This is a genomic window from Acinetobacter entericus, assembly GCF_026168575.1.
Taxonomy (GTDB): Bacteria; Pseudomonadota; Gammaproteobacteria; order Pseudomonadales; family Moraxellaceae; genus Acinetobacter; species Acinetobacter bouvetii.
The window spans coordinates 1-115,343 of sequence record NZ_JAPEQW010000012.1 but is presented as its reverse complement, the minus strand read 5'-3'; the positions used below and the strand labels follow the sequence as shown (position 1 = coordinate 115,343).

Here is a 115,343-nt window from a genome sequence, read left to right as displayed (position 1 = left end):
CCAGGCCAGCATCTAAGAAGATAAAGAACGTTGAAGTAGCAAACCCCATGCGCTCAATACTAGTGCTTTTAACAGCAATGGTTTGGCAAACCGATTGAATATTGCCATAGCCAAAGCCCAGTAACGCTGCGCACAGTAAAAGCCCCCAAGTGCTGTTCGCTGTGCTGAGTAAAATCAGAGCGATGCCCATGAGTATAAATGCGGGGTACATAATGACATTTGCACCTTTGCGGTCCATGAGCGGGCCAGTAATTGGGCGGGAAATCAAGATTGCAATTGCATAGGTCAGAAAGAAAAAAGAGGCCGCTTCAACCAAGTCAATTTCTTTGGCATAAAAGTTAATGAACGACAATACACCTGAATAACAGATGGAAGCCAGTAGCATAATAATTGAAATAGGTAATGCTTTGGGTTCTATAAAGCGAGACATTAAGCTGGTTTTTGCCAGTTGAACAGCATTTTCTTTTATTGGCGCTGCTGCAGTTTGCGGCAAATTCGGTATTCGAATCAAAAAGGCAACAATCAGGCAGCTGACAGCAATAATACTGGACACAATGAAGATTGCATTATAGCCAATGTGCAGCATCATCCAGATCGCAAGAAATGGACCAATAGCTGTTCCCAGCGTACTGCTCATGCTGTAATAGCCAATGCCTTCACCGCGCCGCGCCGCAGGTAAAATTTGTGCAATGATCGTGCCTAAAACAGAAGAAGCGATACCCATCATAAAGCCATGTATAAAACGTACAAGCAGAAGCATGCCTACGTCAAAAGGAATGAAATACATGAAAGAAAAAATTAAGAAGCCGATTAGGCCTGCAACTAAGGTTGTTTTTCGGCCAAAGTGCTCGAGAACTTGGCCAACCAGCAGACGGCCGACCAATGTGCCTACAATAAATAAGCCGGAAACAAGGCCTGCCTGAGCAGTTGTTGCGCCTAATTCAGCAACGGCATAACCTACAATGACCACAACCAAAAGATAAAATATTAATACCAATTGGAAGTTAATCGAACTGACCAGAACAAAATTTCTTGTCCACAGCGGGGCTGGATCATTCATGGTTTGTACCCGCTTTTAGAGGCTTCAAGCGCATTGGTGATTTGGTGAAGAACCTGCACGCTGCGTAAAATTTCCTGCTGATCTAAATGCTGAATCAGCTGCTGTTCAAATTGATCTATTTCTGCTGCGCATTGCAAATACATTTTTTGTCCCGAAGGGCTGAGAACCAGCTTTTTCTGGCGTCTATCTTCAGTTTGCACCTGAGATACAATATTCAGTTGAGCCAATATCTGTGTGCGTTTTGCAATAGAAGGCTTAGAGACATTCAAGTATTCAGCGATTTCTATGGATGTGCAGCCTTGCTTTTCCTGAATAACAAACATGACTTGCCACAGGGAATAGTTGAGCTGGTAAGGGAGCAATATGGTATTCACTTCATCGCTGAACATGCGCGCGCAGCGCATGAGGGAAGCGCGGAAGCCTAATCTTGAATTCATTGTAGTTAACTAGGGTAACTAATTTATTGAAACTGTACGCCGATTAAAAATAATATTCAAGAGAAAAATGGGGGATTGCAGTACTGAAAATGCATTTAAGATTAAGTAAATCGATTCAGCTGTTTCAGCAGAACGACAATGCAAGCGTACAGAAGCTGATGCAGCCGAAATGATAAAAATGCTGCAAACGTGACGGGCTAAATTAATCAGGCTGGGTGAAAGCGTCCTGATAAAATAGCCCGAAATGCATGGCAGGCGGGCTGTAAGGCTTTGCAACTTTTACTTATTCAATTTCCGATATTCTTTAGGGCGCATTGGCCGGCTATCTTTCCACAGGCCTTTCTTTTGCTTTTTGGCTGTATCCTGCAGGGACTTCATGTGCTGCAGCTGTTTCTTATCACGAATATATTCTTCGTAGACCCATGCTGCGCCGCGTTTGACCATTTCTTCATTCACATTGCGCCGATAGCGGTAAATCACGCCGACACATCGTCCATAACGGTCAATATCAGTAATTTTCACCCTAACCAGCTTTTTATACACCATAGTTTTAACGACACGCTGTGATTCTTTGCCATAACTTTGTGTTGATTCAGGTGCATCCACATAGGCAAAACGCAGTTTTGTTTGCGATCTGCGGACATTCAGCCTTGTACAGGTGAGGGTATCGCCATCACTGACTGCGATGACGCGGCACCAGTAAGACTTCCCTTTTTTGAATGGACGAAAAAGCTCAGTCAGGAAAACGTAAAGTTTATGAAATAGAAATAGAGCGATAAGGCACAGTGCGATGCCTAGACCAATAAGCCAGCCGGGTGATAAATTTTCGAGCATAAAAAAAGCTGCCGAATTTATTGATTCGTATCAAATAAATTCAGCAAAAGTTGGAGCTGTTAAGAAACATTATTGTAAAGGAAACTTGATGTATTGATGGGCTAAATAAACAGCTAACGATTTAAAATTGAATATTAATCAATATTTTGATTGAATTTTATTCGGGAAGCCGATTTTAAAACTGACAGGAATTAAATAGCCTAAGCAATCCTTAATCATGCAATTAAAATAGCCTAAGCAAAAATTTTTATAATTTCGCTTCGCAAAAAATAATGGCGTTTATTTTTCTCAATATCATTATGCCAATAAATACCTATTGTTATTTTCGGAAGTTCAACGGGAACTTCAAAAATATTTAAGCAATCGGCAACTTGTAAATTCGCTAAAAGATTTTTGGGGATGGTCAAAACAGCGCTGGGCTGCTGAACTAAAATTTGCAAAGCTGTTGAATAATGCTGGCAGCGCAAAATAACTTGCCGCGACAGCTGTTTGCGGTGAAGGAAAATATCTTCGACCAATACACCTGTACGCCGTGATGAAACGCCAATATGCTTGGAAGAAAGGTAGAGGGCTTCATTCATTTCTGACTGCTGAGAACAAACAACAAAATAATCCTGCTGCAATTTTTGAAATTGAATTTTTTCACCAAAGTTTTGTTCTAAATCAATGACAAAATCAATTTGCTGGGAGGCCAGATCGGCTGCAATATTTTTACGGTCTAATTTGATGCTGGACAGCTGAATATTGAATTGGCTTTGCTGAAAATGTTCAACAAGTTTGGGAAAAATCAGCGGTTCAATTTCATCATGCAGGGCAATTTTTAGGCTTTGCACCATGCTGGGGTTAAAGCTCTGATTTTGCATCGAGACGTTTTGAATAGCGTACAAGGCGTTTTTAATTGACAAGTAAATCTGTTCAGAGAAAGGCGTTGGGAGCATTTTGCTACCTGCACGGACAAACAGATCATCCTGTAAATGCTGCCGCAGGCGCTGTAACGCATGACTGGCTGCAGATTGCGTAATGCAGAGGATCTGAGCTGCTTTAGAAATGCTTTTTTGTTCATAAACAGCAATGAACAGCGGGTATAAATTGATGTCGATACGGTGAAAAACACCCAGATCCATTTGGTTCTTGCTATGAATTGTATTCATATTGAATTATAAAATTAAATCATTTTATTCATAATAGTTTTCAGGTTATGGTGTTGTAAAGAGCGAATTACACAATACTTAAAAGGATCATGCCATGTTTGAGTTATCAGCACGCGCACAGGATTATATTGAAAGAACTAAAGCGTTCATTAGAAATGAAATTGAACCTGTTGAAACAGATTTCTGGCATAAAGTCCATGAACTGAATCAAGGCGGCGACTGGACCAGGTGGCAATGGCCCGCAGAGCTTGAAGTATTAAAAGCCAAAGCCAAAGCCGAAGGCCTTTGGAATATGTTTTTGCCATGCCCTGAACTGGGTCAAGGCTTATCTGTTCAAGAATATGCGCATATTGCTGAACTTTCTGGACGCAGCTTGATTGCGCCTACAGTGTTTAACTGCAATGCGCCGGACAGCGGCAATATGGAAGTGATTTGGCGCTACGGCACAGAAGCTCAAAAAGAGCAGTGGCTAAAACCGCTTTTGGACGGAAAAATCCGTTCCGTGTTCTGCATGACAGAACCTGCTGTGGCTTCTTCAGATGCAACCAATATGGAAGCAACAGCGGTTATCGTCGGTGATGAAATTGTTTTGAATGGCCGTAAATGGTGGTCTTCAGGTTTAGGCGATCCTAACGCCAAAATCATCATCTTTATGGCGCATACGCCGGATGAAACCAAAGACCGTCATCATCAGCATTCTATGGTGCTGGTTCCTGTAGACACTGCAGGTGTGAAAATTGAACGCATGCTGCCGGTATTTGGCGATTACGATGCGCCGCATGGTCATGGCGAAATCAGTTTTAACAATGTCCGTGTGCCAGTGGCTAACTTTATTGGCGGTGCAGGCCAAGGTTTTGAAATTGCGCAAGGCCGCTTGGGCCCAGGCCGTATTCATCATTGCATGCGCTGTATTGGCGCAGCGGAAAAGTCACTAGAATTGATGATTGACCGGGGCATGAGCCGCACTGCATTTGGTAAAGAAATTTTGAAATTAGGCGGTAATTTGGAACGGGTTGCCGAAGCGCGTGTCGCCATTGACCAAGCGCGCCTTTTAACGCTGTACGCTGCCTATAAAATGGATACTTTGGGAAATATGGCAGCGTTGACAGAAATCTCTGCCATTAAAGTGGTTGCGCCAAGCGTGTTGGAAAAAGTTGTGGATATGGCGATTCAAATTCACGGCGGTGCAGGCGTTTCCCGTGATACGCCATTAACCGGTTTCTTTGCGCAGGCGCGTTCACTGCGTTTGGCTGATGGTCCAGATGAAGTGCATAAAGGCATGATTGCTAAACTTGAACTTGCCAAACGCGGCTACAGTTCACACCGCAAGAAATAGCGATTGCGTATTTAAGGAATAGCATGGCTCATCATGCACAGTCATGCTATAACAAGCTGTATGCTTTTTTAACACTATATTTTTTACAATGAACAAATGAATTACGCATAGATCAACAGTACACAGTTGAAGTCCGCAATTCAAATCATAGAAATTCAGGTTTTAGGGAAATAAAAGAATGTCAGTCATTGATGTAGGCGGATCAGTTCGAGAGGGTGAAGAATTAGATGTCCGCGCAGTGAGCAACTGGCTCATTGAAAATGGTTCTGAGATTGCTGGGCCAGTTGAAGTGACACAATATTCTGGAGGCGCATCAAATTGGACATACCGGCTCAAGTATGAAAACGCAGACCTGATTTTACGCCGGCCGCCTAAAGGCACAAAAGCAAAGTCTGCACATGATATGGCGCGTGAGTACAATGTTCAGAAAAACTTGAAACCGTTTTACCCCGTTTTGCCTGAAATGGTGGCATTGTGTCAGGACGAATCAGTTATTGGCTGTGATTTCTATGTAATGGAGCGTGTGGAAGGCATTATCCCGCGTGCAAACTTACCTAAAGAACTGAACTTTAATGAAGCGCAAGTTCGTGAATTGTGCATCAATGTCATTGATAAATTAATTGAATTGCATCAGGTGCCCTATCAGGGGACAGCGCTTGAGAAATTAGGCAAAGGTAAAGGCTACTGCCGCCGTCAGGTTGAGGGATGGGATGCCCGCTATGAAAAAGCCAAGACGTTAAATGTGCCGTCATTCAAATATGTGCGCAATTGGTTAAAAGAAAATATTCCTGAAGATACCAATACCTGCATAATTCATAACGATTGGCGCTTTGATAATGTCATTTTAGACCCGGAAAACCCGACACAGGTGATCGGTGTGCTGGATTGGGAAATGGCGACATTGGGTGACCCGCTGATGGATTTAGGCTCTGCTTTAGCCTATTGGGTTGAAGATAAAGATAATGCCATTTTTAAGGCCACCCGCCGCCAGCCAACCAACTTAAAAGGCATGTTCACCCGCAAAGAAGTTGTAGATTACTATTTGGAAAAAACCGGTTTGCACACAGACAATTGGACTTTTTATGAAGTGTTCGGCATTTTCCGCTTAGCTGTCATTGCGCAGCAGATTTACTACCGGTTTTACCATAAGCAAACCAACAATCCAGCCTTTAAGGATTTCTGGATTATCATTCATGCCTTGCACATCCGTGCGTTAAAATTGATTGGCCTGCAAAAAATTGAAGCCAATGAAATTGCGCATAAATACATTGAAAAGATGAAGGATATTTTAGGGAAATGACCACGATTTATTTAGTTCGTCACGGTCAGGCTTCATTTGGCGCCGAAAGCTATGACAAGCTTTCGCCGAATGGCGAGCTTCAGGCCAAAGTGCTGGGCCAGTATTTTGATCAGATTTTGAAAGAAGCGCCTTATGCTGTTGCGGGATCTATGCAGCGCCATCAGCAAACCGCCAGCCTCGCGCTGGAAAAATGCTTTCCAGAAAGTGAAATTGTAACGGACAGCGCTTGGAATGAATTCAATCATCAGCAAGTTTTTGCGCAGTATGAACCGCGCTTTAATGAACCGCATTTGCTGAAAGAAGATGTTTCTAAGGAAGCCAATCCGCGTGCGTATTTAGCCAAAATTTTTGAAGGCGCTATTGAACGCTGGACCGGCGGCGAGTACCACCATGAATATGATGAATCTTGGCCGCATTTTAAAAGCCGTGTAGAAACCGCTTTGCAAAATCTGTGCGATGAATTGGCGCAGACCAAGCCGCGCTATGCTGTGGTGTTTACTTCCGGCGGTGTCATTTCGGTAGCTGTTGGCAAAATTTTAGGCTTAAGCCCTGAAAAAACTTTCGCGCTGAATTGGGCAATTGCGAATACCAGCATCACCACATTGCGCTTAGTGGGCAACGAGCCGCAATTGTTAAGTTTGAATGAGCATCATTTTATTAAAGCTGCCAATCCAAATTTATTGACATGGATTTGATTAAAAAAATTAAGGAAAAAATCATGGCGAAAACAATTTTAATTACAGGCGCAAGCTCAGGTATTGGCGCTGGTATGGCACGTGAATTTGCGCAAAAAGGCTATAACCTTGCAATTTGCGCCCGCCGTTTGGAACGGTTGGAAATCTTAAAGCAGGAACTGGAAAGTCAATACGGCGTAAAAGTAATCGCTAAAACTTTAGACGTGACCCATTATGATCAGGTCTTTGAAGTTTTTCGCGCTTTTAAAGCAGAGTTCGGCACGATTGACCGTGTGATTGTAAATGCCGGTGTTGGTGAAGGCCGCCGCATTGGTAAAGGCAATTTTGATATTAACCGCGCCACAGTAGAAACCAACTTTATTTCTGCTTTGGCACAGTGTGAAGCTGCGGTTGAAATTTTCCGTGAGCAAAATGCAGGGCATTTGGTGGTGATTTCATCTATGAGCGCAGTGCGCGGCATGCCAAAACACTTGACTGCTTATGGCGCAAGCAAAGCCGGTGTTGCGCACTTGGCGGAAGGCATTCGTGCAGAATTAATCAATACGCCAATTAAGGTCTCGACAATTTTTCCAGGGTATATCCGCACAGAAATTAATGAAGGTGCAAAAAAACTGCCTTTTGAGGTGGATGAAAAAACGGGTTCACGCCTGTTGGCCGCTGAAATTGAAAAGGAGCCTGTTAAAGCGTATGTGCCCAAATGGCCTTGGCTGCCGCTAGGAACAGTAATGAAAGTATTGCCCTTAAAGTTAATAATGAAACTTGGCTAGTGTCATCTTCAAAAAAAAGCTCCATAAGGAGCTTTTTTTCACATGACAGACATAAAACACAAGTTTCGGATTTTTTATGCGGATGCATGTTTTTATACTGTGAAGAACAGTGGAGGCCGCAACAATGAAAAATGCTGAAATGTGCAAACAAAATCAATATGACCGAATTGCAGATGCAATTGCATACATTCATCAGAACTTTAAACAGCAGCCAAATTTAGAAGAAATCGCTGCGTCTGTTCACCTCAGCCCAGTACATTTTCAAAAACAGTTTAAAGACTGGGTGGGCGTTAGCCCCAAAAAGTTTCTGCAATATATCAGTGCGGAATATGCTAAAAAGATTTTGGCGAATAACACTGACTTTTCAATGTCGGATGCCGTCTATGAAACTGGATTTTCCAGTCCAAGCCGCTTGCACGATCTTTTTATTCAGATTGAAGGTATGACGCCTGCTGAATTTAAGAATCAGGGCAAAAACTTGGCAATTTCATACAGTTTTGCAGATACACCTTTTGGTGAGGTGATTATAGCGTCCACACAAAAAGGGATTTGCCATATGGCTTTTGAAGGTGACCGAGCGCTGGCATGCCGGCAACTGCTTGATGCTTTTCCGCAGGCACAATTCACAGCGCAAACAGACGCTTTTCAACAAAGCGCTTTGCGCATATTTGCTGATGCAGAATCACTACCAAGTATTAAACTGCATTTAAAAGGCACGCCATTTCAGCTGAAAATTTGGCAAAGCCTGCTGAAAATACCGATGGGCCAGCTCAAGACCTATGGCGATATTGCGCAGGATATTGAAAACCCGCAAGCGAACAGGGCGGTAGGCACGGCTATAGGCCGCAACCCTGTTGCGTTTTTAATTCCATGCCATCGCGTTATCCGTTCAACAGGCATTATTGGCGGTTACAAATGGGGAGCTCCGCGTAAAACGGCCATGATTGGCTGGGAAGGCGTGAAGGCGCATGAACCTGTCTGATTTTAAATGCGCAGATATTGAAACAGTCCGTATTTAAAAATATTCTGTTTCGTTATTATTCAAGTATCCTGTGGTTCAATGGCTTTAATTCATGAGCTTTCCAGTCTGATTCAGAATGATTTTATTCCGCTGTTTTACCCGCAATATCACTTCAGGTACTGTGTTTTCACCCATCACAATCCGTTCAATCGTATAGATATTTGAACCGCTTTTAAAGGTGTAATAATGGTTGCCGCCGCTGCCGTCAAATGTTACTGAACCTTGATTTAAAATTAAGGAAGGCTTTGCCGCTTGCTTTTGATTGGCCTTCCAAGAAGCGTAGCGGTATTGGCCACTGCTCAGCTCATCAATGCGCACCATAAAGCTTTGGGTGTTAAAACTGAAAACGGGCGCTCTGAACTTCTGTAATGATGGATGCAGCTGCTGTTTCTGCTGTGCAATTAAATCTTGTTTATATTGCTGTTCAGCCTTGCTGCTGTAATTGACCGCTGTAATTTTTCCGCCGTCCAGCCAAACTTTACCATTATCCAGCATCAGGCCGCGCCAGCCCATAGAACTCCACTGACTGAGCTGAGAGTTGGCAATGTCCTGTTTCAGCTGAGCATCAAAGACTTGATTAAAACGTTTTTCCATCTCTGCGGTATTTTGAATAGCAGGAATTGGAGCTTCCCGCTGCAATGGATATTGAATGCTGAGCGCAATCTTTTGAGGATGGTTCTGTTTAAACAGCATAACCAGATGATCCACCTGTTTTTGTTCTGAGTCCGTCAGGGCAAATGCTGATTCGCTGCTTATGATAGCCATCACGAAAGTGAGGGTGATTTTATTGATCATGCAATCTAGCCTGCTTGATTTGATATTCAATACACTCTGTTTATCAGATAAGTATGAATAATGCATGCAGTATTTACTTCAAAATGCATGATCCGCCTCTGCAATAATATTGCGTACTTATCTGCCTTTCGATCACAGTGCTTTGATCAAATCAATAATTCGTCCAAGTAAAGATGTAATTTCTCTTAGATATTTTGCTTGCAGTTAATGCAGATAGATATTGAATCCTTTAAACTTTCCGCATCCACCTTTTGTGTAATCCCTTCATGTTTTTAAAAGCAGCAACGATTGCCTTAATTCCAGCTTTGGTCATTCAAGGAAGCCTCGTTAAAAAAAATACGCCACGTTTGCCCGAACCTGAAGGTGCGCGTATTGGCCAAACTGGCTCAGGAAAACCGCTGTCTATTTTAATTGTTGGTGATTCTGCCGCGGCGGGTGTTGGCGTAGCGTCTCAGGAAGATGCTTTACTTGGCGCCGTGATTAATGAATTAAAAATGGATTATGCACTGGATTGGAAACTGCATGCCAAGTCTGGAGATAATAGCCATCAAATCATTAAAAATGTGAATACCTTAGAAAGCCGTCATTATGACGCAGTGCTGACCTCTGTCGGTGTCAATGATGTCACAAAACTCATGTCGGCTCGGCAATGGATCAAAAAACAGCATGAGCTGTACAATTTAATTCAGCAGAAGTTCGCCCCTAAGCTTATTATTGCCGCAGGCGTCCCTCCAATGCATATGTTTCCTGCGCTGCCAAATCCTTTAGGCTGGCTGTTTGGACAGTATGCCAAGCAAATGAATGCTGAATTAGAAAAATTTATACAAGCGCATGAGTATATGCAATGGATTGAATATGATTTGCAAAAGTATCAGGCGCTGAACTTGGAAATGGCTGAAGATGGCTTTCATCCAAGTAAAGAGATTTACCAAATTTGGGCAAAAGAGGTTGCGGATAAAATTCGTCAGGTTTTATAAGTTTAGAACTCATCCAGGTTTTAACTAAGATTTTAGCTATTTTTTGATAAGTTGAGTTTCTTTAATAATAGTGAATACTCCCGTTATTTTCTTCCAAAATGGCTTCAAAAAACCGCCATTTTTACCTATTTCTATTAGTTAGGATAGGAGGCCGCAGATAAGGCAGCGCCACGTGATCAATATTTCAGCAGTTAGAACAGGCTAAAGTCCAGACTTCTTAAATGTATTATTTAGTCAATGAACTGGTGCAGAACGTGAATAATCACAAAAAAGCCGTTCCAGTGCGCTGAAGGCTGGAGCGATTAAAAGTAAAAGAATGATTTGAAAAGAATAAATTAAAGTGTTTGATATAATGTGTATTATCTTAACTTTAATAAGGAATCATAGGAAATTTATGCAAAATAATAGTGATATTAATTTACCAATTCTTATTATTGGCGCGGGGATAGCTGGAATAGCATGTGCTAAGAAACTGCAAGAAAATGGTAAAAAAGTTATCGTATTAGAAGCTAAATCCAGTATTGGCGGGCGCATAAACACTAAAAAAATTGATTCGGATATCTTTGATTTGGGTGCATCATGGATTCACGGAATTGATGATAATCCTATATGGGCTATTACCCAAGAAAATGATATAGGAACGGCTATTTTTAATTATGATAATTCACATTATTTTCATAAAAATGGAAAATTGTTTTCAGAAAAAGAAGCGCAAGAGTTTGAGTTTTTTATAGATAAAATAGAAAAATCACTTTCTCAAACACAAAAAAAATCTGCTCTTGAAGCCATTAAAGACATAATATTTTCTTTAAATTATTCAGGTAATACATTTTCAGAAAACGATCTTAAAAAATTATTATTAAGCTTCTTTGAACGAATAGCAAATGACCCATTTGCTGCAAATCTAGATCTGCTTTCTTCAAATTATCAAAATTATGAGGGATACTTTCAAGGTAATGAGGTTGTATTTCCCAAGGGCTACTGTCAGGTTATTGAAAATATTTCAAAAAATATAGAAATTAAATTAAATATAGATGTTAAAACAATTCATTACGAGAATGAGTGTGTCAAACTTATCGATTCCAATGATAATGTTTACACAGGTTCGCGTGTAGTGGTTACCGTGCCACTTGGTATTCTGAAAAAAAATCACATAGCGTTTCACCCGCCATTATCTCGTGATTATATTCACTCTATTCAAGAAATCGGGTTTGGATCTTTCAATAAAGTATTTTTTGAATTAGAGCAACCGCTTCCTTTTCGGTTGAAAAGTTCAGTAGAGAATATTAGTGATTTTTATTGGAATGACACCGATTGCTTTAACATTTTAGATTTATCTAAAATTTATCAAAAACCAACTTATTTAATGCTATTTGGAGGAGATAAATCAAACTTTATAGACAATTCAACAGATAGAGAAGTATCTGATTTTGTCTTTAGCAGCTTACAAAAACAATTTCATGGAATTCCCAATAAACCCAAAAAAATAATAGTTACACGTTGGGGAGCAGACCCTTATAGCTGCGGTTCTTTTAGTTTTCCGTCACTAAATCACACTGATGATCTTATTAAGATATTACATCAGCCAATTAGAAAACTTATTTTCTTTGCAGGTGAACATTGCAGCTTGAAATATGCGGGTACAGTGCATGGTGCATACCTCAGTGGCTGTGAAGCAGCTGAAAAAATCTTAAAGTAAATCAACATTTTACCACTGTAAAGAGAACTTACAGCATAGTTTATGACAAAGCAAAAAATCGCATTAAAGCCTAAAAAAGCTTTGAATGTTGAATGGGATGATCGCTCAATGGGTGTGGGGTATGAGGTGATTAATTTCAGCGATCAAAATTGAAAGCTGCAAATTTTGGAGAATATAAAAAGGCGGGAAAACCCGCCTTTTTATATGTTATTACCAAGGATTCGTTGGTAAATCTCTAAAGGCTAAATGTAGCCCGTAAGCAGCTTTTTGATCGAAAGCTGAACATAAGCCGGATTTAAGTGAAGGATCAATATATTTGCTTAAATCTACTTTTTCGTCAGAGGTGTAGTCGCCAAAGTATAGTTTTCCATTTAATTCCGCTACGACCATTTGGTAGTCATCTGAAACCTCACCATCATCTTTTTTTACATATGCAACATTCTTATTTGCCCACTGTTCTGTAATAACATTTAATCCTTGAGTTTTTTTCTCTTTTACCCAAGCTGAATATGTTTTATTGACTAAGTTGGTTTTATCAAATTCAATAGTAGAGTGCGAAAGTTGGGTGCTTAAAAACTGGTAACATTCAGCTCCCTCAGGAAAAGTTTGAGTAGATTTGAAAAAGGCAAGTCTAAGCTTTAAAAATTCAGTTGGTTCTGAATTGAGATTTTTAGAAGCAAAAATAGAGTTTATGACTTCCGATGAGTTCATTTTCTTTTTAGACAGACTCAGCGTCTTAAATGTAATGGTTTTCGTTAGGCCACCTTTGTGCTGGTCATGCGAAATTACTACAGAACCTTGCCCATTTTTTTCTAAATATAGAGGCAGGCTATAACCATTAGATTCGTATAATTTATCTTTAGTAAGAGTGAAATCATATTCTGTAAAAGGATTTTCTGCCGTAGCGTAGTTTTGAGCAAAATCAATTTCAGTTCTAGTAGTTATTGAAACATCATTATCGTGTAATATGAGCGATTCACTAAATATTTTATATAATTCCATTCCTATGGAATCATTTCTTTCACCTATTAATTCGTAAGTATGCATTGGAAATTTAATTGACGTTTTAGCGGTACTATTATTGTAGCTGTCACCTGTGCCATCTCCCCCACATGCAGAGATAGTTAAGCCTATGAGAGAAATAAAACTTAGTTTTGAAAATTTTGAAGTTAATAATTGCATTATTGGACTACTCGAATTTTAAATTAGTTTAAAGTATGTATTTAAAAATAATAAAAATTTAGCAAATGTTGTGCTAAAAATTAAAGGAATTCTATATCAATTCAGAAGTCTTTTCTTTATTTATTTTTAACAAAAATTAAAAAGCAGTTACACTTTCTTGATTGGAACACTCCAAAAACTGCACTGCGCTTGATTGCCAAAATAACCCTAATAATCTTCTGATAGGGGATACTTTCATGGCTGATACAGCTCGAAAAACCATGGCTAAATGAAATTATCCACAATGGGATTACAGTACTTACAGTCCGCCAGCTGATCCGTAGAGCAAAGGATTACATGGAAGCTCATTGCGCAAATTTAGAATGCTCATAATTCTATAGATATTGAGAAAATAGCATCATATTTTCATGATTCTCTTTCGTCATAATGGTCAGTACTTTCTATATTTTCGACCATGGTTTTGCAGAAATTTTGCAGGTGTTAATCAAGAACACACTTAGCAGAGTAGGTGATATCGCTGTAAAATCAGATATTATGCTAAGATCTAGGAAGATAACTCTATGGCGCACAATCAAAACCACCCTTGCAAATTCAACCTAACCTATTGATTATAAATAATGTCTGAAATAGAAACCCACCCCCTAAAGCCATTTTTGCCTGAAAATGGCAAGCTTTTGATGCTCGGCAGTTTCCCGCCGCCAAAGGCACGCTGGAAAATGGATTTTTATTATCCAAATTACCAAAACGATATGTGGAAAATCTTTGGCTTATGCTTTTTTCAAGACAAAAATTATTTCTTAAATATCGATGCGAAAACATTCAAAGAACAGTACATCCGGGATTTTCTCAATGAAAAGGGCATTGGCATTTTTGATACGGCGTATCAGGTCATTCGCCTCAAAGGCAATGCATCAGACAAATTTTTGCAGATTTACCAGCCCACAGATATTGCCATGCTGCTGAAACAGATGCCTGCCTGCCGCAGCATAATGACCACAGGAGATAAAGCAACCGATACGCTGATGCTGTCGATGCCAGCAGCGGCAGAAAAACCGCAAATCGGCCATTCAGTCAAAAACACTTTTGCAGGCCGAGAATTGACACTGTATCGAATGCCGTCTTCCTCGCGTGCTTATCCGCTGGCGTTAGAAAAAAAAGCAGAAGCCTATTATTCTTTATTTTCAGAAATAGGCTTACTTTAAGTTATTTTAGTGGTGCCATTCAATGATCAGGCATCATATGGGGATATTTGACCCATTTATAATCATGCACATTAAAATCACGAACCAGCTTAAAGTCGTTCCAAATCAGCTGACTGCCTTTGGTCCAGCTTAATGCTTTAATTCTCTGATTGACCAGAGCCATTTCAGCAGCAGTTGCGGGCCTCAAATCTCCAATCTCAGCATAAAGCCGGACACCGGGAAAATCCTGAAATTGGCCTTGTACTAATGTCCAAAGCCAAAACAGCTTGTTGCTGTTAATAAATTGTATGCAGCCCTTAGGATTCTGAGGCAAATTTTCTTGCAGCGCTTCAGAATAGGTATCAAAAAAGAAGCCTGAAAAAGTAGCTTCATGCAGAAATAGGGTGCCGATGGGTGTAATGGTTGGCTGTAAATTTTGATCGACCGTTGCAATAGAGCAGTGCATAGAGGACTGCTGTGCGGCTTCCGCAATTTTTTGGATGTGCTTCCAGTCCTGCAAATTCATAATGGGGCCTTTTTTATTCTAGTTTTGAGCTGTTAATATAGCAGTTCTCTGCTGTTATCAGTTGCAAACAGGCCTAAATGAACTGGTCATTCAGGCCATTGGTTATTTGCCCGCTGTTTGATTGATGTTAGATGAGGCTTTGATAAAGTCCCTTAGGCTTAAGCATATTTCCTGGCCATTACAACGCAGGCAGCAACTGCCAAAGAAACAGCAATCATCAGCAGTGTGACATGTTCATTGAGTATTAGGGCGCAAAGAATCAGGCCAATAAATGGCTGTATCAGCTGTATTTGTCCGACCTTTGCAATACCGCCAAGCGCTAAGCCTTTGTACCAAAAAAAGAATCCAATCAGCATGCTGAACAGTGATACATAAGCCAATCCTAAGTAGGCTGATGGCGGTACTGCAGAAAAATTTTGCGGAAAATAAATCCAGCTGATCAGCAGCATGGCCGGCAATGCAATCACTAAAGCCCAGCAGATCACTTGCCAGCCGCCCAATTCACGCGACAGTACACCGCCTTCTGCATAGCCTAATCCGCACAGCAAAACTGCAGCAGCCATATAGCTATCGCCAGCAGCACTGTAATGCAATCCAGATTGATTCAGCATGAAAAAGATCACTAAACTGCTGCCGATGCAGGTGTAAATCCAAAACGCACGTTTAGGTGCCTCCTTTGCGCGAAGCACCGCAAAAAAAGCGGTGGCTAGTGGCAGCAAGGCAATGAAAATCAATGAATGTGCAGCTGTAGCTGTTTGCAAAGCCAGTGCTGTAAATAGCGGAAAGCCGATAACAACACCTGCAGATGTAATGCATAAAGATTTGATTTGTGACTTAGATGGCCTTGGCTGCTGTAAGGCAATCAGCAGGATTAAAGCCAAAACAGCAGCGATGCAGGCACGTGCGCCAGTCAGAAATTCCGGGCTGAAACCTTGCACCGCGATCCGTGTAGCGGGCATAGAACCTGCAAAAATCATGACACCGATTAATCCGTACAGCCAGCCTTGGTGAAACGCTTTCATTTTTAGTATTCCTGCTCATGTATTGCCGCAAATGATGTTCAGAAATTTAAGCCAAGGCTGGCGAGTTAAACAGATACAGTGCAATACAATTTAAAAGAACTGTTATGGCAGAAATACCCATACAATTTGCTTTTTAAAGACGGTTTTTATAAGCTGAATCATAGTTCATGCAGTGATATGAAATCTTCTGCCTCACCGCAAACGGCCCATTGAGCTGTGCGGCTTTTTTCCTTCTAAAATCGAAAAGGTCAGCTAAACAGGAAAATAAGAAATGACAAAAATTGAAGGGGTGATGCAGCAAATCAAAGCGCAAATTTTACAGCGTCAACTCACTGCAGGGGCGCGCATACCCTCTGTGCGCCAATATGCACAGCAGCATGGCTGTTCAGTCTCGACTGTCGTAGAAGCTTATGCGCGCTTGGTCAGTGCTGGGGTTTTAGAATCCAGAATTGGCGCCGGCTATTTTATTTGCCCGCCGTCAACTGCATCGGCCTTATTGTCAGAGCATGCAATTGAATATCGCCGTGAAGTCGATCCGCTGTGGATTTCCCGCCAGTCTTTAGATGCTCCAGCGCATATGTTAAAGCCGGGCTGCGGCTGGCTGCCGAAAGAGTGGATGCCGGAACAGGCATTGCGAAAAGCATTGAAGATGGCCGCAAAAGCAGACAGCAGTTTGCTGCTGGATTATTCTATTCCGCATGGGCATGTTGAGTTAAGGCGCTATATTGCGCGAAAGCGGGAAGCCTGCGATATTATGCTGACTTTGAAGCAAATTTTAGTCAGTGATTCTGCTACGCAATCCATTGACTTGATTTTCCGGCATTTATTAAAAGCAGGTGATACCGTCATTATTGATGACCCGTGCTATTTTAATTTTAGGGCATTAATTCAGGCGCACGGGCTAAATTGCATTGCGGTCCCATTTGGTAAAAATGGCCCAGAGATCGAGGCATTTAAGCAAGCAATGCAATATCAGCCTAAACTGTATCTGACGAATTCAGGTATTCATAATCCGACAGGCGCCGTACTTTCGATGCAAACCGCCTTTGAAATTGCCAAAATTGCGGAAAAAAATGGGCTATATATTATTGAAGATGAGATCTTTAGCGACTTTGAATATGTTCCTGCACCGCGCTATCTAACATTGCTGGGATTGAAACAGGTGATTCAAATCGGCAGCTTTACAAAAACGTTATCGGCGGCTATCCGATGCGGTTATATTATTGCTGAAGAAGAGATGATTGATCAATTAATCGATCTGAATATTGCGACACACTTTAATACCAGCCACTTAAATGCAGAAATTATTTACCAGGCGCTGATTGACAGCAGTTATTTGCGCCATATTGAGTGGCTGAAAAAACAGCTGCAAAAAACCATGTCTGAGACAGTAAAAAAACTGGCCGTATTGGGTATCTACCCCGTCATTTTGCCTAAAGCAGGAATTTTTTTATGGTGTCAATTGCCTGTGCATATTGATGCGGCCAAGCTGTCGCAGCTGTGTTTGGATAAAGGAATTATTCTGGCGCCGGGAAATTCTTTCAGCCAATCAAAAAATGCTGCGCAGTTTATCCGTTTTAATGCTGCACAGTGCATAGACAAAAAAGTTTTTGATGTTTTAGCCGCTGCTTTAAATGAGCTGAATATGCGCGCAGCCATTTAAACGCCGCCATTGATGTAAGCATTAACCATCATATTCCACATAATCCCATAAATTTAAACGCGCTTTAATTTCCTTGCGGATATTTGGCATGAGAGGCAGCAATGTTCCATCAATCCAAAGGCCCAGCGCTTGCGATGACAGCGTTTGATTTTCGGCATCGACCAATTGGGCGCCTTTCACCAAAACCAAAGTTTCTGCAGCGGTATCAGTTTCTACACCTTTGAATAAAACCTGCAGTTCATGCCCCGTATCTCTAATCAGCCATTCCAGTTCAATCTGAATATTATGATTGGACTTTAACACCGCTTGACCTTCTAGAAATTCATTGTCCGTTAAGCAATCATGTTCTACACGGACTTTGGCCAAGATCCATTCTTGCTGGCCTAAGTCTTCTAAAGTCTTATAAGGGATTAAAATATCATTGATATTAAAATGACGGCTTAAATCAAAAAATTGCATTGAGAGACCACAAAACAGGAGAGAAAGGGAGAAACTGCAAAGATGCAATTTTAAAGCAATGAAAAACAGCTGTAAAACTTTTGCATAGATTGATCTTTTTTAAGTATAAATAGCCATGAATCATTGATAAGAAGATAAAGATATGCAACCGGAAGATGTGCAAAGTCCAATTGATCTAAAAAACGCGGCGGATGCACTGCAATGGGCCAATGGAGTCAATGTGAAACGGCCATGGCGCTATAAAATTTTTGATTACTATGTGGAAGAAATTCTAAAGCATGCACCCGAAGGTCATATTCTGGAGCTCGGTGCTGGGCCGGGTTATCTGGCAGAACACTTGATTCGGCACTGTCCTGATATTCAATACACTGCTTTTGATTTTTCGGATGCAATGCACGCGCTTGCAAAGCGCAAGTTAATGCCTTCTGAGCTGGAGCGATGCCGGTTTATTACAGGAGATTTTAAACAGCCGCAATGGGAGGAGGCCCTGCAAAGTCAGAGTTCATATAAACCTTTTGATGTGATTATTATTCATCAGGCGCTTCATGAATTAAGGCATAAGCGCCATGCGCCGTTATTTCATCAAGCAGTTAAAAAAATGATGAATCCAGATGGCCGCTATTTGGTCTGTGATCATTTATATGCACCAGACGCAATGCAAAACAATGAACTGTATATGTCTGTCGCTGAGCATGTGAAAGCCTTTCAAGATGCAAAATTTAAGAATTGTACAATCGCATTACAAATAAAAGGCTTATGTGTATTTAAATGTAATGACTAAATCATTACATCATCCATTCAATAGGCAAATATGAAACTGCTTTCATGCTGAACCGCTGAAAGCGTGTGGTTCCGGGGTCAATTTTAAATTCATGGATAGAACCATCAGGGCGCTGATCTGTCCAGATGATTTCATTGTTTGCATTTAGCTTAAGTTGATAGGCAATTTGAGGTAAGTATTGATTCAGTATTTTTGAAATATCATTTTGCAATGCATCCGACTCTACCACTAAGCCAACTTCAGTGTTTAGGTTCACTGAACGGGGATCAAAATTAAAAGAGCCAATGAAGACAATACCATCAATATCAAAAAATTTTGCATGTAAGCTAGAAGCGCTTTTTCCTTTTGCGGGAATCACATTTCCCGTCATCACCTCATACCATGTTCTTTTTTTACGTTCTAAATAGGGCTTAAACTCATACAGTTTCACACCATTTTTCAGTAATTCATGGCGATATTTGTTATAAAAAGCATGTACAACGGCCACATCATTGGCAGCAAAAGAGTTGGTTAAAACCCGGACCTGAATATTGTTTTTCGACAATTTTGAAAGATAGTCTGCTCCGCGCTGGGTTGGGACAAAATAAGCCGAAACCAACTCCATGTGCTTTTTAGGCTCACCCATCAGATGATGCATTTGATTGTAAATGAGCTGATTTCCGCTGGCTTTCCCGCGAATTTTATCTGGACTATCTGCAACAAAATGTGCTGGCGCCCAGTTGAAAGAACGCTGTTTTAGGTCTTTATCTAATTGTTTTTGTGCAAATTCAATTTTGTTTTCAACTTGGTTTTTTTGCGTCGCATCGAGTTCATATTGATGACGCAATTTTTTTAGCTCGGCTTCTGAGCTAGTTCCTAATAATTGTGATGCGCTATAACTTAAATCATCATTCCAAAAATCTGAAAAGACTTCGTTCGCATGTTTGACAGCAGTGCCATAAAATAAAATATCTAAGTCGGTAAATTGAAAGTTATCACTGGCATCAAAATATTCACGGCTAATATTGCGGCCGCCTGTGACTGCAATAGCGCCGTCTGCAATAATGAGCTTATTATGCATGCGGTGATTAATATATTTGAAGCGAAAAGCGTAATCGACAATGCGCAGTTTTCTAAATTTATACGGGTTGAATATTTTAATTTCAAAGTTAGGATGCAAGGCCAATGGCTTCAAGACTTTGTCCAGCTGTGTGCCATTCTGATCATCAATCAGCAATCGGACTTTCACGCCGCGATCTGCAGCTTTTAAAAGTTCCTGCAGCATCATGTGGCCAATATAGTCGTCTTTCCAAATATAATATTGCAAATCAATTGTATGCTGCGCTTTTCGAATTAAATGCACGCGTGAGGCAATGCTCATAAATGCTTCATCCAGTGCTAAATATGCAGTTAAACCTTGTGACAAATGCTGTTCTACACCGGGTTCATTCAGCCAATGCTGCGTATGCATATAAATAGGCGCATCAGGTTTAGATTCATTCATTGGCAAACTGCACCCTGTAAGTGAAAAAATGATTAAAGAAAAGAAACCAGCCTGAAAAGCTAAACAAATCTGCATATTTATTTTTAGGGCACCTTAATGTTATACGTTCATATTATCATCATGTTAAAGGTTGAATCATTGAATAAAAAGAGGTTACTGTAGATCATCTGTTAATCTAGCCATTATAAAAGGATATCCATTCGATGAAATCTCGTGCAGCTGTTGCGTTTGGGCCAGGTCAACCTTTAGAAATTGTTGAAATTGATGTTGCGCCGCCAAAAGCAGGCGAAGTGCTGGTTAAAATCAGCCACACAGGCGTTTGCCATACAGACGCTTTTACATTATCAGGTGATGATCCTGAAGGTGTATTTCCTGCGGTATTGGGCCATGAAGGCGCAGGTGTCGTCATAGAAGTTGGTGAAGGCGTCACCAGTGTTAAACCTGGCGATCATGTGATTCCATTGTATACGGCGGAATGCGGTGAGTGCTTATTCTGTAAGTCGGGTAAAACCAATCTTTGCGTAGCTGTGCGCGCAACGCAAGGTAAAGGCGTGATGCCGGACGGCACAACACGGTTCTCCTATAATGGCCAGCCAATTTATCATTATATGGGCTGCTCGACGTTCTCTGAATATACTGTTGTAGCAGAAGTTTCACTGGCAAAAATTAATCCTGAAGCGAACCATGAGCACGTTTGCCTGCTGGGCTGCGGCGTGACGACTGGTTTGGGCGCAGTCAAGAATACAGCCAAAGTGCAGGAAGGCGATACTGTTGCTGTATTTGGTCTGGGCGGAATTGGTTTGGCGGTCGTGCAAGGCGCTCAAAAAGCCAAAGCCAGCCGCATTATTGCGGTCGATACCAATCCTGAAAAATATACATTAGCCAAAGAATTTGGCGCAACCGATTTTGTGAATCCTAAAGATCATGACCGCCCTGTACAGGAAGTGATTGTCGAGATGACAGGCTGGGGCGTTGACCATTCTTTTGAATGTATCGGCAATACCAATGTCATGCGTTCTGCACTGGAATGCGCGCACCGCGGCTGGGGGCAATCTGTCATTATTGGTGTGGCAGGAGCAGGCCAGGAAATTTCAACACGCCCGTTCCAGCTGGTCACTGGCCGCACATGGAAAGGCACCGCTTTTGGCGGTGTGAAGGGCCGTTCACAGCTGCCGGGCATGGTGGAAGAAGCCATGAAAGGTGACATCCGGCTTGAGCCATTTGTCACGCATACCATGGGCTTGGACAAAATCAACGAGGCTTTTGATCTTATGCATGAAGGAAAATCCATCCGTTCTGTCGTGCATTTTGAAAATTAAGCATAAATTAGCCGCCATGCAAAAAAACCAAGCTTCGGCTTGGTTTTTTTATGATTCCTATAATGCTTATTTGGCGCTTTCTGCAGAATCAGCTTTCGGATGCCAGCATTTCTTATCTCTTAAATTGGCAAAATGTGACACATTGTCTGACAGAAAATGCAAATAAACTGTAAATGGCCGATTATGTCCTGAATTGATATAGCACAAATAATAGGCGCGTAATATTGTGGCATCACAATAATGAACACTTGTATATTATTAATCTATTATTCAACTAGACGAGGGGCATATGCATACACGCGCAGAATATAAGCCGGAATGGATCCGCGAAGATTTTGTTGATTTCATAGCAGAAAAAATCGACTCAATTTGGGCATGGAAGAAAATTAAAGCTGAAATCATCAGTGTTAAACCATTAAGCACCGACTTTATTCAACTGCAATTGCGCCCGAACAAAAACTTTAATTTCCAAGCCTATCAGGCAGGGCAAAGTGTGCTCGTTACTGCAATTATTGGCGGTGTGCGCCAGCAGCGAAGCTATTCAGTCGTGCAAGTTTCACCGCAAGGCCTGCTGAGTATTGCCGTTAAAAAACAAGGTGCTGTTTCAAATGCGCTGACATCATTGGCTTTGGGCGGAATTGTAGAAATTTCTCAGCCGCAGGGTGATTTTGTACTTAAGCCGACTGAACGCGCCAATTTGATGATTGCATCAGGAAGCGGCATTACCGCCATTTATGCCTTGCTAAACAGTCATCTGCTGAGCAGTTCAAAACCAGTCGATCTGCTATATTTTAGCCGGGACAATGCTTATGCAGCTGAACTGCTAGCTTTAGCGGAGCATTATCCGCAATTTAAATTGCATTTAATTAATACCGCGCAGCAAAAACAGCATTTAGACCAAGCGCTTTTGGAACTGTTAGTTGATGGTTTTATGCAGCGTGAATGCTATGCGTGCGGCGCATCATCCATGATGCAAAGTGTGCAGCAAATTTATCTGCATGCAGGTTTAACCGCTCAATTGCACACAGAATATTTTCAGATCCCTGCCGATGAGACATTGGCAGAACAGCCTGTAAAATTTTTGCGTTCTCAGCAAGCGTTTCAGGCCAAAAGCAATCTTTTGGAAAGCGCAGAACAGGCGGGATTAAGGCCCGCGCATGGCTGCCGCATGGGAATTTGCAATACCTGTTCATGCACCAAGGTGCAGGGTACCGTCAAGAATATTTTGACGGGTGAAATTGACAGCCAAAACAATTCACAAATTAAATTATGCATTTCACAAGCCATCAGCCCAGTCACAATTAATCTATAAGCATGAAAAGGGGGAGACAAAAATGAATAAGCCCATTAATTTTAGTGAAAAAAGTAAATCACAGTATTTGAGTACCGCTCAGGTTGAAGCGTTTGGCGCCAAAGTAGAAGCGATCCGCCGTGAAATTATGGATAGTTTAGGAGAGCATGACGCTAAATATATCTACAAAATCCGCAATTTTGTCCGCTACAGTGAAATTGCATCGCGCGGCATGCTGATGTTTGCTGGCTGGCTGCCGCCTGTATGGCTTCTGGGTACTGGCTTGCTGGGCATGTCTAAAATTGTGGAAAATATGGAATTGGGCCACAACGTCATGCATGGCCAGTTTGACTGGCTGAATGACCCGAGCTTAAACGGCGCAAATTATGACTGGGACACCATGGCGACAGGCCCTGATTGGAAATATACGCATAATTATATCCACCACACGTATACCAATATTGTTGGCATGGATCATGATGTCGGTTATGGCTTGATCCGGGTCAGCGAGTCGCAAAAATGGGAACCGCGCTTTTTGCTGAATATTCCATTGGCTGCTCAATTGATGCTGTTTTTTGAATGGTATGTGGGTGTGCAGAATCTGCATATTGAAGATGTGATTGCCTATAAAACCAAAACTTGGGCGCAGGTCTGGGAAGAAGCGGCTCCTGTGCGCAAAAAAATGAAGCGCCAGATTATGAAGGATTATGTCTTTTTTCCACTCATTGCAGGCCCGAACGCTATTCCTGTTTTTTCCGGAAATGCAGTGGCCAATGTCATCCGCAGCCTATGGGCGTCAGCCGTTATTTTTAATGGCCATTTTACGGAAGATGCTGAAAATTTTGAAATGGACAATACAGACAATGAAACCCGTGCAGAATGGTATTTGCGTCAAATCCGCGGTTCGAGCAACTTTTCAGGCACGGTTTGGCTGCATATTTTAAGCGGCAATTTAAGCCATCAAATTGAGCACCACCTGTTTCCAGATATGCCAGCGAACCGCTATGCTGAAGCTGCGCCTAAGATCAAAGCGCTGTGTGCTGAATATGGCATTCATTATAATGAAGCGAGCTTTATGAAGCAGTTTGCCAGTGTCTGGGTGCGTATTGCCAAGAGCTCATTGCCAAACGATTGGAAAAGTGAAGCAAAACATTATGCGGAACACGCAAAGCAGCGTGCATTCGGCTTGCTGTCCAGCAAACTGAAATTCTAAGCCTGAAGATTAACAGCAGTTCAACTTCATTGCTCATGCACCAATACTCAGCTGCATACTTGGTGCATGAGGGGCTTAAATTTGAATCAGCGCATTAATTTGATTCTATGTCCCAATGCATATCAATACCGCATTGCACTACAAAATCAGCATCGTGCGACACCAAAATGACTGCACCAGTATATTGCGCAATGGCCTGTGCCAGCAGTTCCCGAGATTCAATATCCAAATGATTTTCAGGTTCATCCAACAGCAGCAGTTCAATATTTTCAGGCCAGCAATTCAAGCCAAGCAGTGCAGTTTTCAGCTTCTCGCCGCCGCTCAAGCGTGATAGCGGCTGCTCAGGCCGATCGCCTCGGATTCTCAGCTGCCCCAATTGATTGCGCCATTCTGACGCCGTTAGTTTAGGGTTAAATAGCGATAGGTTGTCTAGAACACTATGCTCAGGCTGTAAGTTACTGAAATTTTGATCTAAATACACAGACTTTACCGCCAAATAAACATGCGTATTGGCTGCCTGCGCCTGCTGTTTCAATAATTTAAGAAGCGTCGATTTACCAGATCCATTGCGTCCTTGCAGATGAATCTTATCACCCGCTTTTAAGGAAAAACACAGCGGGATTTCCGTTCCAAATGGCAGCGGCAAATGATCAATCCTCAAGATTTCGCCGGCTTTAACCGCATGATGCTGAAATTTAAACTGCTGCTGTTTAAAGTGCTCTAACTGGTTTTGAGCGGCATTTAATAGCGCTTGTTTTTCCTCCATCTGTTTTTGCTGCTGTTTCTGCACACCTGATAGGCTTTGGCCCGCTTGTTCTTTCTTAAAGTCCAGTAAAATAGGCGCTTGCGAGCTGGAAGACCGCAGCTGCTTGCCGCTGCTTTGACGTTTCTGCGCTTTCATTAATGTTTCATGCTGTTTGGCTTTCAGCTGCTTAAGTTCGCGCTTTTGCTGGACGGTTTGGCGTTCCAGCGCCCCATATTGCAGCTCATGCTGCTGAACATAATCATCATAATTGCCTGAGACATGCAGCAACCCATATTCATTCAGCGCATAGATATGCTGAGCCTGATTCAGTAATGCCCGGTCATGGCTGATGATGAACGCGCCAGCAGGATGTGCTTTTAAACTGTTTATTAGCCATGTTCTAGATTCAGCATCTAAATGGTTGCTGGGTTCATCCAAAAGCAAATAATGATCAGGCTTTAAAAATAAAGCGCATAGCGCAAGCTTGGTTTTTTGCCCTTCACTTAGCAGTTCAACGGGAAAATTTAAATTATCCGGCAATTTCGCCTGTGTTAATTGCGCGCTCCACTGCGCCGGCAAATGCCATTGATTTTCTGTTAAATCAAAGTCCTTAAGACTGGCGGTTCCAGCCTCAATACGCATGAACGCCTGGTGCATCTCGGTTATGCCTAAAGCTCCGGCGATGGTGTTTTCATCTACACGCTTCAATTGGGCTAAATATGCATGCGGCAATTGCCATAGAATTTCACCGCTGTAAGGCAGCATTGAAGTACGCTGAAAATGCAAAACTTGCATCAGCAGTGATTTCCCTAAGCCATTTCTGCCTGTGCATGCTGAAATTTGCTGTTGCGTTAAATTGAACTGCAGCTTTTGGAATGTTGATTGATTGGGTGTTTTATTCAGGAAGTCTAAGTTGAGCTGAGAAACAGCACATGCTAGTGGGGTCATTAATGCGCCTCGCAGTGGCAAAAATGCGCAAAATAGTTCAATATTTTTAATGATTTATATTTCTTCAGTTCGTATTGTAAGCTGAATGAAAGGCACTATTTTGCACATCAAAAAAGAAGAAGATTCGGTTTTTGATAATGAAACAGCGCTTACTTCATTGGCAGATACTCAAATAGTGGAAAATTGAAAAGTGCATGGGGATAGATTGCAAAAGCATTTTAAGCAAAGGTGAATATTTAATCAATATATAAATAAATAGTGCGTAGGGATGATCTTTATATTTATTGGAAAATTCTGATGGAAATTATAAAAAACTATTGTCAAAGCAGACAATACAGCGTATTTTAAGTTTCAGACAAGCACCTTTTTTTGATGAATTCAAAATGTTAAAGCAGCCAGTTCTTTCAAACGCATCGTATTATTTTTGGCAATTTAGATAATTGCCTGAATGTATTCGGGCAAAGAAAATGGTTGCCCACCAAGTTTATACCTGATCGGCAACCCTGATCAGGTTTTTTTATGTCTTGATTTTTATAAATATTTTGGAGATTTCCTCATGATGACTTTTAACTATTCATATTTTAGCAGTTCATATTGGTTTTATTTTAGTCAGTTTATGACGCATTGTCAGAAATCCATTCGCCCCATAACGCTCAAATAAAAGATCGGACTGTAAAAAGGCAGTCCCAAGGAAAAAATCAATGAACGCTTTAAACACTGCATTACAAGAAACAGCCGCTCAAGAAACAGTTTTAAGCCTGCCCAAGCAATTGAAGGCGCAATTGCCTTTATCTTATGCGCATGCTCAGCAAATTGCTGAACAGCGTAAAATTATACAAAATATCTTAGAAGGCAAAGATAAACGCTTAATGGTGATTACCGGCCCGTGTTCCATTCATGACACGGCATCAGCCTTAGACTATGCAGAAAAATTAAAACAGATTCAAACACAAGTTTCAGACCAAATTTTCCTTGTGATGCGCGCATACATTGAAAAGCCGCGCACGACAGTCGGCTGGAAAGGCTTTCTTTATGATCCAAATTTAGACGGATCAGCAGATATGCAATTGGGATTGGAAAAATCCCGTGAACTTTATCTGCAAATTATAGAAATGGGCTTGCCAATTGCATCAGAAATTTTGAGCCCGATGGCAACCGCGTATTTTGACGATTTATTGTCTTGGGGCGCAATTGGCGCACGCACCAGCGAATCTCAGATTCACCGTGAAATTTCGAGTTTGATGCCTTACAGCATTGGTTTCAAGAACGGAACGGACGGCTCAATTCAAATTGCTTTAGATGCCATTCAATCTGCTGTAAATCCGCATCAATTCATGGGCATGAGCCAATCAGGCCTGCCAGGTATGCTGTCATCTAAGGGCAACCCTAAAGCGCATTTAATTTTGCGCGGTTCAAATACCGGCCCTAACTACCAGCTGGCAGAAATTGAAAAAATTAAAGCCAAGGTAAAAGGCGAATTTCCTGCTTTGGTGATTGACTGCAGCCACGGCAACAGCAGTAAGAACCCGCTGATGCAGCCCGAAGTGCTGCATACAATTGTGCAAGAACGCCAGTTCAGCAACGTACGCGGCGTCATGCTTGAAAGTCATCTAGTGGATGGCGCGCAGAAAGTCAGCTGCAATATGACTTATGGCCAGTCGGTCACGGATGGCTGCTTAGGATGGGATAAAACCCAACAGCTGTTGTTGGAAACTGCAGAACTTTTACAAGCAGCACAGTTGCAGCGCAGCGCATAAGCGTTGTTCGCTTAAATCATCGTTTCAGCCCATGCAGCAGAATGCTCTTCACTTTGAAGGGCATTTTTATTGAAAACACAATCCATCAAGCTTTAAGCTTTTTCTTTGAAATACTGCACATTATTTTTTAAAAATATTATTTAAATGAATGATTTATATTTGTGACTCTGCCTGATTTTATGCACAATAAATGAATACAAAAACAAAAACTGTGATGAAACAGTAATTTTGTATTGCTGAATTGAATTTTTGGGAAAATTTTTTATGTACACTGCCGAATTGCTGGAAGAAGCGCGCCGTTTAATGTTCCATATGCTCAGTAAAGTGGTTGAATATGGCGGTTCAGATTTGTTTATTACGGCAGATTTTCCACCAAGCATTAAGCATCAGGGTTTAATGAAGCCTTTTGGACAGCAGGAACTGACAGCTGATAAAACCAAACTCTTTGCCTATAGCTTAATGAATGAAAAACAGCGTAAAGAATTTGAAACTGAACTGGAATGCAACTTTGCCATTAGTGTGCCTAATGTATCCAGATTCCGTGTCAATGTATTCCAGCAGCAACTGAATGTCGGCATGGTCATTCGAACCATTACCAATGAAATTCCAAATTTTGAAAAACTTCAGCTGCCCGAATCACTGAAAAGCGTGATTATGGAAAAACGCGGTCTGGTGCTTGTCGTGGGAGGTACAGGTTCTGGCAAATCCACGTCTTTGGCCGCTCTGATCGACTATAGAAATGAACACAGTGCAGGGCATATTATTACGGTTGAAGATCCTGTGGAATATGTGCATAAGCATAAAAAATCTATGATTACCCACCGTGAAGTCGGCGTAGATTGCCATTCTTGGCATAATGCTCTAAAAAATACGCTGCGTCAGGCGCCAGATGTCATTTTGATTGGTGAGATTCGGGATACAGAAACCATGGAACATGCGATTGCCTTTGCTGAAACAGGCCATTTGTGTTTAGGGACTCTGCATTCAAATAATGCCAATCAAACTTTAGACCGGATCATTAACTTCTTCCCGGAAGAGCGCCGGAATCAATTGCTTATGGATTTATCTTCAAATATGAAAGCGATTATTTCACAGCGCTTAATTCGAACTGAAGATGGGAAAGGGCGGCGCGCCGCAGTGGAAATTATGCTGAATACACCGTTAATTTCAGACTTAATTTTAAAAGGCGAATTTCACGAGCTGAAAGCGATTATGGGCAAGTCGCGTGAATTGGGCATGCAGACATTTGATCAAGCCTTATTTGATTTGTATAACGATGGCGCAATTTCATATGAAGAGGCGCTGCGAAATGCAGATTCAATGAATGAGCTGCGTTTGCAGATTAAGTTGAAAAGCCCGCGGGCAAACCCAGCGATGCAAAATACGGCGGCTGAATTCAGTATGCAGGCTGAAGGAAAAGCTGAAAGTGACGACGCGCAGCAGGCTTCTTAACCCAGTTTTGCATATGCAATAGTCAATGAAATGATTATGCAAGTCGCTTGCCGCGCTATGCATAATCATTTCACTTAAAGATACGCTGTGTCTGATGATGCTGTCATTGGTTAAGATACAGGTTTGCTGGCAACCATAAATTTATAATATATTAGGCTGATTAAGACCAAAACGGCGCATATGCTGTAGGCAACTGCATAGCTGGTATCTGCAATGATTATGCCCAGTACAATTGAGCCAATGGCAATGCCAAGATCATAAAATGTAAAATAAGTTGAAGTGGCATGGCCAATGCGGTTTTTAGGTGAACGCTGAATCGAAATAGTCTGCAGGCAAGGCTGCGCCGAACCAAAGCCCATGCCAATCAAGACAGCTGAAAATAAGAGGCCAGCCACACTGTCGATAAATGCTAAAACTGCCAAGCCAATTGAAAATAAAATTAATGCCGGATAAATCACAGCATTCGGGCCTTTGCGGTCATATATTTTTCCTGTAATCGGACGCAGGCTCATCATTGAAATAGCGAATACGGCAAAGAACAAGCTGGCATAAGCGAGCATGTGTTTTGATTCGGCAAAAGTCGCGATAAACGACATAATGCTGGCATAGCAAAACGAAATCATCATGGCCATTAAAGCCACTGGCAAGGCTTTAAATTCAATAAAGTCATGAATGCTGAGCCGTTTTTTGGGAGTCTCCATAGCTGTTTTCTGATGACTTGGCAGCGGGATCAAAAAGCAAAAGATAAAACCCAGTACGACAAAGGAGGCCAAAATGCCTGCAACCGCAGTATATGACATGCTCTGTATAAAGGTCAGCCCAATCAGCGGGCCCAGTACAATACCTAAATTGATGGACATCAGGAAATACCCCATGCCTTCGCCTTTGCGCTTTGCCGGAATGAAATCGTTGACGATGGGCACAGTCACAGTTGTCAAAATGCTGAACCAAATGCCATGCAGAAAACGGATGATCATTAGAATTGTGAGGTTGTCTGCGAAGACATAGGTAAGGCTGAATAAACAGAATAAGGTTTCAGAAATATACAGCGCTTTTTTAGTGCCGAGTTTTTCTATAATTAAGCCGCTGAAGGGACGCACGGCAATTGCAGACACCATGAATAAAGTCATGGCTAAGCCTGCCTGAGACAAGCTGCCGCCTAGTTCATTCAGGATATAAATGGGCAGGATAGTGGTTTGTGCGAAATAAAAGATGAATAAAAACAGATTATTAAACAAACATAGAATAAACGGCTTATTCCATAAATGTTGTGCATTTACAGCGTTCATAAGTGACCTGAATGTATGAAATTGAACAGGCGGCTTGGCTCTTTATATATTTTTTATACGAGCGCAGATGAGACAAACCGTCAGAAATTAAGGTTTATTATAAAAGCATATAGATGAAAAGTATAGTTATTGTAATATTTCATTAAAAAATATTCGTATAAAGTCAAAAATATTTCATTAAATTATCTCAATATGATTATTTGTTTGATTATTTAAAGTTTACAATTTAAATCGCATTCCGTTGCAGATTCAGATTAATCTAAAGACATCATTGGTTTTGAGGGCAATCATGATGAACTCAGATGATCAATTGCTTTCCGCTGCACGGCCCAATACTGAATTGCCTGTGACTGCACCGATGCCTGTGCTGTTTCTGGGGCATGGCTCGCCAATGAATGCAATTAGCGACACTGTTTTTTCGAAAACTTGGCATAAAATAGGGGAAAATCTTCAGCCAAGGCCCGTTGCAATTCTGTGCATTTCTGCACATTGGCTTACACAGGGCTTCAGTGCGGTCACTGCCGCGGCGCATCCTGCGACTATTCATGATTTTGGCGGTTTTCCGCAAGCGCTGTTTGATGTGCAGTATCCTGCGCAAGGCTCTCAAGCCTTGGTCAATGCCGTGAAGCATTGCGTCAGTATGGTGTCCATTGCTGAAGATGCAGAACGCGGCATTGATCACGGCGCTTGGAGTGTGCTTGTGCATCTCTATCCGCAGGCCGATATTCCTGTTGTGCAGTTGAGTATTGACTACAGCCAGCCAGCCGCATTTCATTATCAGTTTGGCCATCAGCTGCGGGCGCTAAGGCGTTTAGGGGTATTGATCATTGCCAGCGGAAATTTGGTGCATAACTTAATGAAAGTTGCTTGGGATAAGCTGAATGAGCCGGTATTTGGCTATGAATGGGCGCTGGAAGCAGATGCTAAAATGAAAAATTGGCTTTTGGAAAAACGCCATCAGCAACTGATTGAATGGGACAGGCAAGGAGAAGCCTTCAAACTGTCTATACCGACGCCGGATCATTATTACCCAATGCTGTATGCGCTGGGACTGCAAGAAGATCCAGATGAATTATCGCTTTTTAATGAGGCTGCAGTTGGCGGCTCGCTGAGCATGACATCATTCCGTCTGGACTATCGAATTTGAGCGCTGTTTTATTTTTCAGACATAAAAAATCAGCCTTTTCGGCCGATTTTTTATGCTGAATAAACACGCTGCGGATCACAGGCCTGCTTCGTAATCGCTGCTGGAAAGCAGTTTTTCAACATCCGCCATATTGTCTGGCTTAATTTTATAAATCCAGCCTTTGCCATAAGGCTCATCATTCACAAAATCAGGATCATCTTCTAATGCGGCATTCACTTCTATGACTGTGCCTGAGACAGGCGCATGAATATCTGATGCTGTTTTTACAGATTCGACGACACCAGCTTGCATGCCAGCAGTAACATGTGTGCCTGCTTCCGGCGCTTCAACGTAAACCAAGTCGCCCAATGCATCTTGTGCATGGTCAGAAATGCCAGTTACGACAAGATCACCTTCAATGCGCACCCATTCATGCGTGCTTGCATATTTCAAATCTGAAGGATGATTCATGGCTAACTCCTTAAAACTATTAAAATCATTTTTGGCATGATTTATACATGCTTTTAGCGAAAAACAAAAGAATTATCAGAATGAATTAAAGATAAGGGTCTTTACGCCAGTTGCTTGGGCTGCGCCCGCTCCAGCGTTTAAATGCGCGGCTGAAATTGGCTACATCACTGTAGCCTAACTCATCAGCAATTTGTTCAAGTGTAAAGTCTGTCCGCGACAGCAGGGAAGTGGCGTGGCGGTAACGGACTTCATCCACCATTGTCGAAAAGGATGTTCCTTCAGCGGCCAGCTGGCGTTTTAAAGTACGGTCAGACATATGCAGGCGTTCAGCTACCGCCTCAATACTTAAATAATGCTGCTCAGAGTTTGTTAACAGGTCACGTACCCGCATTGCCAAACGGTGACGCTCGCCTAAAGCTGACAGCTCAGCCTCGCACTGGTTAATGGCGATTTGGCTGGCTATCGGGTCTGCATGCACAAGCTTATTGCCTAAATAATGCTTATCAAAACTTAGAATTAAATGCGGCTGTTCAAAGCGGAAATTATGGCGTGGAAATTTTGCCATAAAGCGCTCAAATCCTTCGGGTTTGGGAAAATCAAAGTCAATGTCGCCAGATCCGTAATCTGTGCCTGTAATGGCTTTGCCCATGCTGATAATGCCGAAAATTAAAGCAATGGAAATTTCAGTGCGTAACGGTTCTAAAGTGATGTCTGTTTGCAGCTGTACAGTGGCTTTGCTGTCAAAAGTTGAAAAAAACAGCTGCAGAAAAGGCATGCGCAGTTGAATAAAGCGGTTGGCTAGAATCAGCGCATCCGTAATGTCATGCGCTGTCATAATGGCATAGCCAATAAAGCCATGAATGGAAATACGCATCTGCGTACCCAAATGAAAGCCTAAAGTCGGTTCGCCGGTTAAACGCAGGGCATGCTGCATTAATTCATTTGCAACAGCAGTCGGTATGCGGTAATTAGGATCTGCCAGTTGCTCACTGTTTAAACCGAAAGGTTCAAATAATGTATGGTCATTGTAGCCCCAGCGGGATACAACATCTAAAAGCAATAATCCATAAACACCAGGAATACCTTGGTCTTGACGTAAAGAAGGTGTTTTCATTTGCTATCCGTTGCAGTTTTTATCTTTTTCTATTTTTCCAAAGCTATATTGGCATGAAAAAATGCGAAGGACTATTAAAATTGTTGGACAATTTAACTGTCCAGCCCGCAGTGAATCTGCGGGGCTGGCTGTGCTATAAAATTGTTTGCAGGACATGAAGCCAATACTGTTGTTCTATCCCGCAAGCGGTTCTTTTTTAAAGACAATAATCTTTGTGGTTGAAATAAAAAGAACATCGCCATGCTGATTGAGCGCCTGCGTCACATAAGTGACAATGGCACGGTCTGTTTTGCTTTTCGATGGCGCAATCGCTGTAATTTCAACTTCTACATGGAGCAAATCGCCAGGCCGCGTAGGGCGCGGCCACCTTAAGCTGGACTCTGAACCCACTAAGCCATTGGCAACGGGAAAACATTCTGTCCATAACCGCATAGTCACTGCGGCGGTATGCCATCCGCTGGCTGCTAGGCCTTGGAAAATCGGGTGATCTTTTGCCTGATCTTCATCTAAGTGAAAGACTTGCGGATCATAAGCTTGGGCAAATTGCTTGATTTCCTCCAGCGTCATTTCATATTCACGGCTAATAAAGAGGTCGCCCACTTTTATATCTTCCAAATACAGCATGCTATTCCGTTCCTTTCTGTTCTTTGTTGCTTTCTTGCTCTATTAAAAAACCGCCTGTCTGCCGCTGCCATAAGTGCGCATAAATACCATTCATGGCCACCAGCTCTTCATGTGTGCCTTGCTCTGCAATTTTCCCTTGATCCAGAACAATTAAGCGGTCCATTTGCGCAATCGTCGACAGGCGGTGCGCAATGGCGATGACCGTTTTGCCATGCATCAAGTCATTTAAACTGGATTGAATGGCTGCTTCTACTTCAGAATCCAAAGCGCTGGTTGCTTCATCTAAGATGAGGATTGGTGCATCTTTTAAGAACACGCGGGCAATGGCAATACGCTGCCGCTGTCCTCCGGACAGTTTTACGCCTCGCTCACCGACATAGGCGTCATAACCGGTTTTGCCTCGCAAATCGACCAGCTGAGGAATGAACTCATCAGCTTTGGCTTTTTGCACTGCTTGATACATCTCTTGATCGGTCGCATCTGGACGGCCATATTTAATGTTTTCTTCTACAGTGCGGTGCAATAAGGACGTATCTTGTGTCACCAGAGCAATATTGCGCCTTAAGCTGTCTTGGGTAACATCTTCTATATTTTGACCGTCTATTAAAATACGGCCTTGGTCGATGGTGTAAAAACGCAATAAGAGCTGAATGAGGGTTGATTTTCCTGCGCCTGAACGGCCTACAATACCAATTTTCTCCCCAGGCTTGATAGTGATATTCAGCTGATCAAATACATTTTTAGTGCTGTAGGCAAAACTGACATTTTCAAATTTAATTTCACCTTTGCTGACCTGAAGCTCTTTGGCATCAGGCTTGTCCTGAATGCTGATTGGGCGGCCAAGGGTTTTCATGCCATCCTGAATCGTACCGATATTTTCAAAGAGTGCGGAAGTCTGCCACATAATGAATTCAGCAATACTGCTCAATTTTAAAATCATGGCCGTAGCTGCCGCGATCACGCCTAATTCAACTTGGCCCTGCATCCACAAATATACGGCCATGCCGATCACGCCGCCATATAGAACTATATTCAGAACGCTGATGCTGATGGAGTAGCGTGCGCCAAAGCGCATTTGTTTAAACACCGTGGCCATAAACTGCTGCATTGAACTTTTTGCATACTGGCTTTCACGTCCTGCATGCGCAAATAGCTTTACGGTTTGAATATTGGTGTAGGCATCGGTGACGCGGCCAGTCATGACCGCCCGGGCATCTGCCTGTTCATTGGAAATGCTGCTGAGCTTTGGAATAAAGTAGGAGGCGGAACAAATGAAAAGCGCCAGCCAGAGCATCAGCGGAATAATCAGCATTGGAGAAATAGAGGCTAGAACAAAACTGACCGTAATAAAATAAATGAAGACGTAAGCCAGCATGTCTCCTAAAATAATCCAGAATTCACGCACGGCTAAGGCTGTCTGCATGACTTTGGCGGAAAGGCGGCCAGCAAAATCGTTATGGAAAAAGTCTAAGCTTTGCTGCAGCAGCAAATTATGAAAGCGCCAGCGCAGCCGCATTGGAAAACTGCTGTACAGCATTTGATGCTTTACAATAGTTTGCAAACTGGAAAAAAATACATTGGCCAACAAAATACAGGTTAGAACAGTCAGGTTTTGGCTATGATTTTGTAAAAAATTCTCTGGCTGGCTTTGGCTTAACCAATTTACAAGATCGCCAATTTTTGCATAAAGGAATGCTTCGAAACTTGCAGCCCCAGCTGTACAAAGCACCAGCAGCAATAAATAGCGTTTTACGCCGTTGGCCGCTTGCCAGACAAAGGGGAAGAATGTTTTCGGAAGCGGTTCATTCAAGCCTTTTTCGGGGTAAGGATCTACAAGCTTTTCAAACCATTTTAGCATCAGACTTCTCTTTAATTCCTAAAAAATTCACTTCAGATCATTTGGACAGCATCCGGTATACGTTTTAACATTTAAAATAGTTCAATGCTGTACTTTTATCGCAATACGCATAACACTTTTTTGATTAGAGTACTGAAATGCTTAAATTTATGGCCTAAGTCTTCTTGCTTCTGAATCAGACTGTATTCGCGGCATCGTAAAATTGTCTTTGCCAAAGCGCAAGCCTGAATGCGAAATGAAAATACTGCTAGCCAGCAATAAATCAAAAACTGCTGAAACGTCTAGCCTCAAGTATGAATATCAGTATAACCGCATTTGCGGAACATGAAATATGGATTACGGCGCTATTGTGCAGAGTTAATGCTGCGCGATTGGCATTAAGCACACTGCCTTAGTAAATTTTATTTTCTTAAATATTGTTTTAATTCAGAGTATCATTTATTTTAATTCATAATTGAATTGCGGTTATGTGGTGATTAAGGATAAGTTATAAATAAAAAAATATAATCATATATATTATTTATAGTTTATTTTAATATTATAAGCACTGATTTAATCTATAAAATATTAATTTTTTGGCAAGTTAGGCTATTAACATAACTTAATAAGTAAAAGTTTGGTTTCTATTAAGGATTTGTTTTGTATAGCTTAATTTTGGAAAGAGTGAGTGGGGTATCATACCTAAAGCGATAAAAAACCAATGATATTTATAATACATATAAATATCTTATTCATAAAATACTTAATTTTCATGTATATTAGAGATCCATTCTTATTAAAGAATTCGGAGGGTAAAATGAAAACATTAAATTCACTATTAATTATTGAACAAATATATAATTTTGTACTTGAAAAGCCATATTTTCAATCCAAAAGCCAGTATATGCAATTACATATTTTATTTAAGGAATTACATGAGGGAGATAATATTAATTTTGAGTCAATTAAACCTCATACATTTAAAGGGGTATTTAATGGCATTGATAAAGTGATTTCTACACATACAGCACCTGCAATCGTAGAAAAGCATGCATTTATAGGGTGGCTGGCTAAGCAGCTGGAGTAAGGCAGCTAGATATTCTAGCATGCATAAAAAGCCGCAATTGATTGCGGCTTTTTATTTTATTTAAACCTTGGGCTCAGGGCTGTAATTCATAACCCGCAATGCCATGCTTAGATGCATTAGCCTTTTACCACATAAGATCATCAGGGATCACATAGGCTGCGTATGGATCTTCTTCATCTGTCGTTTGTTCATTCTGTTCTGAATTGTTGACAATAATAAAGCCTTCCAGTTTTGCATTAATACGTTCAGCCAGCGCCTTAGGTAAAAAAGCATAGCTGTCGTTTTCTTTGGCGATAACTAAGCTTCCTGCAACAAGCGCATTATAAATTTGCTGATTGATGTAAACCTTTTTGATTTTAGAATCATCAATAAACTGATAGCTGGCGTCGCCGTCGGTATTGCGGATTTTATGCTGATTGATCATTTGAACAATGGAAGCCTTCAGCTCTTTTTCATGCCGTACCGCTTTTTTCTCTTGTTCTATCGCTTGATCACGTGCTTGCTTCTGCTGCTGATCCTGAGCAATTTTCGCTTTAATTTCAGCCTCATTGCTGAGGCCAGCGCGCTGTTCATGCACAGCCTGTTTAGACAATTTTTTGGCCTTTTTGTTATCGACTAAACCCGCTTTCAGCAGTTGAGCCTGTAATGCATTTTTAACCATAAGATGTTCCAAACTAATTTTGATGATGTCGATAACGTAAATAAATACCCCAGTATAAGATGCTGAGCGTCAGGCTCAGCACGGCTGGGACAAGAAATGAGTTTAATTTTAATAAAGGATAAATCAAGCTGGCAAGAAGCCCGCCAATAAAAAATCCAATTAAAATTAAAAGATGCAAAATAATTCTTTTCGGTTCCGCTTCTAAGCCCCGCACTCGGTAGCCTAAAGCCAGCCCTAAATCCGTCAGCACACCTGATAGATGTGTAGTACGGATAATGGTTCCTTTATAGTGGCTGACCATGGCATTTTGCACACCCATGGCAACGCAGGCCCAAAGCAAGGCATAACGCGGGAAATAGGGCAGCAGCAGCCAGCATAAAAAAATAAGCAAAGCGACTAGGCTGAGGGGAATGCCATAGAGGCGGCTAAAACTGAATTGGCTATTGCCTAAAATCAGCCCACTATAAAATGAACCAATCACATAAGACAGCGTTACAAGAAAAAGATAGAGAATTGCGGCAGGCTGCCACTGAATGACAGCCATTGCCAGCATGCTGACATTGCCTGTCATATGGGAAACGGACTGGTGCAAAACGGTCACCAGTCCAAGAACGTTGATCATGCCCGCATTAATTGCGAGAAAGAAAGCACCCAGTTGAACCCAAAGGGGCAATGTATAAAAAGGCATAGCGCATTGAGTGATTAATATACGTTTATCAGTATATTATCTTAAACCACGGTCTACTGCAGCTGTAAATAATACATCAGTCGAAGAGTTCAGAGCGGTTTCTGTAGAGTCCTGCAACACGCTGATGACCATGCCGATAGCCACGACCTGCATTGCAATATCGGATGAAATGCCAAACAAACCGCAGGCTACAGGAATCAGCAATAATGAACCGCCAGCAACACCAGATGCGCCGCAAGCAGAAATCGTCGCAACAACAGATAAAATCAGCATTGTGGTGAAATCAACAGAAATGCCTAGAGTATGTACCGTCGCCAAAGTCAGTACGGTAATAGTGACTGAAGCGCCTGCCATGTTGATAGTGGCGCCCAATGGAATGGCAACGCTGGCGGTAGACTCTGGAACACCAAGGCGCTTGGCTAAGTCTAAGTTGACAGGAATGTTGGCTGCTGAACTGCGGGTAAAGAATGCTGTGATACCGCTTTCACGCAAGCATTGAAATACCAGCGGATAGGGGTTTTGACGGGTCATGAAAGCAACCATGATTGGGTTGATGACAAGCGCTACAAACAGCATGGTCCCCAGCAGTACAGCCAATAGGTGTGCATAGCTGGCTAAAGTGCTTAAGCCGGCTTCCGCAAAGGTGACAGCAACCAAGCCAAAAATACCAAATGGCGCAAAACTAATGACTAAGCGGATTACTTTATTGACAGCATCTGCCGCATCAGACAAAAAGGTTTTGGTTTGGTCTGATGCATGGCGGAATGAGATGCCCAAAGCAACAGCCCAAGCGAGGATGCCGATAAAATTAGCTTCGCTAATGGCCGTTACTGGATTAGCGACAAAACTGAGCAGCAAATTCTTTAAGATTTCTGCCAAACTGCCAGGAGGAGTCAGCTCGCCTTGTGCAGGCACATCCAAAAATAACGTACTTGGAAAAATCACACTGGTAATTACAGCGCTAAAAGCAGCCAATAACATGCCTAGCGCATACATCAGCATAATTGGCTTGATATAAGCATTGCTGCTGCCGACTTTAAAATTCGCAATTGATGACAAAACTAGAACAAATACGAGAATAGGCGCAACAGACTTAAGTGCTTTAATGAACAGATCACCAAGCAGGCTTAAATACGGCGCAGCATTTGGAAAAAGTAAAGCAGCCAATATGCCTAAAATGATGGCAATAATAATTCGGGTTACTAAACTCAAACGCGTAAAAGCAGAGAACATAGGAGAGCCTTGTCAGAATTACGGTGACAAAATATTGAAAATAAGGCGAACATTTTATACTGAAATTCTTTCAGGCTTGGGAAAAAATTGAATATAAAAAATAAGTGCTTATTTTTACGGTTGATATTTTATAAATTTGCAGCCTATTTTTTTAAATAAGACTTCACCTGTTTATATCTGATATTCAAATACTTTCGGCGACAAACTTTGAATGGCTTTGTAGTGAGTTAAATAAATCTCTCCGCTTAAATGCTTCAGCAGCTTGGATTGCTGCAGCTTATCCATGACAGGGCCTTTGACTTCTGAAAAGTGCAGCCGGATGTGCAGCTTGTTTAACTCATTATTGATATCTTCCAGCATTTCCAGCGCGCTATAGTCAATGCTGCTGACACTGGAACAGTTGAGGATGACATGCTGCAGCTGAGGGTGCTGGCTGATTTCATTAATTAAAAAGCCTTTTAATGCATTGGTATTTAAGAAGGTCAAGTTTTCATCAATACGGATGGACAAGATTTCCGGTGCTGTCACCACATGATGGCGCTGAATATTGCGGAAATGCTGTGTGCCTTCGACTAGGCCAATGACTGCCATATGCGGACGGCTGATGCGCCAAAGCATTAAAATAAAGGTGGAAATGATGCCAATAATTAAGCCAGTTGAAATATCGATAAAAAGCACACCGAGGAATGTGACCCACATGGCAATGCCATCGGCTTTAGAATAGCGCCAGGTATCTATAAACGGCTTGAAATCGACCAGTTTCCATATGGATACAATGATGGTGGCTGCCAAAATAACCAATGGCAAATCTTTAAAGAAACCTGTGAAAAATAGGGTCACAACAATAATCAGTATGGATGAGAAGACGCCGGCCATTGGCGTTTTTGCCCCTGCATCTGCATTGACCACCGTGCGGGATAGGCTGCCGGTTACAGGGAAAGCAGACGTTAAGCCGGCGCTGATATTGGCAATGCCTAAAGCGACCAGTTCCTGATTGCTATTTAAATTGCTTCTTTGCTGCAGAGCAGTTGCCTGCGCAATAGATAATGACTCGACAAAGCTGATCATGGCAATCATTGCCGCGCCCGGCATCAGCTGCAGGACTAAGTCCCAATTCCAGTGCGGAATCTGAATAGGCGGAAAACCGGAAGGAATCTCACCGACCGTCTTGATACCAATCTCTTTCAGGTCAAGTCCAGCAGTCAGTGCAATGGAAATGATGACTAAAATTAAGGGTACAGCTTTAATAATAAAGTTTGTCGAACCTATTTTGCTTCTTACCGATTGGCTATTCAGCAGTTTTGGAAAATAAATCAGAAATAAAATTGATGCAATGCCAAAAACAAGGGACGCGGCATGAGTTAAAGATAAATATTGCCAAACACTGAGCGCAAACTCTGGAATGCTGTTGCCGTTGAGCGGAACATCAACCAGAAATTTCAACTGGCCTAAAGCAATTAATAAGGCTGAGGCAATAATAAAGCTTTTAATGACGGGATGGCTAATCAGCTGTATTAAAAAACCAAAGCGAAGCATGCCTAACAGCACTGAAATAATGCCGACCATTAAGGCCAAAAGCATGGCGGCTTCAATATAAACTGGGGAACCCGCTTCAAAAAGCGGATTCAAAGTGGCAAAAGTCATCATGGATATGATGGCTACAGGGCCAATAGACAGCGTCGTGCTTCCGCCCAGTATGGCATACATGATCATTGGAATCATGCTGGCATATAATCCCATGATGGGCGGTAAGCCTGCCAGCATGGCATAAGCCATTCCTTGCGGCACAAGCATTGCGATGACAATAAGCGAAGCCAGCAAATCGGATTTAAATTTACCAGAGCTGTAGTCCTTGAGCCATTGCCATGCAGGAATAAGCTGAACAATACGCGGTTTAAAATCTGGCATAAAAAGTCTAAATCACAATTTAATATATATTATGCATAAAAAATGCTAAGAAGTCTCGATTGATGGAAATTTGATTGATGCGCCGCTGAAAATACAAGAGTATCAGGGAGAGCAGAAGGCAAGTAAAATAAGAAATAATGCTAAAATTTTTAGATGATTAAGATAAACAAAGACGTGTAATGGATAAGAAAAAAGAACAGCTGTCAGCGTTTAATTATAAGTTTCTGCTGTCAGCATATCGCCCGTAAATGGTTAAACGGTATCGAATGCTTTACCGCAATACAGGTTATACAAGGTTTGCAAAACCGTAATTAAATTCGGGTCTTTAATCGAATAATAAATCTGCTTGCCATCACGCCGAGTGGTCACTACATTGCTTTTACGCAGCATCATAAGCTGCTGAGACAGTGTAGGCTGATTAATTTGCGTAATTTGCTCAATTTGAGAGACATTTAATTCCTTTTGCGCCAAATGACATAAAATCATTAACCGGTCGGTGTTGGCCAGTGATTTTAAAACGCCGACGACTAAATCTGCGGAATCACGCATGCTGGTGATTTCTATATCACTATTCATCAAAGAGCTCCATTCTGCGGGTATAAGGCGTTTAGTATACGGTTATCGCACTTGAATACATGGAATAAATGTAAGAATTTCTATGGTTTTTAGTGAACATAATTATTATTTTTATTGATATATGTCGTAATCATGCATCAAATATTCTTATTGCGCAGTGTTGATGCGAAAAAAGTTAAAAATTGAGCAGCGCTGAAATTTCAAATACTAAATTTTACAACCGAATAATGAAATAAATGTATGATGTTCAATGTACTTTTTGATGTAAAAATATCAAGGAAAGACTCATGACAACAGATTCAGCATTTCCAGCGCCTGCAAATTTAGGCATTGCCGTATATAGCAACAATGCAGAGGCGATTGGCAACACGCCTTTAGTGCGTATTAACCGTTCAATTACCGGCGGTGCAGCTGTTTTGGCGAAAATAGAAAGCCGCAATCCAGCTTTTTCTGTGAAATGCCGTGTCGGCGCTGCTTTGATTGCAGATGCAGAAGAAAAAGGTTTGCTCAAGCCTGGAATGCATATTGTTGAACCAACCAGCGGCAATACAGGCATTGCTTTAGCATTTGTAGCGGCCGCTAAAGGTTATGATATTACATTGACCATGCCAGCGAGCATGAGTATCGAACGCCGGAAAGTTTTAAAATCCTTTGGCGCCAATTTAGTATTGACTGAGCCGGCAAAAGGCATGAAAGGCGCTGTTGATGAAGCAGTTCGTCTAGTGCAGGAGCACCCTGAGACCTATTATCTGCCGCAGCAGTTTGAAAACCCGGCAAATCCTAAAATTCATGAGCTGACCACAGGCCCTGAAATCTGGGAAGCAACCGGCGGTAAAGTGGATATATTGGTTTCCGGGGTTGGCACCGGCGGCACAATTTCCGGCATTTCTAGTTATTTTAAAAAAGTAAAAAAACAGCCGATTTATTCAGTCGCTGTAGAGCCTGCAGAATCTCCAATTATCGGACAGGCAAAACGCGGTGAAACTTTGACACCGGGACCGCATAAAATTCAAGGCATTGGCGCTAATTTTATTCCTAAAAACTTAGATTTAGAGTTAGTCGATGAAGTGGTTGCGGTTGAAAGCGCAGAAGCAATTGAATGGGCGCGTAAGACTGCGACTCATGAAGGCATTTTGGTTGGCATTTCCAGCGGTGCAGCGATGGCGGCCGCGGCAAAATTAGCCGCCCGTCCAGAAAATGCGGGCAAAACCATTGTGGTGATTTTACCGGACAGCGGTGAACGCTATTTATCTTCAGTCTTATTTGAAGATATTTCTGCGGATTAAGCGTGATTGCGCAATTGCAAGCTTGCTGTGTACAAAGATAAAAAACAGGCTATTAAAATAGCCTGTTTTTTATTGGAAAATGACTTGACCTTACCAAGGTGGGAATGTTTAAGCTGTAAGCTAAACATAAGACGAAGCACGGGGAGCAAATAATGATGTCAGTCTTATCAGAAGATAAATCGACAGTAAAAAATCAGCTCAGTTTTGATGTAGAAGGCATGACCTGCGCTTCGTGCGTAGCCCGTGTCGAAAAAGCGCTGCTGAAAGTAGACGGTATTCAGTCTGCAGCGGTAAATTTAGCCACTGAAAAGGTAACTGTCAGCAGCATGCTGCCGATTGATGCGCAAGCAGTGATTCAAGCGGTAGAAAAAACGGGTTATAAGGTGCCGGTAAAAACCTTGGAATGGCAGATAGAAGGCATGACCTGTGCATCTTGTGTTGCACGGGTAGAAAAAGCATTAAAGAAAACAACTGGTGTAGTCGATGCTTCAGTTAATTTGGCCACAGAAAAAGCCACGGTAAAAGTTTTAGATTCAACTGATATTGCGGCAGTAAAAAAAGAAGTAGAAAAAGCGGGATTTTCGATAGCCGCGCAAAATATAGAATTGGATATTGACGGCATGACCTGCGCATCTTGCGTAGCCCGGGTAGAAAAAGCACTGAAGCAAGTGAATGGCGTGCAATCTGCATCTGTAAATTTGGCTGCAGAAAAAGCATACGTGCAAGGCGGTCAATTAACCGACCTGATTGCCGCAGTCAAAAAAGCAGGCTATGACGCACGGCTGGCTCAATCATCCAATCAGACGCATGCTGAAAAAAAACAGCTGGAACAGGCCGTCTTAAAGCGGGATTTAATCATTGCTTTAGTCCTTGCGATACCAGTCTTTGTGCTGGAAATGGGGGGACACATGGTTCCTGCGTTCCATCATTTTATTCACAGCAGTATTGGTATGCAGAACAGCTGGTATATTCAGTTTGCACTGACAACACTGATTTTACTGCTGCCGGGCCGCCGTTTCTATGTGCATGGTGTGCCAGCTTTGCTGCGCGCCGCGCCAGATATGAATTCATTGGTCGCTGTGGGTACTTTCTCGGCTTATGCATTTTCCTGTGTGGCGACGTTTATGCCGCAACTGCTGCCTGCCGGTACAATACATGTTTATTATGAAGCCGCTGCCGTTATTATTGCCTTAATTTTATTGGGGCGCTATTTAGAGGCCAAAGCGAAAGGCCGCACCTCGCAAGCCATTCAGTATTTAGTTGGCATGCAGCCGAAAACGGCGCGTGTAGAACAAAACGGGCAGTATATAGAGCTGGACATCGATCAGGTTCAGGCCGGCATGCTGCTGGAAATACGCCCTGGTGAACGTGTTCCTGTAGATGGCGAAGTTATTTCTGGCTCAAGCTATATTGATGAGTCGATGATCAGCGGTGAGCCAATTCCTGTTGAAAAAACAGCAGGGCAGCCGGTGGTTGGCGGAACCGTCAATCAAAATGGCAGCCTGACTGTACGCGCAACTGCAGTCGGTCAAGATTCTGTACTGTCACAGATTATTCAGCTGGTTGAACAGGCGCAGGGCGCTAAACTGCCAATCCAAACCTTGGTTGATAAAGTGACCTTATGGTTTGTGCCTATTGTGATGCTGCTGGCGGCATTGACTTTTATTGTCTGGTATTTCATTGGGCCGGAGCCAAGTCTCACATACGCCTTAGTGAATGCAGTGGCTGTGCTGATTATTGCCTGTCCTTGCGCGATGGGTTTAGCGACGCCGACATCGATTATGGTGGGTACAGGGCGCGGTGCTGAGCTGGGCGTGCTGTTTCGAAAAGGTGAAGCTTTGCAGCTGCTGAAAGAAACTAAAGTAGTTGCCGTAGATAAAACGGGCACCTTGACTGAAGGCAAACCCAAACTGACTGATTTTCAGGTTACAGAGCGGTTTAATGAACATGAAGTTTTAAGCCTTGCCGCATCTGTGGAAGCGAAATCTGAACATCCCATAGCGCATGCCATTGTGCAGGCGGCTCAGGAATTGGGTTTGGATTTCTTAGACGTTTCAGAATTTGACTCTATTACGGGCGCGGGAATTAAAGCGCGGGTAAACGGCCAGCTAGTGCATATTGGCGCTGCGCGTTTAATGCAGGAGCTGGGGCTGAATACCGATGCATTTGCCGCAGCAGCCTCTGCTTTAGGCGAGCAAGGCAAAACGCCGCTGTATGTATCCATAGATCAGCAATTGGCCGCCATCATTGCCGTTGCCGACCCGATTAAAGAAACCACATTCAGCGCCATTCAAGCTTTGCATGATCAGGGGCTGAAAGTTGCGATGATTACGGGTGATAATCTGCATACGGCGCAGGCGATTGCAAAGCAGCTGCATATTGATGAAGTGATTGCCGAAGTCCTGCCTGACGAAAAAGTAACAGCGGTGAAAAAACTGCAGCAGGAATTTGGCTGCATCGCTTTTGTCGGCGATGGCATTAATGATGCGCCTGCTTTGGCGCAGGCGGATGTCGGGCTTGCCATTGGCACAGGAACAGATGTGGCGATTGAAGCGGCAGATGTGGTGCTGATGTCTGGAAATCTGCAGGCTGTGCCAACCGCTATTGGGCTCAGCACTGCGACCATTAACAATATCCGTCAAAACCTGTTTTGGGCTTTTGTATATAACGCCGCGTTAATTCCTGTGGCGGCTGGCGCACTGTATCCGATGTTTGGCATATTGCTGTCACCTGTTTTTGCCGCGGCTGCCATGGCGCTGTCATCAGTCTTTGTCATCAGCAATGCACTGCGCTTAAAGCGTTATCAGCCGACGTGGATGACGCAGGAGGGTTAAGATGAATATCGGGCAAGCGGCAAAGCAATCCGGCATCTCTGCTAAAATGATCCGCTATTATGAGGATATTGGCTTGCTGCCTGCATCCAAGCGGACGGATGCGGGATACCGCATGTACAGTGAAGAGGATATTAAAACGCTGAAATTTATTCAGCATTCGCGCGAATTGGGCTTTTCGACTGAACAGATGAAAGAGTTGATGGGCTTATGGAAAAACGAAGGCCGTCAAAGCGCTGAAGTCAAACAGCTGACACAAAAGCATATTGATGCGCTGAATAAGAAGATTGCCGATTTGCAGGCCATGGTCAGCGCACTGCAGCAGTCTGTAGATTGCTGTGCCGGCAATCAGCAGGCGGAATGTGAAATTTTAAATCAAATTGAACAGGGCGCTGTTCATGAAACTCTGAAGTGAACGGTGCGCAATTAAATGATGATGAACCCAGTATGCATAGGCTTGACCTTAACATCATGGGAAGCTTTATAGTCTATTCATAGTGCAATAAAAGGAAAACACCGTATGAAATTACGTATTGATGCGATGACTTGCGGCGGCTGCGCGCGCAGTGTGACAGCAACGATTAAAGACGTAGATCCGAATGCAAAAGTTGATATTGATGTTGCTGCTAAATTGGTTGAAGTCGAATCTTCTGAAGAGCAGCAAAAGATTTTAGATGCTTTAGCGGAAGACGGCTTTCCTGCGGTTCAATTGTAAGCTTCAGTTTGGCAATGAAGAAAAAGCCTAGATGATCCTAGGCTTTTTTGTGAATTCAGCAGAATCATCATTTTTATTGAGCTTACAGATGAAGATTGGTGGCTGAGTGAATCACTAAAAAACTAATTGTGCGTCGAAATTTTATCCGGTGTCATCAGCGCCTGATTCACATAAAGCTTAATCAAGCGTTCGCGTGAACCAATCGACTTCTGATAATGCGTCGAGTTGAGCAGTAGGGATGCGCCATAAGTCACTGTCCAAATATACGACAGATAATCGCGGATGGACATGATGCTGTTTGACGCTTTTAAATAACCTGCAAATAAATCTTTAATTTCTAAAATCCGCTGTTCACGGATAGCATAAAGCTCCTCAAACAATTCTTTCAATTTGCGCTCATTATTGGTTAAGCGTTCTTCAATGACATGCAGCAGAATCGTCCGGTTCGAATTGAGCATGTTGTACAGCATGTATTGCGAGACATAGGTTTTAATATCGTGATTGTACTGTTTAGAAATTTCCAATAAGCGTTGTTCATTCAAAATAATCAATTCTAAATACAGCTGGTTTTTACTTTTAAAATGCTTGTAAATTGTGCCTTTAGCAATATCCAATTCACTGGCCAATTCACTTAATGTAATATCCTGATGGTTATCAAGCAACAATGTTTCTGCCATCGCTAAAATTTTCTCTTTGCGGATTAGAAAATTTTGTTGGCGTACTGTAGTCATCTTTATAGTTCCAAATACATCAATGGAGAACGTAATTTTAGATTACGGCTTTTCTATCCCATCTAAAATAACACTAAGGTCGAGCAATATGCTCCAATTTGATTTAAAAATAAACACTCGAAAGTTATTGGAATTTTACTGTTTTTCATAAGTGATGCCGCAAAGTCAAGAAAAGTGAACCCTAGAGGTCATTTCCAGCAAATAAAATTCCATTTTTAAATTTTTTATTCTATTGTCAATGCGCACAAAAACAGCGGTTATGTCCAAGGATTCATCATTTTGAATTCGGCAGACAGGTCTTTTGATCAAGGTTTCAGGTTTTATATGTACGGTTCTATGCAAAATCAATTTGTAAGCTTAATCCGCTTTATCCAATTTTTATCTGCCCGATCGCAGTTCTAAAAAGTCAGGGACTGGATACCGAATTTCGGTCTTTTTCAGTGTTTTTTGGGTCATTCATGACGGACATTGAACACAAAATCTCACTTATTTTATTCAGTTGAAATCACCTAGCAGGTTTCACTTGGGATACTTTTATCTTTTAAAAATGCTGGCTTCATTTACCAGTCAGCATTCAATGTATAAGGGAAGCAACTATGCCAATTTATAACGCGCCGCTCAAAGACATGGACTTTATTTTAAATGATGTGTTTAAGGCAGATGAATTCTGGCAAGCCAATGAAAATCTGTCACACGTTGATATGGCGACGGCCAATGCAATTTTAGAAGAAATGGCGAAGTTTTCTAAAAATGTCATTTTGGATTTGAACCGCAGCGCAGATGAAGCGGGCGGTGCAGAATTCAATCAGGGTGAGGTTAAAACGCCAGCAGGCTTTAAAGAAGCTTTCAAACAATTTGCTGAAGGCGGCTGGGTGGGGTTAGGCGCTTCTGAAGAGTTCGGCGGCCAAGGCATGCCAAAAATGCTGACCGTTTTGGCAGATGAAATGATTTGGAGTACCAATCCGTCGTTTATGCTGTACCCGCTGTTGACCGTTGGCGCAGGCATGGCCATTAATGACCGCGCATCGCAAGAGCAAAAAGAAACGTACTTGCCAAAATTTTATACAGGGGAATGGTCTGGCACTATGTGCCTGACAGAACCGCACTCCGGCACAGATTTGGGCCTTATTAAAACCAAGGCTGAACCAAATGCAGAAGGCTCATTCAATATTAGCGGCACGAAGATTTTCATCACCAGCGGTGAACATGACTTAAGTGAAAATATTATTCATTTAGTGCTGGCAAAAACGCCAAACGCGCCTGCGGGTTCACGCGGCATTTCACTGTTTATTGTGCCGAAATTTAATGTCAATGCAGATGGTTCAATCGGCGAACGCAATGCTGTAGCAGCCGGTTCAATTGAACATAAGATGGGCATTAAAGGTTCTGCAACCTGCGTGATGAACTTTGATGGCGCAAAAGGCTTTATCGTAGGCAAAGAAAATGAAGGCCTCGCCGCCATGTTCGTGATGATGAACTATGAACGCCTGTCTATGGGCATTCAGGGCATTGGCGCTGCAGAATTTGCCTATCAGAATGCCGCGCAATATGCCACAGACCGCTTGCAGGGCCGTTCAGCCACAGGCGTTCAATCACCTGAAAAGCCGGCTGATTCTATTTTAGTGCATGGTGATGTACGCCGCATGCTGCTGAATATCCGCGCCAATAATGAAGCCTCACGCGCATTTGCTGTGTATGTGGGCCAGCAGCTGGACATTACAAAATTCTCTACAGATGAAGAGGCTGTACGTAAAGCCAATGACCGTGTTGCTTTGCTGACGCCTATTGCTAAAGCTTATTTAACGGATAAAGCGTTGGATTCTGCTTTGGAAGCGCAAATGTGCTTTGGCGGCCATGGCTATATCCGTGAATGGGGCATGGAGCAATGCATCCGTGACTTGCGTATTTCTCAGATTTACGAAGGCACCAACGGCGTTCAGGCGATTGATTTGATCGGCCGCAAAACCACGAAATGCAGCGGCGCATTTATTGCTGAATATATTGCTGACATCCGTGAATTTGCAGCTTCAATGGCAGATTCTAAAGTGAAAGCCGCTGCGGTTCAGGTGTGCAGTGACGTTGAAGACTTAACTCAATTTATTGTTGAACAGTCTAAAACAGCGCCTGATTTCAGCAATGCCGTCGCCGTAGATTACCTGCATGCAGTGGGCCTGCTCAGCTTTGTGTATATGTTTGCACGCATCAGCCAAGCGGCAGCTGCTAAACCGGAAGCGTTCTACCAAAACAAACTGGTGCTGGCAGATTATTATGTGGCCAAAGTGCTGCCGGATTTAGCCGCGCGCGCGCAGCGCATTAAAGCAGGCTCTGAATTGATTATGCAGCTGCCGGAAGAATATTTTACCGCTCAATCTTAATGTTTGAGCACATGCTTTAAAACTTGATGGAAAAGCCCGAAAAAGTGCTTACGCTTCTTGGGGCATACAAAATGTATAAAGAGGATGACATAAGAAATGATCGTAATTTTAGATGGTGTTCGCACAGCGATGGGCGGTTTTCAGGGTTCACTTTCATCATGTACAGCGCCTGATTTAGGTGCAACTGCAATTAAGGCAGCTGTAGAGCGCGCTGGCTTGCAGCCTGCAGATATTGATGAAGTGATTTTTGGCTGTGTGCTGCCTGCTGGCCTAAAGCAAGGCCCAGCGCGTCAGGCCATGCGTCAGGCTGGTTTGCCGGATTCAACTGGTGCAACAACGATTAATAAAATTTGCGGCTCTGGCATGAAAGCCGTGATGCAGGCAGCCGATGCCATTAAAGCGGGTTCTGCAGAATTTGTGGTGGCTGGCGGCATGGAATCAATGTCCAATGCGCCGTATTTGCTGGAAAAAGCCCGTGCAGGTTACCGCATGGGACATGGAAAAACTACGGATCATATGTTTCAGGAAGGCTTGGAAGATGCCGAAACGGGCCTTTCTATGGGTATTCTTGCGCAGGAAATGGCAGATCAAAAAGGCTATACCCGCGAACAGCAGGACGCATTTGCCATCAATTCATTAAATAAAGCGGTTGCTGCTATTCAAGGCGGTTTCTTTAAAGAAGAAATCACGCCTGTAACCGTAAAAACCCGTAAAGGTGAAGCAGTTGTTGATACCGATGAACAGCCTTTGAGCGCGAAACCGGAGAAAATTCCAACACTGCGCCCTGCATTCAAAAAAGACGGCACCATTACCGCAGCCAATGCCAGCTCAATTTCTGACGGCGCTTCTGCTTTGGTGATTACATCCGAAGAAATTGCAAATCAACGCGGCCTGAAACCGCTGGCAAAAGTAGCAGCTTATGCGACAAATTCACAGCATCCTTCAGAATTTACCATTGCACCGGTAGGCGCAATTGAAAAAGTGCTGCAAAAAACCGGCTGGGATGCGCAGGATGTCGATCTTTGGGAAGTGAATGAAGCCTTTGCTATGGTGACGATGCTGGCCATAGATGGCTTTAACTTAGATGAAGCTAAAGTCAATGTAAACGGCGGCGCATGTTCATTGGGTCATCCATTGGGCTCATCTGGTTCACGCATTATTGTGACGCTGATTCATGCACTAAAGCGCACAGGCGGTAAAAAAGGCATTGCGGCGCTGTGCATTGGCGGCGGTGAGGCAACAGCAATTGCGGTTGAGCTAATCTAATACAGGTTCAGGTTTATTGGCCTGAGCAATTTTTTCGTTAAGCAATAATAAAACTGTGATTTCAGCCCGCTGGGATCACTACGATAAATATTTGATTTTGAGATTTTTTATGAACGGTTTAGATCGCATTCGCTTGGTCTCTCTGCGTGACAAAGTTATGTCTGCGCAGCAGGCGATTAAATTAATTAAAGATGGTTCGGTTGTTGGCTTAAGCGGTTTTGGCGGCGCAGGCGAAGCAAAAATAGTGCCGCTGGCCTTGGCGGATTATGCAAAAGAACATCCGCTGAAAATTACCTTGGCTACGGGCGCTAGTTTGGGCAACCGTATTGATGGGCGCTTGAATGAGGCGCATGCCATTGAGCGCCGTTATCCTTATCAGGCCGATCCAGATTTGCGGAAGTCCATCAACGCGGGTGAAGTCATGTACATCGACCAGCACTTGTCTGAAATGGCAGACAACATCCGTCATCATAATTTGCCGCGTATTCATGTTGCGGTGGTTGCTGCCACAGCAATTACTGAAGATGGACAAATCATTCCAACAGGCTCATGCGGCAACTCAGCTAATTTTATTGAAATGGCTGATCATGTGATTGTGGAAATTGACAATACCATTAACCCAGTGCTGGAAGGCGTACATGATATTTATGTGCCAAAGGCGCGTCCGAACCGTGATCCTATTCCGCTGACTCAGGCCGGTGACCGCATTGGCACCATTGGCATTAACGTCAGCCCTGAAAAAATTTCTGCCATTGTTTTGAATGATGTGCCGGATACATCTTTTAAAATGGATGAGCCGGATGCAGAAACTTTAGCAATTGCGCAGCATTTGATTAGCTTTTTTGAAGGTGAAGTGGCAGCAGGGCGCTTGCCTGAAAACTTAGGCCCGCTGCAGTCGGGTGTTGGTTCTATAGCGAATGCCGTATTTTCAGGCTTTGAACATTCCAATTTCCATGATCTGGAAATGTACTCAGAAGTGCTGCAGGATTGCACTTTTCAGCTGATTGACTCAGGCAAAATGACATTTGCTTCCGGCTGTTCCATGACTTTGTCTGAACCTTGCGCTGCGCAGGTTATGGAGAATTTTGATCAATACAAAGATAAAATCATACTGCGTCCGCAGGAGCTGTCCAATAATCCTGAAATCATCCGCCGTTTGGGAATTATAGCCATCAATACAGCGCTGGAATTTGATATTTACGGAAATGTGAATTCAACCCATGTCACAGGCACTAAAATGATGAACGGCATTGGCGGTTCAGGTGACTTTACCCGGCATGCGCATATCGCTATTTTTGTCACCAAGTCGGTGGCTAAAGGCGGCGCAATTTCGTCTGTCGTGCCTATGGTCAGCCATACCGATCATACTGATCATGATGTGGATATTGTGGTGACCGAGCAGGGCTTGGCTGATTTACGCGGACTTGCACCGCGCGAACGCGCCCGTAAAGTGATTGAAGTCTGCGCGCATCCAGATTATCGTGCAGAACTGCTCAGCTATTTCGAACGCGCATGTGAAAAAGGCGGCCAGACGCCGCATATTCTTGCAGAAGCCTTGTCTTGGCATGCAAAATTTGAAGAAACAGGAACGATGAGCAGAACGGCATAAGTACGAAACTGCTCTTCATCTCTTTAGCCAGTCAGTATGGAAACTGACTGGCATTCGATTCAGCATTTCGTATTGTCAGAATCACCCCGTTTGCTGATTTAAAAAGTCACAAAAGAAAAAGAGAAGCTGCGAAAGTAAAACCAAACGTCATGCTGCTGAAACGCGGGAACAACAAGAAGCTGCTTAAGCGAAAGCGATTCATTCCTATAATGCCTGCATCGCAATATTTATAATTTAAGGCCAGCGTTTTGAAATTGATTCAATATTTTTCAGGTATTACACACTTCTGCTGCTGTTAACTGCGTGTACGAAAGCGCCAGCGCCCGATTATCAAGGCACGTGGAAAAATACCTTAGAAGACCCTAAACTTGAAAACGCATTGGTTATTGCCAAAAATGGCGAAAATTATTTAATTACCAATACATTAAAAGATAAGCAAACAGGCAAGACTGAAAAGAAAAATCCTGTGCCTGCATCAGTGGGGCAAACCGGTTTGCTTCAAGTCCATGCTGGCCCAGCTTCCGTTGATTTTGCCATTGATGGAAAAAATGGAAACTTGATCGGTTCAGGCTCAATCTATACCAAAGCAAAATAACGTTATTTATACGGGCATGAATACATCAAAAGATGCCGCGCATTGTCGTGGCGTTTTTTCCTCATCGCAATTTAATTTTTAGAATCATTTTGCGCCTCAAGATTCTAATTTTGCATCAGCTGCATTGAAAAGATTTATCTCAAAAAAACTGAGCAGAGCAGCATAATCCTGCACAAAATAATCTGCCTTGGCTTTAATTTCAGGCATTTCATGCGCTGAATATTGGTCATAAATGGCAGCAACTTCGATGCCTGCCTGACGAGCAGCCTCTATGCCAATCAGTGAATCCTCAATAATTAAGCACTCTTCCGGCTGTACATTAAAATGCTGAATGGCTTTTAAATATACTTCAGGGTGCGGTTTGATATTCTGCACATGTTCACGGGTCAAAATTAAGTTAAAGTCTTTTTCAAAATTCAGCCTGCTGTTAATGCGGGTGTTGTTCCGCTGATAGCGCTGAATATTGCTCAAGCTGGTTGTGGTTGTAATTGCAGTGTGTATACCTTGCTGAAGCAGAAGCTGCACGAAAATTTCAGCTTGCGGTTTGAGCTGAATTTCATGATCTAGAAAATAATGAGAAATGCTGTAGCGTATTGTTTTGACTTCGTCTTTGCTTAAGTGCGCAACGCCGTATCTTTCTTTTAGATAGCCACAATATTCTAGATAGGGATCTGCGCAATGTTTAATTTTTTTCAACTGTGCATCACGCTGCTGCTGGATAATATTGAAATCTTCCAGTTGACCCGATAAATCTTTAATCAGTCTGGCATCGACCTGATTCCAAACACCAACTGAATCAATCAGCGTGCCGTCTAAATCGAAACAAACTAATTTTTTATTGTGCAGCATATATAATGTCCAGCCAGAATTCAGGTCAATTATGCGTTGCTGCGCCATTTAAATAAAGCTGGCTTGCTCATAGCTGTTGCCTAAGGCTATAAGGCAATTTTCAAGCCGCACAGCAAGCGCATAAAAAATGGCTGAATAGGCGAAACTAGAATAACCGCTCTAGAAAATTTAGACCTTTCGCAGTACTATTTAAGCCTAGGACGTGTTTATCTATTGCCATTTAATGGATTAATTGCCTTAATATTTGAAAAATAGGAAATTATCTTTCGTGTTTGAACTGGACTGTAAATTACTCAGTATCTTTTTTTACGTATATAAATTTAAAAGCGTGTCTGCAGCGGCAGATCACTTAAAAATGAGCCAGCCGACGGTCAGCAATATCCTGAATAAAATTCGTCAGCATTATAACGACCCGCTTTTTTTACGCATCGGCAATGAAATGGTGCCGACAGAATTGTCCAAGCAATTATTTCCGCTGGTCAGTGAAGCGCTGAGCAAAGTCGAAATTATCAATAATTTCACGATTGATTTTGATCAAGCTATTTCCCATCAGCAGTTCACTTTGGCCATGACCGATGTTTCTCATTTGGTGCTGCTGCCAAAAATTACTCAATATTTGAAAGCCAATGCGCCGCATGTCCGCTTGAATGTCCGCCCAATCACGACAGAAACCAGTTATCAAATGGCGAATGGTGAAATTGATTTGGCGCTGGGTTTCTTGCCACATTTAGAAAATGGCTTTTACCAGCAGAAGCTGTTTGAGCAGTATTATGTGGTGATCGCGGCGAAGGATCATCCGCGGTTAACTGGCGATACCATTAGCAAAGAGCAGTATCTGAGTGAGCTGCATATTGATATTGATGCTGGAATGGGGCATTACCATATAGAAAATGAGCTGCTTAATCTTGAGTTAAAACGCGATATTTTAATGCGTTTGCCGAGCTATTTAGGCGTTGGGCTGGTTGTGCAGGATACCGATGCCATTGCCACGGTTCCTTATTATCTCAGTGAAGTTTTACTTTCACGCGGCAATTTAAAAATTTTTGAAGCGCCCATTGCATTTCCAACTTATGGTGTAAAACAGTATTGGCACATGTCTTGCCATCATAAAACCAGTCATCAATGGCTGCGCCATATGTTCCATGAAATTTTAGTGAAATAGTTGTTTTACAAGATTCAGCGTACACTTTCTGTATGAAAATGGAATTCATCATTCTGCTTGATTCAGTCCCAGCATTTGCTGGGATTTTTTAATTTTGGTGCAGTTTTATTTGGGCTGTTTTCATTTGCACTGAATTTGCGCAATAAAAATAAATTTTTAGTATTACAAATGTATAAAATCGTAATACCTATCTGGCACGCCATTTGCATTTACCTATTTAGATATAAAGTGATCTAGGGTTCCGGCAGTATTTTTATTTTAAACATACTGCGGCTGTGACCGAGAGTTCACGGCTCAATTGAGCTACACGGAGGGATAAAAGCCCGGGAGGTTGAAAACTTAACCTTAGAGAGGTCATACAACATGGGCGGCTTTCATAATAATCAAATACTTTGGACTGAGCTTTTGCCGGGCGGGCATCATTGGTCTGGACGGATTCACAAAGGCGCTGTTTTACAGTTTAAAGCGCTAAGTGAGAATGCCAATGTTTCACTGTTCTGTGTCAATGCGGAAGATAAATTAGAACGCTACAACATGCCTGACAGTTTAAAAGGTCAGCATACTGCCTATCTCACGGCAGGCAATGTGCTGTATTCAGACTTGGGCCGGGCAATGGCATCGATTGTTCAAGATGATCACGCTTGGAGCGATACGTTCTGCGGTGCCAGCCGGCCTGAGCAAATTGCAAAACAATTTGGCATATGCGCTTTTCAGGATGCGCGCAATGAGATGTATCAAAGCGGCCTGGATGGCCTGTTAGTCGAAATGGCTAAATTTGCACTCAGCCAAACCGATTTAAGCGCTACCGTAAATTTATTTTCCAAAGTGACGCCGAATGATGCAGGCGAACTCTCTTATGTCCTATCAGACAATACAGATCAAGTGATTGAACTGCGCTTTGAGATGGATTGCTTAGTATTTTTGTCTGCAGCGCCGCATGGCCTAGATTGCAGTGATGCTTATACGCCATCGGGTATTCAATTGGCTTTATTCAAAGCCAATGCTTTAGGGGAGAGTGACATCTGCCGTGATTCTTGTCCGCAAAATCAGCGCGCATTTCAAAACAATGCCCGTTACTACGCACTTTCAAATATCTAAAGCAGGAACAAGATCATGACAGTTTTAACCCATTTTGTAAAAAATCAGTTTGAAACAGCCGTATTGAACGAAGTATGTCCTGCTGGCGAGTCTTGGATGTGTGAAGTAAAAAAAGGCCAGTATTTCCGCATTATTGACCTTGAAGGCAATCAGGCCGTCGATACCTTATTTATCTCTGCAGAAAACCCAGAAGAGCGTTACAGTGCAACTGATACATTGGCCATCAATCAGCAAATTTACCTTGAAAAAGGCACGATGCTGTACAGCAACTTTGGTCGGCCGATTGCCGTGATTAATGATGACAACTGCGGCCGTCATGACACTTTAGGCGGCGCGTGCTCATGTGAAAGCAACACGGTCCGCTATGTGCATGACAAGTATCCGATGCACAGCTGCCGCAACAATTTTATGTATGCTTTGGCCAAAAATCCTGTCGCGCAAAAACATGGCTTAAATGTGCGCCACATTGGCCCGAATATTAATTTTTTTATGAATGTGCCTGTGACAGCAGAAGGCGCTTTGAAATTTGATGACGGCATTTCTGCGCCGGGTAAATTTGTGGAAATCCAAGCCGAAATGGATCTGATTGTGCTGATTTCCAACTGCCCGCAACTGAACAATCCATGCAGCGGCTATAACCCGACACCGATTCAATTGGTGGTGCATGAAGGCATGGAGGCATAAGCAATGACAATGTTAACCAAAGTTTTAATCGCCAACCGCGGCGCCATTGCCTGCCGCGTCATCCGAAGCCTAAAAAAACTAGGTATTCAATCTGTCGCTATGTATTCAGAAGCGGACCGTGATTCGCTGCATGTCACTTTGGCCGATGAAGCGGTTTATATTGGCGAAGCGCCTGCCAGCCAAAGCTATTTAAATGTAGAGAAAATCTTAGCTGTTGCCAAGCAAACTGGCGCGCAAGCGATTCATCCGGGCTATGGCTTCTTATCTGAAAATGCAGAATTCTGTGATCTGTGCGAAGCGCAAGGCATTGCTTTTATTGGCCCAAACTCGAAACAAATGCGTGAATTTGGCTTAAAACATACGGCGCGCGAGCTGGCTATTCAAGCTGATGTACCATTGCTTCCGGGCAGCGGTTTATTGGCGGATGAAGCTGAAGCGTTAACTGAAGCTGCACGGATTGGCTATCCAGTCATGCTGAAAAGTACCGCAGGGGGCGGCGGCATTGGCATGCGATTGGTGTGGAATGAAATGGAGCTGAAAGATGCCTATGCCACGGTGTCTTATTTGGCGCAAGCCAACTTTAAAGATGCAGGTCTGTACTTAGAGAAATTTGTGCAAAATGCGCGCCATATTGAAGTACAGATTTTTGGTGATGGCCACGGTTTAGTTTTGGCACTTGGCGAGCGGGATTGTTCTGTACAGCGCCGCAACCAAAAAGTCATTGAGGAAACACCTGCACCGCATTTAAACGCTGCACAGCGTGAATACATTCAAAGCATTGCCATTCAGCTGATGCAATCGGTGAATTACCGTTCGGCAGGGACTGTTGAATTTGTCATGGATACCGACACGCAAGACTTTTATTTCCTGGAAGTGAACACCCGTCTGCAAGTCGAGCATGGTGTAACTGAACAAGTTTACGGTGTAGATTTGGTGGAATGGATGGTGACATTGGCTGCAGGTACATGGACTGCGCCGACTACAGAGTTAATCTCTCAAGGTCATTCCATTCAAGTGCGTTTATATGCAGAAGACCCGATTAAAAACTTTCAGCCAAGTGCAGGTTTGCTGACTTTTGTTGGGTTTGATGACAATGCGCGGAATGAAACATGGGTAGAAACAGGCTCAAATGTATCGTCATTCTATGACCCGATGATTGCCAAAATCATTGTCACAGCGGATGATCGTCAATCAGCGATTCAAGCCATGACAAATACTTTGGCAAAAACGCAAGTGGCAGGCATTGAAACCAATCTGGAATATCTGCAAAACATTATTGACTGTGATGTTTTTAAAGCGGGTATGCAAACCACACGTTTTTTAAATACCTTTGAATGGAAAGCCCAAAAGATTGAAGTCTTGCAAGCAGGCATTCAAACAGCCGTGCAAGATGTCACAGGCCGTTTGGGCTACTGGGATGTCGGCGTACCGCCATCCGGCGCAATTGATCCATTGTCACTCAATACGGCGAATCAGCTTTTAGGCAATGCTCCAAATACCGCAGGCCTCGAATGTACGCTGCAAGGGCCTAGTTTAAAATTCCATTGCGACAGTCAAATTGTACTGGCTGGCGGTGATATGCCTTCGACCTTGGATGGTGTGGCTGTACCGATGTGGCAAACACTGAATGTACGCAAAGGTCAAATCTTAAAATGCGGCAAAATCACCACAGGCTGCCGTACCTATATTGCGATTAAAGGCGGCTTAAATGTGCCGGAATATTTAGGTTCACAAGCGACATTTACCTTAGGGCAATTTGGCGGTCATGCAGGGCGTAATTTATTGATTGGCGATATGCTGCCAATCACGGCATTTACATCTGATGAAGCCAAAGCGCTTGTACCTGAGCAAATTCCGATATTCAGTCATGAATGGGAAATGGCAGTGATGTATGGCCCGCACGGCGCGCCTGATTTTTTCACTAAGCAAGATATTGATACTTTCTTTGCGAATGAGTTTGAAATTCACTTTAACTCAAGCCGCACAGGCATTCGCCTGATTGGCCCTAAACCTGAGTGGGCGCGCATTGACGGCGGTGAAGCCGGGCTGCATCCATCCAATATTCATGACAATGCCTATGCCATTGGTGCAATTGATTTCACGGGCGATATGCCCATTATTCTCGGGCCAGATGGCCCAAGCTTAGGCGGTTTTGTCTGTCCTGCGGTGGTGATTCATTCTGAACTTTGGAAACTTGGCCAGCTAAAAGCAGGCGATAAAGTTAAATTTATTCCAGTGAGTTATAGCCAAGCGAAAACATTGAATGAAAAATATCATGCCATGTTGGATGCGGCTGATTGTTCAAGTGTGAAATTTGATGAAGCATTTTCGGCTGAAACGTCAACACTTGAAAATGCAGTGCTAGATACCTTGAAAGGTTTAAATGGCGCGCCGGATGTGTTGTACCGTCCTGCGGGCAATAACTACATGCTGGTGGAATATGGCGAGCTGGTGCTTGACTTAAACCTGCGTTTCCGTATTCATGCCTTAATGCAGTGGATGAAAGAACAGAATATTCAAGGCATCATTGACCTGACGCCGGGCATTCGCTCATTACAGATTCATTTTGATTCGACCCAGCTTGATCAATTGGATTTATTGCGTCTGCTGCAAGTGGCGGAAGAACGTTTGCCAGATGTGACGGAAATGCAAGTGCCTTCACGTACCGTATATTTACCGCTGGCATGGGAAGATTCTCAAACACAGCTTGCGACCGACCGCTATATGCAAACGGTGCGCCCTGATGCGCCGTGGTGTCCGGACAATATCGAGTTTATCCGCCGTATCAATGGCTTAAAAGACAAACAAGCCGTGAAAAATGTGGTTTATGACGCAAGTTATTTGGTCATGGGCTTGGGCGATGTGTATTTGGGTGCACCTGTAGCGACACCGCTGGATCCGCGTCAGCGTTTAGTGACCACAAAATATAACCCTGCACGGACATGGACACCTGAAAATGCGGTCGGCATTGGCGGCGCCTATATGTGCGTGTATGGCATGGAAGGTCCAGGCGGTTATCAGTTTGTGGGCCGTACTACACAAATGTGGAGCCGCTACCGCAAAAACCCTGATTTTGAACAAGGCATGCCGTGGTTGCTGCGTTTCTTTGATCAAATTAAGTTTTATGAAGTGACTGAAACTGAACTGATGCAAATGCGTGAGGACTTTAAAGCAGGCCGCTTAAAACTGCGCATTGAAGAAGGTGTATTGAATCTTAAAGAATACAATGATTTCCTCACTGAAAATGCAGAATCTATTTCGGCATTCAAGGTGGTTCAACAAGCGAATTTTGATGCAGAACGCCACCGTTGGCATGAGGCTGGTTTGGCTGAATATGTGTCTGAAAGCCTAGATGCAGTGGATGATGGTGAAGGCGTAGAGATTCCGGATGGCGGTTGTGCGGTTGAATCTCACATGCCGGGTTCAATTTGGAAAATTGAATGTGCATCAGGTGATATTGTGGAAGAAGGCGCAACGCTGGCGGTGATTGAAGCGATGAAAATTGAAATCCCGATTATTGCGCCTGAGCGTATGCGTGTAGATGCGATTACGATTGAAAAAGGGCAAACGGTGAAAACGGGGCAGGTATTGTTTACGTTGGCGCCAGTGGCTTGATGAGATAGAAATAAAAAGATCGCTTAGGCGGTCTTTTTATTTGGTAGTGGGTTTTCAGAAATAATGTGTTTAAATATTTTTTCACATAATTCCTTGGCAGAATCCGTTAATTCCCATTCAATATGATCCATGACCGTTAAAACTAGACGGCAAAATTTGAGTTTTTCTTTAATTGTGCCTGATTGGTCAGAAAAACATTTTTTAGGCTTGTCATCAGGGGTTCTAGGATTACCAACTCTGATTTGATCGTCAATAATTTTACCGATACCATTTTTTTTCATGAAAATAATCTTGATCCTCTATTAGAGAGATTATATTAAATCCTTCTTTTGTATCTGCTTGCATACCATCTTTGGATAGATGATTCGAAAGAGCAATTCTTTTTGCGTCATCATTTTCAAGAGCATCATTCAAACCTAAATATTTGATACGACAAGTATGATAAATAATGTTTGATGGCAGGGTGTTTTCAGTTTCTTTACATTCTAAAAGGAAAAATTTTTCTCCAAGTTTTTCTTCTAAATTTGTAGCTCTCATTCCTTTATTTTTAGTTTTAATATCACCATCAGCTATAAGAAACACACTACTAGACGTCAAGAGAGCATTCATACCGCAATCATGTAAATGATCAGTAAATTCGTCACTAAAATCCCAATGCGTTAGGTTGCTACCAGCATATTCCACAAATGTATAATGATAATTCGGCATTAACCTTTGAATATCTGAAGATCGATATTTATATGATTGTAAATTGTTAGCTTTTCTTTCAAATTCCAAAGCTTCTTCTTGTTTTAGTACCTCTAAATATTTTTTCATATATTTGGTAATGTATAAACGATCTGTAATACCTTCCACCCAAATTGTACAGTTTGCCAAATAGACAGAAGAAGGACGTACACCTAATGAGGCAAGTAAGTCACGATCTCGATCACAGCGATAAATTTTAAAATCAAAATTGTTAGATGAACCAGCTTTGGGTTGCTTAACAAATTTTTGAATCATCACTTGATCTGATTCATCCGCCATATCAAGTAAGTGATTTGAATGTGTAGTAAAGAAATAATAATGGGGTGTTTCGTTTAAATAGAAATTCATCAATTGACGAACCATACCTGCATGCATGTGCAATTCAGGTTCTTCTATAAAAAATGCATGTGTTTCTGTATTTCCTTCTTTGTTTTTACTTTTTATATAAGCTTCATAAGTTAAGATAATCGCTTGTTGCAAGCCATCACCTAATTGAGAAATTGGGAATTGTTTATCTTTACCAATTTTAATATTTACAACATCTTGATCATGTTTAGGTATAAGTGAAACAGTCTCATTGTCAAAAAAATACTGACTTAATTTTTCTTCATAATCTTTAATTAGTTCACGTTGCTCAGGTTCACCTAAAAGATGAATTTTAAGTTCATGGTATAAGCACTCACCAGTAATAATATTATTAGAGTTGAATTTGTCTGTATCTGAAAAATAATCTTTTTGAGCACGCTCGATGTATGGCTGTCTATTTTGTTGTTCTGTGACAGGACGCATGCCACGTAGAATTGGTATATAGAATTTATGCTTGAAATTATTGTTTTTATAAAATGATTCTAAATCTAAACGATATTTTTCGGTTATTTCATTAAATTTTAGCTTATTATTTTGATCATAGTATTGAAAAATCATGTTGATTTTTTCTGTAAGTATTTTGACAAATTCAAGCCGTGTCCTTTGAGGTTCAGGTGTTATGACATCCCTAATTAATTTATGTAGTTGATTATAGTTGTCTCCTCCGTATGAATTACTAAAACCAATATAACCAGAATGGCAAGACATGAGTGTTGTTTGTAACTCACTTAAAGAATGATTGGGGGATATATAGTTATAAGTCTTAAGGTCATGTTGAGAGATAAAAGCTTCCCGAAGAAATCTACTTTTTCCTGCATTATTTTTACCTATAAAGAAATTCAGTCTTTTTATTTCAATAAGTTCATTATATTCAACATCATTGTCAGAACTATAATTTTCTAAATTTTCAGCCCAATAATATAGTTTTTCTGTCATAAAGCCCCCAAAAATATGGAGCTAATTTAGCAGTAAAACACTGCTTTTAAAAGATAATTTATAAATTCATAGATTGAAATAACTATTTGAGCTTTATAAATGCAACGCTTAATTATCCAAATGTTCTCTCAGAATCCGTCTCAACTCCAAAATAGCATCTGGAGACTCATGGATTGAATGTCCACCATGGAAAACCTTTTCAGACACCGCACCCTCTAAATGAGAACTTGTATAGGGAACAATACCATCTGACATTTGGCTTAGATCTGTACTTTTAGTTTGATTTCCCATAATTGAATGATAAGGAATGACTTTACTTGGCATGATATTCGACGTCAGCAGCATAAACCGGGATTTTTGACTTAAATCCGCTGGGCCAGATTTAACCAAACCTGCTGTAGAATTTTTAGCATTCGGGATATGGACATTGACATCATTTAAAAAGCTTAAAGGCAGGACCACAATTTTTTTTGCCAAATTGGTAAACCAGCGGTCGGCATAGTCCGTGCCGTGATGTGGCGCTGCAATAAAAATCACACGGCTTATCGGCTGCAAAGGCTTAAAAATAAAGCGTTCACGAATAATAGGATTTCGCTGCAGCTGCGTATTTTGCTCATAGTTCATCAATGGAATCGCCTGTGCAGAGATATCAGCATCGCTCACCAGCAGGCGGCTGATAATACCGCCCATACTGTGGCCAATTAAAACAGCATCCCGTGCAGAGGGTGTATTGGGCTGTACTTGCTCAAATGCTTGTTTTAATAGCGCATTGATTTGAAAACGGCTTTCTGCAATAGGCATATTCGTGGAATAGAATACCTGCCAGACTTGATAGTGCTCACGCAGTTTTGCATCGCCCATAATATTATTGGTTAATGAAATCCATGTTTCTGGGCTGCTTGCCAAACCGTGAATCATCACAATAACTTTTTTATTCGGCTGATAAGGTTCAAGCATAAACACATGCGGCATGCGCAGATTTTCATCTTTATTCAATAAGGTCCAGTAACCGGACTGACCTAATTTATTTTCGGACAGCCACAGCCCATATGGTGCAGAATAATTAGCAGTCAAGGTATAAAAACGGGATTCAATTTCAGCAGTTTTGTACTGATTTGGGTTGTATAGCTGAATTTGAATAGGCGCTTGCGCAGATAAAATGTCAGCGATGCCGCTTTGCGTGCTAGGCACCGCAATAGCGCTCACTGAAAGGTATCGTGCTGGATGAATATTGGGATTGGGCTTATGCTTAAAATATTGTTCAGGGTCTAAAATAAAGGATTGCGAACTTAAAGTATCGCTTCGTTTCTTAACGACAGCAAATTCTGAACCAATGCCTTCCTGACGGTTAATCACAGTTAAGCCAGAGAAATGATCATTATAGCTGGAACGCAGTTTTTCAATTTCAGCATGTTCGAGCGCTGGATAGTGCTGAAAGTTGATGCTGTACATGGATGAGCCTAGCAAAAGCTGCTCAGGAAACTCATTAAAATTGAAACGCCTATGCGCAGCCGTAATTAAGCGCGAAAGCGCTACATTATAAAAAGTTCGGACTTGCCCCTGACGCAAGTCAAATAAGCGTGATTCCGGCGCTTGCGGCATTTTAAATAAATAAACATAACTGTAGCGCAGGCTTAAATCAAAATCAGACAGCTGCTGGTCTAAACAGGCTTTAATCTTGATGGCATCTCTTTTGCTTCTGTTCAGTATTAAATCTTGCGCGCAGGGCTTATTTTTATCTGCGTTTAAAGCCCGCGCCATATACAGCTCACTGGCAGCCGCATAAACTTGGTCTTCATCTAAAGTTTCATTGCTGCGCAGTTTTAAAATGCAGCTGTCTAACTGTTGAAAGCAGCTTTGGCTGTTTTCGTTCACGAGCTGCAGTAACTGCAAGCTGGATGAACTGAGCCGCTGATCAGTTAAAATATTGTCCGTTTTATTATGCAAAGAAGAGCTGAGTTTATTTTCTTTCAATTTGACCAGCTGGCAGCCAGAAAGCACACTGAGGCTAAAAAATGCAATCAGGCTCAGGCGGGTTTGTACAGAAGTCAGCATAAAACAGGCTCATCAATCTTTGGGCTATTTTAATCAATTTGAAAATAAAAGCTTCAGCTGAGTTGAATCAAAGATGAAGTTGTATGCATGAATGGCTGTGAGTTTAAATGTCATCAAGCTTGGCTTTTGTTTATACGCTAAACAGTGTGGATGCGCTGCTGATTATTAAAGGCAATATGCAGCAATTTACGATGAATAAATCTAAGTTTCTCTAATACAGGAGCAGATAAGGTAAAAGGATAGGCGTCTTCTAAGCCCATACTGCGGTTTAATGCATTTAAGTTAAATGTCAGTGTTAACCAATGCTGCAGCAGCAAATCAAAATCCTGAGCGCCAATTGGATTTTCATGCAGTTCTAAATTATTTAAACCCATTTTATCGGTTTTAATCATCAAGCCTGCATGGTACGCCGTTTCTAGGGTATCCATCATGTGCAGATAGTGCGCCCATGTTTCCGCCCAGTCTTCCCAAGGATGCGTGCTGGCATAAGAGCTGACAAAGGATTCATCCCAATTGCGCGGCGCGCCGTCTTCATAATGGCGTTTCAGCGCTTCGTTGTAGTCTTGGCGTTCATCCCCAAAGAGTGTGCGGAATTCATCAATCAATTCAGGATGTGCATCTTTCATCAGGTCAAAATAATAATGACCGCTTTCATGGCGGAAATGACCGAGCAGCGTGCGGTAGTTTTCACCCATCTTAATGCGGGTCGTTTCACGGTAGATGACATCAGCTTCACTGGCATTCAGTGTAATCACACCGTTGGCATGGCCTGTCATCACCGGAGTGTTTTCTGTGGGCATGAGAAAATTAAAACGCAGCCCCAAACGGTCATCATCGCTGTGTTTAGGGCGAGGCATAATATTCAGCCGCTGCATTAAATAGAGAAACCGCCGCTTTGCGTGCTCTAAGCGTGCCCAGTACACCACATGATCTGGATTGTCTAAGTTGGGAATGGTGTGGGTCAGCAAGCACGATTCACAGTATATTTCGTGACTGTTTGCAGGCACCATCCAGTTGCACACTTGATGATGCTGATAGTTGTAGCAGGGCTTATAGCGCTTGTCCTGCAGTTCATGATTTAAAGCGAGCCACAAGGTGTCGCTGTGCTTTGTAAAGCAGCCCATGTCTTTTTCAGAGGCAATGTAGCCCAGTGCTGTTTGGCATTTCACGCAGTGTGAATTGGCAAAAAACACTTGATTCGAGCATACGGCGCATCTGAAATATTTCATAAGCGGCAAAATGGCAGGGAAACTTTTCATCAGTATAAATGATGTTTTCGTTATGCTGTATGCGCAAAGCGTTTCACTTGGTTATCCGGCGCAGTTTATTTTTCATCGTAATAGTTTTTAGCGCTATTTTATAAAAATTCCTCCTTGGTGCAGCATGCCCGTTCATGGGCAGCAGCATGCACATATTTTGCTCAAATTTATTTCAAATAAGCATGAACTCAGCTGAAAGATCAGTTTTCAGATTGGCACAGATTCTGCATTTCTATTGATATTACTAAATCAACATTCTGTATTACTCAATCAGGAGATGCATATGAACCATGCTAATTCAGCAAAAATCCTGCAATTGTTTAAGGCTTTTTTTATTGAACTGCTGAGCGCCCGCGCTGGCTTATATATCAAACAAGAGAGCAAAAAAGGATAAGCGCCATGCCTAAACAAAAATTGGCGCGGATCAGCATTACCGTGCCAGAAGCAACAGTCGATGCGCTGGACCAGAAGATTGTCGATCAGCACTACGAAAGCCGTTCGCAGGCGATTGTTGACATGATCAATAAACATTTGATTGCCGATCAGGAACAGCGCAACGCAGTGATGGTGGGCACATTTACTTTGCTGTATGACGCAAGCGTTACAGCGCTGCGTATCCAGCTTTTAGATTTGCAGCAGCAATTTTTAGAACAAGTGGTGAGTTCACTGCACATTCAGCTGGATGATCAAAAAATTTTAGAGGTCATGATCTTGCAAGGGCTCAGTTCAGAGCTGAAAGCCATCAGCCAGCACTTTATAGCCCTAAAAGGTGTGACCAAAGGGCATTTGGAATTGATGAATGCCGTCATGCCGCCAATTCCGCAAAACGAAGCATTGAAGGAGCAGAAGCTGTGAAAAACCTATGGACGATACAAGACTGGAAACAGGCCTATGCTTCAGGCAGCATTCAGCTGCAAGACTTAAAAGCCTATGCTGCATCCATTCAAAACGATAACCATGCTTGGATTGAAATTGCGGATGAAGCGCAGCTGCAGGCGCAGTTTGAGGCTTTATCAGAAAAGCCTTCTGCAGATTTGCCTTTATACGGCGTACCTTTTGCAGTCAAAGACAATATTGATGTCGCTGGTTTTCACACCACCGCTGCCTGTAAAGAAGCCGCGTATTTAGCGGAAACAGATGCAGCTGTTGTAGTCAAACTTAAAGCGGCTGGGGCAATTGTATTAGGCAAAACCAATTTAGACCAGTTTGCAACAGGGCTTGTTGGTGTGCGTTCGCCATTTGGCGCAGTGAAAAACAGTTTTAATCCTGAATATATCAGCGGTGGTTCAAGCTCAGGTTCTTCAGTGGCTGTTGCAAACGGTGTGGTGCCGTTTAGTTTGGGAACGGATACTGCAGGCTCAGGCCGAGTGCCGGCAGGACACAACAATATTGTGGGTTTAAAGCCAACCAAAGGCTGGTTTTCGACCAAAGGATTAATTCCAGCTTGCCGGACGATTGATGTGATTTCGATTTTTGCTTTAAGTGCAGATGATGCATGGCAAACTGCACAGGTGATGCAAGGTTATGATGCAGCGGATGAATACTCTCGGCAGCATCCAGCCAATGTTCCGACACATTTTTCTAAAGGCAAAATTGCCATACCTGCGCAGCTGGAACTTTATGGCGATGCTGAAACTGAAAAGGCATTTGCAGCTGCGGTAGAACGTGTAAAAGCATTAGGTTACAGTGTAGAAGCCATTGATTTTACGGTATTCAATCAATTGGCTTCAGCCTTGTACAGCAAATCCTGGGTAGCCGAGCGCACCGCTGCCGTTGAAAGCCTAGTGACGCGTGAACACTGCCATCCCGTGATTGCAAAAATCATTGCACAGGCGGATCAGTTTAGTGCTGTCGATGCCATGCAGGCCGAATATGAGCGTGCAGATTTGGCCCGAAAAATTAACCTTGCGCTGGAGCCTTTTGATGCCTTAATGGTGCCGACGGCGCCGACGATTTATACCATCGCGGAGGTTGAAGCTGACCCGATAGCGAAAAACAGCCACATGGGTGCTTATACCAATTTTGTGAATTTTGCTGATTTATCTGCTATTGCGCTGCCAAATGCCATTCGGGCGGATGGCTTGCCGACAGGGGTAACATTTATAGCGCCTGCGTGGATGGATCAGGCTTTAGCAAGTTTTGCGCAAACTTGGCAGAAAACGGTGAATTTGCCATTAGGCAGGTCTAGCCAAGGTTATGAAAAATCAATAGGCATAAGCTCACAGCACTCGGTTAAATTAGCCGTTGTCGGCGCGCATTTGTCAGGCATGCCATTAAATTTTCAATTAAGCGCACGCTGCGGCACCTTGCTCAAAGCCACTAAAACAGCACCAAATTACAAATTATATGCCTTGAAAAACACTGCACCGCCCAAACCGGGCCTGCAGTGCGCCAGCAAAGGCGGTCAAGCTATAGATGTGGAAGTTTGGGAGATTCCTTTCGCCAATTTCGGTCATATTGTGGCGGAAGTTCCAGCACCTTTAGGGATCGGCAATGTGCAGCTGGCGGACGGCAGCTGGGTCAAAGGCTTTATTTGCGAAGGCTATGCCTTGGAAAATGCCTTGGAGATCAGCCATTTTGGCGGCTGGCGCGCGTATATCCAATCTATTCAATCGACCAATACCAAATTCAAATGCTCTGGCATAGGGGAAATAGCGTCATGATTAAAAAAGCAATTTTATCTTCATCAGTCGTTACGGCTATATTTCTAAGTGGCTGTGACAACACAGCCAAAATACCTGAGCCAAATATTAACACTGAAAACACAGCAGCCTCAAAGCCAATTACGATTGGCTATAGTGATTGGCCTGGATGGGTGGCATGGCAAGTAGCTATTGAAAAAGGCTGGTTAAAGGAAGCTGGCTTAAATGTCGATTTTAAATGGTTTGACTACTCAGCATCGCTGTCTGCATTTGCTGCGAATCAGTTAGATGCAGTTCTTGTGAGTAATGGTGATAACCTCGTTACTGCTTCTGGCGGTACAAAAGGTGTCATGATTATGGCAACTGACTATTCTGCGGGTAATGATGTCATTATTGCTAAACAAGGCATTAACAGTGTTGGTGATCTCAAAGGAAAAAGCATAGCCGTTGAAAAAGGATTGGTTGATCATTTGCTGCTGTCTGCAGCGCTTGCAGATGCGAAGATTGCTGCAAAGGATGTGAAAATTGTAAATACAATGACTAACGAGCTGCCGCAAGTATTTGCAAGCCCTGATGTTGCTGCTATTGCGGTTTGGCAGCCTGTGGCAAATCAGGCACTGAAAGCTGTAGCAGGTTCAAAAATTATCTATAGCTCAAAAGATAAACCTGGATTGATTTACGATACGCTTACAGTAAATATGACGCATTTAGCCGCCAATAAAGAAGAATGGAAAAAGGTCATTCAAGTTTGGGATAAAACCGTTAAATACATTAATGATCCAGCAACACATGCAGATGCAGTAAAAATTATGTCCGCACGTGTTGGGGTCGATCCAGCACAATATGAGCAGTTTATAGGCGGTACATATTTGCTGGATTTAGCAGCCAATAAACAGGTCTTTAAAAAAGGGACTGGTTTGGACTCTATCTATGGTTCAAGTTATCGCGTCAATAAATTTAATGTTGAAAATGGCATTTATAAAACAGAAATGGATGTAGATGGCGCCATATATCCAGTCTTAGTTGAAGATGTGAAATAAATTTTATGAAGCTCGAAAATAGAAAAGTTATATCACTATGCATATCGGGCTTTTCTATTTTTGAGCGGGTGAACTTCAGTTATATTTAAAATTGATGCTGTAAATAGTGTAATTGGGCACTGTAGTTTTATGATCTTGCTCAGCAGAATTTGTTAACGCAAATAAAAATGATCAGTGCAGTATTAAAATATAAAAAAGCAATATGAATGTATGCGGGGCTGGTTCTATAATACATGGCCTCTAGATGCTTATATTTGATTTTTACCGCTTTATGTCTTTGCTATCTTCCTATTTTCAGCAAAACCAATTCTGTATTTTGGTTGAATATCTCACTTCATTGAACGAGATTTTTCCAGCAAAAACGCAATTTGCAGGTTATCCAGCAGTGATGACTTTAGCTGACCGTGTGCATTCAGACCATGATATGGCGCCACTTGAAGCCAGTAAGCGATATCCTTTAGACGTAGAAAAAGTTCTGCATTTTGCCGGTAAAGGCAGAGATATTCAGGATTTTGAATTTTTTTTAAAGCAAACACGTGCTGCCAATATTAGAAATCTGCTATTGCTGACAGGTGATAAGCTCAAAGAGCATCAGAATGGGGAAAATACAGCAGAACGCAGCCGCTATTTAGAGTCTGTGAATGCCGTCATGGCCGCGAAAAAAGCAGGCGGTTTCTGTATTGGTGTAGCATTTAATCCATTTAAATATACTGAAGCTGAACGTGATGCACAGTATTTAAAACTGCATAAAAAAATTAAAGCTGGCGCAGATTTTATCATTACCCAATTGGGCTATGACATTGAGGCGTTCAAGCAGGCTCAGGCATTTTTAACACAGCATCACTATGCTCAGAAAATCCTCGCATGCGTGATGCCGCTTAGTTTGGCTCGCGCTAAATTTATGTTGAAACATAAAGTGGCGGGTATCGTCATTACGCCGCATATGCTGAATGTCTTAGAAGAAGAGCAGCAGGCAGGGCTTTCTGAGCGTGTGTATCTACGCTGTGCTTTGCAGATATTAATCTGCAAACAGCTGGGGTTTGCTGGAATTGATTTATCTGCCTGTCATAAGCCAAAAGAGCAGGCATTGCTGGAAAGTTATGTAGAGCAATATCGCAATTTGGATTTGAATGCGCTCGAAAAACTGTGGAAGGCGTTATGGCAGGCAGAAAGCGGCAAGGAGTTCCAGCCTGAATTGAGTTGTTTTTCACGCCCGCCATCGTCCAGTCAACTCATTAAATATCATCAATTGCATTTCATGCATGATGCATTGTTTGATTCAAATTTTGCTAAAGGCATCGGACGATTTATTTTCAACTCACCATTTTGGGAGCGCAGGCCGGCAGCCAAAACTTTGCTGAAAACCGAATATATCAGTAAGCATGGAATTGTAGGCTGTGAAAGCTGCGGACAGTGCCGTTTGGGCGATACCTTATATATTTGTCCAGAAACATGCCCCAAAGGTTTAGCCAATGGACCATGCGGCGGTACAAGCCTGGACCGCTGTGAATTTGGTGACCGTGAATGCATTCATTCCGTGAAAGCGCGGATTGCCAAAGCGGTAGAGCAAACACAGGTATTAAAAGAAAAGCTGATTCCAGCTGTACCTATTGAGGTGCGCGGTACCAGCTCTTGGAAAAATTGGTATTTGGCGACAGAAACTTAAGTGAACGGGATTAATCTTCCTCATCCATCGCATTGGAATAAAACTTTACGCCAAGTTTGATACGGTCACGGCCTTGGCTCATGCGCCAGCGGTTAGTATCACGCAGTGAATACACACAGCCGCAGTATTCCTGCTGATAAAATTCTTCTTTTTTACTGATCTCCAGCATGCGCACCGCACCGCCATTTTTACGCCAGTTATAGTCCCAATAGGTAATTCCCTCATAATGTGAAGCTGAACGATGACCGCAGTCATTAATCTGCTGCATATTTTTCCAGCGTGAAATACCCAATGAACTGCTAATTAGGCTAAAACCATGTTCTGCCGCATACAGTGCCGTACGCTCAAAGCGCATATCAAAACACATGGTGCATCGGATGCCTTTCTCAGGTTCATTTTCCATGCCTTTAGCACGTTCAAACCAGTTGTCTGTGTCGTAGTCACAGTCTATAAACGGAATGTTGTGCTTTTCTGCAAAGCGGATATTTTCCTCTTTGCGGATTTCATATTCTTTAACAGGATGGATATTGGGATTATAAAAAAAGATTGAAAAATCAATACCAGATTCAATTAAAGTTTCCATCACTTCGCCAGAACAGGGCGCACAGCAAGAATGCAGTAAAAGCTTGTCATGGCCTGTTGGGAGCGTCAGGTTCTGGCGTTTAAGTTTGTTAGACATAATAATCGTAAGGTTTAAATCTAAACCTTACATTTTAGCGATTCATGGACATTTCAAATCTCGAATATGCTGATTTTTTCTAAGTTTGAGCTGAGTCAGATTCAGTACAGCGGCTTAAAGTTGAAACAAATTTTAAGATATATTTATTTTATTTCACATTCATCTGCTGATTCCATTCAATTTGAAAATCATGTGCCAATTGATTTAATTGTGTGGCTTTGAGGTTCTTAATAAGTACCTTTTGTGCCTCAAAAAAGGCTTGATCAAGCGCTCGATTGACCACCAGTTCTACCAGACAGTCTGGCTGCATATTTTCATTGCCAATGGCGAAAATAGAAGGTTCACCGACAGCAAGGTAAATATCATACAGTGAAATATCATGCAGGGGTTTAATCAAACTCCAGCCGCCACCTGGGCCTTTTTCAGAATCAACAAATCCATGTTTTTTTAAGCCAGACATGGTTCTACGCACCACAACAGGATTTGTTTCCAGCATTTCGGCAATCTGATCTGAAGTGAAAGGCTTATTTTCACGTGCCATATGCAGCAGGACATGCAGCATCCGTGAAAGTTTACTGTCTTTACGCATGAGAAAATGGATTATTGGGGGCAATTGATATATTGTAACATTAAAAGTTTCTTATACGCATATTAAATGATATAGTAACTTTAAAAGTTACGTATTTGATGTTATGAACATGAACTATGAAGTTGTGATTATTGGCGGCAGTTATGCAGGGCTTTCTGCTGCTTTACCTTTAGCACGTGCACGCCGCCGTGTTTTAATTATTGATGCAGGGCAACGCCGTAATCGTTTTGCCGAACATTCACATAATTTTTTGACACAAGATGGCCGATCACCCAGCGCAATTGCTGAAGATGCTAGGGCACAGTTAGAAAAGTATTCAACGATTTCATGGCTTGCTGAAACTGTTACTGATGTAAAGGCAGTTGATGGCAAATATTCAGTTATCGCAGGTGATCAGCAAATTCGAGCAGAAAAAATGATTATTGCAACTGGCGTACGTGACGAATTGCCTCAAGTTGAGGGTTTGGCCGAACGTTGGGGGCAATCTGTTTATCATTGCCCATATTGTGATGGTTATGAACTGGATTTAGGTGAAATCGGCATGTTGGTGTCAGGTATGCATTCGTTGCATATGGCATTGATGCTGCCGGATTGGGGCAATACAACGCTGTTTTTAAATGATGCAATCAGTGCAGATCAATTGGATGATGAGTTATTAGCGAAGCTTTCAAAACGTCAAATTCAGATTGAAACGCGTAAAATAGACCATATTGATGGTCATTGTGATGTTGTACTTACAGATGGTGAACGAATTCAATTAGATGGCTTATTTGTTTCTACCGTTACTCGTTTGCAATCGAACTGGATTCAGCATTTAGGTTTAGAGATAGACTGCAATGAATATGGCGAGGCCATTAAAACTTCGTCAGCCAAGGAAACAAATATTAAAGGGATCTATGCTTGCGGTGATGTGACCCGTTCAGGCGGTTCAGTTGCATTATCTGTAGGTGATGGCGCGATGACAGGGATTGTGGCGCATAAATCTTTTATTTTTTAAATTTCAGTTTAAATTTGCTGCCATTAAGCGCGCACATAATATTTTAAAACGATAGCTTTGTGAGCAAAGCTATCGTTTGATTACGTGTCAAGGCGAATAGCTGATGACTGGATTTAAAGCTCTGTGCTTTCAGAAAAAATATTAATAATTACAATACCCAATACAATAAATACTAAACCGATTAGGGCCGGTATATCTAAGTTTTGTTTAAACACAATCCAGCCCACACATGAAATTAAAACAATGCCGGCAGCTGACCACATAGCATAGGCCAATCCCATAGGAATTGATTTAAAAGTTAAACCTAAAAAGAATAGCGCAATGGCATAGCCTAATACGGTAAAAATAATCGGCACAAGTTCAGTAAAGCCGTTGCTGGCTTTTAAAGCGGCAGTCGCTAAAACTTCTGCAATAACCGCAACCGTCAGATATAAAAAAGCCATGTTGCCTCTATTCAGTAAAGATTTTGTCGCGCTTTACATTCCAAAAGAAATGAACCAATTTATTTATGCGTACTGACTTGGGTCATGCGCGGAATTTTCGGTAAATTCTCAAGTGCTGGATCTAGCTCGTCTTCCTGTGCATGCACCAAGAAATCCACCCGTTCACGCAGGCGTTTGAATTCAGGCGTCAGTATGAATTCAGCATGTCGAGGGCGCGGCAAATCGACCTCTATAATTTCTTTAATTTCACCGGGATTGGCTTTGAGCGCCACAATACGGTCTGCTAAAAGGATGGCTTCATCCATATCATGTGTGACAAAAATAATGGTGATATCAATGTTTTGCCAAAGATCCATTAAATGTTTCTGCATCTTTTGACGGGTATGCGGATCAAGCGCGCCAAATGGCTCATCCATCAGCAGAATTTTTGGCTCATTCACAAGCGCGCGGGCAATTGCAACGCGCTGTTTCATCCCGCCAGAAAGCTGATGCGGGTATTGATCTTGGTATTTTTCTAGACCAATAATATCAATCCATTCACGGGCGCCAGATTCAGCTGAAGCATTGCTGGCGCCTTTCATTAACGGGCCGAACATCACATTTTCTTTAACCGTTTTCCATGGAAAAAGCGTGTAGCCCTGAAAGACCATGCCACGCTCAGGGCTTGGGCCTTCAATGGCTTGGCCATCGACCAGTAATTCACCGCTGCTGTATGGGTCAAGCCCAGCTACAATTCGGCTAAATGTCGATTTACCGCAGCCTGAGGGGCCAATCACACAGATAAATTCACGTTTATGAATTTTTAAATCCAGCTGATTTAGAATGGTGCGTTCAGTTTTGCCATGCTTAAAACTTTGTGTAAGTTTTTTAGCTTCTAAAATGACAGGGCGCGCATAAATTGCATCGAAATAGGTTGTGGTATTAAATTCTGTGCTGTTCATTATTTTGCTCCTGCTTTCCATTTAAATAAACCTTGGCCGAGTTTCATCAGCACCACATCGCACACTAAACCAATCACCCCAATGATTAGGATCGCGGCATAGACATTGTCAAAATTTTGATAGCGCGCTTGTTGGGTGATAAACCAGGTAATCCCAGAGGTTGTGCCGATCAGTTCAGACACGATCAAATAAGTCCAAGCCCAGCCCAGCAAGACACGCAGGTCGCGGTAGATGTCGGGCAGCGCCGCTGGAATCACCACATGAAACAGGCTTTTCAGTTTATTGGTGCCCAGCGTAAAACCTGCTTCAATCAAGCTGCGGTCAACCATACGCGTGGTATTGGCAATAATCAGAATTTGTTGAAATAGCGTACCGATCACGATAATAGCGATTTTAGGTGCATCATTAATGCCTAAAATTGCCACAGCCAATGCGCCAAAAGCAGGTGCAGGCAAGTAGCGGAAAAACTCCACAAAAGGTTCAGTCAGCTGAGATATTTTTTGAGAAAAACCGCAAAGAATACCGAGTGGAATACCAATGAGTGACGCAATAAAAAAAGCGCTGAACACAATTTTAATACTGTGCCATAAGCTTTGATGAAACCATGGAGCATCAGGCTGAGCAGGCGGAGTAATAAAAGCCGTAACCAGCGCTTTTGCGACTTCATGCGGTGCGGGTAGATAGATCGGATTGACCAGTTTGCCTTGCGGCGGTTCTGTGCCTGCATTGACCGCAGATTGCGCTTCGGCATAAAACACGGCTTTGTCTACACGGCTATCGACCTGAAAATACGGTACACTGCCAGACTGAGTAATTTGCACCTGCGGATGCCATAAAAATGGCAAATAACTCACTGCACACCAAATGAGCACAGGAATTAAAAATGATCCTAAGCCAAGCAATAGCTTGCTTTTTGGACTGAGCTCTCTTGCGACATAACCCATACTGACCAAGCCCCAATATTACTTTTTTAATAAAACGTAATACTGTTAAGCAATTAGGATGCCAAACCTCCTTATGCCGTGATTTGACTGAATCTGGCTAAGCCGAATCGATTGCAGACATAAAAAAGCCTGCAAATTAAGCAGGCTGCATGTTTTTTTTGATCAATACTGATGCTGAAATGTACTTTTATGGCGCAATCAATTGCTGAAAAAGCATTTTCATGCCTTCACTGGCGCCTGCTTTAATCAGCTGATACTGTTCAGGTACTCGCTGATAATCTGCTTTCGGATCGATATAAAATGCACGGCAGTTGGCAGGGATTTCGTGAATCAATCCAGCCACAGGATAGACAGCTAGACTCGTGCCAATCACAATAAAAATATCTGCCGTCTGGACACTGGTACTGGCGTCTTCATAAGCAGGAACAGCTTCGCCAAACCATACTACATGCGGCCGTAAAGGATAACCCTTAGGGCATATGTCAGTGTCTAAGTTTAAATCAGCACCTTCAATGGGAAACAATTCCTGCGTGTATTGCGCCTGAGGGCCAGAGCTTTTCGCATAACGAATATTGCCATGCAGATGCAGTACATTTTGACTGCCTGCACGTTCATGCAGGTCATCAATATTTTGGGTAATGACTTGAACATCAAAAAAATCATCGAGTTCGGCTATCAGCTTATGCGCCTCATTGGGTTCTGCGGCTAAAATATGTTTACGGCGCTCATTATAAAAACGCTGCACCAGTTCAGGGTCGCGCGTCCAAGCTTCAGGTGTGGCCACATCTTCAATACGATGCTGTTCCCACAAGCCATCACTGTCCCGAAAGGTATTGATTCCGCTTTCTGCGCTCATGCCAGCGCCTGAAAACACCACAATTTTTTGCATAGTCATTTAAGCCTTATATTTTAATTTATGAGTCCATTGCGTACGGTTGCATGTATTGAATGGATAATTCAGCGACTTCACTGTACTGAATATGAATTGTCATCTTCAAGCGGACTAATGCAGTTCCTGCAGTACCCAATCGACAAATTTTTGAATTTGCGGAGAAATGTCCTGACTGGAGTGGACCAAGTAGTATTTGCGGCTGCCTTGCAATTTCTTGCAGGAAGCAATCACCAGTTCCTTTTTGTTCAGCTCCGATTCAATCAGCATTTGCGGAATCAGCGCCATGCCCATGCCATGACTGGCCGCTACAGAAAGCATGGAAAATAATTCATGGCGCTGCCCATCAAATGGTTTGGGATGCTGAATTTGATGGGCTTGAAACCACTCTTGCCAAATACTGGGGCGGGTGGTTTGCTGCAGCAGCGGCATTAAAAGCAGTTCTTCATCACTTAGGTCATAGCTGTATTCATTTTGCATGACTGCTTCTGGCAAACGGTTTTGAATGAGTGCAGGCGAACAGACGGGAACCACTTCTTCATCCATGAGGTAATGTGCCTGAATGCCGGGCCAATGCTCTATTTGCTGTTGGGTTCCTGCAAAAATAGCGGCATCAAATACATTTTCATTGAATAAAAAAGGCTTGGTGCTGGTTTCTAAATGTACGGTAATTTCTGGGTGCTGCGCATTCAGTTTATGCAGTTTCGGCAGCAGCCAGCGTGTTGCGAAAGTCGGGACTACACCAAGTTTTAAAGTCCCGCCTAGGCCTTTATGCGTCATGATGTCTGCCGTGCTTTTTTCGATTCCCTGCAAATAAGGTTTAATGCCTTTTGCATATTGCTTGCCAGCTTCGGTCAATTCTACGCCGTGGCGTGTCCTACTGAACAGATTGACGCCCAAGTATTCTTCCAGCTGCTGGATTTGCCTTGAAACAGCGCTTTGCGTAATAAACAGTTCCTGCGAGGCATGGGTATAACTGGAATGCTTGGCAGCGGATTCAAAGCAAATCAGGCTTTGCAAAGATGGAATATTACGCCGCATAGATAAAGTCCTTTTTATCGATAGGTATCACAAAATGTCATATACACATAAATTAAATATCACACCATCGTCTAAACATAGTGCATTGTGAGGCGTAACGGAGTGGCTGAAATGCTTAACTTAGGGCTTAGCAGTTTAAGTTATGCGGTAACCGCATAGCTGCATGCAAATTAATCGTTTGAAAGGAGCGCTTTTCACACATAGCATCAATGAAAACAAACAAAGCCTGATTAAGCAGAGGAAGCGATGAATCAAATGGTTAATGTAAAAAAAGCAAAAGTTCAATTCAACTGGCAAGATCCGTTTTTATTAGAGCAGCAATTGACAGAAGAAGAACGCATGATCCGTGATACAGCGCATGCATATTGTCAAGAGCGCTTGCAGCCGCGTGTGCTGGAGCAATTCCGTCATGAACAGACCGATCCAGCCATTTTCCGTGAAATGGGTGAGCTCGGCTTACTTGGGCCAACCATTCCAGAACAGTACGGCGGCGCTGGCTTAAATTATGTCAGCTATGGCCTAGTGGCGCGTGAAATTGAATATGTCGACTCTGGCTACCGATCTATGGCCAGTGTGCAAAGTTCCTTGGTAATGGTGCCAATTAACGAATTTGGCTCTGAAGAGCAAAAGCAGAAATACCTGCCAAAATTGGCAACGGGTGAATACATTGGCTGTTTCGGCCTGACTGAGCCTGACCACGGTTCTGACCCTGGCAGCATGATCACCCGCGCGAAAAAAGTCGATGGCGGTTACCGCCTAACTGGTGCAAAAATGTGGATTACCAACAGTCCAATCGCAGACGTATTTGTGGTGTGGGCGAAAGAAGTCTCAAAAGAAGGCCATGTGGGTGATATCCGCGGCTTTATCTTGGAAAAAGGCTGGGAAGGGCTTTCAGCACCGGCAATTCACGGCAAGGTTGGTCTACGCGCTTCAATCACTGGTGAAATCGTGATGGATAACGTATTCGTGCCGGAAGAAAACGCTTTCCCTGAAGTGCGCGGCTTAAAAGGTCCATTTACCTGCTTGAACAGTGCACGTTACGGTATTGCCTGGGGTGCAATGGGCGCAGCGGAATTCTGCTGGCATACAGCGTATCAATACACCATGGACCGTAAACAGTTTGGCCGTCCTTTGGCTGCTAATCAGTTGATTCAAAAGAAACTGGCTGATATGCAAACTGAAATTGCCTTGGGTTTACAAGCAGCTTTACGTTTTGGCCGCATGAAGGATGAAGGCATTGCTGCAGTAGAAGGCACATCACTGATTAAGCGCAACAACTGCGGCAAGGCTTTAGATATTGCCCGCGTAGCGCGTGACATGCTGGGCGGCAATGGCATTTCAGATGAATTCGGCGTGGCGCGCCATCTGGTTAACCTTGAAGTGGTAAATACCTACGAAGGTACACATGATGTGCATGCACTGATTTTAGGCCGTGCGCAAACGGGCATTGCGGCATTCGGCAACTAATTTAAATTAAATCACTCGGATGCTCTTTCGTGAGCATCCTTAGAGTCTTTGTGCAAAAAATTAACCGTGAATAACAGTCAATATATAAAGGATTCATCGTGAAATACTCTTGTAAATCTGCATTTTGGCTGAATTGAGTTTAAGTGTGAAACCATAAAAAGAAGAAAAATATCAGGCAGAAGCAGAGACATAGGAATGTCGATGACTCATTTGGGAAAATGAGGTAAATGGATAATGAACAATGAAATGCAAAACAGCGCAGGAGCGCTGAAACTGCCAAACAATGTCGGGACAATGCACCGCATTAACAGCAATACATGGAAAATGGCGTTTATTTTCGCTTTTGTGTCGCTGGTGATTGATGGCGTAGATATTATGCTGCTGTCATTCAGCTTAACCAGTTTAAAAGCAGAATTTGGCCTATCGTCATTTCAGGCCGGCATGCTCGGCAGTGCCTCTTTAGCGGGCATGGCGCTAGGCGGCATATCCGGCGGATGGGCCTGCGACAAGTTTGGCCGTGTTAAAACCATTGCATGGTCAGTGGTATTTTTTTCCGTTATGACCTGCATTTTAGGCATGACCCAAAGCTATGAACAATTTTTGATTTTGCGCTTTGTCGGCGCGTTTGGCCTGGGTTCGCTTTATATGGCGTGCAACACCTTAATGGCAGAATATGTGCCGACTAAATACCGTACAACGGTGTTGGGCACCCTGCAAACGGGACAAACCGTAGGCTACATTGTTGCAACCTTATTGGCCGGCTCAATTATTCCGGATCACGGCTGGCGCATGCTGTTCTATGTAACTATTGTTCCTGCTGCTTTTGCATTGATATTCATGCGTTTTGTTCCAGAACCGGCTTCTTGGCAGGAAGCTAAAATTGAACAGATCAAACGCCGTGAATTGAATCTAGAACCAGTTCCGCAAATGGCTGCTGCTCAAAAAGCGCCATCGGAAAGTATTTATAAACGTATTTTTGGGCACGGCAATCACCGCAAAATGTTCCTGCTTTGGATGAGCACAGCCGCTTTTCTGCAGTTCGGCTATTACGGCGTCAATAACTGGATGCCGACTTATCTGGAAACAGAACTGGGCATGAACTTTAAAGCCATGACTGGCTATATGGTTGGCGCTTATACCGCAATGATTCTAGGTAAAATTTTATCAGGCTATGCGGCTGACAAGCTGGGACGCCGTGTCACTTTTGTCTTTGGAACGGTCGCTACAGCTGCATTTTTGCCAGTGATTATTTTCTATAATACGCCAGCCAATATTGCTTATTTACTTGTAACTTTTGGCTTTTTATATGGTATTCCGTATGGCGTGAATGCAACGTATATGGCAGAAAGCTTTTCTACTGATGTACGCGGTACAGCGATTGGCGGAGCCTACAACATGGGCCGTTTAGGCGCAGCCATTGCTCCAGCAACCATTGGCATGATTGCCGCAGGAGGATCATTCACTATGGCCTTTATTGTGATGGGCGCTGCGTACTTTATTGCGGGTGTTATCCCAGGCCTGTTTATTCGAGAGCGTCAGTATGACCCTCAGCAAGCCGCCGTTTCAGTAGAGCAGCAAAAACTTGCGACATTGGATACACATACATCTGATGAAAGCAAAGCGATTTCCAAACCAGCCACAGCAAAATAAAAAAATCGGCCATGGGCACAATTCAAACGTGTTCATGGTCAAAGGAGTAAATAGATGGGCGCATTGCAAGGCATTCGAGTTTTAGATTTAAGCCGTGTATTGGCTGGACCATGGTGCGGTCAAATTTTGGCGGACTTAGGCGCAGAAGTGATCAAAATTGAACGGCCGCAGGCGGGTGATGACACGCGCATGTGGGGGCCGCCTTGGATGCCGGATCAGCACGGCAAGCTAACCCGTGAATCTGGGTATTTTCAATGCGCCAACCGCAATAAATATTCAGTCGCGATTGATATTGCCAGTGCAGAAGGACAATCCCTAATTTATGAGATTGTTAAAACAACCGATGTCGTCATTGAAAATTATAAAGCCGGTTCATTGGCTAGGTATGGACTAGATTATGCAGCGCTGAGCGCTATCAATCCAAACTTAGTCTATTGTTCTATTACAGGTTTTGGCCAAGATGGCCCGCGCGCGGAAGAGCCGGGCTATGACTTTATTATTCAAGGCATGTCTGGCCTGATGAGCATTACCGGTGAAGCAGATGATTTGGCTGGCGGCGGGGCGCAGAAAGTCGGTGTGGCCGTGGTGGATATTCAAACTGGACTGTATTCAACCATTGCCATTCAGGCGGCCTTATTGGCGCGCCAGCATACAGGACGCGGTCAATATATAGATATGTCTTTACTGGATGTACAGGTGGCAGCTTTGGCAAATCAAGGCATGAACTATCTGACATCGGGCAAAGCGCCGCAGCGTATGGGCAATAACCACCCAAATATTGTGCCTTATCAAACTTTTAAGGCAAAAGATAAGGAATTTATTATTGCTTGCGGCAATGACAAGCAATTTAAAGACTTGTGTTTAGCTATTGGCTATACAGAATTATTGGATGATGCACGATTTATACGTAACCAAGACCGCGTAAAAAATCGTGATGTGCTCATTCCTTTATTGTCAGCTTATTTCTTGGAAAAAACAGCTGGGGAATGGGTCAATGCGATTCATGCGGTTAAAGTGCCTGTCGGTGTGATTAATTCAATTGAAGATGCTCTGAATGAACCGCAAATTAAGCACCGCAACATGGTAGTGAATATTCCACATGCGCTGAACAATGATTTTAAAGTGATTGGGTCGCCAATGAAATTTTCTGATACGCCTGTGGAATACCGGCACGCGCCGCCGCAATTGGGTGAGCACACGATGCAGATTTTATCGCGTTTTAAGACGGCAGATGAACTGAAGGCCTTAAAAGCGCAGGGCATTATTGATGGTGAAGTCGCCTAGTAAAAACATAATGATTGATTAAGTTTTGACATTCCTGTTTTGGCCGAAGGACTCCAATACTTCGGCCTTTTTTATTCAATTGAATATTCATTTAGCGAATACTTTCAATTTTAATTTTCTTTATAAAGAATAATTCTTCATTAGCGCTTGGACCTGCAATACGGTCACGATTTTGTTCGTATGAAAGAGAAGCCCATACTTTTACGCCTTGGTATTTTTTCTTTAAGCTATAACCATCAGATTCTGGATTATACACAAACCAGTTTCCGCAATGCTGCACGCAATAAGCATTTATATCCCGGTTTTTAACGTCTTTCAATTGCACAGAAAGATCATCGATACCGCCTCCACTGACTAGAGTATAGGCCTTTATATCGGCAGTACGTAGAGTTGTGACATCTGTACTAGAAACAGCAGGACTAAAGCCGATTGCTAAACTAAAAAGCAGGATTGATCCGTTTTTTGGATATTGATGAATCATTCTTTTAATTGTCCATTTATTTTTAGAGCGGCTATTAAATCAAAGCCTTCAAACGAAATAAGGCCCTACACAATGGTAAGGCTTTATTTTAAAAGATCATATTACATTGAATTTGTTCAGTTGCTTATTGCTGTAAAAAACTCTGCACAGCCTGATTAAAGGCTTTCGGCTGTTCAATGTTTGAAATATGCGATGCATTGATCTCAAACAATGAGCTGCTGCGGACATTATTGATAATGTATTGTGCATCCGCCACAGTAGTGACAGGGTCTTTTTGACCGGCAACGACCAGAGTTGGTACCGTAATATTTTTAAGCTGTTCTCGCACATCCGCTTTAGCCAAAGCTTCACAGCAGCTTGCATAACCTTCTGGGCTGCCAGCACCAAGATCGTTACTCAAAGATTCTACAATTGCTGTGTTGCTTCGGATAAAGGGTTCGGTAAACCAACGCGATGCTGCAGTCTCTGCAATTGGCTTGAGGCCTTGCTCACGAACAAGCTGTGCACGGTCGTTCCATGCCTGCTCTTGACCAATTTTTGCTGCAGTGTTACAGACAATCACATGGTTAAAACGTTCAGGGTGATGAATGGCCAGCCATTGACCTGTAAGTCCACCCATAGAAATGCCGCAGAAGCTAGCTTTTTGAATATTCAGATGATCGAATAGATTGACGACATCTGTTCCCAGCTGTTCTATGCTGTATGGCCCTTGCGGTGCGGTGGATGCACCGTGACCGCGGGTGTCATAGCAGACAATAAAATACTCTTTTTTAAAGAAATTTATCTGCGGCTGCCACATTTGATAATTTGTTCCCAAAGAATTGGAAAATATAATCGCAGGTTTGCTGGCATCACCAAAAGTTGCGTAATTGATCGCTGCATCATTGGATATAAATGTAGGCATGTTTTGAATCCTTAATTTTATAAATCCCCCTAAATCCCCCTTTGATAAGGGGGACTTTTATTGAGGATTAAACTCGTTCAATAATCAAAGCGATGCCTTGACCGACTCCAATGCACATTGAACATAGGCCGTATTTACCGCCTGTTTGTTCAAGTTGATTCAGTGCAGTAATGACTAATCGTGCGCCTGAAGCACCCAGTGGATGACCCAAGGCAATCGCGCCGCCGTTCGGATTAACTTTTTCTGAGCCATCTTCAAGGCCTAGATCACGTGTCACTGCTAAAGCTTGCGCTGCAAAGGCTTCATTCAGCTCAATTACATCCATTTGCTCTAAAGTCAAACCGGTTTGAGCCAGTAACTTTTTAATTGCAGGTGAAGGGCCAAATCCCATGATGCGTGGTTCTACACCAACGGCGGTTGCGCCAATAATTTTGGCACGGGCTTTTAGACCATACTTTTTAACTGCATCATCTGATGCAATCAATAAGGCAGCTGCACCATCGTTAATGCCTGAGGCATTGCCATCAGCTTTAACAACTGGTTTGAGTTTGGTTAAGGCTTCCAGTGTGGTTGAGGCACGCGGGTGCTCATCGGTATCAATAACGATCGGTTCGCCTTTACGCTGCGGAATGACGACAGGAATAATTTGATTGGCAAAGAAACCGCGTGCTTGCGCAGCTGCGGTACGCTGTTGGCTCGTTAAAGCGAATTGGTCTTGATCTGCACGGTTAATGTTGAATTGTTCCGCGACATTTTCTGCGGTTTGCGGCATGGTTTCCACACCATACAGCTCTTTCAGTTTAGGGTTGATAAAACGCCAACCCATGGTGGTGTCTTCAATTTTTTGGCTGCGACCATAAGCACTGTCTGATTTGCCCATCACAAAAGGTGCACGTGACATACTTTCTACACCACCTGCGATAATTAAGTCCGCTTCACCGGATTTAATTGCGCGTGCAGCCATAGCGACCGCATCCAGCGACGAACCACAGAGACGGTTTACCGTGGTTGCAGGCACTTGGTAGGGAACACCAGCGAGTAGGGCAGACATACGTCCGACGTTACGGTTGTCTTCACCGGCCTGGTTGGCGCAGCCATAGATCACGTCATCGACTTGTTCCCAGTTCACGGAAGGATTACGTTCCATCAAGGCTTTAATAGGCAGGGCACCCAGATCATCAGCGCGCACTGGCGCGAGTCCTCCGGCATAACGGCCAAAGGGTGTGCGGATTGCGTCAACAATGTATGCGTTTTTCATATCTTTTCCTTCAACCTCCCTTAATCCCTCCTAAAAGGAGGGAGACTTTTCAATCCTAAATTTATTTAGGTGAAGTCCCCCCCCTTTGAAAAAGGAGAATTTAGGGGGGATTATTTATTATTGATTAAGCCCGAGTCCCATCAACCAATTTTGCACCCGTCATCGACTGCAATTCCTCAAAAGAAAGGCCGTCCACTTTTTCAATCACGGTCATGCCTGCAGCTGTGACATCAATCACGCATAGGTCGGTATAAATACGGTCTACACATTTCAGACCTGTAGCTGGATAAGCCAGTTCAGCCACGATCTTCGGTTCGCCTTTTTTGGTGACATGATCTGTAGTAATAAAGACTTTTTTAGCGCCTACGGCTAAGTCCATGGCACCGCCTACCGCCGGAATGGCATCCGGCGCGCCGGTATGCCAGTTGGCCAAGTCGCCATTTTCAGCCACCTGAAAAGCGCCCAGTACCGCAATGTCCAAATGTCCACCGCGCATCATGGCGAATGAATCCCCATGATGAAAATAAGCGCCGCCTTCAAGTAAAGTCACAAACTCTTTACCGGCATTGATCAGTTCAGGATCTTCTTCACCCTTGGCAGGCGGTGGGCCAAAGGCCAACAGACCATTTTCAGAATGCAAGAAGACATCTTTGTCAGCAGGTAAATAATTTGAAATTTTGGTCGGCAAGCCAATGCCTAAATTGACATAGGCACCGTCAGGAATATCTTGTGCAACACGTGCAGCAATTTGATCACGTGTTAATTTGGCATGGCTCATTGTTTTGTCCTCACGTGATTAAGCAGACTGCTCAAGTTGTTTTGTACCGACAGCCACCACGTGCTGTACAAAAATCCCCGGGGTAATAATATGCTCTGGATCGAGTGCGCCAAGTTCCACTACTTCTGCAACTTGGGCAATAGTGACATCCGCTGCCATCGCCATAATTGGACCAAAGTTACGTGCTGATTTGTTGTAAACCAAGTTGCCCCAACGGTCGCCTTGATGTGCCTTAATTAAGGCAAAATCGGCTTTAATCGGGTTTTCAAGCACGTAGTCTTTGCCATCATGGTTCAGGGTAGGCTTACCTTCCGCAAGCAAGGTACCAAAGCCTGTAGGTGTATAGATTGGACCCAAGCCCATACCCGCAGCTTGAATACGGCATGCCAGGTTGCCTTGCGGCACGAGTTCCAGTTCGATCTTGCCTGCGCGATAAAGTTCATCAAATACCCAAGAGTCAGACTGGCGCGGGAAAGAGCAGATGATTTTACGGACAGCGCCGGTCTTTAACAGCTTCGCCAAGCCATAGTCACCGTTGCCGGCATTGTTATTCACAATGACCAGATCCTTGATGCCAAGCTCAATCAGGCCATCGATCAGTTCAGCAGGCTGACCCGCCGTACCAAAACCGCCAATCATGATGGTCGAACCATCTTTAATCTGTGAGAGCGCTTCTTTAAGGGAAGCTGAGCTTTTATCAATCATAGTCGTTCCTATGGCAAAATTATTTTGATTCGGTCTGAGAAAGAGAAATGGCGTTCGTTACAGCAGGTTCAGGTTTAGGCTTGCTCAATAACAAGTGCGCAATAATCCCGATACAAATGCCCCAAAACACCGAGCTCAAACCTAAAAAGTGCATGCCGGATGCGGTTGCCAAAAAGGTGATCAGCGCAGCATCACGTTCAGATTCATCTTTCATCGCGACAGATACATTGGTGCCAATGGCGCCAAGCAGCGCAAGGCCTGCAAGGGCAGCAACCAGTTCTTTGGGCAACAGGCTAAACAGCATGACGATACTGCCTGCAAATAAACCGCCAAGGATGTAAAACAGTCCGTTGGCAATACCTGCGATATAGCGTTTATCTTTCAGTTCATGCGCATCTTTACCCATGCATAACGCAGCAGTAATCGAAGCCAAAACAATGGTGATTCCACCCACACAAGCAACAGCAAGGGAGGCGATGCTAGTGGCGGTGATAATCGGTTTGGCCGGAGTGTCATAACCGCTGAGTTTCATGATGGCCATACCCGGTAAAAACTGTCCGGTTAAGCTGACTAAAATCAGCGGAATCGCTAAGTTCAGCATGCCATTGATGGACCACTCAGGACTGATCCACTGCGGGATTGCCAGACTAAAATCAACCGTGACAGGGTTCATTTTGCCGAGCAATACACTGAGCAGAACCCCGCTCAGCAATACCCAAACCATGCTATAGCGAGGGCTAACACGTTTTGAGATCAGGAATACCAGCACCATGCCAAATACAATCAGCGGCATACTGTCGGTTGCAGTAAAAAGCCCCAATCCAAATTGAAATAAAATCCCTGCCATCATGGCTGCCGCAATCGACTGAGGAATCCACTTCAACAGTTTGTCGAAATAACCGCTGAGTCCAATCAACAGAATGACCAAAGCGGCGGTGATGTAAGCCGCGACAGCTTCATTCAGGGAAATATTGGGAAATAAAGTCACCAATAATGCAGTACCCGGCGCAGACCAGGCGGTGATGACTGGGGTCTTGTATTTAATCGAGAGAAAAATACCGGCAACAGCAGCACCAATAGAAATGCCCCAAATCCATGAAATCATCATATTGGGTGCAACATTGGCCTTTTGTGCCGCTTGGAAAAAGATAATCAGCGGGCCAGAGTAGGAAATCAGCACTGCTAAAAATCCTGCAACAGTGGCTGATAAAGACCAATCATCTTTTAGGGTTTTTAACAGGGTCGTCATTGCTCTTGCCTCCATGCTGATACATCAATGATCCTGTGCCGCTTTCAATCAGGTTTAACCCTGATCGCCGCCGCCAACGGGTACAACTGTGCCCGTCATGTATGAAGATTCATCAGAAGCAAGGAATAAAATCGCATTCACTTGTTCCTGAATTGTGCCGTATCGACCGAGGAAGGTACGGTCGATGGTCTGATCTACCACTTCCTGCATCCACTGTTTTTCAGATTCAGTCAGTGGATTGGCATTACGTGGAACTTTGCGAGGCGGCGCTTCTGTACCGCCAGTCGCGATTGCATTGACACGGATACCGTCTTTGGCATGTTCAAAGGCAAGCGAAGCCGTTAAGCCGTTGACGCCACCTTTAGATGCTGAATAAGGCACGCGGTTAATGCCACGCGTTGCAATAGATGAAACGTTTACGATGGTGCCTTTTTGATTTTTAATCATTTCTGGCAGCACTGCGCGGCAGCACCACAGCGTTGGAAACAATGAACGGTTCACTTCTTTGATGATCTCTTCTTCAGCAAACTCCTGAAAAGGTTTCATCCAGATGGCACCGCCGACGTTGTTGATCAGTGCATCGACTCGGCCATAAGTCTCTATGGCTTTATCGACTACAGATTGAGCGCCTGCAAAAGTTTCCAGATTGGCTTTAATGATAATCGCATCACCATCTTTGGCTTCAATTTCAGCAAGCGTTTCTTCGACATAGTCAGAGAGATCTGCTAAAACCACTTGCGCGCCTTCAGCTGCAACTTGCAGAGCAACACCGCGGCCAATGCCTTGCGCGGCACCCGTCACAATCACCACTTTATTTACAAATCTTTGACGATTAGACATTAAAAAATCCTTAAATTAATTTGCAGAGAATTTTTCAAACAGGAAGCTTGCAGGCTTAACGCCTTCGCTGTCTAACCAGCCACGAACCGCTTCGACCATAGGCACGGGGCCGCATAGGTAAACATCGACATCACCGCCATTCAGCCATTCGCTTTCAATATGGCCAGTGACATAACCTTTACGAGCATGTGCAGATTCTGGGTTTGCAATTACCGTGCGGTATTCGAACCAAGGAAATTTGTCTTGCAGTTCATTCAGTTTCTCTATCGCCACCAAGTCAAAGTCATTGGTTACACCAAATACAAGGCGAACTGGCTGTTCGGAGCCTTTTTCTTCCAGCACTTGCAGCATCGACATAAAAGGGGCAATCCCTGTACCGCCAGCCAGCATTACCACCGGGCGCACCACATTACGCAGATAAAAACTGCCGAATGGGCCTTTGAATGTCATCACATCGCCAGCTTTGGCATTGACGCTCAGGAATGAGCTCATTTTGCCTTCAGGCACATTGCGCACCACAAAGCCTGTCAAGCGGTTGCCCGGTTTTGAGCTGAATGAGTAAGAACGGGTTTCATCCGTGCCAGGAATGCCCACATTCACATATTGACCGGCAAGGAAGTTAATCTCTGGCTGGCCTTCATCCAGCTGAATATCAAAGGTGATCGTCGAATCAGATAAATTTTCTACGCGGGCTAGTGTGCCTTTAAATTCATGAATTTCTGTTTTGCAGACATCTGATGATGCTGGAATCTGGAAGACTGCGTCTGAGGTCGGTTTGCATTGGCAAGCCAAAATATAGCCTTCAGCAGCTTCTTCTGGCGTTAATGCATCTTCAATATACGTTTCTTCAGGCATATCAAACGAACCTGATTCACAAAATGCGCGGCATGTGCCGCAAGCACCGTCTCGGCAGTCCAAAGGAATATTGATCTTTTGGCGATATGCTGCGTCAGATAAGCTTTCACCTTGTGCAACAGAAATAAAACGTGTTACGCCATCTTCAAATTGAAGCGCTACATTGTGGTTTGACATGGCTGAATATCCTATATAAATCTTTAAATCTCATCCTTTCAGCCAACGTTCCATCTGACTGAAAGGTTTTACCTTGCTGTATAAACAGTCTTAGAGGTGATAAATATCAATAACTTGGTTGATATAATCATTTTTAAGAACAACATACTTGCTTAGAATTTTTGGCTGATCGCCTGAAAAATCGATTTCATAGCGTGACATGCCAAAATAGCTGTAGTTGGTTTTGTAACGGAAACTCAATGTATTCCAGTTAAAGCGGACAGTCACTTTGTCACCGTCCTGCGCCACAACTTCAATATTGCTGATGTTATGGCTAGTACGGGTATCTGGCATGGTTGCAGATGAACGCTCTGTTTTAATACGGAATACACGGTCTTCCAAACCTTGACGGTCTGGGTAGTAGATCAATGAAATTTCAGACTGCGGATCTTCGGTGAGTTTGTCATCATCGTCCCAAGCAGGCATCCAAAATGAGGCAGTAGGGGCATAGCAGCTCAGCCAATCATCCCACTGTTCATCATCCAAAAAACGCGCTTCGCTATATAGAAACTGGGCAATTTTTTCATGCGCTACGGCATTTTTCTGAACGGCTGTATTCATGCGCTTTCTCCCATAGCAGAGGCTTCTAAATCAGCCAATTCTTTTTCTGCCTGAATCGCTTGTTTCATCATTTTCAGCCAGTATTGGTGCTGCGCTAAATACAGGCCTTCATCTTCAGTTTTAATACCGCTCAGTACTGGTTTTAAACCAATTTCATCTGCTGCTTCGTCAGGGCCTTGTATCCAGTGTTTTGAACCGCGGCACATGTCATTCCATTCCAATTCAATGCCTGCATAGCCAGCTTGGCATGCGCGGAATTCTTCAAGGTCATCTGGTGTAGCCATGCCTGAAGCATTGAAAAAGTCTTCATACTGACGGATACGGCGGGTACGCGCTTCTGGCTCTTCACCTACAGGCGCAATACAGTAAATCGTCACTTCTGTTTTGTTGACTGAAAGAGGGCGCAATACACGAATTTGTGAACCGAACTGATCCATTAAATACACGTTTGGATACAGGCATAGATTGCGTGAACGCTCAATCATCCATTTCGACATTGGTGCGCCAAATTTTTCGGTATATTCATCCGCTTTAACGAAGTTTGGACGGTCTTCAGGGTTTGCCCATTGGGTCCACAGCAGCATGTGGCCATGTTCAAAACCATATGATCCACCGCCTTGCTTGCCCCAAGAACCTGCGCTCATTGCGCGGATATTATCGGCAGCTTGCGCTTCTTTACGGTGCTGAGTCGTTGCAGCATAGTTCCAATGAACTGCAGAAACGTGATAACCGTCTGCGCCATTTTCTGCGGTCAGTTTCCAGTTGCCTTCATAGGTATAAGTCGATGAACCGCGAAGGACTTCAAGCCCTTGATCTGACTGGCCTACAATCATGTCGATGATTTTTGCGGTTTCACCTAGAAATTCTTCAAGTGAAGGCACATCTGGATTTAAGCTGCCGAATAAGAAGCCTTTATAGTTTTCAAAACGCGCAACTTTCTTCAAATCATGGGAACCGTCTTGGTTAAAGCAGTCTGAATAGCCCGCTTCCGAAGGATCTTTAACTTTCAGCAGCTTGCCTGAGTTATTGAAAGTCCAGCCGTGAAATGGGCAGGTATACGTTGCTTTATTGCCTTTTTTATGACGGCAAAGCTGTGCGCCTCGGTGCGAACAGGCGTTAATCATGGCATTCAGTTCACCTTGGCGGTTACGCGCAATGATGATGGGCTGACGGCCAATATGCGTGGTGTAGAAGTCATTGTTATTTGGAATTTGGCTTTCGTGCGCCAAGTAAACCCAGTTGCCTTCAAAGATGTATTTCATCTCTAAATCAAAAAGGGCTTGATCTGTAAATACAGAACGATGAAGCTTAAATTCACCGCTTTCAAAATCGTCAACTAAAAGTTCGTCAATACGATCAAGATGGCTGGTGTTAATAACTGGGATACGAGGCATGTCCGTTCTCCGACTTTCCAATTCTTTTGGGGAAGTCACCCAGATGTCATGAAACGGACATCTGGGTTTCCTATGATGGTCTTAAGCGCTAGCGCGGCGGCGTTCAACTTCAGTTGAAGGCGCTGCAGTTTGGTCTTTCACCAGCTCAACATTAAAAGTAATATGCTTGAATGCTTCTGTTTGGCCGCGGCGCGTAATTTCAGCTGCATCTGTCACATCAACAGCAGTTGCAACCAAACCGTCACGCGTTGCAAATGCAAAGTCGTCCCAAAGGTATTTGTCGCCTTCAATATTGAATTGCGTTGTCAGCTTGCGGTAACCTGGTGCCGAGATGAAATAATGCACATGAGACGGGCGGTTGCCGTGACGGCCAAGCTTGTTCAGAACAAACTGCGTTGTGCCTTCTGGAGGGCAGCCGTAACCGACGGGCATAGTCGTTTGCGCAGTATAAGAACCTTCCGCATTGCTTAAAATGGTGCGGCGAAGGTTGAAGTCAGACTGAGACTTATCAAAGAATGAATAGTTGCCTAAGCTGTTGGCATGCCAAATTTCTACTTTAGCGCCTTCAATAAGATTGCCTTCAGTATCAGTGACTGTGCCTTCAATGAACAGTGTAGGAATTTTACCCGCTTCAGAACCATCATCCATACGCGCAAAACCCACTGTTTCAGGCGCACCTGCAACGTACAATGGCCCTTCAATGGTACGAGGTGTTCCGCCTGTAATGCCTGCTTTGGCATCAGCTTCGTCAGCACGTAAGTCCAAGTAGTGTTCCAGACCTAAACCAGCAGCCAAAAGGCCTAATTCATTCGCCTGGCCTGCATCTGTGAAATACTCAAGACCTTTCCAAAGTTCTGTCTGAGAAATATCTAAGTCTTCAATGGCTTGGAATAAATCACCCAGCAAACGGACAACAATTTGTTGAACACGCGGGTCTACAGGACCAATGGCTGTGTCAACGTTCATTTGTTTTACGAGTGCATCAATTTCTTGGCGGTTCATACTAATGCTCCTTAAGTATGCAATATGTTTTGGTGGCTGGAGTGATGCTTTTTTTCACTTAGCTGCCATAGTCCTTGTTTCATTAACTTTTGCTTTTGCAAAAAAACACAGACATTCAGTATTTCAAATCAACTGTCATCATCACGTATTGAGGATGGGTGGCGGTTTAGCGCCATCACTTCAATATTCATGTAGGGGTATAATGGAAGTCCTTGCAAAATATTGTGCAGCTCTTCATTGCTCTCGACATCAAAAATACTGATGTTTGAGTACTGGCCTGTAATACGCCAGATATGGCGCCATTTGCCTTGGCGCTGTAATTCCTGTGAATAGGCTTTTTCGACTGACTTAATCTCATTGGCTGTTTCCGCTGGCATATCCAGTGGAATATTCACGTTCATACGTACTTGAAAAAGCATGTGAAACTCCTTATTAACTCTTGGATTTACTTGCGGCGCAAGCAGTCAATTTTGTCTTCATCCAGTTCAATACCTAAACCTGCTGTTTTCGGAACAGTCAGTTCAAAGTTCTGGTATTGAAGTGGTGTTTTTAAAATATCTTCGGTGAGCAGCAGCGGGCCAAATAACTCTGTGCCGTAGGCTAAATTTTCAAAGGTAGAGAAAGCGTGCGCTGAAGCAATAGTACCCACAGGCCCTTCCAGCATGGTGCCGCCGTATAGATCTATCCCTGCCAATTTAGCAATTTTGGCTACTTCACACCCTTCAGTTAAGCCGCCAGACTGTGCAACTTTGACTGCAAAGACAGAAGATGCATTACGTTTTGCCAAGTGATAAGCACTGTGCGGACCCATCAGCGATTCATCCGCCATGATGGCAATCTCAAATCTGCGAGTGAGGCGTTCCATGGCGTCAATATTGTCAATGGCGCAAGGCTGTTCAATCAGGTCAACACCGCCGTCTTGCAGTAACTGAATGCCTTTAACGGCTTCAAGTTCTGACCAGGCGCGGTTGACATCGACACGAATTGAAATATCTGAACCTAACGCTTTTTTAATCGTTAAAACATGTTCAATATCTGCTTCGACAGCGCGGGAGCCAATTTTTAGTTTGAAAATGTTATGGCGCTTTGCTTCAATCATTTTCTGCGCTTCAGCAATGTCTTTTTCAGTATTGCCAGAAGCCAAAACCCAAAGCACTGGGATGCTGTCCCGTAAACGGCCACCCAGCAGTTCACTCAGCGGTAAGCCAAGACGCTGTGCCTGAATATCTAGCAATGCAGTTTGAATCGCGCATTTTGCAAAGCGGTTGCCGTTAATATTGCGTTTAATCATTTGCATGGTTTTCGCAACATTTAAACCTGGCAGGGTTTTCATCAATGGCGCAAAATAAGTTTCAATATTGGTTTTAATGCTTTCCGGGCTTTCTTCCCCATAGCCTAAACCGCCAATTGTGGTTGCTTCACCCCAACCGATAAATCCATCGTCTGTTGTGACCTTAACCAGAACTAATGTTTGCGTTTGCATTGTCGCAACAGCCATCTTGTGCGGACGGATGGTTGGAATTTCGACAAGCAATGTTTCAATGGATTTATACATCTTGGCTCTTCGCAACCTTGCGTTGTGTACCTGATGTGATATACCTTAAAAGAATAATATTTGACTGTCTAAGATCAAATTTGCATTTTTATATATCCTAAAGGTATGAATATATGGAACTCAGGCACCTTCGCTATTACGTAGCTGTCGTAGAAGAGCAAAGTTTTACTAAAGCGGCAGAAAAGCTTTTTATCGCCCAGCCGCCTTTAAGCCGCCAGATACAGAATCTTGAAGCAGAACTGGGCACTCAACTTTTTGAACGCGGCAGCCGCCCTTTAAAGACCACAGAAGCAGGTTATTTTTTCTATCAGCATGCCGTTAAACTTTTGTCTAATGCCGAAGAAATTAAAGCCATGACACAGCGCATTGGTTTGGTAGAGAAAACCGTTACCATGGGTTTTGTCGGTTCACTTTTATATGGACTGCTGCCTAAAATTGTTTATTTGTTCCGCCAGCAGCATCCATATTTAAAAATTGAATTGATTGAAATGAGTACAAAAGACCAAATTATCGCTTTGAAAGAAGGGCGCATAGATGTTGGTTTTGGGCGGCTTCGCATATCTGATCCAGCTGTTCGCCGGGTTCTTTTACGTGAAGAACCGCTTATGGTTGCTGTTCATGCAAGTCATCCCTTGGCTCAGCAAAAAAAACAACAAGAAGGAGTGTATTTAGCTGATATCGTTGATGAAAATCATTTCTTATATCCTAGCCATCCAAAACCTAATTTTTCAACACAGGTTCGGCATCTATTTTCTGAACATGGATTAGACCCTAAAAACCTAAAAGAAGTGAGAGAAATCCAGCTGGCGCTGGGCCTTGTGGCAGCGGGTGAGGGGATTTGTATTGTGCCTGAAAGTGCAAAAACGATTCAGTTTCCGCATTTGCATTATATTCCAGTTTTAGACGACTCCGCTAAAAGCCCTATTTTTCTGGCTATCCGCTGTATGGATGAGAGTGATCATATCCGGTCATTATTTGACTGCATCTATCAAGTTTATGATCTGGAAGCGATACAATATGACCGTGCTGTAATCTAATGAAAATGCATTCACCGCGGCTGGACATGGCGCAGAAAATATACCGTACTAAGAAATGAAAAATGCCCGGATAAAAAGATTTTCTGTCTCAGATAAAACGTGAAAAATATAATATAAATAAGCAAATGGCGAATTTAAGATTAAAGTCTTAAATTCGCTTTTTTATGGGCTATTCACAACAGTATAGGCATGAAATCGGTAATATTCTCATCATTATGACAAATCAATTTTTAAATAAACTAGAAATAACACACTGTTTTATTTTAAATAATTTTTTAATCCGACTAAAAAGGTATAAATGTAGAGCTAATCGGTTTTGGACATAAAAAAACCTTTGCTTCATTGTTTGCGCTAACAAGGAACATCGCAAGCAGGAGGCGAGCAGTGAATACTCAACAGATAAATATCAATTCAGTTATTGATGAAGCAAAATTTACACCTTTCCATTGGGGCGTTTTAATTTGGTGCCTCATAATTATCATTTTTGACGGTTATGATCTTGTTATTTATGGCGTGGCCTTGCCGCTGCTGATGCAGGAGTGGGCGCTCTCTGCCGTTCAGGCCGGCATGCTGGCCAGTACTGCGCTTTTCGGCATGATGTTTGGCGCAATGTCCTTTGGCACATTGTCAGATAAATTGGGCCGTAAAAAAACCATTATGATTTGCGTAGCTATTTTTAGCGGCTTTACTTTTTTAGGCGCATTTGCCACCAATCCTATCGAATTCGGCATTTTGCGCTTCCTTGCCGGTTTAGGCATCGGCGGCGTGATGCCTAACGTCGTAGCCTTAATGACAGAATACGCGCCGAAACGCATCCGCAGCACATTGGTTGCGCTGATGTTCAGCGGCTATGCTATTGGCGGCATGACTTCAGCATTGCTTGGCGCTTGGCTGGTGGCGGATTATGGCTGGAAAATCATGTTTTATATTGCGGGTATTCCATTCATTGCTTTGCCGCTGATTTGGAAATTTTTGCCTGAATCTTTGATGTTTTTGACCCAAAAAGGAGATACAGAAAAAGTCCGCAGCATCGTACAAAAAATCTCACCTGAACAGCCTGTTTCAGCAGTTGCTGAATTCAGCTTGAATGAGCCGTCAGCAGGTGATGAAGCGCCATTAAAAGCTTTATTTCAGCAAGGGCGTACCTTCAGTACAGTCATGTTCTGGATTGCATTCTTCATGTGCCTATTGATGGTCTATGCGCTAGGCAGCTGGCTGCCAAAACTGATGATTCAGGCTGGATATTCGCTTGGCGCAAGCATGCTGTTCTTATTTGCATTGAACATTGGCGGCATGGTGGGCGCAATTGGCGGCGGCGTATTGGCAGATAAATTTCATTTAAAGCCTGTTTTGAGCATTATGTTTACCGTGGGCGCATTGGCACTGATTATGCTCGGCTTTAACAGTCCGCAAGCTGTCCTGTATGCCTTAATCGCGGTTGCTGGCGCAGCAACGATTGGTTCACAAATTTTGCTTTATACCTTTGTCGCGCAATTTTATCCTGCAGCCGTCCGTTCTACAGGCATGGGCTGGGCATCAGGCATAGGCCGTATTGGCGCTATTGTCGGTCCCGTGTTGACTGGCGCATTGCTGACGCTTGAATTGCCGCATCAAATGAACTTTCTGGCAATTGCCATTCCAGGCGCTATCGCTGCCTTGGCGGTCTTCTTGGTCAATTTAAAAGCGTCTGTAGAAGGATCAAAAGAGCAGCAGGCTGCACCAGTGAAAAGCCCTGTGATTAAAAGCGCTGCAAATTAATAATCCATAAATCAATCTTCTTAATTTTTAAAACAACATCCTAAGCCCTTATGCGCATGCATAAGGGTTCAAGGATCACTGTGTCAAAACATTGTAAAAAGGAATGGGCTTTGCCCCAAAGAGGTCAGGATGAACACTCAATTTTTAAACTTTATGCTCAAACCTTTAACATTGGCATGTGTAATTGCATTGCCTGTTGTGACGCATGCAGCGCCTGCAACGGAAGCCGAAGTGGAACAGCTGCGTGCAGAAGTTAAAGCGCTGAAAGCCATGATGCAGCAATATGCGCAGCAGCAGAACTCATTAAGCAACCATTTGGCAGAAGTAAAAGCTAAGTCTGAAACCATTGTAGCGCCATCGCCGGCACCTGTTGTTAAAGCGCAAGGTTTAAGCCTGAAAACTAAAGGCGGCGCAGAATTCAGCATATATGGCAATGTGCGTGCAGATGCGCTATATCAGGCTGAAGGCGGCAGTGCAGCGCGTTTATACAACCAAATTAATACGGTTCCGCTGGAAGGCAGCGGTGAAAGTTCAGACCGCTTAAAAGCGTCTCTGGCCGCTACGCGTTTGGGCTTCGATTTTAAAACTGCAACGCAGGCTGGAGATGTCGGCGGAAAAATTGAAGTCGACTTTTTAGGCGCAAATGATAGCTTGCGCATCCGCCATGCATATTTGACCTATGGTGATTGGCTGGTGGGTCAGACATGGTCGAACTTCGCCGTGCCAGACTACATGCCGGAAACCATTGATGCCCTGGGCTATGTCGGCGGCGCCGTGAAACGCACACCGCAAGTACGCTATAGCTATAAATTTGACCCTGCAACCAATTTGGTCATCGCTGCAGAAGATTCTAAAGACGACAGCTCGAATATGCGCTTGCCCGCTTTAACTGCGCGTTTGAATCATAAATTCAGTGATACTCTGATGGTGAGCGCGCGCGCGATGGGTACAGAAAAGAAAACCGATGCAGATTCTGAAACTGCGTGGGGCGTAGGACTTGGTGCCAAATTAGACTTAACAGGTCAAACCTTCTTAAAAGCCGATTATTATCATGTGAAAGGTGACAGCAGCTTTGTGTCTTGGAGCAACCAAGGTTTTGTAACCAATGCCAATAAGGACATTATCGCCAGCAATGAATTTGATTCGATTACACTTGGCATTACGCAGCAGTTTAATCCGCAGTGGCGCGGCACTTTGGGCTATGGTTACATGAAGGCAGATAACAATGATGACTATATCAATGCATTTGCAGATAAAACAAAAATCAATAAAGCGCTGTGGCAAGCATGGGCCAATGTGTTTTATAGCCCAGCCAAACCGATCAGCCTAGGGCTTGAATATGTTTATGGTGAGCGTGAAGCCTTTGGCGCAGCGCCGAATGGCAGCACAAAAGGTGAAGACAACCGTATAAATGCCGTGGCGATGTATAATTTCTAAGACTTTCCTTGCTTCAAGCTAAGTGAAATAAAAGCCTGAGACATTGCATGATGTACTTAGGCTTTTAGCTTTAAAAAATTGTTCTAAGCTCCATAATATTCAGCAAGGATGTCTGTATTCATTAAGCGCTTTGATGTCGTATGCTTTGGCAGATCTGCTGCATAGCTTGTTCTATTGATTCACTCCACACATAAGAGCAGTTTAACCGCAGAAAATTTTGTCTGGCATTTTTCGGCATAAACAGCAGGCTAGGAGCAATGCCAATATTGAAGCTGAGCAGTTCTGTATAAATGACGAAACTGTCGATCGTTTCAGGCAGCGAAATCCACAGGAAATAACCGCTGGGGTAATAATCCACACTGCATCCAGCCGGCAAATTCTGTTTTAAATATTGGTAATATTTCTTCTTGGATTTTTCTAATTGCCCGCGCAGCTGCCTCAAATGCTTTTCATAATGGTGTAAAGACAGAAAATCCACTAAGGCGTTTTGGATCAAGAGGCTGGCGGATAAAGTGCTCATCAGCTGCAAATGCTGAATAGCATCTGAAAATTGCCCTGCATGCACCCAGCCAATACGTGTCCCCATGCCTAAAGTCTTTGAAAAAGAAGAGCAATGCAGCACCCGCCGATGCTGATCAAAATAGCTCATCGGCAGCGGTTTTTGATGATCATAATTCAGTTCTGCATAGACATCATCTTCAATCAAATAGACTCGGTACTCATGCAGCAGTTCCGCTATCCGCTGTTTAATTGGATTGCTGACCGTAAAGCCTATCGGATTATGGATATTCAGCATCAGCCAGCAGACTTTAATTGGATACTGCTTAAGCGCTTGTTCAAAAGATGCCAAATCAAAGCCATGCACAGGATGCTCTGGTATGGTGATGACATGCAGCCCCAAGCGTTCAGCGGCTTGCCATGCGCCATAAAAGACACTTTGCTGTAAAAGAATAAAATCACCGGCCTATGTTCATGCCTGCAAAGATAAATTTAAGGCATCTAAAGCCCCAGATGTAATGACAATGTCATCTGCAGTGCATGACAAACCCTGCAGAACATAGCGGCTGGCAATCAATTTCCGCAGCGACAAGTTGCCGGGCGGCATACTGTCGCCGTTTAAATAACTGCTTTTGCGTTTTGCATGCTGTGCCAGCAGTTGCATGAATTTCTGATTATAAAGCAGTTCTGAACTGGGAAATGCAGAACCTAAAGGCTCAATTTCTGCAGCTTGTATCGACTTTAAATAATGAAACACCGCTGAGTTAATCTGAATACTCTTTTTAAAGCGGACTTCTGGGTTTTTATCTTTTAAAGCTGTTTCAGCAGCATTGAACTGCCGTGGAGCAACATAAAATCCGGATTTATTTTTAGCATAAACCAGTCCCTGCACTTCCAAAGACTGATAGGCATTTAATACGGTAATCAGGCTGAGTCCAGACAACAGTGTCTGCTCCCGCAAAGAAGGCAGCGTCTCATGCGCTTGCCAGACACCATTTTCAATAATTTGGCGCAAAAATGCTGCGCCAGCATCTCAGACTTATACATTGCTTGACCGTTTGCATACAACTGTATTTATATATTGATTCATTACATCATAAGCAGTAGTACATTTATAACAGTTTCTTATGCAGAGAACCTATCTGTTATATTTTTTCAGTCTATTTCTGTGTCTACACAGATATCTATATCTTTTTCATAATGTACATAGCGCATAAACAGCAAATAGGTGATTGTGATGAAAGATTCGATGAAAAACGACGAGCAGGCAAGAAAAGCGCCGCAGTACGCTGATAGCGGTCTTTCTGATAAAGCCTTTAAAAACATGATTATATGGTTTTCAATCTATGCAGGTCTGTTTTGCATTGGGGTCATTGTTGCTATTAATGCAGATAAAATTAATATGGGTTAAAACACCGTACTGAGTTTATGATAGGTATTGAAATCAGTTTAAAATATGAATCAAAGCATCTTAAAAGCCATCCAGCCTGCTGCTGAATGGCTTTTTTATTTGTTCAGAATAATCATAATTTAAGTATCTCTTCGTTTTATCTTTCGCCAAAGAATTGTCTAAAAAACGAATTTTGCAGTCTAAAGAAAACAGTAGTCAAAGCTGGATTTCTAGGTTAAAACATTTGGACAGGCTTGATGTATGCAGGATTTATACATCGCATAAGTTTAATGAGCTTATAAAAATTACGGCAGAGAAGCCGTTTTGGCATAAAAATCGATAAAAGCATAAGGAGTATAGGATGCTTGGCAATATGATGTTTCAGCCTTTATTGATCAGCAGCATGATTGAGCATGCGGGGCGCTATCACTCAGATACTGTGATTATTTCTAAAAATACTGATTTAAGCATCACAGAAACCAATTGGGGTAAAGTCCGGAATAATTCTAAACGCTTTGCGAATGCTTTAAACAGCTTAGGCGCAAAGCTGGGCGACCGCATTGCCACAATTGCATGGAATAATCATCGCCATTTAGAATCTTGGTATGCCATTTCAGGCAGCGGCATGGTCTGCCACACCATTAACCCAAGGTTATTTCCAGAGCAGCTGGTGTTTATCATTAATGATGCAAATGACAAAGTCATTTTATTTGATAAAACCTTTTTACCGCTGATTAAAGCAGTGAAACCCATGCTGAAAAGCGTAGAGCACTTTATTTGCCTGGATGCGCCTGATGCTGCCGTTACGGAACAGGTGCCTGATGTTCAATTTTATGATGATCTGATTGCGCAGCACTCCGAACAATTTGCATGGCCTGAATTTGATGAGCTGACGGCAAGCTCTTTATGTTATACATCCGGTACAACAGGCAACCCTAAAGGCGTGCTGTATAGCCACCGTTCTACAGTTTTGCATAGCTATGCTATTTGCATGCCGGATTCACTGAATATCTCTGCACGCGATATTATGCTGCCTGTTGTGCCTATGTTTCATGTCAATGCATGGGGGACGCCATATGCCGCAGCAATGGTGGGATGCACCATGGTGTTGCCAGGGCCGGGATTAGACGGTGCGAGCTTGGCAAATATGATTGATACCTATAAGGTTTCTGTCGCTTTAGGTGTTCCAACCATTTGGCAAGGGCTGATTAATGCCGCCCAGCAGTCGGGAACCAAGCTGGAAAGCCTGAAGCGCAATGTTGTCGGGGGATCTGCTTGCCCGCCAGCCATGATGAAAGTGTTTAAAGAGCAATTTGATTGTGAAACCATTCATGCATGGGGCATGACTGAAACCAGTCCTTTGGGCACGTCTTGCCAGTTTAAAGCGAAGCATCAGCATTTAAGCGATGAAGAAAAGCTGCAAATTCGATTATCGCAAGGCCGTCCGCCATTTGGTGTAGACCTGCGTATTACGGATGAAGAAAAAAGCACACATGAGATTGAGCGCGATGGAAAGACCTCAGGCAATCTTCAAATTAAAGGGCATTGGATTATCCATAATTACTTCGGTAAAGCCGAATCGACCTTAACCGCGGACGGCTGGTTTGATACTGGCGATATTGCTACTTTAAATGAAGATGGCTATTTGAAAATCAGTGACCGTTCCAAAGATTTAATTAAATCCGGCGGCGAATGGATTTCTTCAGTCGAACTGGAAAATATGGCGATGGGCCATCCTAAAATTGCCATGGCCGCGGTGATTGCGGCGGTACATCCTAAATGGGATGAACGTCCAGTACTGATTGCTATTAAAAAACCAGATGCTGATTTATCTGAAATAGAAATTTTAGGTTACTACGCAGATAAAGTGGCGAAATGGCAAATTCCAGATAAAGTCATTTTTGTGGACAGCATTCCTTTAAGCGGCACAGGAAAAATGCTGAAAAAAGATTTGCGTGAACAATATGGAAACGTGCTGCTGAACAGCTGATTTATCTGGCGAGAATTAAATGACGCATCTGCAAAAGCCCAATCTAAACGGATTGGGCTTTTGTTTAAAAGAAGGCGGAGTCATCATGCATATAAAAATCTTTCATAGAAACATAAAAAAAGTTCAATGGGTTAATCGTGGCGGTTTTCTCGTAATTGCTGCTTAAACAGAGTAGATTAAGGCTTCTTGCTTCAACTCTCTGCAGTTTAGTTACGACATGTTTTCCAGCTGGATTCTATTTACTTTGATGGCCGCTTTTATGCAGTCATGGCGTAATGCTTTTCAAAAGCAATTAAGCGCAACGGTCGATGTGTATGGCGTGACGCTTGCACGGTTTTTATTTGGTTTTCCTTTCGCTGTTTTGTATATCTTCTGGCTGTACCAATCGCATCCTATTCAGCTGCATGCCAGTTTTACAGCCATGTTTTGGGTGTATATTTTGATTGCGGGATGCAGTCAAATTTTAGCCACCATCTTGATGGTGATGCTCTTTAAGCAAAAGAATTATGCCGTTGGAGTGGGGCTTGCAAAAAGTGAAGCCATTTTAGCGGCATTAATTGGCGTCATGCTTTTGCAGGAGCATTTAAGCTTGCTTGGCTGGGCCGGGGTGGTGATTGGCGGCGCAGCGGTTTTTTTACTCAGTAAAGGGCATCAGCAGCAAAAGCTGTCTTTATCCACCTTAATGATTGGTGTTGGCAGCGGTTTAAGTTTTGCCATTACATCCCTTTTGGTTCGGGAAGCCAGCCTTGAATTAAGCGCTTTACCCTTTTTACACCGGGCGGCTTGGGTGCTGCTGTGTGTCATTGGTTTCCAATGCATCAGCCTGCTGCTTTATTTGATCATATTCAGCCGGAAAACACTTAAAGCCATGTGGCAGCGGATAGGTTTAACCTTTAAAGTCAGTGTCTGCAGCTTTATGGCATCCTTGGGCTGGTTTAGCGCCATGAGCATGCAATCGGTTGCGATTGTCAAAACATTAGGGCAGATTGAAGTTCTGTTCAGTTTATTAATTTCGGCGTATTTTTTTAAAGAAAAGCTGGCCCGCAGCGATCATTGGGGACTGTGTTTAGTGGTCATTGCCGCCATTATGGTGATTTGGGCATAAGCAGGGCAAATAGTGCATTTAGCCGCTATTTTCTTGAAGCGCACCAATGGAGTACCCAGGGCCAAAAAGGCAAAAACTGCTTCAAATGATGAAAATACAAGAGAGATAAATAATTTATCTCCATTTTTGTGCTGAGTAGATGTATTATTTCCCACAGAATATACTTTTATAGAAGAACTGCTGAGTACCGCATGGCAACGAATCCTTATCAAAATTTTTATAGAAAATTCACAAAGAAAGTTTTAGATAAAATTGTCAGTCCGCAAGTTTTGGGCGATACGCAAGTTTTAGAAAATAAAATTAACATTGATAATCCTGAACAGTTTCCTGTCTGCTATGTCATTCAGGACGACTCAACCTCAAATAAAGTGCTCATTGATAATGAAACGGAAAAGCGTCAATTATCTTCGGCTTTCGCGCCATTGAGCTTAGGCGAGTATCAAGAGGATGATTCTTTTTTAACTTTGGAAGCCAGCAAGAAAAATGCGTCTTCCTTCTATCCAGACAAGCTGATCCGCTTAGTAGAATATTTGCTGAAACATCCTGAAAATGATGTGCTGCTTGTGCCTGTCACTGTTTTATGGGGGCGTTCGCCTGAAAATGAGGACAGCTGGTATAAAGCGTTAATGGCTGATGCATGGACAAAGCCGACAGGCATTAAGCAGGCTTTAAATATCACACTGTATGGTCGTGAAAACTATATTGAATTTCATCAGCCGGTATCGTTGCGTGGTCTGATTCAAAAAGCCTTGGAAGTCAGCCCGAACTTTTCACCTGCGCATTATGTTGTGACTGAGCTGAATACGCTGTTCAATCAATATAAAGAGGCAATCTTAGGGCCCGATTTATCAGATCGCCGCAATGTTATTAATAAACTGATGATGACAGATGCGGTCAAAGAAGCCATTTTAACGGAAAGCATTCATAAAAAAATCAGTGTCAGCCAAGCAGAAAGCTTAGCAAAAAAATATTTAGATGAAATTGTTTCGGACTATTCATATTCAACCATCCGCTTTGCTGATATTGCCTTAACCAAGCTTTGGACACAGCTGTATGACGGGATTGAGGTGCACAATTTTGATATGGTGCGTGAACTGTCCAAAGATTATGAACTGGTGTATGCGCCGTGCCACCGCAGCCATATTGACTATCTGCTATTGTCCTTCGTGATTCATAAACGCGGGTTAATGGTGCCGCATATTGCAGCTGGCATTAACTTGAATATGCCAATTGTTGGGCAGATTATGCGCGGCGCCGGCGCGTATTTCATCCGCAGAAGTTTTAGCGGCAATGCGCTGTATACGGCGGTATTTAAGGAATATGTGCATAGCTTGCTGAGCCGCAATACGCCGCTGGAATACTTTATTGAAGGCGGCCGTTCACGTACGGGCTTATTATTGCCGGCTAAAAAAGGCATGCTGGCGATGACCATCCAAAGCCATTTGCGCGGCGACAGCAAGCCCATTGTGTTTATTCCGACCTATTTTGGTTATGAAAAACTGCTGGAAGGTTCAACCTATATTAAAGAATTAGGCGGGCAGAAAAAGCAGGCCGAATCCTTATTCGGCTTGCTGAAGTCGATTCAGAAGATTGAAAAAGTGTTTGGTAAAGTGCATGTGAATTTTGGCGAACCGGTCTATTTAGATGATCTGCTGCAGCAGAACCAGGCGCCTGAACATGTCACTTTAGAGGAAGAACTGCCGGATACTGTTAAAAGCGCCGTAAATGCAATTGCTGAAGATATTTTAGAAAATATCAATAAAGCTGTGGTGATTAATCCGGTAAGTCTAATTTCATTGGTACTGCTGAATGCGCCAATGCATACTCTGGCTGAACGCGATGTGCTGCTGCGCTTGGAACAGTTCCGTAATTATTTAAAACAGAACCGCTATGATGAGCGGATGCAAATTACCGAGCTGTCGAATCAGGAAATTATTCAGTATGCAGTTCAATTAAAACAGATAGAGTTTGTTGAGCATGATAACGAGCGCTGGGTAAAAGTTTGCGACAAGCAAGACGCGCTGCTGAAATATTTCAGCAACAACATTTTGCATACCTTCATTTTAGCTGCTCTTACGGCGCATATTCTGAAAGCGCAGTCAGAAAATAGCCAAAACCTTACTGTTGATGATTTATCTGGGCAAATCATTCAAGCTTATCCCGAAGTCAAAAAGCAGTTTTTCCTAAAATGGACTGAAGCTGAATTATTGGCGCAAATCAATAATGTCCTTGAGTATTTTGAGTCAGAGCGTTTGATTGACCTTCAAGAGCAGCGCATACAAATTAATGATGCGGATGATTCTTTAAGATTTCTGTCAGCATTTGCGCACTTATATGAACTGAATCTGCAAAAAGACTAAATTCAGCAGAGGAACATCATGATTTATTCAAGATCTCTAAAAAAAGCCAGACCGTGAAAACGGTTTGGCTTTTTTCGTTCATACAGGCTTCAGAAAATATTGCTGCAATGGCTCTGAATAGCTGCTTGTTCTTTATGCTGTTTCTATTAAATATTCAGGAAAGCCAGACAAAAGTTATCAAATGCATTAAATCTCTTTATAATACGGCCCATCTTTAAAGAATTGGCGTTTGGGCAGTTGAGAAACTTTCAAACGCATTCGGATTCTTGTCATTTTTTAGTTTTTCAGTCAATTTTTGCTCCGCGATTCAGCTGATTGATACAAATTTTAAGTTTTATGCGCCATACGCAAACGCATAAAAACATTTAGGTGCCTGCATGGAAATCAAAGTCAATTATCTCGACAACCTTCGACAAGAAGCGAAGTTTGATGACTTCACGGTAATCGCCGATCAGCCGATCCGCTATAAAGGTGATGGCTCAGCGCCTGGCCCATTTGACTATTTCTTAGCATCATCAGCGCTTTGCGCCGCGTATTTTGTGAAAGTGTATTGCGCAGCGCGCAGCATTCCGACAGAAAATATCCGGCTATCACAAAACAACATTGTTGACCCTGAAAACCGCTATAAGCAGATTTTTAAAATTCAGGTGGAACTGCCAGCAGATATTTCTGAAAAAGACCGTCAGGGCATTCTGCGTTCAATTGACCGCTGCACAGTGAAAAAAGTTATTCAAACTGGCCCTGAATTTATCATTGAAGAAGTAGAAAGTATTGATGCGGATGCGCAAGCGTTGCTGATGCCGAACTCAGCGTCAGAAAGCAGTACATTTATTCCCGGAAAAGATCTGCCTTTGGAAGAAACCATTGCCAATATGTCAGGTATTTTGGCAAATTTAGGCATGAAAATTGAAATTGCGTCATGGCGCAATATCGTGCCGAATGTTTGGTCCCTGCATATCCGCGATGCGCAGTCGCCAATGTGCTTTACCAATGGCAAGGGTTCAACGAAAGAAAGCGCCTTAGCGTCTGCATTGGGCGAGTTCATTGAACGCTTAAACTGCAACTTTTTCTATAACGATCAGTTTTGGGGTGAAGACATTGCCAATGCAGAATTTGTGCATTACCCAGATGAAAAATGGTTTCAGCCAGGCCCCAATGGCGAGCTTCCTAAAGAAATTTTGGATGGCTATACGCGTGGAATTTATGACCCTGAAAATGAACTTCTAGGCACACACTTATACGACACCAATTCAGGCAATACTGCGCGCGGTATCTGTTCTCTGCCTTTTGTCCGCCATTCAGATGGTGAAACGGTATATTTTCCATCAAACTTGATTGAAAACTTGTACCTGAGCAATGGCATGAGCGCAGGCAATACCTTAGCTGAAGCGCAAGTGCAGTGCCTATCTGAAATTTTTGAGCGCGCCGTAAAACGTGAAATTTTGGAAGGTGAAATTGCGCTGCCAGATGTTCCAGCAGATGTCTTGGCCAAATATCCAGGCATTGTTGAGGGGATTAAAGGTTTAGAAGAACAAGGCTTTCCAGTGCTGGTGAAAGATGCGTCTTTGGGCGGTCAATTTCCCGTCATGTGCGTGACCTTAATGAACCCGCGTACTGGCGGTGTTTTTGCCTCATTTGGCGCGCATCCTAAATTGGAAGTGGCTTTAGAGCGCAGCTTAACTGAATTGCTGCAGGGCCGCAGTTTTGAAGGCTTAAATGATTTGCCTAAACCGACCTTCAGCAGCAATGCGGTCACAGAGCCGAACAACTTTGTAGAGCATTTTATTGACTCTAGCGGTTTGGTTTCTTGGAAGTTTTTCAGCGCAAAACCTGATTATGACTTTGTCGAATGGGATTTCACCAGCCAAGGTGAAAATGCCAATGCTGAAGAAGCCCAAGCCATGTTTGACATTCTTGAAGAGATGGGTAAAGAAGTTTATATGGCGGTTTACCAGCATTTAGGTGCGACTGCTTGCCGTATATTGGTGCCTGATTATTCAGAAATTTATTTGGTAGAAGATTTAATTTTGGACAATACCAATAAAGCGCTGGCTTTCCGTGAAGACATCTTAAATATTCACCGTCTAGATGAAGAGCAGCTGGAAATGCTGGTTGAGCGTTTAGAAGACGTTGAAGCCGATGACTATACGGATATTGTCACATTAATCGGCATCGAATTTGATGATAATACAGTGTGGGGGCAGCTGACAATTCTTGAACTTAAGCTGCTGATTTACCTTGCTTTGCAAGAGTTTGAAGAAGCAAAAGAATTGGTTGAAACCTTCCTGCAATACAATACCAATACGGTTGAACGCGGATTATTCTATCAATGCTTGAATGTCGTTCTGGAAGTAGAACTGGATGATGATCTGGATTTGAATGATTATGAAATCAACTTCCGCCGAATGTTCGGTGATGAACGCATGGATGCGGTGATTGGTTCTATGGACGGCAGCATCCGGTTTTATGGTCTGACTGAAACCAGTATGAAGCTTGAAGGCTTAGACCGCCATTTACGCTTAATTGACAGCTATAAAAAACTGCATGCTGCGCGTGCAAAAGCTGCCGCTCTGAATTGATCACGGTCCTGTTTTCAAAAAAGGCTTTAGATAGATTCTAAGGCCTTTTTTGATGCATAACGCCTTAAGGCATATTATTGCTAAGCTTGGCCGCGTATGGCTTTTAAACCCGCGAGCGAAAAGGCTTTTAAATGCATGGCTAAATCATGTGCATCCATATTGGAAACACTGTGCAATCGGCTGGAAGGGTTAGAACCTGCCAAAATCAGCATAAAACATGGCGCCAAGACGCTTAATATGCAAGGTAAAAGCTGAGGATGGTCAACAGGAAGGCCTGAAGCGTCACTGATCATTTGGCGCACCAATACAAATTTGCGTGCGCCATCCTGTTCAATAAACTGATTCAGCTGTGCAGAAGACGCCAGCAGCTCACGCATCAGCACTTGGCTATACCATGTATTGCCAGATAGCAATTTCACAACTAATTTTTCAAAGAACATCCCAAGCTTGTCTTCGGGAGAAAGATTCGAAGCCACTAAATCGATTAAATCCTGTTCATCAAAATATTGCCGATGGGCTTCCGTTAAGATCGCTTGGTATAAGCCGTCTCGTCCCTTAAAGTGATAGTTGATGGAGGCTAAATCCACATCTGCCGCTTCAGCAATTGCTTTATTGCTGGTCATGGCAAAACCATGCTGTGCAATTAATTCAGCTGCGCTTTGCAGAATTTTCTTTTTAGTGACATCACCGTCACTGCGCCTTAAGCGATGCATATTTCAATCAAGCTAATTTCATTTCATACATTGGAGTATATATTTTTTTGCTATTTCTATGATAGTTTAAATCTAATTTAAACTAAGAATCACGACAGATCGTTTTGGGGGGCTTATGAAAAAGGGGGGAATTGCTGCCATCATTGCAGTTTTACTGATCGTTATTGCTGCTGCCGTTTGGTATTTCAATAAAGATCAAAAATCAGACCAAGCCCTGACCCTGTTTGGAAATGTGGATATTCGGCAAGTGTCTTTAGCTTTTGAGCAAAGCGGCCGCATTCAGCAAATGAATGCGCAGGAAGGCGATCATATTCAAAAAGGGGATGTGCTTGCGAAACTGAACACTGATGCCCTGAATATTCAGCTGCAGCAAGCCGAGGCCCAGCTTAAAGTGCAGCAACAGACGGTGATTGAACAAGATGCTGGGACAAGGCCAGAACAGCTTGCACAAGCAGAAGCGCAATTGGCTTCTGCGAAAGCGCAATTTGATAAAGCTGAAAAAGACTTAAAGCGCTTACAGGTTTTGTTTCATGACACTGCGGGTCAGGCCATCAGCAAGCAGGAACTGGATTATGCTCAAAGCAATCAGGCAACGGCTGCTGCTTCTGTCAAAGAGAAAACGGCCAATCTGGCTTTATTAAAAAATGGGGCGCGTTCTGAAGACCGTGAAGCGGCTAAAGCGCAGTTTGATGCCTCTAAAGCCAATTTAGATTTGATCCGTTATAAAATTCAGCAAAGTGTTTTAACTGCGCCAGTCAATGCCGTAGTACGCGCTCGCCTGCAAGAGGCTGGCGATATGACTACAGCGCAAAAACCGGTTTATACATTGGCATTAACAAACCCGAAATGGGTGCGTGTTTATGCCAATGAAAAAGACCTCAATGCAATTCAAATGGGCGCTGCAGCGCAAGTCATTCGTGATTCACAGCCAAATCACCCGATTGATGGAAAAATTGGCTATATCTCTTCAGTTGCGGAATTTACGCCAAAAACAGTACAGACTGAAGATATCCGCACCACGCTGGTGTATGAAGTTCGTGTACATGTGAATGACCCGCAAGATACCATTGAAAATGGGGCAGCCTGTAACCGTTAAAATTGCCAGAACGCATTCAGAGTAAACGCGCATGATAGATGCTCAGGAAACCTATGTTGTGGTCGCAAAGCATTTACGCCAAATTTTTCCTGCGGCTGTAAAAAAAAGTCCCGATATCTGTGCGCTTCAAGATTTTAATATTGCCATCAAAGCAGGGCAGTTGACAGCCTTGGTTGGGCCTGACGGTGCAGGTAAAACCACTTTTTTGCGCTTAATTGCAGGTTTGTATCAGCCGAGTGCCGGTTCACTTGAAGTGTTGGGTATAGATGTCGCTAAGCACCCGCAGCAGATACAAGATCGTATTAGCTATATGCCGCAGCGCTTTGGCTTATATGAAGACCTGAGTATCCAAGAAAATTTGAATTTATATGCAGATTTGCATGGCGTGCCGCAAAAGGAGCGGAAAGAGCGGTTCGCACGGTTATTGGCCATTACCGATCTAACCCGATTTACAGCGCGCCCGGCAGGGAAGCTGTCTGGCGGCATGAAACAAAAACTAGGCTTAGCGTGCACTTTGGTGCGTTCCCCTGAATTATTGCTGCTGGATGAACCCAGTGTCGGGGTTGATCCATTATCACGGCGGGATTTGTGGCAGATTATTCAGCAATTGGTGGCAGAGGAAAATCTTAGCGTCATTATCAGTACTGCGTATATGGATGAAGCGGAACGCTGCGCGGAAGTCTATGTCATGTACGAAGGGCAAATTTTAACCCAAGGCAATCCGGAAGCTTTAAGTGAACAGGTGCGTGGGCTGACATGGCAAGCGAAGCCGCCAAAGGACATGAAAGCCCGACTCTTGCAGTCACACTTATTAGACCTGCCGGCATATATTACAGATGCAGTGCCTAAGGGCGATGTTGTGCGTTTTATCACTACAGCGCAATACCCGCAATTGGCGCCAGAACATTTGCCTGCACAGACACAGGTTGAAGCGCGTAAGCCAGAACTTGAAGATGCATTTATGCTGCTTTTGCATCAAGCGCAGAATAAAAAAAGCAATGAATCCAATATCTCAGACAGCAGTGATCATCGTTTGATTCAAGCAATGCCTAGAGAAGATGAGAAAAATCTGCAGCCTGCTATTGCAGTCAAGAATTTAGTCCGTCAATTTGGTGATTTTACCGCTGTTGCCAGCACTTCATTTGACGTACAGCGCGGGGAAATTTTTGGTTTGCTGGGGCCTAATGGTGCAGGTAAAACCACGACTTTTCGCATGCTGTGCGGTTTATTGCCTGCCAGTTCTGGCACTTTAGAAGTTGCAGGGGTGAACCTCCGTTATGCGCGTGCTGAAGCGCGGCGTAAAATTGGCTATGTATCGCAAAAGTTTGCGTTGTATAGCAATTTAACGGTACTGGATAACCTTAAATTTTTTGGAGGCGCTTATGGGCTCAGCGGTAAAAATCTTGCTTTGCAAATAGAAAAAGCCCTGCACCAATTTGAACTCAATCCTCATGCCAAAAGCGGCGATTTGCCCAATGGCTTTAAACAGCGGTTATCGATGGCCGCGGCTTTATTGCATCAGCCTGAAATTGTTTTTTTAGATGAACCTACCAGCGGAATTGACCCGCTGGCGCGGCGTGCATTTTGGTACACCATCGGTGAACTTGCCAATCAAGGCATCACGATTATTATCACCACGCATTTTATGGAAGAAGCAGAATACTGTGACCGCATCGCGATACAAGATGCAGGCAAAGTTTTAGCATTAGGTACGCCTAAACAAGTCCGTCTGCAGGCTGGCCTAGAGCAAGCGCATGACATGAACAGCGCCTTTATTGCTATTGTTGAACAGGCACGGAGGCACTGATATGAATTTTAATGCTTTTGTCCGCCGTTTAGTGGCTCTAATCGGCAAGGAAAGCAATCAATTGTTGCGCGATAAAAGCAGCATGGCAATTGGTTTAATTTTGCCAATTATCCTGATTTTATTGTTTGGCTATGGTTTGTCATTTGATTTGACGAATGGCCGAGTTGGCGTGGTTGTACAGCACAGCACGCCGCAAAGCGATCAGCTCATTTCAGGCTTAAATGGCAGCACTTATTTATCCGCTACGCCGTTTACCAATTTTCATGAGGCCAAAGAAGCAATGGGGCGGGATGAAATTGACGCGATTGTCAATGTGCCTTCCGATTTTGCGGAACAGCGTGAAAATGGCAATGCCAGTATTCAAATTATTACCAATGGCCGTTCCACCAGTATTGCGTCTGCTTTGCAAGGCTATATTTCAGGCGCTTTTGCCACAGCGCAGGCTATTCAGGCAGACCGAAGCAATGCAGAAAGCGCTGCTGGAATCATTACCGTTGAACAGCGGATGTGGTTTAACGAGTCGGCAAACAGTACTTGGTTTTTAGTCCCAGGTTTAATTGTTTTAATATTAACTCTTGTTGGAGCTTTTCTGACAGGGCTGTTGATTGCTCGAGAACGTGAACGCGGTACGCTGGAAGCCTTATTTGTGACTCCTGTTCGGCCTTTAGAGTTAGTATTGGCAAAATTAACGCCGTATATTGTGATTGGCATGATTGATATTGTAGTGTGCTTATTGGCAGCATCACTCATTTTTGATGTACCTATACGCGGTTCTCTGCTTTCTATTGTCAGTGCATCTTTTCTCTATCTGATGGTATCGCTGCTATTGGGTTTAACTATTTCAGGATTTTCATCCAGTCAGTTCCAGGCCAGCCAAATGGCTTTATTGGCCAGTTTTATGCCAGCGATGATGCTATCTGGATTTGTATTTGATACCCGCAATTTACCTGTAGTGATACAGGTCATTAGTCAAATTTTACCTGCAACACATTTCATGACCCTCATTAAAACCTTATTTTTAGGTGGCGATGATTGGCGCTTGTGGCTTAAAGAATGCGGCATTTTAATAATTTATATTGTAGTGCTGACCACAGCATCGTGTATTTCACTGAAAAAGCGTTTGAGGTAATTCAATATGGGTTCTTTTTCTGCATGGCTGAATTATCTGATGGTGCTGGTCAGAAAAGAGTTTTTGGCTATTTTTAGTGACCCGGCCAATCGGACGATTTTATTTGCACCTGCGCTAATTCAGGCCTTATTGTTTGGTTATGCGGCCAGTTATGACGTCAATCAGGTGGATTATGCCGTGCTGGATCAAAGCCATGGGCAAGCTTCTGCGCAATTACTGCAGCATTTGGATGGTTCTGGAATTTTTAAGCGTACAGCGACTTTATACAACAATGATCAGATTCAGCAGGTTATTGATGAGCGTCAGGCTTTAGCGGTGATTACCATTCCAAGCGATTTTGAAAATAAGCTGAACCAAGGTCAAAGTTCCGCGATTCAAGTCATTTTAGATGGTCGTAACTCTTCAACAGCCAGCATGGCAGGCGCATATATCAACAGTGTAGTTGCAGGGGTGAATCAAGAGCGGGAAGGCGCAGTGTCGAATGTAAATATTCAAACCCGCGTTTGGTACAACCCTAATTCAGAATCGCGCTGGAGTTTAATGCCTTCATTGATTGCTGCTTTAAGCATGATGCAGACCTTGCTGTTATCCGCGTTATCTGTCGCACGAGAAAGAGAACAGGGCACTTTTGATCAGCTTTTAGTCACGCCGTATACGCCATTGCACATTATGATTGGCAAGGCTTTGCCACCGATATTTGTTGGCTTGATGCAATCGACTATTATCTTGCTGATCATTTTATTTTGGTTCCAAATTCCTATGAATGGTTCCTTGGGTTTACTGTATTTTGGTCTAGTTTGTTTCAATATTGCAGTTGTGGGCGTTGGCCTGTCTATTTCCGCCGTGTCTTTAAATATGCAGCAAGCAATGCTGTATACTTTTTTTCTGATAATGCCGATGATGCTGCTGTCAGGCTTGCTGACGCCTGTACAAAACATGCCACATTTCTTGGAAATTGCAACCTATGCAAACCCGTTAAGATTTGGCTTAGATTTAATTCAGCGGGTGTATTTAGAAGGTGCGACATTAGGCCAAGTAAAGTGGAATTTTGTCCCGTTTGTTTTAGCCGTACTGACCTTGCCTCTAGCTGCATGGCTGTTTAGAAACAGACTCTCTTGACCAAAAGTATTTCCCAATCAGAGTTATAGGCGTGTTTTAGATAGTATTTCTGACCACTTCATACTGCAATAAAAGCTGTGGTCGGATGAAACCTGCAGGGCAGTTTGCTAGTTTTAGTGCGCTCGACTTTTCCACGAGATGTTGAAGAGATCTTTAGCAAATCAAGAGAAGCCGATATTCACCATCAGTTTCAATAGGCGCTCTATGCACACAGGGTAAAACTTTCTGAGTTGGATGATCGACTGCGAGCCGCCAAAGATGTCCTAAGCCGAAATTTACCGGTTGTGCATTGGGTTTGAGTTGATAATGTAAATCAAAGAAATATTCTTCTAAAAAGTTTTCAAATTCAGCTTCTGGGCCATCATGCAGCTGTTTAAGCTTTTCACGAATTTCTGGAATCAAAATCTTTTGTTCGACTTGATCATTAGATACAAGATCACTTGCGGCACCATGATAAGTACATAAAAAAGTATCGGTTTCGATAGGTGAACGATCTACATGAAATGAATAGACATCAGTCGAAAAAAAATCTAACTCATCATCACGTTCATAGTTTTTGAGCAAATTCAGGGAAGGCGAAGCGCCACAATCGGCCAATAGCTGCATATCATTTAGGATGATGTCCCTTGCTAAATTGCCTTGTTCTGTAAGCTGTAATGCTAAAAGATCTTGCGTAGAAACTTCTGTAATGTTTTCAATTAAATGAAGCTTAGTTACAATTTCTTTAAAATCTCCAATCAAATTCCGATGCCAGCAAACCGCATTAACCTCGCCGTGAAAATGCAAGTTGATAAGTTCAGAAAAGTTAAAAACGGTACTGATTTGACTGCTGTTAGAAAAATGATGCTTCATATATAAGCTAAATAAAAACTATAACCAATCATAACATCAGCTTTATAGAAATGAGGCGAATCCCTCGAATCTTTCTAAATGCTCAATACCTAATATGAATATTCAACTCGAAGAAGGGCTTAGAAATACGACCGCCAGTTTTGATCCTGACCGCNTAAAAACTATAACCAATCATAACATCAGCTTTATAGAAATGAGGCGAATCCCTCGAATCTTTCTAAATGCTCAATACCTAATATGAATATTCAACTCGAAGAAGGGCTTAGAAATACGACCGCCAGTTTTGATCCTGACCGCATTGCGCATTTAGCCGTTTTGGATATTGCGCCATTTGCCTATCAGCAGAACCACAATGCTCCAGTTTTATTTATTAATGGTTAATGCTATGCATTTTTGCAGATTCACGATGCTGAGCTGTGGCAACAACTGAGGTTGCGCAGGCCACAGTCTTGGATATACTATTTAACATAATATACATTATACGAAATGGTATAATTAAGCCTTTAATTTATATAT

Annotated in this window: 96 protein-coding genes, 4 pseudogenes and 1 riboswitch (1 of these 101 running past the window's edge); of the genes and pseudogenes, 51 read left to right on the top strand and 49 right to left on the bottom strand. The window is 43.0% G+C overall.

Translation table 11 applies throughout. The features are described from left to right. The 4 genes from OKC24_RS11120 to OKC24_RS11105 all read right to left on the bottom strand — a co-directional run. Positions 1-1,060 carry the 5' portion of an MFS transporter gene (locus tag OKC24_RS11120; RefSeq protein ID WP_130146836.1) on the bottom strand. It extends 140 nt beyond the left edge of the window, so only the first 1,060 of its 1,200 coding nucleotides appear in the window; it begins with the start codon at positions 1,058-1,060; its stop codon lies beyond the left edge, outside the window. Beyond that, positions 1,057-1,497: a MarR family winged helix-turn-helix transcriptional regulator gene (locus tag OKC24_RS11115; RefSeq protein ID WP_228257611.1), complete on the bottom strand. Its 441-nt coding sequence runs from the start codon at positions 1,495-1,497 to the stop codon at positions 1,057-1,059. The genes OKC24_RS11120 and OKC24_RS11115 overlap by 4 nt, the downstream gene beginning before the upstream one ends. Positions 1,498-1,776: 279 nt before the next feature. Next, complete coding sequence (locus OKC24_RS11110; RefSeq protein WP_005009658.1) at positions 1,777-2,331, bottom strand: thermonuclease family protein; 555 nt, start codon at positions 2,329-2,331, stop codon at positions 1,777-1,779. Positions 2,332-2,564: 233 nt separating this feature from the next. Next, complete coding sequence (locus tag OKC24_RS11105) at positions 2,565-3,482, bottom strand: LysR family transcriptional regulator (protein WP_131275641.1); 918 nt, start codon at positions 3,480-3,482, stop codon at positions 2,565-2,567. A 94-nt stretch (positions 3,483-3,576) separates the two neighbouring features. Between OKC24_RS11105 and OKC24_RS11100 the strand changes: the two genes are divergently transcribed. The 5 genes from OKC24_RS11100 to OKC24_RS11080 all read left to right on the top strand — a co-directional run bounded on the left by OKC24_RS11100 (position 3,577) and on the right by OKC24_RS11080 (position 8,562). Next, a complete protein-coding gene (locus tag OKC24_RS11100; protein WP_131275642.1) occupies positions 3,577-4,818 on the top strand; it encodes an acyl-CoA dehydrogenase family protein in 1,242 nt (413 codons plus the stop codon). A 178-nt stretch (positions 4,819-4,996) separates the two neighbouring features. Further along, a complete protein-coding gene (locus OKC24_RS11095; protein WP_265465109.1) occupies positions 4,997-6,118 on the top strand; it encodes a phosphotransferase family protein in 1,122 nt (373 codons plus the stop codon). Further along, positions 6,115-6,813, top strand: a complete 699-nt coding sequence (locus tag OKC24_RS11090) for a histidine phosphatase family protein (protein WP_131275644.1) — start codon at positions 6,115-6,117, stop codon at positions 6,811-6,813. The genes OKC24_RS11095 and OKC24_RS11090 overlap by 4 nt, the downstream gene beginning before the upstream one ends. 23 nt (positions 6,814-6,836) lie before the next feature. Further along, complete coding sequence (locus tag OKC24_RS11085) at positions 6,837-7,580, top strand: SDR family oxidoreductase (RefSeq protein ID WP_131275645.1); 744 nt, start codon at positions 6,837-6,839, stop codon at positions 7,578-7,580. Between the two features lie 139 nt (positions 7,581-7,719). Continuing rightward, positions 7,720-8,562 carry a methylated-DNA--[protein]-cysteine S-methyltransferase gene (locus OKC24_RS11080; RefSeq protein ID WP_171457740.1) on the top strand — a complete coding sequence of 281 codons (843 nt, stop codon included), beginning with the start codon at positions 7,720-7,722 and terminating at the stop codon, positions 8,560-8,562. A gap of 84 nt (positions 8,563-8,646) precedes the next feature. Here the strand turns inward: OKC24_RS11080 and OKC24_RS11075 are convergent, their stop codons facing one another. Further along, positions 8,647-9,396 (bottom strand): hypothetical protein, encoded by a 750-nt coding sequence (locus OKC24_RS11075; RefSeq protein WP_131275647.1) that lies wholly within the window; start codon positions 9,394-9,396, stop codon positions 8,647-8,649. Between the two features lie 266 nt (positions 9,397-9,662). Here OKC24_RS11075 and OKC24_RS11070 point away from each other — a divergent pair, with 266 nt between their 5' ends. Continuing rightward, positions 9,663-10,373: an SGNH/GDSL hydrolase family protein gene (locus OKC24_RS11070; RefSeq protein WP_130146852.1), complete on the top strand. Its 711-nt coding sequence runs from the start codon at positions 9,663-9,665 to the stop codon at positions 10,371-10,373. A gap of 394 nt (positions 10,374-10,767) precedes the next feature. Further along, positions 10,768-12,072 carry an NAD(P)/FAD-dependent oxidoreductase gene (locus OKC24_RS11065; protein WP_131275648.1) on the top strand — a complete coding sequence of 435 codons (1,305 nt, stop codon included), beginning with the start codon at positions 10,768-10,770 and terminating at the stop codon, positions 12,070-12,072. 210 nt (positions 12,073-12,282) lie between these two features. Here OKC24_RS11065 and OKC24_RS11060 read toward each other — a convergent pair whose 3' ends face one another. Further along, a complete protein-coding gene (locus OKC24_RS11060) occupies positions 12,283-13,254 on the bottom strand; it encodes a hypothetical protein (protein ID WP_131275649.1) in 972 nt (323 codons plus the stop codon). 617 nt (positions 13,255-13,871) lie between these two features. Between OKC24_RS11060 and OKC24_RS11055 the strand changes: the two genes are divergently transcribed. Next, on the top strand, positions 13,872-14,456 hold the full coding sequence (locus OKC24_RS11055; RefSeq protein WP_131275650.1) for a uracil-DNA glycosylase family protein: 585 nt from the start codon (positions 13,872-13,874) through the stop codon (positions 14,454-14,456). Between the two features lie 19 nt (positions 14,457-14,475). On the opposite strand, the gene OKC24_RS11050 is transcribed toward OKC24_RS11055, so the two are convergent. After that, a complete protein-coding gene (locus tag OKC24_RS11050) occupies positions 14,476-14,961 on the bottom strand; it encodes a pyridoxamine 5'-phosphate oxidase family protein (protein WP_265465103.1) in 486 nt (161 codons plus the stop codon). A 158-nt stretch (positions 14,962-15,119) separates the two neighbouring features. Then, on the bottom strand, positions 15,120-15,983 hold the full coding sequence (locus OKC24_RS11045; protein ID WP_130146862.1) for a DMT family transporter: 864 nt from the start codon (positions 15,981-15,983) through the stop codon (positions 15,120-15,122). 271 nt (positions 15,984-16,254) lie between these two features. On the opposite strand from OKC24_RS11045, the gene OKC24_RS11040 reads away from it, so the two are divergent. Next, entirely contained in the window at positions 16,255-17,646 is a 1,392-nt protein-coding gene (locus tag OKC24_RS11040; RefSeq protein ID WP_131275652.1) for an aminotransferase-like domain-containing protein, read from the top strand. A 21-nt stretch (positions 17,647-17,667) separates the two neighbouring features. Here the strand turns inward: OKC24_RS11040 and OKC24_RS11035 are convergent, their stop codons facing one another. Continuing rightward, positions 17,668-18,105 (bottom strand): hypothetical protein, encoded by a 438-nt coding sequence (locus tag OKC24_RS11035; RefSeq protein WP_131275653.1) that lies wholly within the window; start codon positions 18,103-18,105, stop codon positions 17,668-17,670. Positions 18,106-18,247: 142 nt separating this feature from the next. Between OKC24_RS11035 and OKC24_RS11030 the strand changes: the two genes are divergently transcribed. Further along, entirely contained in the window at positions 18,248-18,886 is a 639-nt protein-coding gene (locus tag OKC24_RS11030) for a class I SAM-dependent methyltransferase (protein ID WP_131275654.1), read from the top strand. 4 nt (positions 18,887-18,890) lie between these two features. Here OKC24_RS11030 and OKC24_RS11025 read toward each other — a convergent pair whose 3' ends face one another. Beyond that, the gene (locus OKC24_RS11025; RefSeq protein WP_131275655.1) at positions 18,891-20,444 is read right to left on the bottom strand and encodes a phospholipase D family protein; all 1,554 of its coding nucleotides are present in this window, start codon (positions 20,442-20,444) and stop codon (positions 18,891-18,893) included. A gap of 128 nt (positions 20,445-20,572) precedes the next feature. Between OKC24_RS11025 and OKC24_RS11020 the strand changes: the two genes are divergently transcribed. From OKC24_RS11020 to OKC24_RS11010, 3 genes are all read left to right on the top strand, one after another. After that, on the top strand, positions 20,573-21,688 hold the full coding sequence (locus OKC24_RS11020; RefSeq protein WP_130146872.1) for an S-(hydroxymethyl)glutathione dehydrogenase/class III alcohol dehydrogenase: 1,116 nt from the start codon (positions 20,573-20,575) through the stop codon (positions 21,686-21,688). 289 nt (positions 21,689-21,977) lie between these two features. Then, positions 21,978-23,000 carry a flavin reductase family protein gene (locus OKC24_RS11015; RefSeq protein ID WP_131275656.1) on the top strand — a complete coding sequence of 341 codons (1,023 nt, stop codon included), beginning with the start codon at positions 21,978-21,980 and terminating at the stop codon, positions 22,998-23,000. A gap of 22 nt (positions 23,001-23,022) precedes the next feature. Next, on the top strand, positions 23,023-24,192 hold the full coding sequence (locus OKC24_RS11010) for a fatty acid desaturase family protein (protein WP_131275657.1): 1,170 nt from the start codon (positions 23,023-23,025) through the stop codon (positions 24,190-24,192). Positions 24,193-24,286: 94 nt separating this feature from the next. On the opposite strand, the gene OKC24_RS11005 is transcribed toward OKC24_RS11010, so the two are convergent. Continuing rightward, on the bottom strand, positions 24,287-25,885 hold the full coding sequence (locus tag OKC24_RS11005) for an ATP-binding cassette domain-containing protein (protein WP_131275658.1): 1,599 nt from the start codon (positions 25,883-25,885) through the stop codon (positions 24,287-24,289). A gap of 701 nt (positions 25,886-26,586) precedes the next feature. Between OKC24_RS11005 and OKC24_RS11000 the strand changes: the two genes are divergently transcribed. Next, entirely contained in the window at positions 26,587-27,642 is a 1,056-nt protein-coding gene (locus OKC24_RS11000; protein WP_131275659.1) for a 3-deoxy-7-phosphoheptulonate synthase, read from the top strand. A 264-nt stretch (positions 27,643-27,906) separates the two neighbouring features. Continuing rightward, positions 27,907-29,094, top strand: coding sequence for a PilT/PilU family type 4a pilus ATPase (locus tag OKC24_RS10995; protein WP_265465094.1), 1,188 nt, complete (start codon positions 27,907-27,909; stop codon positions 29,092-29,094). A 110-nt stretch (positions 29,095-29,204) separates the two neighbouring features. Here OKC24_RS10995 and OKC24_RS10990 read toward each other — a convergent pair whose 3' ends face one another. Further along, positions 29,205-30,383 (bottom strand): MFS transporter, encoded by a 1,179-nt coding sequence (locus tag OKC24_RS10990; protein WP_265465092.1) that lies wholly within the window; start codon positions 30,381-30,383, stop codon positions 29,205-29,207. Positions 30,384-30,672: 289 nt separating this feature from the next. On the opposite strand from OKC24_RS10990, the gene ygiD reads away from it, so the two are divergent. Next, a complete protein-coding gene (gene ygiD / locus OKC24_RS10985) occupies positions 30,673-31,530 on the top strand; it encodes a 4,5-DOPA-extradiol-dioxygenase (RefSeq protein ID WP_130146886.1) in 858 nt (285 codons plus the stop codon). Positions 31,531-31,605: 75 nt separating this feature from the next. On the opposite strand, the gene gcvH is transcribed toward ygiD, so the two are convergent. The 4 genes from gcvH to OKC24_RS10965 all read right to left on the bottom strand — a co-directional run bounded on the left by gcvH (position 31,606) and on the right by OKC24_RS10965 (position 35,576). Beyond that, positions 31,606-31,980 carry a glycine cleavage system protein GcvH gene (gene gcvH, locus OKC24_RS10980; RefSeq protein WP_005009703.1) on the bottom strand — a complete coding sequence of 125 codons (375 nt, stop codon included), beginning with the start codon at positions 31,978-31,980 and terminating at the stop codon, positions 31,606-31,608. An 85-nt stretch (positions 31,981-32,065) separates the two neighbouring features. Further along, positions 32,066-33,094, bottom strand: a complete 1,029-nt coding sequence (locus tag OKC24_RS10975) for a helix-turn-helix transcriptional regulator (RefSeq protein ID WP_005009705.1) — start codon at positions 33,092-33,094, stop codon at positions 32,066-32,068. A 174-nt stretch (positions 33,095-33,268) separates the two neighbouring features. Then, the gene (locus OKC24_RS10970) at positions 33,269-33,718 is read right to left on the bottom strand and encodes a MaoC family dehydratase (protein ID WP_130146887.1); all 450 of its coding nucleotides are present in this window, start codon (positions 33,716-33,718) and stop codon (positions 33,269-33,271) included. A 1-nt stretch (position 33,719) separates the two neighbouring features. Next, entirely contained in the window at positions 33,720-35,576 is a 1,857-nt protein-coding gene (locus OKC24_RS10965) for an ABC transporter ATP-binding protein (protein ID WP_130146889.1), read from the bottom strand. 796 nt (positions 35,577-36,372) lie between these two features. Between OKC24_RS10965 and OKC24_RS10960 the strand changes: the two genes are divergently transcribed. After that, positions 36,373-36,642: a hypothetical protein gene (locus tag OKC24_RS10960; protein WP_130146891.1), complete on the top strand. Its 270-nt coding sequence runs from the start codon at positions 36,373-36,375 to the stop codon at positions 36,640-36,642. Positions 36,643-36,766: 124 nt separating this feature from the next. On the opposite strand, the gene OKC24_RS10955 is transcribed toward OKC24_RS10960, so the two are convergent. The 5 genes from OKC24_RS10955 to OKC24_RS10935 form a co-directional block, all read right to left on the bottom strand. Beyond that, positions 36,767-37,303, bottom strand: coding sequence for a DUF2058 domain-containing protein (locus OKC24_RS10955; protein ID WP_130146893.1), 537 nt, complete (start codon positions 37,301-37,303; stop codon positions 36,767-36,769). A gap of 13 nt (positions 37,304-37,316) precedes the next feature. Further along, positions 37,317-37,991 (bottom strand): YoaK family protein, encoded by a 675-nt coding sequence (locus OKC24_RS10950; RefSeq protein WP_130146895.1) that lies wholly within the window; start codon positions 37,989-37,991, stop codon positions 37,317-37,319. A gap of 36 nt (positions 37,992-38,027) precedes the next feature. Then, positions 38,028-39,224, bottom strand: coding sequence for a serine/threonine transporter SstT (gene sstT, locus OKC24_RS10945; RefSeq protein WP_130146897.1), 1,197 nt, complete (start codon positions 39,222-39,224; stop codon positions 38,028-38,030). Between the two features lie 171 nt (positions 39,225-39,395). After that, positions 39,396-41,132 (bottom strand): SulP family inorganic anion transporter, encoded by a 1,737-nt coding sequence (locus OKC24_RS10940; RefSeq protein WP_130146899.1) that lies wholly within the window; start codon positions 41,130-41,132, stop codon positions 39,396-39,398. Positions 41,133-41,384: 252 nt separating this feature from the next. Further along, positions 41,385-41,708, bottom strand: a complete 324-nt coding sequence (locus OKC24_RS10935) for an ArsR/SmtB family transcription factor (protein WP_130146901.1) — start codon at positions 41,706-41,708, stop codon at positions 41,385-41,387. Positions 41,709-41,995: 287 nt separating this feature from the next. Between OKC24_RS10935 and cysK the strand changes: the two genes are divergently transcribed. The 5 genes and pseudogenes from cysK (at position 41,996) to OKC24_RS10915 (ending at position 46,540) form a co-directional block, all read left to right on the top strand. Beyond that, the gene (cysK, locus tag OKC24_RS10930) at positions 41,996-42,994 is read left to right on the top strand and encodes a cysteine synthase A (protein ID WP_131275662.1); all 999 of its coding nucleotides are present in this window, start codon (positions 41,996-41,998) and stop codon (positions 42,992-42,994) included. A gap of 152 nt (positions 42,995-43,146) precedes the next feature. Beyond that, positions 43,147-43,320: pseudogene (locus tag OKC24_RS20110) on the top strand (cation transporter); the annotation flags it as partial. Beyond that, positions 43,321-45,828 (top strand): heavy metal translocating P-type ATPase, encoded by a 2,508-nt coding sequence (locus OKC24_RS10925; RefSeq protein WP_438800939.1) that lies wholly within the window; start codon positions 43,321-43,323, stop codon positions 45,826-45,828. It begins immediately after the preceding pseudogene. Between the two features lies 1 nt (position 45,829). Further along, positions 45,830-46,240 (top strand): Cu(I)-responsive transcriptional regulator, encoded by a 411-nt coding sequence (gene cueR / locus OKC24_RS10920; RefSeq protein WP_130146907.1) that lies wholly within the window; start codon positions 45,830-45,832, stop codon positions 46,238-46,240. A 105-nt stretch (positions 46,241-46,345) separates the two neighbouring features. Further along, positions 46,346-46,540, top strand: coding sequence for a heavy-metal-associated domain-containing protein (locus OKC24_RS10915; protein ID WP_130146909.1), 195 nt, complete (start codon positions 46,346-46,348; stop codon positions 46,538-46,540). 122 nt (positions 46,541-46,662) lie between these two features. Here OKC24_RS10915 and OKC24_RS10910 read toward each other — a convergent pair whose 3' ends face one another. After that, positions 46,663-47,271 (bottom strand): TetR/AcrR family transcriptional regulator, encoded by a 609-nt coding sequence (locus OKC24_RS10910; protein WP_130146911.1) that lies wholly within the window; start codon positions 47,269-47,271, stop codon positions 46,663-46,665. Positions 47,272-47,867: 596 nt separating this feature from the next. Between OKC24_RS10910 and OKC24_RS10905 the strand changes: the two genes are divergently transcribed. The 4 genes from OKC24_RS10905 (at position 47,868) to OKC24_RS10890 (ending at position 53,116) form a co-directional block, all read left to right on the top strand. After that, positions 47,868-49,646, top strand: a complete 1,779-nt coding sequence (locus OKC24_RS10905; protein WP_131275664.1) for an acyl-CoA dehydrogenase C-terminal domain-containing protein — start codon at positions 47,868-47,870, stop codon at positions 49,644-49,646. A gap of 96 nt (positions 49,647-49,742) precedes the next feature. Further along, complete coding sequence (locus OKC24_RS10900; RefSeq protein WP_265465080.1) at positions 49,743-50,912, top strand: thiolase family protein; 1,170 nt, start codon at positions 49,743-49,745, stop codon at positions 50,910-50,912. 109 nt (positions 50,913-51,021) lie between these two features. Continuing rightward, a complete protein-coding gene (scpC, locus tag OKC24_RS10895; protein ID WP_130146917.1) occupies positions 51,022-52,521 on the top strand; it encodes a succinyl-CoA:acetate CoA-transferase ScpC in 1,500 nt (499 codons plus the stop codon). Between the two features lie 379 nt (positions 52,522-52,900). Next, positions 52,901-53,116, top strand: coding sequence for a hypothetical protein (locus tag OKC24_RS10890; protein ID WP_228257612.1), 216 nt, complete (start codon positions 52,901-52,903; stop codon positions 53,114-53,116). Positions 53,117-53,212: 96 nt separating this feature from the next. Here OKC24_RS10890 and OKC24_RS10885 read toward each other — a convergent pair whose 3' ends face one another. Further along, positions 53,213-53,965, bottom strand: a complete 753-nt coding sequence (locus OKC24_RS10885; RefSeq protein ID WP_130147007.1) for an HAD family hydrolase — start codon at positions 53,963-53,965, stop codon at positions 53,213-53,215. A gap of 268 nt (positions 53,966-54,233) precedes the next feature. Here OKC24_RS10885 and OKC24_RS10880 point away from each other — a divergent pair, with 268 nt between their 5' ends. The 4 genes from OKC24_RS10880 to uca all read left to right on the top strand — a co-directional run bounded on the left by OKC24_RS10880 (position 54,234) and on the right by uca (position 60,524). Next, positions 54,234-55,127 carry a LysR family transcriptional regulator gene (locus OKC24_RS10880; RefSeq protein WP_005009761.1) on the top strand — a complete coding sequence of 298 codons (894 nt, stop codon included), beginning with the start codon at positions 54,234-54,236 and terminating at the stop codon, positions 55,125-55,127. 222 nt (positions 55,128-55,349) lie between these two features. Beyond that, positions 55,350-55,459: riboswitch (guanidine-I (ykkC/yxkD leader) on the top strand. 31 nt (positions 55,460-55,490) lie between these two features. Beyond that, a complete protein-coding gene (locus OKC24_RS10875; protein ID WP_131275666.1) occupies positions 55,491-56,225 on the top strand; it encodes an urea amidolyase associated protein UAAP1 in 735 nt (244 codons plus the stop codon). 15 nt (positions 56,226-56,240) lie between these two features. Continuing rightward, a complete protein-coding gene (locus OKC24_RS10870) occupies positions 56,241-56,909 on the top strand; it encodes an urea amidolyase associated protein UAAP2 (RefSeq protein ID WP_131275667.1) in 669 nt (222 codons plus the stop codon). A 9-nt stretch (positions 56,910-56,918) separates the two neighbouring features. After that, positions 56,919-60,524, top strand: a complete 3,606-nt coding sequence (gene uca / locus OKC24_RS10865) for an urea carboxylase (protein ID WP_131275794.1) — start codon at positions 56,919-56,921, stop codon at positions 60,522-60,524. Between the two features lie 23 nt (positions 60,525-60,547). On the opposite strand, the pseudogene OKC24_RS10860 reads toward uca, so the two are convergent. The 3 genes and pseudogenes from OKC24_RS10860 to OKC24_RS10850 form a co-directional block, all read right to left on the bottom strand. Then, positions 60,548-62,573 (bottom strand): annotated as a pseudogene (locus tag OKC24_RS10860) (AAA family ATPase). A gap of 108 nt (positions 62,574-62,681) precedes the next feature. Beyond that, positions 62,682-64,628 (bottom strand): esterase/lipase family protein, encoded by a 1,947-nt coding sequence (locus tag OKC24_RS10855; protein ID WP_131275668.1) that lies wholly within the window; start codon positions 64,626-64,628, stop codon positions 62,682-62,684. A gap of 137 nt (positions 64,629-64,765) precedes the next feature. After that, positions 64,766-65,857 carry a zinc-binding metallopeptidase family protein gene (locus tag OKC24_RS10850; RefSeq protein WP_165381182.1) on the bottom strand — a complete coding sequence of 364 codons (1,092 nt, stop codon included), beginning with the start codon at positions 65,855-65,857 and terminating at the stop codon, positions 64,766-64,768. A gap of 429 nt (positions 65,858-66,286) precedes the next feature. On the opposite strand from OKC24_RS10850, the gene OKC24_RS10845 reads away from it, so the two are divergent. The 4 genes from OKC24_RS10845 (at position 66,287) to OKC24_RS10830 (ending at position 71,235) form a co-directional block, all read left to right on the top strand. After that, positions 66,287-66,742 (top strand): CopG family ribbon-helix-helix protein, encoded by a 456-nt coding sequence (locus tag OKC24_RS10845; RefSeq protein ID WP_005009784.1) that lies wholly within the window; start codon positions 66,287-66,289, stop codon positions 66,740-66,742. Continuing rightward, a complete protein-coding gene (gene atzF / locus OKC24_RS10840; protein WP_131275669.1) occupies positions 66,739-68,550 on the top strand; it encodes an allophanate hydrolase in 1,812 nt (603 codons plus the stop codon). Before OKC24_RS10845 ends, atzF begins: the two co-directional genes overlap by 4 nt. Then, the gene (locus OKC24_RS10835; RefSeq protein ID WP_131275670.1) at positions 68,547-69,569 is read left to right on the top strand and encodes an ABC transporter substrate-binding protein; all 1,023 of its coding nucleotides are present in this window, start codon (positions 68,547-68,549) and stop codon (positions 69,567-69,569) included. The genes atzF and OKC24_RS10835 overlap by 4 nt, the downstream gene beginning before the upstream one ends. Positions 69,570-69,840: 271 nt before the next feature. After that, positions 69,841-71,235, top strand: a complete 1,395-nt coding sequence (locus tag OKC24_RS10830) for a methylenetetrahydrofolate reductase C-terminal domain-containing protein (RefSeq protein WP_131275795.1) — start codon at positions 69,841-69,843, stop codon at positions 71,233-71,235. Positions 71,236-71,245: 10 nt separating this feature from the next. Here the strand turns inward: OKC24_RS10830 and OKC24_RS10825 are convergent, their stop codons facing one another. Together OKC24_RS10825 and OKC24_RS10820 are read right to left on the bottom strand one after the other, a co-directional pair. After that, positions 71,246-71,914 (bottom strand): epoxyqueuosine reductase QueH, encoded by a 669-nt coding sequence (locus tag OKC24_RS10825; RefSeq protein WP_131275671.1) that lies wholly within the window; start codon positions 71,912-71,914, stop codon positions 71,246-71,248. A 148-nt stretch (positions 71,915-72,062) separates the two neighbouring features. After that, the gene (locus tag OKC24_RS10820; RefSeq protein WP_131275672.1) at positions 72,063-72,503 is read right to left on the bottom strand and encodes an Rrf2 family transcriptional regulator; all 441 of its coding nucleotides are present in this window, start codon (positions 72,501-72,503) and stop codon (positions 72,063-72,065) included. A 109-nt stretch (positions 72,504-72,612) separates the two neighbouring features. Here OKC24_RS10820 and OKC24_RS10815 point away from each other — a divergent pair, with 109 nt between their 5' ends. Beyond that, complete coding sequence (locus tag OKC24_RS10815) at positions 72,613-73,500, top strand: NAD(P)/FAD-dependent oxidoreductase (protein WP_171458853.1); 888 nt, start codon at positions 72,613-72,615, stop codon at positions 73,498-73,500. 113 nt (positions 73,501-73,613) lie between these two features. On the opposite strand, the gene OKC24_RS10810 is transcribed toward OKC24_RS10815, so the two are convergent. The 5 genes from OKC24_RS10810 to OKC24_RS10790 form a co-directional block, all read right to left on the bottom strand. Beyond that, positions 73,614-73,943 carry a DMT family transporter gene (locus OKC24_RS10810; RefSeq protein WP_131275674.1) on the bottom strand — a complete coding sequence of 110 codons (330 nt, stop codon included), beginning with the start codon at positions 73,941-73,943 and terminating at the stop codon, positions 73,614-73,616. 59 nt (positions 73,944-74,002) lie between these two features. Next, positions 74,003-74,884, bottom strand: coding sequence for an ABC transporter ATP-binding protein (locus OKC24_RS10805; protein WP_131275675.1), 882 nt, complete (start codon positions 74,882-74,884; stop codon positions 74,003-74,005). Then, the gene (locus OKC24_RS10800) at positions 74,884-75,828 is read right to left on the bottom strand and encodes an ABC transporter permease (RefSeq protein ID WP_131275676.1); all 945 of its coding nucleotides are present in this window, start codon (positions 75,826-75,828) and stop codon (positions 74,884-74,886) included. Before OKC24_RS10800 ends, OKC24_RS10805 begins: the two co-directional genes overlap by 1 nt. Before the next feature lie 187 nt (positions 75,829-76,015). Beyond that, complete coding sequence (locus OKC24_RS10795; protein WP_131275796.1) at positions 76,016-76,717, bottom strand: SIR2 family NAD-dependent protein deacylase; 702 nt, start codon at positions 76,715-76,717, stop codon at positions 76,016-76,018. A gap of 114 nt (positions 76,718-76,831) precedes the next feature. Beyond that, positions 76,832-77,758 carry a LysR substrate-binding domain-containing protein gene (locus tag OKC24_RS10790; RefSeq protein ID WP_131275677.1) on the bottom strand — a complete coding sequence of 309 codons (927 nt, stop codon included), beginning with the start codon at positions 77,756-77,758 and terminating at the stop codon, positions 76,832-76,834. Positions 77,759-78,004: 246 nt separating this feature from the next. On the opposite strand from OKC24_RS10790, the gene OKC24_RS10785 reads away from it, so the two are divergent. The 3 genes from OKC24_RS10785 (at position 78,005) to OKC24_RS10775 (ending at position 82,159) form a co-directional block, all read left to right on the top strand. Beyond that, a complete protein-coding gene (locus tag OKC24_RS10785) occupies positions 78,005-79,225 on the top strand; it encodes an acyl-CoA dehydrogenase (RefSeq protein ID WP_131275678.1) in 1,221 nt (406 codons plus the stop codon). A gap of 234 nt (positions 79,226-79,459) precedes the next feature. Continuing rightward, positions 79,460-80,875, top strand: a complete 1,416-nt coding sequence (locus OKC24_RS10780) for an MFS transporter (protein ID WP_131275679.1) — start codon at positions 79,460-79,462, stop codon at positions 80,873-80,875. Between the two features lie 54 nt (positions 80,876-80,929). Next, entirely contained in the window at positions 80,930-82,159 is a 1,230-nt protein-coding gene (locus OKC24_RS10775) for a CaiB/BaiF CoA transferase family protein (protein ID WP_265465061.1), read from the top strand. A 91-nt stretch (positions 82,160-82,250) separates the two neighbouring features. On the opposite strand, the gene OKC24_RS10770 is transcribed toward OKC24_RS10775, so the two are convergent. The 13 genes from OKC24_RS10770 to OKC24_RS10710 all read right to left on the bottom strand — a co-directional run bounded on the left by OKC24_RS10770 (position 82,251) and on the right by OKC24_RS10710 (position 93,957). Next, a complete protein-coding gene (locus tag OKC24_RS10770) occupies positions 82,251-82,640 on the bottom strand; it encodes a hypothetical protein (RefSeq protein ID WP_131275681.1) in 390 nt (129 codons plus the stop codon). Positions 82,641-82,764: 124 nt separating this feature from the next. Beyond that, the gene (pcaD, locus tag OKC24_RS10765) at positions 82,765-83,544 is read right to left on the bottom strand and encodes a 3-oxoadipate enol-lactonase (RefSeq protein ID WP_131275682.1); all 780 of its coding nucleotides are present in this window, start codon (positions 83,542-83,544) and stop codon (positions 82,765-82,767) included. A 67-nt stretch (positions 83,545-83,611) separates the two neighbouring features. Continuing rightward, positions 83,612-84,802, bottom strand: coding sequence for a 3-oxoadipyl-CoA thiolase (gene pcaF / locus OKC24_RS10760; RefSeq protein ID WP_265465057.1), 1,191 nt, complete (start codon positions 84,800-84,802; stop codon positions 83,612-83,614). A gap of 124 nt (positions 84,803-84,926) precedes the next feature. After that, a complete protein-coding gene (locus tag OKC24_RS10755; protein ID WP_131275684.1) occupies positions 84,927-85,580 on the bottom strand; it encodes a 3-oxoacid CoA-transferase subunit B in 654 nt (217 codons plus the stop codon). A gap of 18 nt (positions 85,581-85,598) precedes the next feature. Then, positions 85,599-86,285: a 3-oxoacid CoA-transferase subunit A gene (locus OKC24_RS10750; RefSeq protein WP_131275685.1), complete on the bottom strand. Its 687-nt coding sequence runs from the start codon at positions 86,283-86,285 to the stop codon at positions 85,599-85,601. A 19-nt stretch (positions 86,286-86,304) separates the two neighbouring features. Continuing rightward, on the bottom strand, positions 86,305-87,534 hold the full coding sequence (benE, locus tag OKC24_RS10745) for a benzoate/H(+) symporter BenE (protein ID WP_131275686.1): 1,230 nt from the start codon (positions 87,532-87,534) through the stop codon (positions 86,305-86,307). A gap of 54 nt (positions 87,535-87,588) precedes the next feature. Then, entirely contained in the window at positions 87,589-88,374 is a 786-nt protein-coding gene (benD, locus tag OKC24_RS10740) for a benzoate diol dehydrogenase BenD (protein ID WP_131275687.1), read from the bottom strand. Positions 88,375-88,389: 15 nt separating this feature from the next. Further along, entirely contained in the window at positions 88,390-89,406 is a 1,017-nt protein-coding gene (benC, locus tag OKC24_RS10735) for a benzoate 1,2-dioxygenase electron transfer component BenC (protein ID WP_131275688.1), read from the bottom strand. A gap of 90 nt (positions 89,407-89,496) precedes the next feature. Continuing rightward, the gene (gene benB / locus OKC24_RS10730; RefSeq protein ID WP_130146971.1) at positions 89,497-90,006 is read right to left on the bottom strand and encodes a benzoate 1,2-dioxygenase small subunit; all 510 of its coding nucleotides are present in this window, start codon (positions 90,004-90,006) and stop codon (positions 89,497-89,499) included. Beyond that, positions 90,003-91,400, bottom strand: a complete 1,398-nt coding sequence (gene benA / locus OKC24_RS10725) for a benzoate 1,2-dioxygenase large subunit (RefSeq protein WP_130146973.1) — start codon at positions 91,398-91,400, stop codon at positions 90,003-90,005. Before benA ends, benB begins: the two co-directional genes overlap by 4 nt. A gap of 81 nt (positions 91,401-91,481) precedes the next feature. Further along, on the bottom strand, positions 91,482-92,402 hold the full coding sequence (gene catA / locus OKC24_RS10720) for a catechol 1,2-dioxygenase (protein ID WP_130146975.1): 921 nt from the start codon (positions 92,400-92,402) through the stop codon (positions 91,482-91,484). A 128-nt stretch (positions 92,403-92,530) separates the two neighbouring features. Beyond that, complete coding sequence (gene catC, locus OKC24_RS10715; protein ID WP_130146977.1) at positions 92,531-92,821, bottom strand: muconolactone Delta-isomerase; 291 nt, start codon at positions 92,819-92,821, stop codon at positions 92,531-92,533. Positions 92,822-92,847: 26 nt separating this feature from the next. Then, positions 92,848-93,957 (bottom strand): muconate/chloromuconate family cycloisomerase, encoded by a 1,110-nt coding sequence (locus tag OKC24_RS10710; protein ID WP_130146979.1) that lies wholly within the window; start codon positions 93,955-93,957, stop codon positions 92,848-92,850. Positions 93,958-94,070: 113 nt separating this feature from the next. On the opposite strand from OKC24_RS10710, the gene OKC24_RS10705 reads away from it, so the two are divergent. The 3 genes from OKC24_RS10705 to OKC24_RS10695 all read left to right on the top strand — a co-directional run bounded on the left by OKC24_RS10705 (position 94,071) and on the right by OKC24_RS10695 (position 98,189). Then, entirely contained in the window at positions 94,071-94,994 is a 924-nt protein-coding gene (locus OKC24_RS10705) for a LysR family transcriptional regulator (protein WP_131275689.1), read from the top strand. A gap of 384 nt (positions 94,995-95,378) precedes the next feature. Further along, entirely contained in the window at positions 95,379-96,752 is a 1,374-nt protein-coding gene (locus OKC24_RS10700) for an MFS transporter (RefSeq protein WP_131275690.1), read from the top strand. Positions 96,753-96,881: 129 nt separating this feature from the next. Then, complete coding sequence (locus OKC24_RS10695; RefSeq protein ID WP_131275691.1) at positions 96,882-98,189, top strand: DcaP family trimeric outer membrane transporter; 1,308 nt, start codon at positions 96,882-96,884, stop codon at positions 98,187-98,189. A gap of 121 nt (positions 98,190-98,310) precedes the next feature. Here the strand turns inward: OKC24_RS10695 and OKC24_RS10690 are convergent. Continuing rightward, positions 98,311-99,734 (bottom strand): annotated as a pseudogene (locus tag OKC24_RS10690) (aminotransferase-like domain-containing protein). Between the two features lie 190 nt (positions 99,735-99,924). On the opposite strand from OKC24_RS10690, the gene OKC24_RS10685 reads away from it, so the two are divergent. From OKC24_RS10685 to OKC24_RS10665, 5 genes are all read left to right on the top strand, one after another. Further along, positions 99,925-100,098 (top strand): hypothetical protein, encoded by a 174-nt coding sequence (locus OKC24_RS10685; RefSeq protein WP_165381183.1) that lies wholly within the window; start codon positions 99,925-99,927, stop codon positions 100,096-100,098. Between the two features lie 340 nt (positions 100,099-100,438). Continuing rightward, on the top strand, positions 100,439-102,067 hold the full coding sequence (locus tag OKC24_RS10680) for a long-chain-fatty-acid--CoA ligase (RefSeq protein WP_131275692.1): 1,629 nt from the start codon (positions 100,439-100,441) through the stop codon (positions 102,065-102,067). 217 nt (positions 102,068-102,284) lie between these two features. Continuing rightward, complete coding sequence (locus tag OKC24_RS10675; RefSeq protein WP_130146989.1) at positions 102,285-103,172, top strand: DMT family transporter; 888 nt, start codon at positions 102,285-102,287, stop codon at positions 103,170-103,172. A gap of 191 nt (positions 103,173-103,363) precedes the next feature. Beyond that, a complete protein-coding gene (gene plsB, locus OKC24_RS10670) occupies positions 103,364-105,532 on the top strand; it encodes a glycerol-3-phosphate 1-O-acyltransferase PlsB (protein ID WP_130146991.1) in 2,169 nt (722 codons plus the stop codon). Between the two features lie 377 nt (positions 105,533-105,909). Next, positions 105,910-108,111 carry an OsmC domain/YcaO domain-containing protein gene (locus OKC24_RS10665; RefSeq protein ID WP_131275693.1) on the top strand — a complete coding sequence of 734 codons (2,202 nt, stop codon included), beginning with the start codon at positions 105,910-105,912 and terminating at the stop codon, positions 108,109-108,111. Between the two features lie 80 nt (positions 108,112-108,191). On the opposite strand, the gene OKC24_RS10660 is transcribed toward OKC24_RS10665, so the two are convergent. Beyond that, a complete protein-coding gene (locus OKC24_RS10660; protein WP_265465048.1) occupies positions 108,192-108,824 on the bottom strand; it encodes a TetR/AcrR family transcriptional regulator in 633 nt (210 codons plus the stop codon). Between the two features lie 115 nt (positions 108,825-108,939). Here OKC24_RS10660 and OKC24_RS10655 point away from each other — a divergent pair. The 4 genes and pseudogenes from OKC24_RS10655 to OKC24_RS10640 all read left to right on the top strand — a co-directional run bounded on the left by OKC24_RS10655 (position 108,940) and on the right by OKC24_RS10640 (position 113,975). After that, positions 108,940-109,945 (top strand): annotated as a pseudogene (locus OKC24_RS10655) (HlyD family secretion protein). A gap of 6 nt (positions 109,946-109,951) precedes the next feature. Further along, entirely contained in the window at positions 109,952-111,727 is a 1,776-nt protein-coding gene (locus OKC24_RS10650; RefSeq protein ID WP_265465047.1) for an ATP-binding cassette domain-containing protein, read from the top strand. A 1-nt stretch (position 111,728) separates the two neighbouring features. Continuing rightward, positions 111,729-112,856 carry an ABC transporter permease gene (locus tag OKC24_RS10645; RefSeq protein WP_130147001.1) on the top strand — a complete coding sequence of 376 codons (1,128 nt, stop codon included), beginning with the start codon at positions 111,729-111,731 and terminating at the stop codon, positions 112,854-112,856. A gap of 6 nt (positions 112,857-112,862) precedes the next feature. Continuing rightward, the gene (locus OKC24_RS10640) at positions 112,863-113,975 is read left to right on the top strand and encodes an ABC transporter permease (protein ID WP_130147003.1); all 1,113 of its coding nucleotides are present in this window, start codon (positions 112,863-112,865) and stop codon (positions 113,973-113,975) included. 153 nt (positions 113,976-114,128) lie between these two features. On the opposite strand, the gene OKC24_RS10635 is transcribed toward OKC24_RS10640, so the two are convergent. Beyond that, complete coding sequence (locus OKC24_RS10635) at positions 114,129-114,827, bottom strand: DUF1826 domain-containing protein (protein ID WP_130147005.1); 699 nt, start codon at positions 114,825-114,827, stop codon at positions 114,129-114,131. 237 nt (positions 114,828-115,064) lie between these two features. On the opposite strand from OKC24_RS10635, the gene OKC24_RS10630 reads away from it, so the two are divergent. Continuing rightward, a complete protein-coding gene (locus OKC24_RS10630) occupies positions 115,065-115,208 on the top strand; it encodes a hypothetical protein (RefSeq protein WP_228257613.1) in 144 nt (47 codons plus the stop codon). Positions 115,209-115,343: the final 135 nt, after the last annotated feature.

Bases quoted from the DNA above. Each gene is read 5' to 3' on its own strand.
- OKC24_RS11095 (WP_265465109.1), top strand. From the start codon at position 4,997: ATGTCAGTCATTGATGTAGGCGGATCAGTTCGAGAGGGTGAAGAATTA.
- OKC24_RS10795 (WP_131275796.1), bottom strand. From the start codon at position 76,717: ATGCAAAAAATTGTGGTGTTTTCAGGCGCTGGCATGAGCGCAGAAAGC.
- OKC24_RS11065 (WP_131275648.1), top strand. From the start codon at position 10,768: ATGCAAAATAATAGTGATATTAATTTACCAATTCTTATTATTGGCGCG.
- OKC24_RS10785 (WP_131275678.1), top strand. From the start codon at position 78,005: ATGAATCAAATGGTTAATGTAAAAAAAGCAAAAGTTCAATTCAACTGG.
- OKC24_RS10810 (WP_131275674.1), bottom strand. From the start codon at position 73,943: ATGGCTTTTTTATATCTGACGGTTGCGGTTATTGCAGAAGTTTTAGCG.
- OKC24_RS10645 (WP_130147001.1), top strand. From the start codon at position 111,729: ATGAATTTTAATGCTTTTGTCCGCCGTTTAGTGGCTCTAATCGGCAAG.
- OKC24_RS11110 (WP_005009658.1), bottom strand. From the start codon at position 2,331: ATGCTCGAAAATTTATCACCCGGCTGGCTTATTGGTCTAGGCATCGCA.
- OKC24_RS10820 (WP_131275672.1), bottom strand. From the start codon at position 72,503: ATGCGTAAAGACAGTAAACTTTCACGGATGCTGCATGTCCTGCTGCAT.
- OKC24_RS11100 (WP_131275642.1), top strand. From the start codon at position 3,577: ATGTTTGAGTTATCAGCACGCGCACAGGATTATATTGAAAGAACTAAA.
- OKC24_RS10940 (WP_130146899.1), bottom strand. From the start codon at position 41,132: ATGCCAGATTTTAAACCGCGTATTGTTCAGCTTATTCCTGCATGGCAA.
- OKC24_RS11045 (WP_130146862.1), bottom strand. From the start codon at position 15,983: ATGAAAGCGTTTCACCAAGGCTGGCTGTACGGATTAATCGGTGTCATG.
- catC (WP_130146977.1), bottom strand. From the start codon at position 92,821: ATGCTTTTTCAAGTACGTATGAACGTGAATATTCCACTGGATATGCCA.
- OKC24_RS11030 (WP_131275654.1), top strand. From the start codon at position 18,248: ATGCAACCGGAAGATGTGCAAAGTCCAATTGATCTAAAAAACGCGGCG.
- OKC24_RS10635 (WP_130147005.1), bottom strand. From the start codon at position 114,827: ATGAAGCATCATTTTTCTAACAGCAGTCAAATCAGTACCGTTTTTAAC.
- benC (WP_131275688.1), bottom strand. From the start codon at position 89,406: ATGTCAAACCACAATGTAGCGCTTCAATTTGAAGATGGCGTAACACGT.
- OKC24_RS10950 (WP_130146895.1), bottom strand. From the start codon at position 37,991: ATGCCTTTTTATACATTGCCCCTTTGGGTTCAACTGGGTGCTTTCTTT.
- OKC24_RS11050 (WP_265465103.1), bottom strand. From the start codon at position 14,961: ATGAATTTGCAGGACTGGAAGCACATCCAAAAAATTGCGGAAGCCGCA.
- scpC (WP_130146917.1), top strand. From the start codon at position 51,022: ATGAACGGTTTAGATCGCATTCGCTTGGTCTCTCTGCGTGACAAAGTT.
- OKC24_RS11070 (WP_130146852.1), top strand. From the start codon at position 9,663: ATGTTTTTAAAAGCAGCAACGATTGCCTTAATTCCAGCTTTGGTCATT.
- OKC24_RS10885 (WP_130147007.1), bottom strand. From the start codon at position 53,965: ATGCTGCACAATAAAAAATTAGTTTGTTTCGATTTAGACGGCACGCTG.
- OKC24_RS10910 (WP_130146911.1), bottom strand. From the start codon at position 47,271: ATGACTACAGTACGCCAACAAAATTTTCTAATCCGCAAAGAGAAAATT.
- OKC24_RS11090 (WP_131275644.1), top strand. From the start codon at position 6,115: ATGACCACGATTTATTTAGTTCGTCACGGTCAGGCTTCATTTGGCGCC.
- OKC24_RS10935 (WP_130146901.1), bottom strand. From the start codon at position 41,708: ATGAATAGTGATATAGAAATCACCAGCATGCGTGATTCCGCAGATTTA.
- OKC24_RS10825 (WP_131275671.1), bottom strand. From the start codon at position 71,914: ATGTCTAACAAACTTAAACGCCAGAACCTGACGCTCCCAACAGGCCAT.
- OKC24_RS10905 (WP_131275664.1), top strand. From the start codon at position 47,868: ATGCCAATTTATAACGCGCCGCTCAAAGACATGGACTTTATTTTAAAT.
- OKC24_RS10790 (WP_131275677.1), bottom strand. From the start codon at position 77,758: ATGCGGCGTAATATTCCATCTTTGCAAAGCCTGATTTGCTTTGAATCC.
- plsB (WP_130146991.1), top strand. From the start codon at position 103,364: ATGGCAACGAATCCTTATCAAAATTTTTATAGAAAATTCACAAAGAAA.
- OKC24_RS10640 (WP_130147003.1), top strand. From the start codon at position 112,863: ATGGGTTCTTTTTCTGCATGGCTGAATTATCTGATGGTGCTGGTCAGA.
- OKC24_RS11075 (WP_131275647.1), bottom strand. From the start codon at position 9,396: ATGATCAATAAAATCACCCTCACTTTCGTGATGGCTATCATAAGCAGC.
- OKC24_RS10805 (WP_131275675.1), bottom strand. From the start codon at position 74,884: ATGAACAGCACAGAATTTAATACCACAACCTATTTCGATGCAATTTAT.
- OKC24_RS10650 (WP_265465047.1), top strand. From the start codon at position 109,952: ATGATAGATGCTCAGGAAACCTATGTTGTGGTCGCAAAGCATTTACGC.
- pcaF (WP_265465057.1), bottom strand. From the start codon at position 84,802: ATGAAAAACGCATACATTGTTGACGCAATCCGCACACCCTTTGGCCGT.
- OKC24_RS10775 (WP_265465061.1), top strand. From the start codon at position 80,930: ATGGGCGCATTGCAAGGCATTCGAGTTTTAGATTTAAGCCGTGTATTG.
- OKC24_RS11020 (WP_130146872.1), top strand. From the start codon at position 20,573: ATGAAATCTCGTGCAGCTGTTGCGTTTGGGCCAGGTCAACCTTTAGAA.
- OKC24_RS10800 (WP_131275676.1), bottom strand. From the start codon at position 75,828: ATGGGTTATGTCGCAAGAGAGCTCAGTCCAAAAAGCAAGCTATTGCTT.
- OKC24_RS10695 (WP_131275691.1), top strand. From the start codon at position 96,882: ATGAACACTCAATTTTTAAACTTTATGCTCAAACCTTTAACATTGGCA.
- OKC24_RS11035 (WP_131275653.1), bottom strand. From the start codon at position 18,105: ATGCAATTTTTTGATTTAAGCCGTCATTTTAATATCAATGATATTTTA.
- OKC24_RS10990 (WP_265465092.1), bottom strand. From the start codon at position 30,383: ATGAACGCTGTAAATGCACAACATTTATGGAATAAGCCGTTTATTCTA.
- OKC24_RS11085 (WP_131275645.1), top strand. From the start codon at position 6,837: ATGGCGAAAACAATTTTAATTACAGGCGCAAGCTCAGGTATTGGCGCT.
- OKC24_RS10970 (WP_130146887.1), bottom strand. From the start codon at position 33,718: ATGCTGTATTTGGAAGATATAAAAGTGGGCGACCTCTTTATTAGCCGT.
- OKC24_RS10685 (WP_165381183.1), top strand. From the start codon at position 99,925: ATGAAAGATTCGATGAAAAACGACGAGCAGGCAAGAAAAGCGCCGCAG.
- OKC24_RS10915 (WP_130146909.1), top strand. From the start codon at position 46,346: ATGAAATTACGTATTGATGCGATGACTTGCGGCGGCTGCGCGCGCAGT.
- cueR (WP_130146907.1), top strand. From the start codon at position 45,830: ATGAATATCGGGCAAGCGGCAAAGCAATCCGGCATCTCTGCTAAAATG.
- OKC24_RS10960 (WP_130146891.1), top strand. From the start codon at position 36,373: ATGAAAACATTAAATTCACTATTAATTATTGAACAAATATATAATTTT.
- benB (WP_130146971.1), bottom strand. From the start codon at position 90,006: ATGAATACAGCCGTTCAGAAAAATGCCGTAGCGCATGAAAAAATTGCC.
- OKC24_RS11015 (WP_131275656.1), top strand. From the start codon at position 21,978: ATGCATACACGCGCAGAATATAAGCCGGAATGGATCCGCGAAGATTTT.
- OKC24_RS10750 (WP_131275685.1), bottom strand. From the start codon at position 86,285: ATGATTGATAAAAGCTCAGCTTCCCTTAAAGAAGCGCTCTCACAGATT.
- OKC24_RS10855 (WP_131275668.1), bottom strand. From the start codon at position 64,628: ATGCTGACTTCTGTACAAACCCGCCTGAGCCTGATTGCATTTTTTAGC.
- OKC24_RS11025 (WP_131275655.1), bottom strand. From the start codon at position 20,444: ATGCAGATTTGTTTAGCTTTTCAGGCTGGTTTCTTTTCTTTAATCATT.
- OKC24_RS10705 (WP_131275689.1), top strand. From the start codon at position 94,071: ATGGAACTCAGGCACCTTCGCTATTACGTAGCTGTCGTAGAAGAGCAA.
- OKC24_RS10965 (WP_130146889.1), bottom strand. From the start codon at position 35,576: ATGCTAAAATGGTTTGAAAAGCTTGTAGATCCTTACCCCGAAAAAGGC.
- OKC24_RS10630 (WP_228257613.1), top strand. From the start codon at position 115,065: ATGAATATTCAACTCGAAGAAGGGCTTAGAAATACGACCGCCAGTTTT.
- OKC24_RS10665 (WP_131275693.1), top strand. From the start codon at position 105,910: ATGGAAATCAAAGTCAATTATCTCGACAACCTTCGACAAGAAGCGAAG.
- OKC24_RS10870 (WP_131275667.1), top strand. From the start codon at position 56,241: ATGACAGTTTTAACCCATTTTGTAAAAAATCAGTTTGAAACAGCCGTA.
- OKC24_RS10975 (WP_005009705.1), bottom strand. From the start codon at position 33,094: ATGAAAACACCTTCTTTACGTCAAGACCAAGGTATTCCTGGTGTTTAT.
- benE (WP_131275686.1), bottom strand. From the start codon at position 87,534: ATGACGACCCTGTTAAAAACCCTAAAAGATGATTGGTCTTTATCAGCC.
- OKC24_RS11055 (WP_131275650.1), top strand. From the start codon at position 13,872: ATGTCTGAAATAGAAACCCACCCCCTAAAGCCATTTTTGCCTGAAAAT.
- OKC24_RS11080 (WP_171457740.1), top strand. From the start codon at position 7,720: ATGTGCAAACAAAATCAATATGACCGAATTGCAGATGCAATTGCATAC.
- OKC24_RS10660 (WP_265465048.1), bottom strand. From the start codon at position 108,824: ATGCATCGCTTAAGGCGCAGTGACGGTGATGTCACTAAAAAGAAAATT.
- sstT (WP_130146897.1), bottom strand. From the start codon at position 39,224: ATGTTCTCTGCTTTTACGCGTTTGAGTTTAGTAACCCGAATTATTATT.
- gcvH (WP_005009703.1), bottom strand. From the start codon at position 31,980: ATGAATCATCCTTCAGATTTGAAATATGCAAGCACGCATGAATGGGTG.
- OKC24_RS10835 (WP_131275670.1), top strand. From the start codon at position 68,547: ATGATTAAAAAAGCAATTTTATCTTCATCAGTCGTTACGGCTATATTT.
- OKC24_RS10925 (WP_438800939.1), top strand. From the start codon at position 43,321: ATGCTGCCGATTGATGCGCAAGCAGTGATTCAAGCGGTAGAAAAAACG.
- OKC24_RS10755 (WP_131275684.1), bottom strand. From the start codon at position 85,580: ATGAGCCATGCCAAATTAACACGTGATCAAATTGCTGCACGTGTTGCA.
- OKC24_RS10955 (WP_130146893.1), bottom strand. From the start codon at position 37,303: ATGGTTAAAAATGCATTACAGGCTCAACTGCTGAAAGCGGGTTTAGTC.
- OKC24_RS11005 (WP_131275658.1), bottom strand. From the start codon at position 25,885: ATGACCCCACTAGCATGTGCTGTTTCTCAGCTCAACTTAGACTTCCTG.
- benA (WP_130146973.1), bottom strand. From the start codon at position 91,400: ATGCCTCGTATCCCAGTTATTAACACCAGCCATCTTGATCGTATTGAC.
- OKC24_RS10995 (WP_265465094.1), top strand. From the start codon at position 27,907: ATGTACACTGCCGAATTGCTGGAAGAAGCGCGCCGTTTAATGTTCCAT.
- OKC24_RS10780 (WP_131275679.1), top strand. From the start codon at position 79,460: ATGAACAATGAAATGCAAAACAGCGCAGGAGCGCTGAAACTGCCAAAC.
- OKC24_RS11115 (WP_228257611.1), bottom strand. From the start codon at position 1,497: ATGAATTCAAGATTAGGCTTCCGCGCTTCCCTCATGCGCTGCGCGCGC.
- OKC24_RS11060 (WP_131275649.1), bottom strand. From the start codon at position 13,254: ATGCAATTATTAACTTCAAAATTTTCAAAACTAAGTTTTATTTCTCTC.
- OKC24_RS10815 (WP_171458853.1), top strand. From the start codon at position 72,613: ATGAACTATGAAGTTGTGATTATTGGCGGCAGTTATGCAGGGCTTTCT.
- catA (WP_130146975.1), bottom strand. From the start codon at position 92,402: ATGAACCGCCAAGAAATTGATGCACTCGTAAAACAAATGAACGTTGAC.
- uca (WP_131275794.1), top strand. From the start codon at position 56,919: ATGTTAACCAAAGTTTTAATCGCCAACCGCGGCGCCATTGCCTGCCGC.
- pcaD (WP_131275682.1), bottom strand. From the start codon at position 83,544: ATGCCTACATTTATATCCAATGATGCAGCGATCAATTACGCAACTTTT.
- cysK (WP_131275662.1), top strand. From the start codon at position 41,996: ATGACAACAGATTCAGCATTTCCAGCGCCTGCAAATTTAGGCATTGCC.
- OKC24_RS10830 (WP_131275795.1), top strand. From the start codon at position 69,841: ATGTCTTTGCTATCTTCCTATTTTCAGCAAAACCAATTCTGTATTTTG.
- OKC24_RS11040 (WP_131275652.1), top strand. From the start codon at position 16,255: ATGACAAAAATTGAAGGGGTGATGCAGCAAATCAAAGCGCAAATTTTA.
- OKC24_RS10875 (WP_131275666.1), top strand. From the start codon at position 55,491: ATGGGCGGCTTTCATAATAATCAAATACTTTGGACTGAGCTTTTGCCG.
- OKC24_RS10770 (WP_131275681.1), bottom strand. From the start codon at position 82,640: ATGATTCATCAATATCCAAAAAACGGATCAATCCTGCTTTTTAGTTTA.
- OKC24_RS11010 (WP_131275657.1), top strand. From the start codon at position 23,023: ATGAATAAGCCCATTAATTTTAGTGAAAAAAGTAAATCACAGTATTTG.
- benD (WP_131275687.1), bottom strand. From the start codon at position 88,374: ATGTCTAATCGTCAAAGATTTGTAAATAAAGTGGTGATTGTGACGGGT.
- OKC24_RS10850 (WP_165381182.1), bottom strand. From the start codon at position 65,857: ATGAAATATTTCAGATGCGCCGTATGCTCGAATCAAGTGTTTTTTGCC.
- ygiD (WP_130146886.1), top strand. From the start codon at position 30,673: ATGATGAACTCAGATGATCAATTGCTTTCCGCTGCACGGCCCAATACT.
- OKC24_RS10680 (WP_131275692.1), top strand. From the start codon at position 100,439: ATGCTTGGCAATATGATGTTTCAGCCTTTATTGATCAGCAGCATGATT.
- OKC24_RS11000 (WP_131275659.1), top strand. From the start codon at position 26,587: ATGAACGCTTTAAACACTGCATTACAAGAAACAGCCGCTCAAGAAACA.
- OKC24_RS10900 (WP_265465080.1), top strand. From the start codon at position 49,743: ATGATCGTAATTTTAGATGGTGTTCGCACAGCGATGGGCGGTTTTCAG.
- OKC24_RS11105 (WP_131275641.1), bottom strand. From the start codon at position 3,482: ATGAATACAATTCATAGCAAGAACCAAATGGATCTGGGTGTTTTTCAC.
- OKC24_RS10675 (WP_130146989.1), top strand. From the start codon at position 102,285: ATGTTTTCCAGCTGGATTCTATTTACTTTGATGGCCGCTTTTATGCAG.
- OKC24_RS10710 (WP_130146979.1), bottom strand. From the start codon at position 93,957: ATGTATAAATCCATTGAAACATTGCTTGTCGAAATTCCAACCATCCGT.
- OKC24_RS10845 (WP_005009784.1), top strand. From the start codon at position 66,287: ATGCCTAAACAAAAATTGGCGCGGATCAGCATTACCGTGCCAGAAGCA.